The 115343-nt window shown below is 59.1% G+C and carries 101 protein-coding genes and 1 pseudogene (1 of these 102 running past the window's edge); 39 read left to right on the top strand and 63 right to left on the bottom strand.

Translation table 11 applies throughout. From position 1 onward, the window contains the following. A protein-coding gene (locus ABIE59_RS04855; protein ID WP_354444769.1) for a DUF1631 family protein crosses the window boundary here: on the bottom strand, positions 1 to 1658 show its start. Its footprint begins 2095 nt before the window's first position; 1658 of the gene's 3753 nt are visible here — the first part of the coding sequence; its start codon is at positions 1656 to 1658; its stop codon lies off the left edge, out of view. 193 nt (positions 1659 to 1851) lie between these two features. Here ABIE59_RS04855 and ABIE59_RS04850 point away from each other — a divergent pair, with 193 nt between their 5' ends. Then, positions 1852 to 2922 carry an aminopeptidase gene (locus ABIE59_RS04850; RefSeq protein WP_354444767.1) on the top strand — a complete coding sequence of 357 codons (1071 nt, stop codon included), beginning with the start codon at positions 1852 to 1854 and terminating at the stop codon, positions 2920 to 2922. Here ABIE59_RS04850 and argA read toward each other — a convergent pair. The 7 genes from argA to coaBC all read right to left on the bottom strand — a co-directional run bounded on the left by argA (position 2896) and on the right by coaBC (position 12027). Then, entirely contained in the window at positions 2896 to 4203 is a 1308-nt protein-coding gene (gene argA / locus ABIE59_RS04845; protein WP_354444765.1) for an amino-acid N-acetyltransferase, read from the bottom strand. The genes ABIE59_RS04850 and argA overlap by 27 nt on opposite strands. A 17-nt stretch (positions 4204 to 4220) precedes the next feature. After that, complete coding sequence (argE, locus tag ABIE59_RS04840; protein ID WP_354444763.1) at positions 4221 to 5390, bottom strand: acetylornithine deacetylase; 1170 nt, start codon at positions 5388 to 5390, stop codon at positions 4221 to 4223. A gap of 22 nt (positions 5391 to 5412) precedes the next feature. After that, positions 5413 to 6657, bottom strand: coding sequence for an aq_1923 C-terminal domain (locus ABIE59_RS04835; protein ID WP_354444761.1), 1245 nt, complete (start codon positions 6655 to 6657; stop codon positions 5413 to 5415). A gap of 24 nt (positions 6658 to 6681) precedes the next feature. Further along, on the bottom strand, positions 6682 to 7578 hold the full coding sequence (gene argB / locus ABIE59_RS04830; RefSeq protein ID WP_058091499.1) for an acetylglutamate kinase: 897 nt from the start codon (positions 7576 to 7578) through the stop codon (positions 6682 to 6684). A 39-nt stretch (positions 7579 to 7617) separates the two neighbouring features. Beyond that, the gene (locus ABIE59_RS04825) at positions 7618 to 10257 is read right to left on the bottom strand and encodes a phosphomannomutase/phosphoglucomutase (RefSeq protein ID WP_354444759.1); all 2640 of its coding nucleotides are present in this window, start codon (positions 10255 to 10257) and stop codon (positions 7618 to 7620) included. 97 nt (positions 10258 to 10354) lie between these two features. Then, positions 10355 to 10816 carry a dUTP diphosphatase gene (dut, locus tag ABIE59_RS04820; protein WP_354444757.1) on the bottom strand — a complete coding sequence of 154 codons (462 nt, stop codon included), beginning with the start codon at positions 10814 to 10816 and terminating at the stop codon, positions 10355 to 10357. Continuing rightward, positions 10813 to 12027 (bottom strand): bifunctional phosphopantothenoylcysteine decarboxylase/phosphopantothenate--cysteine ligase CoaBC, encoded by a 1215-nt coding sequence (coaBC, locus tag ABIE59_RS04815; RefSeq protein WP_354444755.1) that lies wholly within the window; start codon positions 12025 to 12027, stop codon positions 10813 to 10815. Before coaBC ends, dut begins: the two co-directional genes overlap by 4 nt. Positions 12028 to 12201: 174 nt before the next feature. On the opposite strand from coaBC, the gene radC reads away from it, so the two are divergent. The 3 genes from radC (at position 12202) to rpmG (ending at position 13498) form a co-directional block, all read left to right on the top strand. Continuing rightward, positions 12202 to 12876 (top strand): RadC family protein, encoded by a 675-nt coding sequence (gene radC, locus ABIE59_RS04810; RefSeq protein WP_354444753.1) that lies wholly within the window; start codon positions 12202 to 12204, stop codon positions 12874 to 12876. Positions 12877 to 13094: 218 nt separating this feature from the next. Continuing rightward, a complete protein-coding gene (gene rpmB / locus ABIE59_RS04805; protein WP_058091504.1) occupies positions 13095 to 13331 on the top strand; it encodes a 50S ribosomal protein L28 in 237 nt (78 codons plus the stop codon). Positions 13332 to 13342: 11 nt separating this feature from the next. Continuing rightward, on the top strand, positions 13343 to 13498 hold the full coding sequence (gene rpmG, locus ABIE59_RS04800; protein WP_008173465.1) for a 50S ribosomal protein L33: 156 nt from the start codon (positions 13343 to 13345) through the stop codon (positions 13496 to 13498). A 91-nt stretch (positions 13499 to 13589) separates the two neighbouring features. Here rpmG and ABIE59_RS04795 read toward each other — a convergent pair whose 3' ends face one another. The 3 genes from ABIE59_RS04795 to ABIE59_RS04785 all read right to left on the bottom strand — a co-directional run bounded on the left by ABIE59_RS04795 (position 13590) and on the right by ABIE59_RS04785 (position 15901). Next, the gene (locus tag ABIE59_RS04795) at positions 13590 to 14450 is read right to left on the bottom strand and encodes an endonuclease/exonuclease/phosphatase family protein (protein WP_354444749.1); all 861 of its coding nucleotides are present in this window, start codon (positions 14448 to 14450) and stop codon (positions 13590 to 13592) included. 50 nt (positions 14451 to 14500) lie between these two features. After that, entirely contained in the window at positions 14501 to 15136 is a 636-nt protein-coding gene (locus ABIE59_RS04790) for a thiol:disulfide interchange protein DsbA/DsbL (RefSeq protein ID WP_354444747.1), read from the bottom strand. A 156-nt stretch (positions 15137 to 15292) separates the two neighbouring features. Beyond that, entirely contained in the window at positions 15293 to 15901 is a 609-nt protein-coding gene (locus ABIE59_RS04785; protein ID WP_354444745.1) for a c-type cytochrome, read from the bottom strand. Positions 15902 to 16083: 182 nt separating this feature from the next. Between ABIE59_RS04785 and yihA the strand changes: the two genes are divergently transcribed. Then, a complete protein-coding gene (yihA, locus tag ABIE59_RS04780; RefSeq protein ID WP_354444743.1) occupies positions 16084 to 16722 on the top strand; it encodes a ribosome biogenesis GTP-binding protein YihA/YsxC in 639 nt (212 codons plus the stop codon). Between the two features lie 143 nt (positions 16723 to 16865). Here the strand turns inward: yihA and ABIE59_RS04775 are convergent, their stop codons facing one another. Beyond that, entirely contained in the window at positions 16866 to 17576 is a 711-nt protein-coding gene (locus ABIE59_RS04775; protein ID WP_354444741.1) for a TetR/AcrR family transcriptional regulator, read from the bottom strand. Positions 17577 to 17753: 177 nt separating this feature from the next. On the opposite strand from ABIE59_RS04775, the gene ABIE59_RS04770 reads away from it, so the two are divergent. The 4 genes from ABIE59_RS04770 to coaD all read left to right on the top strand — a co-directional run bounded on the left by ABIE59_RS04770 (position 17754) and on the right by coaD (position 22410). Beyond that, positions 17754 to 19199 carry a coniferyl aldehyde dehydrogenase gene (locus ABIE59_RS04770; protein WP_061330827.1) on the top strand — a complete coding sequence of 482 codons (1446 nt, stop codon included), beginning with the start codon at positions 17754 to 17756 and terminating at the stop codon, positions 19197 to 19199. A gap of 183 nt (positions 19200 to 19382) precedes the next feature. After that, complete coding sequence (locus ABIE59_RS04765; RefSeq protein WP_354444739.1) at positions 19383 to 20018, top strand: hypothetical protein; 636 nt, start codon at positions 19383 to 19385, stop codon at positions 20016 to 20018. A gap of 26 nt (positions 20019 to 20044) precedes the next feature. Further along, a complete protein-coding gene (locus ABIE59_RS04760) occupies positions 20045 to 21643 on the top strand; it encodes a GMC family oxidoreductase N-terminal domain-containing protein (protein ID WP_354444737.1) in 1599 nt (532 codons plus the stop codon). 284 nt (positions 21644 to 21927) lie between these two features. Next, positions 21928 to 22410 carry a pantetheine-phosphate adenylyltransferase gene (coaD, locus tag ABIE59_RS04755; RefSeq protein ID WP_354444735.1) on the top strand — a complete coding sequence of 161 codons (483 nt, stop codon included), beginning with the start codon at positions 21928 to 21930 and terminating at the stop codon, positions 22408 to 22410. 61 nt (positions 22411 to 22471) lie between these two features. On the opposite strand, the gene ABIE59_RS04750 is transcribed toward coaD, so the two are convergent. The 4 genes from ABIE59_RS04750 to ABIE59_RS04735 form a co-directional block, all read right to left on the bottom strand. Then, positions 22472 to 23764 carry a DUF945 family protein gene (locus ABIE59_RS04750; protein WP_354444733.1) on the bottom strand — a complete coding sequence of 431 codons (1293 nt, stop codon included), beginning with the start codon at positions 23762 to 23764 and terminating at the stop codon, positions 22472 to 22474. Between the two features lie 50 nt (positions 23765 to 23814). After that, the gene (gene ppk1 / locus ABIE59_RS04745) at positions 23815 to 25956 is read right to left on the bottom strand and encodes a polyphosphate kinase 1 (RefSeq protein ID WP_354444731.1); all 2142 of its coding nucleotides are present in this window, start codon (positions 25954 to 25956) and stop codon (positions 23815 to 23817) included. Between the two features lie 43 nt (positions 25957 to 25999). Further along, positions 26000 to 27031, bottom strand: coding sequence for a porphobilinogen synthase (gene hemB / locus ABIE59_RS04740; RefSeq protein WP_354444729.1), 1032 nt, complete (start codon positions 27029 to 27031; stop codon positions 26000 to 26002). Positions 27032 to 27198: 167 nt separating this feature from the next. Beyond that, entirely contained in the window at positions 27199 to 27420 is a 222-nt protein-coding gene (locus tag ABIE59_RS04735; RefSeq protein ID WP_072676128.1) for a hypothetical protein, read from the bottom strand. Between the two features lie 272 nt (positions 27421 to 27692). On the opposite strand from ABIE59_RS04735, the gene ABIE59_RS04730 reads away from it, so the two are divergent. The 4 genes from ABIE59_RS04730 to panP all read left to right on the top strand — a co-directional run bounded on the left by ABIE59_RS04730 (position 27693) and on the right by panP (position 32443). Continuing rightward, entirely contained in the window at positions 27693 to 28322 is a 630-nt protein-coding gene (locus ABIE59_RS04730; RefSeq protein WP_354444727.1) for a TetR/AcrR family transcriptional regulator, read from the top strand. A 2-nt stretch (positions 28323 to 28324) separates the two neighbouring features. Then, the gene (locus ABIE59_RS04725; RefSeq protein WP_354444726.1) at positions 28325 to 30016 is read left to right on the top strand and encodes an isovaleryl-CoA dehydrogenase; all 1692 of its coding nucleotides are present in this window, start codon (positions 28325 to 28327) and stop codon (positions 30014 to 30016) included. 206 nt (positions 30017 to 30222) lie between these two features. Beyond that, positions 30223 to 30570 carry a DUF503 domain-containing protein gene (locus ABIE59_RS04720; protein WP_354444725.1) on the top strand — a complete coding sequence of 116 codons (348 nt, stop codon included), beginning with the start codon at positions 30223 to 30225 and terminating at the stop codon, positions 30568 to 30570. A 196-nt stretch (positions 30571 to 30766) separates the two neighbouring features. Beyond that, positions 30767 to 32443, top strand: coding sequence for a pyridoxal-dependent aspartate 1-decarboxylase PanP (gene panP / locus ABIE59_RS04715; protein ID WP_354444724.1), 1677 nt, complete (start codon positions 30767 to 30769; stop codon positions 32441 to 32443). A 225-nt stretch (positions 32444 to 32668) separates the two neighbouring features. Here the strand turns inward: panP and ABIE59_RS04710 are convergent, their stop codons facing one another. Both ABIE59_RS04710 and ABIE59_RS04705 read right to left on the bottom strand, forming a co-directional pair. Next, on the bottom strand, positions 32669 to 32935 hold the full coding sequence (locus tag ABIE59_RS04710; protein ID WP_354444722.1) for a hypothetical protein: 267 nt from the start codon (positions 32933 to 32935) through the stop codon (positions 32669 to 32671). 107 nt (positions 32936 to 33042) lie between these two features. Beyond that, the gene (locus ABIE59_RS04705) at positions 33043 to 34608 is read right to left on the bottom strand and encodes an inorganic phosphate transporter (protein WP_354444971.1); all 1566 of its coding nucleotides are present in this window, start codon (positions 34606 to 34608) and stop codon (positions 33043 to 33045) included. 201 nt (positions 34609 to 34809) lie between these two features. On the opposite strand from ABIE59_RS04705, the gene ABIE59_RS04700 reads away from it, so the two are divergent. The 3 genes from ABIE59_RS04700 to ABIE59_RS04690 all read left to right on the top strand — a co-directional run bounded on the left by ABIE59_RS04700 (position 34810) and on the right by ABIE59_RS04690 (position 39091). Then, positions 34810 to 35913, top strand: a complete 1104-nt coding sequence (locus tag ABIE59_RS04700) for a GGDEF domain-containing protein (RefSeq protein WP_354444720.1) — start codon at positions 34810 to 34812, stop codon at positions 35911 to 35913. A 76-nt stretch (positions 35914 to 35989) separates the two neighbouring features. Beyond that, a complete protein-coding gene (locus ABIE59_RS04695) occupies positions 35990 to 36436 on the top strand; it encodes a flavodoxin (protein WP_354444718.1) in 447 nt (148 codons plus the stop codon). Between the two features lie 108 nt (positions 36437 to 36544). Continuing rightward, positions 36545 to 39091 (top strand): EAL domain-containing protein, encoded by a 2547-nt coding sequence (locus tag ABIE59_RS04690; RefSeq protein ID WP_354444716.1) that lies wholly within the window; start codon positions 36545 to 36547, stop codon positions 39089 to 39091. Here the strand turns inward: ABIE59_RS04690 and tesB are convergent. The 3 genes from tesB to ABIE59_RS04675 all read right to left on the bottom strand — a co-directional run bounded on the left by tesB (position 39058) and on the right by ABIE59_RS04675 (position 41381). Then, the gene (tesB, locus tag ABIE59_RS04685) at positions 39058 to 39918 is read right to left on the bottom strand and encodes an acyl-CoA thioesterase II (RefSeq protein ID WP_354444714.1); all 861 of its coding nucleotides are present in this window, start codon (positions 39916 to 39918) and stop codon (positions 39058 to 39060) included. The two genes, ABIE59_RS04690 and tesB, sit on opposite strands and share 34 nt — an antisense overlap. Before the next feature lie 121 nt (positions 39919 to 40039). Beyond that, positions 40040 to 41197 (bottom strand): NAD(P)/FAD-dependent oxidoreductase, encoded by a 1158-nt coding sequence (locus ABIE59_RS04680; protein WP_354444712.1) that lies wholly within the window; start codon positions 41195 to 41197, stop codon positions 40040 to 40042. Positions 41198 to 41213: 16 nt separating this feature from the next. Then, on the bottom strand, positions 41214 to 41381 hold the full coding sequence (locus ABIE59_RS04675; RefSeq protein ID WP_008173532.1) for a rubredoxin: 168 nt from the start codon (positions 41379 to 41381) through the stop codon (positions 41214 to 41216). Between the two features lie 268 nt (positions 41382 to 41649). Here ABIE59_RS04675 and ABIE59_RS04670 point away from each other — a divergent pair, with 268 nt between their 5' ends. The 5 genes from ABIE59_RS04670 (at position 41650) to phoR (ending at position 45874) form a co-directional block, all read left to right on the top strand. After that, the gene (locus ABIE59_RS04670) at positions 41650 to 42207 is read left to right on the top strand and encodes a hypoxanthine-guanine phosphoribosyltransferase (RefSeq protein WP_354444709.1); all 558 of its coding nucleotides are present in this window, start codon (positions 41650 to 41652) and stop codon (positions 42205 to 42207) included. After that, on the top strand, positions 42188 to 42742 hold the full coding sequence (locus ABIE59_RS04665; protein ID WP_354444707.1) for a chorismate--pyruvate lyase family protein: 555 nt from the start codon (positions 42188 to 42190) through the stop codon (positions 42740 to 42742). Before ABIE59_RS04670 ends, ABIE59_RS04665 begins: the two co-directional genes overlap by 20 nt. 78 nt (positions 42743 to 42820) lie before the next feature. Beyond that, a complete protein-coding gene (gene ubiA, locus ABIE59_RS04660; protein WP_354444705.1) occupies positions 42821 to 43705 on the top strand; it encodes a 4-hydroxybenzoate octaprenyltransferase in 885 nt (294 codons plus the stop codon). 105 nt (positions 43706 to 43810) lie between these two features. Then, positions 43811 to 44503: a phosphate regulon transcriptional regulator PhoB gene (phoB, locus tag ABIE59_RS04655; protein ID WP_354444703.1), complete on the top strand. Its 693-nt coding sequence runs from the start codon at positions 43811 to 43813 to the stop codon at positions 44501 to 44503. A 51-nt stretch (positions 44504 to 44554) separates the two neighbouring features. Continuing rightward, positions 44555 to 45874 carry a phosphate regulon sensor histidine kinase PhoR gene (phoR, locus tag ABIE59_RS04650; protein WP_354444701.1) on the top strand — a complete coding sequence of 440 codons (1320 nt, stop codon included), beginning with the start codon at positions 44555 to 44557 and terminating at the stop codon, positions 45872 to 45874. 21 nt (positions 45875 to 45895) lie between these two features. Here phoR and ABIE59_RS04645 read toward each other — a convergent pair whose 3' ends face one another. Next, complete coding sequence (locus ABIE59_RS04645) at positions 45896 to 46789, bottom strand: response regulator (protein ID WP_354444699.1); 894 nt, start codon at positions 46787 to 46789, stop codon at positions 45896 to 45898. Between the two features lie 214 nt (positions 46790 to 47003). Here ABIE59_RS04645 and ABIE59_RS04640 point away from each other — a divergent pair, with 214 nt between their 5' ends. From ABIE59_RS04640 to ABIE59_RS04630, 3 genes are all read left to right on the top strand, one after another. Beyond that, positions 47004 to 48239 carry a lytic murein transglycosylase gene (locus ABIE59_RS04640; RefSeq protein WP_354444697.1) on the top strand — a complete coding sequence of 412 codons (1236 nt, stop codon included), beginning with the start codon at positions 47004 to 47006 and terminating at the stop codon, positions 48237 to 48239. A gap of 177 nt (positions 48240 to 48416) precedes the next feature. Then, positions 48417 to 49445 carry a metal-dependent hydrolase gene (locus ABIE59_RS04635; RefSeq protein ID WP_354444695.1) on the top strand — a complete coding sequence of 343 codons (1029 nt, stop codon included), beginning with the start codon at positions 48417 to 48419 and terminating at the stop codon, positions 49443 to 49445. Next, complete coding sequence (locus ABIE59_RS04630; RefSeq protein ID WP_354444693.1) at positions 49445 to 50146, top strand: pseudouridine synthase; 702 nt, start codon at positions 49445 to 49447, stop codon at positions 50144 to 50146. Before ABIE59_RS04635 ends, ABIE59_RS04630 begins: the two co-directional genes overlap by 1 nt. Here the strand turns inward: ABIE59_RS04630 and ABIE59_RS04625 are convergent. After that, positions 50143 to 50631 carry an asparaginase domain-containing protein gene (locus ABIE59_RS04625; RefSeq protein ID WP_354444969.1) on the bottom strand — a complete coding sequence of 163 codons (489 nt, stop codon included), beginning with the start codon at positions 50629 to 50631 and terminating at the stop codon, positions 50143 to 50145. The two genes, ABIE59_RS04630 and ABIE59_RS04625, sit on opposite strands and share 4 nt — an antisense overlap. 16 nt (positions 50632 to 50647) lie before the next feature. After that, positions 50648 to 51580, bottom strand: coding sequence for a D-alanyl-D-alanine endopeptidase (gene pbpG, locus ABIE59_RS04620; RefSeq protein WP_354444691.1), 933 nt, complete (start codon positions 51578 to 51580; stop codon positions 50648 to 50650). 226 nt (positions 51581 to 51806) lie between these two features. On the opposite strand from pbpG, the gene ABIE59_RS04615 reads away from it, so the two are divergent. Then, complete coding sequence (locus tag ABIE59_RS04615) at positions 51807 to 54419, top strand: EAL domain-containing protein (protein WP_354444689.1); 2613 nt, start codon at positions 51807 to 51809, stop codon at positions 54417 to 54419. Here the strand turns inward: ABIE59_RS04615 and ABIE59_RS04610 are convergent. After that, the gene (locus ABIE59_RS04610; protein ID WP_354444687.1) at positions 54406 to 54696 is read right to left on the bottom strand and encodes a type VI secretion system PAAR protein; all 291 of its coding nucleotides are present in this window, start codon (positions 54694 to 54696) and stop codon (positions 54406 to 54408) included. The genes ABIE59_RS04615 and ABIE59_RS04610 overlap by 14 nt on opposite strands. Before the next feature lie 194 nt (positions 54697 to 54890). Between ABIE59_RS04610 and ABIE59_RS04605 the strand changes: the two genes are divergently transcribed. Together ABIE59_RS04605 and ABIE59_RS04600 are read left to right on the top strand one after the other, a co-directional pair. Continuing rightward, positions 54891 to 57311, top strand: coding sequence for a phosphoketolase family protein (locus ABIE59_RS04605; protein WP_354444685.1), 2421 nt, complete (start codon positions 54891 to 54893; stop codon positions 57309 to 57311). An 8-nt stretch (positions 57312 to 57319) separates the two neighbouring features. Further along, complete coding sequence (locus ABIE59_RS04600; protein WP_354444683.1) at positions 57320 to 60067, top strand: cation-transporting P-type ATPase; 2748 nt, start codon at positions 57320 to 57322, stop codon at positions 60065 to 60067. A gap of 34 nt (positions 60068 to 60101) precedes the next feature. On the opposite strand, the gene ABIE59_RS04595 is transcribed toward ABIE59_RS04600, so the two are convergent. Both ABIE59_RS04595 and ABIE59_RS04590 read right to left on the bottom strand, forming a co-directional pair. Beyond that, positions 60102 to 61844, bottom strand: coding sequence for an alkaline phosphatase D family protein (locus ABIE59_RS04595; protein WP_354444681.1), 1743 nt, complete (start codon positions 61842 to 61844; stop codon positions 60102 to 60104). A 217-nt stretch (positions 61845 to 62061) separates the two neighbouring features. Next, positions 62062 to 62673 carry a Yip1 family protein gene (locus ABIE59_RS04590; RefSeq protein ID WP_072676108.1) on the bottom strand — a complete coding sequence of 204 codons (612 nt, stop codon included), beginning with the start codon at positions 62671 to 62673 and terminating at the stop codon, positions 62062 to 62064. A 244-nt stretch (positions 62674 to 62917) separates the two neighbouring features. On the opposite strand from ABIE59_RS04590, the gene ABIE59_RS04585 reads away from it, so the two are divergent. After that, positions 62918 to 63721 (top strand): dienelactone hydrolase family protein, encoded by an 804-nt coding sequence (locus ABIE59_RS04585; protein WP_354444678.1) that lies wholly within the window; start codon positions 62918 to 62920, stop codon positions 63719 to 63721. 36 nt (positions 63722 to 63757) lie between these two features. Here ABIE59_RS04585 and ABIE59_RS04580 read toward each other — a convergent pair whose 3' ends face one another. The 6 genes from ABIE59_RS04580 to cysZ all read right to left on the bottom strand — a co-directional run bounded on the left by ABIE59_RS04580 (position 63758) and on the right by cysZ (position 71700). Beyond that, positions 63758 to 64453, bottom strand: a complete 696-nt coding sequence (locus ABIE59_RS04580; protein WP_354444676.1) for a lysophospholipid acyltransferase family protein — start codon at positions 64451 to 64453, stop codon at positions 63758 to 63760. A gap of 168 nt (positions 64454 to 64621) precedes the next feature. Beyond that, positions 64622 to 64828: a cold-shock protein gene (locus ABIE59_RS04575; protein ID WP_008172950.1), complete on the bottom strand. Its 207-nt coding sequence runs from the start codon at positions 64826 to 64828 to the stop codon at positions 64622 to 64624. 262 nt (positions 64829 to 65090) lie between these two features. Then, positions 65091 to 65471 carry a fluoride efflux transporter CrcB gene (gene crcB / locus ABIE59_RS04570; RefSeq protein WP_058091547.1) on the bottom strand — a complete coding sequence of 127 codons (381 nt, stop codon included), beginning with the start codon at positions 65469 to 65471 and terminating at the stop codon, positions 65091 to 65093. 14 nt (positions 65472 to 65485) lie between these two features. Further along, a complete protein-coding gene (locus ABIE59_RS04565; RefSeq protein ID WP_354444672.1) occupies positions 65486 to 67933 on the bottom strand; it encodes an acyl-CoA dehydrogenase in 2448 nt (815 codons plus the stop codon). A 137-nt stretch (positions 67934 to 68070) separates the two neighbouring features. Then, entirely contained in the window at positions 68071 to 70932 is a 2862-nt protein-coding gene (gene rapA / locus ABIE59_RS04560) for an RNA polymerase-associated protein RapA (RefSeq protein WP_354444670.1), read from the bottom strand. 18 nt (positions 70933 to 70950) lie between these two features. Continuing rightward, positions 70951 to 71700, bottom strand: coding sequence for a sulfate transporter CysZ (gene cysZ / locus ABIE59_RS04555; protein WP_354444668.1), 750 nt, complete (start codon positions 71698 to 71700; stop codon positions 70951 to 70953). A 95-nt stretch (positions 71701 to 71795) separates the two neighbouring features. On the opposite strand from cysZ, the gene ABIE59_RS04550 reads away from it, so the two are divergent. Then, complete coding sequence (locus ABIE59_RS04550) at positions 71796 to 72200, top strand: VanZ family protein (RefSeq protein WP_354444666.1); 405 nt, start codon at positions 71796 to 71798, stop codon at positions 72198 to 72200. Positions 72201 to 72654: 454 nt separating this feature from the next. On the opposite strand, the gene ABIE59_RS04545 is transcribed toward ABIE59_RS04550, so the two are convergent. Next, positions 72655 to 73314, bottom strand: a complete 660-nt coding sequence (locus ABIE59_RS04545; protein ID WP_354444664.1) for a 50S ribosomal protein L11 methyltransferase — start codon at positions 73312 to 73314, stop codon at positions 72655 to 72657. 106 nt (positions 73315 to 73420) lie between these two features. On the opposite strand from ABIE59_RS04545, the gene mnmH reads away from it, so the two are divergent. The 5 genes from mnmH to ABIE59_RS04520 all read left to right on the top strand — a co-directional run bounded on the left by mnmH (position 73421) and on the right by ABIE59_RS04520 (position 77998). After that, complete coding sequence (gene mnmH, locus ABIE59_RS04540; RefSeq protein WP_354444662.1) at positions 73421 to 74530, top strand: tRNA 2-selenouridine(34) synthase MnmH; 1110 nt, start codon at positions 73421 to 73423, stop codon at positions 74528 to 74530. Between the two features lie 136 nt (positions 74531 to 74666). Continuing rightward, on the top strand, positions 74667 to 75500 hold the full coding sequence (locus ABIE59_RS04535) for a mechanosensitive ion channel family protein (protein WP_354444660.1): 834 nt from the start codon (positions 74667 to 74669) through the stop codon (positions 75498 to 75500). A 160-nt stretch (positions 75501 to 75660) separates the two neighbouring features. Further along, on the top strand, positions 75661 to 76218 hold the full coding sequence (locus tag ABIE59_RS04530; protein ID WP_354444658.1) for an aminoacyl-tRNA deacylase: 558 nt from the start codon (positions 75661 to 75663) through the stop codon (positions 76216 to 76218). Between the two features lie 77 nt (positions 76219 to 76295). Beyond that, positions 76296 to 77591: an FAD-dependent monooxygenase gene (locus ABIE59_RS04525; protein WP_354444656.1), complete on the top strand. Its 1296-nt coding sequence runs from the start codon at positions 76296 to 76298 to the stop codon at positions 77589 to 77591. A gap of 41 nt (positions 77592 to 77632) precedes the next feature. Then, a complete protein-coding gene (locus ABIE59_RS04520; RefSeq protein ID WP_354444654.1) occupies positions 77633 to 77998 on the top strand; it encodes a histidine triad nucleotide-binding protein in 366 nt (121 codons plus the stop codon). Positions 77999 to 78360: 362 nt separating this feature from the next. On the opposite strand, the gene phoU is transcribed toward ABIE59_RS04520, so the two are convergent. The 5 genes from phoU to ABIE59_RS04495 form a co-directional block, all read right to left on the bottom strand. Next, positions 78361 to 79083: a phosphate signaling complex protein PhoU gene (gene phoU, locus ABIE59_RS04515; RefSeq protein ID WP_354444652.1), complete on the bottom strand. Its 723-nt coding sequence runs from the start codon at positions 79081 to 79083 to the stop codon at positions 78361 to 78363. Between the two features lie 30 nt (positions 79084 to 79113). Then, positions 79114 to 80001 carry a phosphate ABC transporter ATP-binding protein PstB gene (gene pstB / locus ABIE59_RS04510; protein WP_354444650.1) on the bottom strand — a complete coding sequence of 296 codons (888 nt, stop codon included), beginning with the start codon at positions 79999 to 80001 and terminating at the stop codon, positions 79114 to 79116. Between the two features lie 11 nt (positions 80002 to 80012). After that, a complete protein-coding gene (gene pstA, locus ABIE59_RS04505; RefSeq protein WP_354444648.1) occupies positions 80013 to 81290 on the bottom strand; it encodes a phosphate ABC transporter permease PstA in 1278 nt (425 codons plus the stop codon). Beyond that, on the bottom strand, positions 81283 to 82671 hold the full coding sequence (pstC, locus tag ABIE59_RS04500) for a phosphate ABC transporter permease subunit PstC (protein ID WP_354444646.1): 1389 nt from the start codon (positions 82669 to 82671) through the stop codon (positions 81283 to 81285). Before pstC ends, pstA begins: the two co-directional genes overlap by 8 nt. Before the next feature lie 144 nt (positions 82672 to 82815). After that, positions 82816 to 83865 carry a substrate-binding domain-containing protein gene (locus ABIE59_RS04495; protein WP_354444644.1) on the bottom strand — a complete coding sequence of 350 codons (1050 nt, stop codon included), beginning with the start codon at positions 83863 to 83865 and terminating at the stop codon, positions 82816 to 82818. Positions 83866 to 84056: 191 nt separating this feature from the next. Here ABIE59_RS04495 and ABIE59_RS04490 point away from each other — a divergent pair, with 191 nt between their 5' ends. Next, complete coding sequence (locus ABIE59_RS04490; protein ID WP_354444642.1) at positions 84057 to 84461, top strand: acyl-CoA thioesterase; 405 nt, start codon at positions 84057 to 84059, stop codon at positions 84459 to 84461. A gap of 96 nt (positions 84462 to 84557) precedes the next feature. Here the strand turns inward: ABIE59_RS04490 and ABIE59_RS04485 are convergent, their stop codons facing one another. The 19 genes and pseudogenes from ABIE59_RS04485 to ABIE59_RS04395 all read right to left on the bottom strand — a co-directional run bounded on the left by ABIE59_RS04485 (position 84558) and on the right by ABIE59_RS04395 (position 103927). After that, positions 84558 to 84758, bottom strand: a complete 201-nt coding sequence (locus ABIE59_RS04485) for a CorA family divalent cation transporter (protein ID WP_354444640.1) — start codon at positions 84756 to 84758, stop codon at positions 84558 to 84560. Positions 84759 to 84795: 37 nt separating this feature from the next. Next, complete coding sequence (locus ABIE59_RS04480) at positions 84796 to 85686, bottom strand: F0F1 ATP synthase subunit gamma (RefSeq protein WP_354444638.1); 891 nt, start codon at positions 85684 to 85686, stop codon at positions 84796 to 84798. Further along, the gene (locus ABIE59_RS04475; protein ID WP_354444636.1) at positions 85670 to 87202 is read right to left on the bottom strand and encodes a F0F1 ATP synthase subunit alpha; all 1533 of its coding nucleotides are present in this window, start codon (positions 87200 to 87202) and stop codon (positions 85670 to 85672) included. Before ABIE59_RS04475 ends, ABIE59_RS04480 begins: the two co-directional genes overlap by 17 nt. Beyond that, positions 87195 to 87962: a F0F1 ATP synthase subunit B family protein gene (locus ABIE59_RS04470; protein ID WP_354444634.1), complete on the bottom strand. Its 768-nt coding sequence runs from the start codon at positions 87960 to 87962 to the stop codon at positions 87195 to 87197. The genes ABIE59_RS04475 and ABIE59_RS04470 overlap by 8 nt, the downstream gene beginning before the upstream one ends. 3 nt (positions 87963 to 87965) lie before the next feature. After that, a complete protein-coding gene (locus ABIE59_RS04465; protein WP_354444632.1) occupies positions 87966 to 88253 on the bottom strand; it encodes a F0F1 ATP synthase subunit C in 288 nt (95 codons plus the stop codon). Beyond that, on the bottom strand, positions 88250 to 88951 hold the full coding sequence (locus ABIE59_RS04460; RefSeq protein WP_354444630.1) for a F0F1 ATP synthase subunit A: 702 nt from the start codon (positions 88949 to 88951) through the stop codon (positions 88250 to 88252). Before ABIE59_RS04460 ends, ABIE59_RS04465 begins: the two co-directional genes overlap by 4 nt. Then, positions 88951 to 89247: an N-ATPase subunit AtpR gene (locus tag ABIE59_RS04455; protein WP_354444628.1), complete on the bottom strand. Its 297-nt coding sequence runs from the start codon at positions 89245 to 89247 to the stop codon at positions 88951 to 88953. The genes ABIE59_RS04460 and ABIE59_RS04455 overlap by 1 nt, the downstream gene beginning before the upstream one ends. After that, entirely contained in the window at positions 89234 to 89545 is a 312-nt protein-coding gene (locus ABIE59_RS04450; RefSeq protein ID WP_354444626.1) for an AtpZ/AtpI family protein, read from the bottom strand. The genes ABIE59_RS04455 and ABIE59_RS04450 overlap by 14 nt, the downstream gene beginning before the upstream one ends. Further along, positions 89542 to 89952 carry an ATPase gene (locus tag ABIE59_RS04445; RefSeq protein WP_354444624.1) on the bottom strand — a complete coding sequence of 137 codons (411 nt, stop codon included), beginning with the start codon at positions 89950 to 89952 and terminating at the stop codon, positions 89542 to 89544. Before ABIE59_RS04445 ends, ABIE59_RS04450 begins: the two co-directional genes overlap by 4 nt. Beyond that, the gene (gene atpD / locus ABIE59_RS04440) at positions 89949 to 91340 is read right to left on the bottom strand and encodes a F0F1 ATP synthase subunit beta (protein ID WP_354444622.1); all 1392 of its coding nucleotides are present in this window, start codon (positions 91338 to 91340) and stop codon (positions 89949 to 89951) included. The genes ABIE59_RS04445 and atpD overlap by 4 nt, the downstream gene beginning before the upstream one ends. Before the next feature lie 11 nt (positions 91341 to 91351). After that, positions 91352 to 92260 carry a carbamate kinase gene (gene arcC, locus ABIE59_RS04435; RefSeq protein ID WP_354444620.1) on the bottom strand — a complete coding sequence of 303 codons (909 nt, stop codon included), beginning with the start codon at positions 92258 to 92260 and terminating at the stop codon, positions 91352 to 91354. A gap of 1 nt (position 92261) precedes the next feature. Continuing rightward, positions 92262 to 93263 carry an ornithine carbamoyltransferase gene (locus ABIE59_RS04430; RefSeq protein WP_354444618.1) on the bottom strand — a complete coding sequence of 334 codons (1002 nt, stop codon included), beginning with the start codon at positions 93261 to 93263 and terminating at the stop codon, positions 92262 to 92264. A gap of 18 nt (positions 93264 to 93281) precedes the next feature. Beyond that, positions 93282 to 94511 (bottom strand): arginine deiminase, encoded by a 1230-nt coding sequence (locus ABIE59_RS04425; protein ID WP_354444616.1) that lies wholly within the window; start codon positions 94509 to 94511, stop codon positions 93282 to 93284. 24 nt (positions 94512 to 94535) lie between these two features. Next, entirely contained in the window at positions 94536 to 95984 is a 1449-nt protein-coding gene (locus ABIE59_RS04420; RefSeq protein ID WP_354444614.1) for a YfcC family protein, read from the bottom strand. A 277-nt stretch (positions 95985 to 96261) separates the two neighbouring features. After that, a pseudogene (locus ABIE59_RS04415) lies at positions 96262 to 97191 on the bottom strand (dihydroorotate dehydrogenase-like protein); the annotation flags it as partial. Beyond that, positions 97184 to 100777: a pyruvate:ferredoxin (flavodoxin) oxidoreductase gene (gene nifJ / locus ABIE59_RS04410; protein ID WP_354444610.1), complete on the bottom strand. Its 3594-nt coding sequence runs from the start codon at positions 100775 to 100777 to the stop codon at positions 97184 to 97186. The gene nifJ and the pseudogene ABIE59_RS04415, both read right to left, overlap by 8 nt. An 82-nt stretch (positions 100778 to 100859) precedes the next feature. Then, positions 100860 to 101951, bottom strand: a complete 1092-nt coding sequence (locus ABIE59_RS04405) for a tRNA-queuosine alpha-mannosyltransferase domain-containing protein (RefSeq protein ID WP_354444608.1) — start codon at positions 101949 to 101951, stop codon at positions 100860 to 100862. Positions 101952 to 101993: 42 nt separating this feature from the next. Further along, on the bottom strand, positions 101994 to 103169 hold the full coding sequence (locus tag ABIE59_RS04400; RefSeq protein WP_354444606.1) for an MFS transporter: 1176 nt from the start codon (positions 103167 to 103169) through the stop codon (positions 101994 to 101996). An 86-nt stretch (positions 103170 to 103255) separates the two neighbouring features. After that, on the bottom strand, positions 103256 to 103927 hold the full coding sequence (locus ABIE59_RS04395) for an SDR family oxidoreductase (RefSeq protein ID WP_354444604.1): 672 nt from the start codon (positions 103925 to 103927) through the stop codon (positions 103256 to 103258). A gap of 115 nt (positions 103928 to 104042) precedes the next feature. Here ABIE59_RS04395 and ABIE59_RS04390 point away from each other — a divergent pair, with 115 nt between their 5' ends. Further along, positions 104043 to 104669 (top strand): porin family protein, encoded by a 627-nt coding sequence (locus tag ABIE59_RS04390; protein WP_354444602.1) that lies wholly within the window; start codon positions 104043 to 104045, stop codon positions 104667 to 104669. Positions 104670 to 104676: 7 nt separating this feature from the next. On the opposite strand, the gene arsJ is transcribed toward ABIE59_RS04390, so the two are convergent. From arsJ to ABIE59_RS04375, 3 genes are read right to left on the bottom strand one after another with little or no spacing between them, the layout of a single operon-like run. Next, entirely contained in the window at positions 104677 to 105870 is a 1194-nt protein-coding gene (gene arsJ / locus ABIE59_RS04385; protein ID WP_354444600.1) for an organoarsenical effux MFS transporter ArsJ, read from the bottom strand. A gap of 1 nt (position 105871) precedes the next feature. Beyond that, complete coding sequence (locus ABIE59_RS04380) at positions 105872 to 106876, bottom strand: ArsJ-associated glyceraldehyde-3-phosphate dehydrogenase (RefSeq protein WP_354444598.1); 1005 nt, start codon at positions 106874 to 106876, stop codon at positions 105872 to 105874. A 44-nt stretch (positions 106877 to 106920) separates the two neighbouring features. Continuing rightward, positions 106921 to 107685 carry a metalloregulator ArsR/SmtB family transcription factor gene (locus tag ABIE59_RS04375; RefSeq protein WP_354444596.1) on the bottom strand — a complete coding sequence of 255 codons (765 nt, stop codon included), beginning with the start codon at positions 107683 to 107685 and terminating at the stop codon, positions 106921 to 106923. 185 nt (positions 107686 to 107870) lie between these two features. On the opposite strand from ABIE59_RS04375, the gene arsB reads away from it, so the two are divergent. Beyond that, entirely contained in the window at positions 107871 to 108935 is a 1065-nt protein-coding gene (arsB, locus tag ABIE59_RS04370; protein ID WP_354444594.1) for an ACR3 family arsenite efflux transporter, read from the top strand. 134 nt (positions 108936 to 109069) lie between these two features. Further along, the gene (locus ABIE59_RS04365) at positions 109070 to 109867 is read left to right on the top strand and encodes an undecaprenyl-diphosphate phosphatase (protein ID WP_072676084.1); all 798 of its coding nucleotides are present in this window, start codon (positions 109070 to 109072) and stop codon (positions 109865 to 109867) included. A 106-nt stretch (positions 109868 to 109973) separates the two neighbouring features. Here the strand turns inward: ABIE59_RS04365 and uvrD are convergent, their stop codons facing one another. Next, a complete protein-coding gene (gene uvrD / locus ABIE59_RS04360; protein WP_354444592.1) occupies positions 109974 to 112139 on the bottom strand; it encodes a DNA helicase II in 2166 nt (721 codons plus the stop codon). 394 nt (positions 112140 to 112533) lie between these two features. Then, the gene (locus ABIE59_RS04355; RefSeq protein ID WP_354444590.1) at positions 112534 to 113982 is read right to left on the bottom strand and encodes an NAD-dependent succinate-semialdehyde dehydrogenase; all 1449 of its coding nucleotides are present in this window, start codon (positions 113980 to 113982) and stop codon (positions 112534 to 112536) included. Between the two features lie 195 nt (positions 113983 to 114177). Between ABIE59_RS04355 and ABIE59_RS04350 the strand changes: the two genes are divergently transcribed. After that, positions 114178 to 115191 (top strand): histone deacetylase family protein, encoded by a 1014-nt coding sequence (locus ABIE59_RS04350; protein WP_354444588.1) that lies wholly within the window; start codon positions 114178 to 114180, stop codon positions 115189 to 115191. Positions 115192 to 115343 lie beyond the last annotated feature (152 nt).

Genomic DNA, 115343 nt, shown 5'->3' with positions numbered 1-115343 from the left:
GCAATGCGCTGAACCAGCTCGTCGACCCGTCGCTGGACCACCGGGTTCAGGCGGCCACCCTTGACCCCCAGCTGGGCCAAACGGTTCATCACGCCGCGGACAGGGCTGTCCTGATCCTCAAAAAACGCCGGATCCCGCATCACCACCTTGAGCACCGGCACTTCCAGCTGACGCATCCGGGCCTGCACATAGTCACTGAGTTTGGGGCTTTCCACGACACTTTTGAAAAAGCGATCAACGACATCCAGGGTTTGCTGCTGCTCGTCATCCAGCCGGGCTTCGCCGATTTCCTTGATCTTCTCGACCACCCGCTCTTTCAGGGGGGCGGCGGATTCTTCCGGGCCCGCCGCGCGTACCTGCAACTCCTGCAATTCCCGGTGCAGTTCACCGGTCGACAGTGGGCGCGCATTGGGGGCAAAGTCCTCCCGGGGACTTTCCCCTCGGGAAACCCGGCTTGCCTGCAGGGTTGTGAGCAGATTACGAACGGTGGAAAACGCCGTCTGGGCGGCCTGGGCGTAGCCGCGGAATTCACCGGATAACCGGCTTTTGAGGGCTCGGCTTGCGGGCGTGGCGCGGGATTCCTCGGCGGGCTGGGCCGGGCTCTCGGCTGGGGTCTCTTCTGGCCTGGTGACTGTCGGAGCGGGCGTGGGCTCGTTCTTTGGCGGTGCCTGCTCACTGAGGTATTTGGACAGGTCCAGGTCTGGCAGCACACCATGGCGAATAAGAATGTTGTTCAGCTCCCGGTACAGCGGCGCCAGTTGTTTAAGCACGGTTTGCTCAAAGGTCTTCAGGCAGACTTTCTCCACCTCCCTGGTTGCCTTGAGCTGTAACAGGGCATGATGGAAGGCCTCACAGACCAGCGCTGGCCCAAGCGGGTTGTGGTGGCCGGTGCGATTGGCGATACCGAGCTTGTCCAGTCGCAGCTTGAGCTGAAGCAGGTCGCCCCGGTACTGGGTATCGGCCCGGGTGACCATTACCCGGATGGTCAGCCAGTCTTCGAACTCGTTCTTGTCGACCACAGACAACTCAGCCCCCGGCACCCCCTTCTGGGCTGGCTTCAGAGGAGATTCCAGGAACCTCGCCATATGGTGCCAAAGAATCCTCTGGCGTGCCTGGAGCTGCCCTGAGGCGTCCATATACTCGTTGGCCAACTGGTCGCTGGGTGCCTTCTGGGCAGCCTTGCGGAGCGCCTCTGCCATCTGCACGAAACAGGCATCCATCAGCGGCTCAATGAAACTGGTTACCGTTTTTGCGGACTGATGGAGAACAAACTGCACACGCTCACTCGGCGCCCGCAACGACGACCTGGCCTGATCACCACTGCTGCCGCAAAGCTGCAGCATGGCATTCAGGGCGTCGGGATTGGAGCGGGTGAAGTTTACCCCCATGGCGCCGTCGATACGCCGAACGGGACTGACGTGCAGTTCGTAACGACGCTGACCATCCGCACCGCGAAAACGAACCACCAGCTCGGACGGCTGGTTTTGATCGAACACCCGGTCCAGTTTTCGGGAGGTTTCACCGGAATAACGTATGAACAGGCCTTCGGCGCAAAAATCAGCAATCTGGCAGGGCCAGGTATTACCGCCACCTGCGTCGATCTGTGCCGCGAGTTTAATGGGCTGTCGGGTACTGCTACGACGTTCTCTCGGATCCATGAACTACCTGACCAATTGATAAGCCGGCCTGGTCGCCAATGACCGTTGCCCTGGCGAACATCCCTGAGTTAGTGGCTGTGATCTGCTGTTATGATAAAAAGAGTATAGCCAGCCCCGGAAAACAGCCAGCGAGCCTGTCACGACGAGCACCAGGGCGGAGCCGGAAAGACCATCAATCACAACGTACGGATACATGAGACAGCTTAGTCAGATCTATCTTCTTTTGCTACTGTTAACGGGGCTCCAGGGGTGTTCGACCATTGGCTACTATGGCCAGGCAGTGGGCGGCCATCTTTCACTGATGCTACGGGGACAACCCGTGGAATCCGTTGCCCGCGACCCACAAACTGACCCTGAACTGAAACGAAAACTGTCCGTTGCACAGTCCGCACGCACCTTCGCAAATGACGTACTTCAGCTACCCGTCGGCAAGGCCTTTACCAAATACGTTGAACTGGACCAGCCCTGGGTTGTGGTCAACCTGGTTGCTGTACCCGAATTCTCGCTGGACCCTCACCAGTGGTGTTATCCCGTGGTGGGCTGCCAAGCCTACCGAGGCTACTTCAATCTGGAGCGGGCGCGCAAGGAGCAGGCCCGGTTCAACGCACAGGATTACGACACCTTCATCGGCGCCGTCACTGCCTACTCTACCCTGGGCTGGTTCAATGACCCTCTGCACACCGGTTTTACCAGCCTGCCAGATGACCGCATGGTGGCACTGATGTTCCACGAACTGGCCCATCAGGTGGTGTATATCAAGGAAGACACCGCGTTCAACGAAAGCTTTGCCACCGCCGTTGAACTGGAAGGCCTGAGAATCTGGCTGGAACAGCAGGCGTCCGAAGCCGGTTTTGACCGCGCCCTGCAGCGACTGGAGCACCGTAACCGGACCCTGGACCTGGTCAACGGAACCAGCGCACAGCTCCGACAGCTTTATCAGCAACAACAGGTACTGGCCGCTGACGTGCTAAGGGGCCGCAAGGCAACCCTGTTGGAGGAACTGGCCCTTGCCTACGCCAGGCTATCCGAAGACTACCCGGAGCCTGGCCCTTTTGGCACACCACCGGTGCGCCTGAACAACGCCAACCTGGCTCTGTTCCAGCAATACAACCAGCATGTGCCGGCATTCCGGCAATTGTTGCGGGATCACCACTACGACTTCGGGCGCTTCTATGACTCGGTCAAGACCTTGTCCAGGGCCACGCCGGAGGCGCGGGAACAACAGCTCAGTGCCCTGTCACAACGGTTTGTAGAACACCTTTGAGTTGCGTTGGGTGTTGTAGGAGGCCAGCTTTGGCCCGGGCAAATCCTGCACCGCCGTGGGCAGAAAGCCCCGCTCCCGAAACCAGTGTTCGGTCTGGGTGGTCAGCACGAACAGTTTGCGGATACCCTGGGCCTTCGCCAGCTTTTCAATCATCGCCAGAATGTCGTCACCACGCCCGGCACGCCGGTACGACGGGTCGACCGCAAAACAGGACAGTTCACCGGTGCCTTCATCCGGGTAGTGATACAGGGCAGCACAGCCAACGATGGTGCCATCCCGCTCGGCCACGACGAAGCGGTCCACTTCGGTTTCCAGCATTTCCCGGGAGCGGCGCACCAGGATGCCCTGCTCTTCAAGGGGCTGGATCAACTCTAGAATACCCCCGATGTCTTCCACCCTGGCCTGGCGGATCTGCTCGTAGTTATCCCCGCTGACCAGGGTTCCGGAACCGTCCCGGGTGAACAGTTCCTCCAGCAACGCGCCATCCTCAACGTAGCTGATGATGTGGGCCCGGCGCACGCCTTTCACACAGGCATCACAGGCTGCTTTGAGCAGTGCCGCGTCATGGCCGGTCACCACATTGGTATTGAGGCGTTCCGACGCCTGGCGGGCCGACAGCTCCCGAATCAGTGAGCCGTCTTCCTCAAGCAGGCCTTCGTCATCAATGAACACGATCAGTTTTTCTGCCTGCAAGGCAGCCGCCACCTGGCTGCCAACATCCTCGTAAGACAGATTGAAAGCATCACCGGTGGGTGAGTACCCCATCGGCGGCAACAGAACGATGTGGCCTTGTTCCAGCAGCTGTTCGATGCCACGGGTATCCACCCGGCGCACTTTCCCGGTGTAGCCGAAATCCACGCCATCCAGCACGCCCACGGGCTTGGCGGTGACATAGTTTCCACTGGTGACCCGGATTCTGGCATTGTGCATGGGCGAGTTAACCAGGCCCATGGATAACTGGCTCTCCAGGTAGGCCCGCAATCCGCCAATAGCCTCCATAACCAGGGGCAGGTGGTTATCCGGGGTGATGCGCAAGCCACGGGCAAAGGCGGACTCCAGGCCGGCGTCGTCCAGCCGGGACTGAATCTGCGGGCGACCACCAAAGGCCACCACCAGGCGCACACCCAGACTGCTGAGCAAGGCAATATCGTGGATGATATTGATGAAGTTCCGGTGCTCGATGGCATCGCCAGGCATGGTCAGCACAACGGTTCGGCCGCGATGAGCATTGATGTACGGAGATGAGTGGCGGAATCCGTGCAGCCATTCGTTCGATTTCAAACCTTTCTCCCCTTCCATCACAGACAAAACTGCTTGATCAGCCCGCGCAGAATATCCACGGTTGGTTGTAATTGCGACATCTCGAGAAACTCATCCGGCTGATGGGCCTGGTCGATGGAACCAGGCCCCATCACCAGGGTTTCCAGGCCCAGCTTCTGCAACCAGGGCGCCTCGGTGGCGAAGGCAACCGCATGGGCGGTATGGCCGGTCAGCGCTTCACAGGCCTTGACCAGGGCCGCGTCGGCCGGCGTTTCGAACGGCGGTACGCCGTCGAACAAGGGCTCGAAAGTCAGATTCAACTGCCGGCGCTCGGCCAGGGGCTGCATCCGGTTGAGGATCGCCTGGCGCAGGGTTTCCATGTTCATCCCGGGCAACGGTCGCAAATCGAAGTGGAGTTCGCACTGGGCGCAGATTCGGTTCGGGTTGTCACCCCCGTGAATGCAGCCCAGATTCAGCGTCGGTACCTGTACCTTGAAGTTGGGGTTTCGGTATTTTTCCTGCCATTCAGAGCGCAGGCTCAGCAGTTCCCCCAGGGCCTCGTGCATGCCCTCCAGGGCATTACGACCAAGGTCCGGGTTGGAGGAATGGCCGGATTGACCATCAAACCGCAGCCGCTCCATCATGATGCCCTTGTGCATCCGAACCGGCTTGAGATTGGTCGGCTCGCCGATCACCGCATACCGGGCCTTCGGTTTGCCGGCCTCGGCCAGGGCCCGGGCGCCGTTCATGGAGCTTTCTTCGTCCGCTGTGGCCAGGATAATCAGCGGTTGCTGAAGCGGCTGGTCAACAAAGGCTTTGGCCGCTTCAATGACCAGCGGGAAAAAGCCTTTCATATCGCAGGTGCCCAGGCCGTACCAGCGATTGTCCTTTTCGGTCAGCGTGAACGGATCACTCTGCCAGCGCTTGTCATCGAACGGAACGGTATCGGTATGGCCAGACAAAACCAACCCGCCCGGGCCGGTGCCCAGGGTGGCAATCAGGTTGTATTTGCCGGGCATGCCCGGCACGTCCAGAATTTCCACCGCGAACCCCATGGGCTCAAGCCACTCGGCCAGGGTTCTCACAACCGCCTCGTTGCTGTGATCCCAGTCCGGAGACGCGCTGCTGATGGAGGGCAGCGAAATCAACCGGGTCAGCATGTTCCGGACGTCCGGTACGGTCTGTAACTTGTCAGTGCTGTGCGCCATGGTAGCCTCCCGGCCGTTGATCTCAGTCTGCCCTGCCCCGCCGCCAGACATCAAATTGGGTGATCGCCCGAATCAGTATCGGATAAGCCACCTCTCCGCCGGCAACGGTACGTGACACTTCCAGTTCGCGCTCACCCACGCTGACCAGGCGGCCTTCCACCTGATTGCCGTTGGACAGCGTCACCCGCACCTGCCGCCCCAGCCAGGCTTGCGCCCCTTCCAGCTCCGCCGGGTACCATTGCTGAACACCGGGTTCCTCCCGGGGGGGCACAGGCTCCAGTGCTTCGAGGGGCAACTGTGGCTCAGGGACTTCTATTTCGGTCAAGTAGATGTCAGGAACCCCGGCACCATTGTAGTCAACGGACCAGGCCGCCTCGGGCGTCGATTCGGAACGTACGGGTATTCCATAAGTTCCAGAGCGGGGCTGAATGGCAAATCGCAGCTCGCCACCTTCCATCAGCCACTGGCGATAGAGCGCCAGTAACTGATCGCTGCCATCGTAACCGCGGGCTTTCAGGCCCGCCTCCATCACTGAGACGGCGTTACGGGCCCATTGGTTCACGTCCTGTCCGGTTTCCCGGGCACAGTATGCCGACAGGCGGCGCATCAGGCCGGCATCACGAAACGTCATACGAACCGGCTCAGCACTGCTCTCCAGGGTGGCCGCCAGGCCGGAGAGATGAACCCGGGCGCCCGACCATTCCGCTTCCAGGCTGCCGGTTTCTGCACTGTTGATCTCAAACCGAACCCCTGCAGAGCTCTGTGTGAGATGAACATCGCCGCTTATGGCGGAAATCCCCATGCGCATCAGGTCGCCACTGCTCAACTGCTGCCGGGGATCAGGTGCACAGGCCAGCGACACCAGCGGCGGCAGCCGCGATTGTGCCTCAGTCCCCGCGGTCAGCCAGTTCCGGAACATGGTAGGCTCCAGAGCCATACGGGCCTGCTCTGCCGCCAGCGACCAGGTCGCCGGCAGCGGTGACGGGTTAGCCAGGGTGGTCAGCAGGGTCACCGGGGAACCGGCATCAAACTCAATCAGACCCAGTTGCAACGGCTGGGTCAGTCGGAAATCTTCCCAGCGGGACTGCCTCAGGGTCACCCGTCCGTCCAGGGCCGAGCCGATCTGGCCACGCTCCAGCACGCCATAGCTGGAGAGCTCCGACCGCGCTTGTGCCATGCGCTGATCCGTCAGCCACCAGACGCCGGCCTTGAAACCGACAAAAGCCACGATTCCCAACGTGATCAGTAATGACAGCAGGCGCTTCATCCGGTTGCTCCCGGGTCAGGTTGATTAGTTCCGGGAAATCAGGGTACCAACGCCTTCGTCGGTAAAGATTTCCAGCAAACAGGCATGGGCAACACGGCCATCAATGATGTGGGAGGTGCGCACGCCGTTTTCCACCGCACTGAGCGCACAGCGGATCTTCGGCAGCATGCCGCCGTGGATGGTGCCATCATCAATCAGGTCGTTGACCTGCTGGGCGGTCAGGCCTGTCAGCACCTTGTCTTCCTTGCTTTTCAGGCCGGAGACGTTGGTCAGCAGAATCAGTTTTTCCGCCTTCATGGCTTCCGCCACCTTGCCGGCCACCAGGTCGGCATTGATGTTATAGGAGGCGCCATCCGGGCCCACGCCGATCGGCGCGATCACCGGAATCACGTTGCTGCGGGTGAGCATATCGATCACATCCACATTGACGCTGGCAACCTCGCCTACGTGGCCTATGTCGATGATCTCCGGTCGTTCCAGTTCCGGTGAACGGTCAACCACTTCCAGTTTGCGGGCACGGATCAGGTTGGCGTCTTTACCGGTCAGGCCCACGGCGGTACCACCCTGGGCATTGATCAGGGACACAATCTCCTTGTTCACCTGGCCACCCAGCACCATTTCCACCACGTCCATGGTTTCGGCGTCGGTCACGCGCATGCCGTTCACGAAGCGGGATTTGATGTTCAAACGCTCCAGTAGCTCGCCAATCTGGGGGCCGCCACCGTGAACCACGATGGGGTTGATGCCCACCAGTTTCATCAGCACCACGTCCCGGGCAAAGCTGCTCTTGAGTTCTTCGTTTTCCATGGCATTGCCGCCGTATTTGATGACAACGGTCTTGCCAGTAAATCTTTGGATATAGGGCAGGCCCCGGCTCAGTACCGAGGCCACCTGCATTGCTGTTTCACGATCCAGCGCCATGGTGATGTGTCATTCCTTGCTGTCAGAAAATGTGTCTTGTCAGAAATCCGCAACCAGGTCCGGTGCGGCCTTCTGTAATTGTTCACGGAAAACGGCTTTTATCCGCTCAAGGGCCTCGTCAGTTTCGGCCTCAAACCTGAGCACCAGCACCGGCGTGGTGTTGGACGCCCGGCACAGCCCCCAGCCATCAGCATAATCTACCCGAATGCCGTCGATGGTGCTGATGTTGCCGTCACCAAATTCGGCCAGCTCGCCGAGGCGCTCAATGATCGCGAACTTCTCGCTTTCCGTCACCTCGACATTCAGCTCAGGTGTGCTGATATCCTCGGGGAAGTCGGCGAAGACATCGTCACTGTGACGATCCTCAATACCCAGGATTTCCAGCAACCGGGCGGCCGAATACAGGCCGTCATCAAAGCCGTACCAACGTTCACCAAAGAACACGTGACCGCTCATTTCACCGGCCAACAGGGCACCGCTTTCCTTCATTTTCGCTTTCATCAGCGAGTGGCCGGATTTCCACATGATAGGCCGGCCACCGGCTTCGGAAATCACGCCCGCCAGACGGCGGCTGCATTTCACATCGTAAAGGACATCCGCCCCAGGGTTACGGGACACCACATCGCGGGCGAACAGCATCAGCAACCGGTCGGGCCAGATGATCTTGCCGGTGTTGGTCACCACGCCCAGACGGTCGCCATCACCATCAAAGGCCAGGCCGATATCGGCGCCGGTTTCCTGCACTTTGGCGATCAGGTCCTGCAGGTTGGCCGGCTTGCCCGGGTCCGGGTGGTGATTGGGGAAGTCGCCGTCCACCTCGCAATACAGAGGGGTTACCTCACAGCCAAGTTCCTCAATCAGCATGGGGCCGAGTTCGCCCGCGATGCCGTTACCGGCATCCACTACGACTTTAAGCGGCGCAGCCACCGCGATGTCACCGACAATCCGGTCCAGATAGGCACGGCGTACGTCCTCCCGGGACTGGGCGCCCTGGCCAGAGGTGAAGTCGGCGGTCTGAATACGCTGGTACAGTTTCTGAATCGCCTCACCAGACAGAGTTTCACCGCCCAGCATGATTTTCAGGCCATTATAGTTGGCGGGATTGTGGCTACCGGTCACCATCACACCGGAGCCGGTCTGCAGCTGATGTGTTGCAAAATAGAGCACCGGCGTAGGTACAGCCCCTACATGGATCACGTTACAACCGGTGGCCATGATGCCACTGGCCAGTGCATCGGCCAGGTCCGGGCTGGAATGACGGCCATCGTAACCAATGCAGATGGAGGTCACACCGCGGGCCGCAGCCTCGGAACCGATGGCGCGACCGATCACCTTCACCACGTCGGGCGACAGGGTCTCGCCAACAACTCCACGGATGTCATAGGCCCTGAAGATCTCGGAAGCAACCTCCACGGATGGCAGCTCGGCTTCCATCACCTCGGGGATATCTTCATCGAACAAAGCGTCATCGCCGCTACCAAAACCCAGCACATCCTCGTCGCCATCGAGCATGTCGATGTCGGGCATGTCCTTGTCCTGGAACAGGGGTTCTTCTTCACCGGAAGCGGGCTTTCTGGTACCGACTGCAGTTTGCTGCGGTTTTGCGCTTTCGGCGGCTTTTGCCAAGCGTTTATCAACCACCTGCGACAGGCGCAACAGTACTTCACCGGTTGACGCCACCATATCCCAATGGAAGGTCGGCAGTTTCACCCGCTCGCCGCCAAACACCTTGTGCGACCATTGGATCAAGGCCGTCACATCCTGACGAATACCGCGCTGGGCGCCGCCCAGCAACATCCAGACAACAATCGCAGCCACCAGCGCCGGAATGCCAACCAGAACGGCAGCTACAATGGTATTGACCGGTGCCTCTGGCGCCCGGGCTGGCTGGTACACTACCGACCAGTCCGGATTCGAAAGGGTTCTGGCTTCAGCAGGGCCCGCTCCGCGACCGGCGCTGACCACCGTGCGCTGGGCACCCGACACTGACTGTACCAGTGACAACTGACCTCCCAACTGCTGGTTGCTCACGGTCAACAGCGGCTGAATGTGGTCCGCGCTGTAGACCACCAGCACACTGCCCTGCACAGCGTTGCTGACCGGGTGACGAACCGGCGCAGCGAATTGGAGATACCACTGATCGTTGCGGGGGAAGGCGTCAGGCCAGAGCGACTGCCCGTTCTCTGCCCGCCGTGCCAGCTCCAGCCCGGCAAACCCCAGCAGACTGTCGCTGCTGCCGGTGCGCGGAATATCACGGTAACGGAAAACGAAAACCGCCTGGGCTCCCGGCAAAGCCGCCTGCAGTTGTCGCTCCAGCTCGTTTCGGTCACCTTGCCCGGCAAGCTGATTATTTACATAGCGCTGATTGGCCAGGGCACGCACCTGTTCCTGCTGGGCACTGAAGTACTGGTTCAGTCTCTGTTGGGCGCCGTCGGCCTCAACCACCCGGGCCTGCTGGTAACTGTGCTCACCGGCGGCCGCAATCACCAGAAAATGAAGCAGAGCCACCGCAACCACGCCGGCCAGAACCACCACCAGCGACTGATTGAGTGCAACGGTGTTGAGTCGTTTAAGGCCCGAACCTGAGGATTCTGTTTTTCGCTTGTTTTTCTTTCCCGGCTTCTTTTCGGGAGTGTCATCCACCGACGGCTCTTTGATTTTCTTTTTACCGAGTTTCATAGTGCTTCCCGCAATGTTTTTTACGTCCCGGACAATCAGTTACCAGAAAAGTATAGACGCCGACCTGCATAAACGCTGCCAGCCTCCGGCAACCGGTTCAGTGCGTTCCGGTTGAACCAAACCCGCCCTCGCCGCGAGCACTGGCACCGAATTCAGACACCACTTCAAAGTCTGCCTGCACAACCGGTACCAGAACCAGCTGGGCAATACGCTCACCAATGGCGATGGTGAAGGGGGTTTGGCCCCGGTTCCAGCAGGACACCATCAATTCACCCTGGTAATCGGAATCGATTAACCCCACCAGGTTGCCCAGCACGATGCCGTGCTTGTGGCCAAGACCGCTGCGCGGCAGGATCATTGCCGCCAGCGATGGGTCGGCAATGTGCACGGATAGCCCGGTCGGAATCAGGTGAGTTTCACCCGGCTCAACCGTTAATGGTGTATTCAGGCAAGCACGCAGATCCAGGCCGGCTGAGCCCGGCGTTGCATACTCCGGAAACGGGATGTCGGTGCCAATTCGATCGTCCAGGATTCGTACCTGCAGTTTCTTTTGCGTCATGAGTTCCCGACCTTGTTGCTGTGTTCGGCGATCAACGCCACCAATGTGCCTGCGATGGCCTGTTTACTGTCCGGGCCAATCGCCTGCTCCCCGCTCGGCCAGAATACCGTGACGGCATTCTGATCACTGTTAAAGCCCAGCCCCGGGACCGACACGTCATTGGCCACAATCATATTGAGCTTCTTGCGTTGCATTTTATCGTTGGCATAGCGGGCGACATCTGTGGTTTCAGCGGCGAAGCCCACGGTAAACGGCGGATTCTTGCGGGCGGCAATGGTCGCCAGGGTGTCCGGATTACGCACCAGCGACAGTGTCATCGCTTCGTCCGTTTTCTTGATCTTGTCGCCGGCACAGGCAGCAGGCCGGTAGTCAGCCACCGCCGCCGTGGCGATAAAAATGTCGCAGCCCTCCGCCACTACCCGTTCCGCTTCCTGCAACATGTCTTGCGCCGTCATCACCGGTCGGACTGCCACGCCATCCGGCACCGGCAGGTTGACCGGACCGCTGACCAGGACCACCTGGGCACCCGCATCTGCTGCCGCCCGAGCCAGGGCATACCCCATCTTGCCGGAGCTGTGGTTGGAGATATAACGCACCGGATCAATGGGTTCGCGGGTAGGGCCTGCAGTGATCACCACCCGTTTTCCCGCCAGCGCTCCGACAGTGGCCCGGGGTGCATCAGCCAGAATCCGACTGGCAAGGGCGTCCGGCTCCAGCATCCGGCCAGGGCCTGTATCACCGCAGGCCTGCTCGCCCTGATCCGGCCCCCAGATGGTGATCTGCGGGTCTTCCGCCAGCAGGGACATGTTTCTCCGGGTCCGGACATTCTTCCACATGGCCTGGTTCATGGCCGGCGCCACCACAATGGGCGCCTCAGTGGCACAACAAACCGTGGTCAACAGGTCGTCCGCCATCCCCTGAGCCAGACGGGCCAGAAAATCCGCAGAGGCGGGCGCCACCACCACCTGATCGGCCCATTTGGCCAACTCAATATGGCCCATGCCGGCCTCGGCCTCCGGGTCCAGCAGCGATGTACGCACCGGCTCGCCGCTGAGGGCCTGAAAGGTCAGCGGCGTCACAAACGCCTCGGCACCCCGGGTCATCACCACCCGCACTTCAAGGCCCGCTTTTTTGAGCAGCCGGACCAGTTCGGCACTTTTATAGGCAGCAATGCCCCCGGTGATTCCCAGCAGAATTCGTTTGGCAGCCATGAAGGGCTCCGTAATCCCGTAAAATGAAAGGGTTATAAGATAGCACGCCCGGGCCCGACAGGCAGCCTGCAAGAGCACCCGTTCGTTTACCAAATGTTACTTTTTGGAGTAACCTTTGTAATTCTGAGAACCGATGCAGGATGCATCACAATCTGACACGCAAGGAAGCACAGCATGACCAACCCTGTCTGGCCAACCGATGAGCGGCCCCGTGAGCGCCTTCTGGCCCACGGCCCGGAAGCCCTGTCTGACGCCGAACTCCTGGCCATCTTCCTGCGCACCGGCACCACTGGCATGCCGGTGATGCAACTGGCCCGCCATCTGATTTCTGAATTTTCCGGCTTGCGAGGCCTGATGACCGCTTCCCGCAGGCAATTCTGCGAGGTCAAAGGCCTCGGCACGGCCAAATACGCCCAGGTTCAGGCCGCCATGGAGATGGCCCGCCGGGTGATGGACGAACCACTACGCCAGGGCGATCCGCTGCGCTCACCGGCCGATACCCGCCGCTTTCTCACCAGCCGGCTGGGCACTTACCCCCACGAAGTGTTCGCCGGGCTATTCCTGGATAACCGCCACCGGGTTATCCAGTATCGGGAGCTGTTTCGCGGCACTATTGACGGCGCTGCCGTGTATCCCCGGGAAGTGGTTCGCCAGGCCCTCGAAGACAACGCCGCCGCTGTCATTTTTGCTCACAATCACCCCTCTGGTGTCGCGGAGCCCAGCCAGGCAGACATTTCCCTGACCCGCAGACTGAAAGAAGCGCTCGGACTGGTGGATATCAGGGTTCTTGACCATATGGTTATCGGCCACGGTGAGGTAATATCCCTGGCTGAACGAGGGTTGATGTAGCTGCAGCAGGTTCGCCTCCGGAAAACTGACCAAATTCCCAACAATTTTTTGCGTTGGTCGGCCAGTTCTGGTATAAAAGCGTCCCTTTCTGGCGGCGTCTGGCGAGCAGCGTTCAGTTTAGAGGCGCGAACCGGTGGCAGTTATTGCTCCGGAGCAACCAGAGACGCATTAAACAACGAATTCGTATTGATAGACCATTGCTCAGGTCGGAGGCAAGTATGTCCAGAGTTTGTCAGGTTACCGGTAAGCGTCCGGTTACCGGTAACAATGTATCCCACGCGATGAACCACACTCGTCGTCGTTTTCTGCCGAATCTGCAGAACCACCGTTTCTGGGTTGAGACCGAGAAGCGTTTCGTGAAGCTGCGCGTTTCCACCAAGGGCATGCGCATCATCGACAAAAAAGGCATTGACGCTGTGCTGGCCGATCTTCGTGCCCGCGGCGAGAAAGTTTAAGGAGCCGCATCATGCGCGAGAAAATCAAGCTGGTTTCATCAGCAGGCACTGGTCACTTCTACACGACCAAAAAGAACAAGCGTAACACTCCGGAAAAAATCGAGATCAAAAAGTACGATCCGGTTGTCCGCAAGCACGTTGCGTACAAGGAAGCCAAGATCAAGTAATTGATCCTGCCTCCACAAAAAACCCGGCCAGCGAGCCGGGTTTTTTTATGCCTGAGACAAACACCAAGACACCCAAAAGGACCTGCAGGCCTCAAAAAGTTTCCAGATACCCCCTAGGCAAAGCAATATCCATCGCGATAGGCAAATGATCCGACACCGGATAACTGATCACCTCGGCGCGCCGGATTTCCAGGGAAGGACTGACCAGAATATGGTCCAGGGCTTTTTCAGGCCGCCAGCTGGGGAAGCTGTGAGCCGTGCCAGGCAGGGGTATCAGATCCGTCTCCTTCAGGGGTGTCTGGGTCAGCAGTTGCTCTGCATGGGCATTCATATCCCCCATCAGGACTACATGCCGGTAGTCGGCAATGAGATCCCGCACATAACCCAGTTGCCGCTGCTGTGCCGCTTTGCTGAGGGACAGGTGCATCTGCACCAGTATCAGCGGATCATCTTCCGCCCCATAACGGGCAATAATGGCGCCGCGGCCAGGAATGAGACCCGGCAGTTTGTGCTCCGTGACATCCAGGGGCCGAAACCGGCTCAGCAAACCATTGCTGTGCTGCGCAATCTGTCCCAGATTGCGGTTCAGTTGCTGGTACCAATAGGGGATGCCCGCAGCTTCTGCCAGATACTGCACCTGGTTGATGTAACCACTGCGCAAACTGCCACCGTCGCACTCCTGCAGCGCCACCACATCGTATTGCCGCAGCAGGGAAGCAATCCGATCCAGATTCTCGATACGGCGGCGATGAGGCAAAAAGTGCTGCCAGCTACGGGTCAGGTAGTGATGGTAAGACGAGGTATTGATGCCCACCTGGATATTGAAGGTGAGCAGCCGGATATGACGATGAGGCTCAAACTCAGGCACATGCTCGCTGCCAGAACTCGCCCCACGGGGACCTTCCGGGCCCCGGAGGATGCCATTGATCTGGTTGCGCAGACGCTTATACATAACAGGGGATTCCCACGCTGAACCGGAACGCGCCCCTGACTACCGGCCGATCACTCTGCCGCAGCACGTTCCCGCTCGACCAGGTAGTCAACCACCGACAACACGGCCTCATGGCCGCCTGCCATGGAGGCGCTGACCACATACTTGCCATTTACCAGCATAGTCGGCGTCCCGGTAATACGCGCGCCACGAATCTTGGCCTGAGCCTGCTGGACCCGCGCACGAACACCGAAACTCCGGTAGTTGTTCAGGAACTCTTCAGCGTCAACACCGTAACCACTGACAAAATCCGCCAGCGCTTCCGGCGAATTCAGGGGACGACGCTCGCCGGCCAGGGCGGTAAACAAGGCGTCATGCACCTTGTCCAGCTCGCCCATGGCCTCTAGCGCATAAAAGGCATACGCATGTGGCTCCCAGCTCTGCCCCAGTGCCGCTGGCAGCTTTACAACGTTCACGTAATCGGGAGCCTGATCAGTCCACGCCTCGATCAGCGGCTTGAAGTTATAACAGTGGGGGCAGCCGTACCAGAACACTTCCGCAACCTCCACACCTTCGTCTGACGCCGTGCGCACCGGGTTGTCCAGAGTGCGATAATGAGTATTCTCAACCCACGACTGAGCCTGCGCAACGGCACCAACCACCATTGAAAGCGTGAAAACAACAACTGTGCCTAGTGTTCTGATCATCGGGAATCTCCGGATTCGATATTCTGTTTTGACACCGATTATGACCCAGCAAACCGGGAAAGTTCCACTGCTGGCCAGAAGGGAATAGTTACGGAAAGGTAAGCAGCAAAAACCCCGCCTTGGCGGGGTTTCTACAACTCGCTACAGAAGCCGAACTCAGTTAAGGCCGGAAACGTAGTTTGCCAAGGCCTTGATCTCAGCATCGGTCAGACGGGCAGCCACGTCCACCATGATATTGGCGTTGGTAGTGCCTGCGCGCTCGCCATCACGATAGGCTTTCAGCTGCTTCTCTACGTATTCAGCTGACTGGCCGCCCAAGCGAGGGTAGCCAGCTGGCTCGTTGCCAGCACCGTTCGGGCTATGGCAACCGGCACATGCAGCAACGCCGGAGGCCATGTTACCGCCACGGAACAGCGCCTGGCCACGCTCAACCAGATCCGGATCGGCCTGACCAACAACCATTTCCTGGCTGTTGTAGTACGCCGCCAGGTCCCACAGGTCCTGGTCAGACATATTATTCAGCAACCCGGTCATTTCCGGAATCGGACGATCTCCGTTTTTTATGTCGACCAGCTGCCGGTACAGATATTTCTCGCCCAATCCGGACAGTTTGGGGTACACCGCCATGATTGGCTTGGCACCACCCTGGCCGTGACAGCTTGCACATACCGCTGCGTTCTGTTCACCCGCTGCCGGATCTCCTGCCCCGTGAGCCATTGCCGTCAGGCCAACTCCGAGAACAACTCCTGCGATCAGTCTTTTCATGCTCGCTCCGCTTCTCTCATCTTTGCATCTTGAAAGTATTCTTCGTTGTGCAGCCGGCAGGCGCCGATCTATCTGGCTCATCACCGGGGCTGACAGCGGCAACGCGCAGCGTCCCGCCGGAAATTGGTGTAGCATTATACATTAATCGCCGATAACTGAAATCCAAAGGAATGCCAACCATCGTGGACCCTGATCTGACTCAAAAAAGCGTTTCGTTCAACAGTGCCCGTTTTCTGATCAGCGCGTCCAAACTGGACGAGTGCCCGCCAGACATCGGTGCCGAAGTTGCCTTCGCCGGGCGCTCCAATGCCGGCAAGTCCAGCGCGCTGAACGCCATTACTGCAAACGGCAAACTGGCCCGGACCAGTAAAACACCCGGCCGCACCCGGCTGATAAACTTTTTTACACTCAATAAAGAAAACATGCGCCTGGTCGACCTGCCCGGTTACGGCTACGCCAAAGTCTCCCGGGACATGAAAGACGACTGGCAACAGCATCTGGGGCATTACCTGAATGATCGCCGCTGCCTTCGAGGCCTGGTGCTGGTGATGGATATCCGGCATCCGCTCACCGACTTCGACCAAATGATGGTGGAATGGTGCGAGCATAACAACCTGCCACTGATGATTCTTGCCACCAAAGCCGACAAGCTGAAATTCGGGCAAGCGAAAACCGCCATGCTGGGCATTGCCCAGAAGCTGAAACCCTATGCCTGTGTTGCACACCTGATCATGTTTTCCGCCACCTCAAAACGTGGCGTGGATGATTGCCGGGAAGCGTTGACGGACTGGCTGGAGGCGCCGGAATCGGAAACCCCCTGATAAAAAAAACCGGCCTGCCATCAGACAGGCCGGTGAAACGTCAGGGTTTGCGACGTACCTGAGAACTCACTCAGGAGACGCAGGAAATGTCCGGTTTCCCACGTCGCTATGTTTGAACGCGATCGCGGGAAAAAGTTCAATTTTTAATCAATCCCGACAGAAACCCCGGTTTCAGCCCGCGAGGCCTCACCGCTCTGCTCCGGATTTTCCGGCAGCGTTGGCCGATACTTTTCACGTAACGCCAGCACCTGCTCGCGATAATCCGGGGTCAGATAAGGCAATTCCAGAGTCAGCACCTGATAAATACCCTGCTTGAGTTCGGTCAGGGTGAGACTGGCCGGCTCGTCACTGGCGTGGGCTGTTTTCAGAAAAGCCATCCAGTTGGTGATCACCAGCCAGACGTTGAGCGACATGGCCGAACGTAAATCTTCCGGCTGCGGCTCAATGATACCCGCCTCCGCCAGCTTGCCGAAAATACGATTGATGGCAGCAAGACATCGATTGGTGAATTCCCGATAGTCCTGGCGCAGCCTGGTATCGCTGTCCAGCAGATATTCCAGGTCCCGGTGAAAAAATCGATAACTCCACAAACCGTCAAATACCGATTCCAGGTAAAAGGTCAGGTCGTCAAGCGTCAGCAGCCGATCCTCCGGAATATCGAGGTAATAATCGACCAACTTTTCATACTCCTGGAAGATCTCGTAAATGATGTCGGACTTGTTCCGGAAGTGGTAATACAGGTTGCCCGGAGAAATCGCCAGATGCGCGGCAATGTGATTGGTGGTGATGTTTCGCTCACCCCGCTCGTTAAACAGCTCCAGACTGGATAGCAGAATTTTGTCTCTGGTTTTCATCGTCCCGCCAGTGATTGTTGTTATCTGCATCACGGATGGCCCGATGAGCCAACCGTCATTTCTTGACTGCCTAGAGTATATACTCTAATAATACCCCCAAGTGCAAATTGTCCAGATTTTAGCCAACCAAAAACAACAGGCTCAGGGTATCGCCCGGCAGCCAATGGGGAGAGAAACATGGGAGCCACTGTCGTCCAGCTCACCGAGAGCAAAAAGCAGATTCAGCACACCCATCGCGTGTTTGAGGACCAGAAGAAGGCGTTCCGGAACAACCCGATGCCGTCTCTGACCGAACGCAAGGAGAATCTGAAACGGCTCAAGCGTGCCTTGCTAAGTCACCAGGACCGTCTGGTAGAAGCCATTGACAGGGACTTCAGTTGCCGCTCAAAGGATGAAACCCTGATTGCGGAAGTCATGCCCTCGATCCAGGGTATCAATTACACGCTCAAGCACCTGAACGAATGGATGAAGCCTTCCAAGCGGCATGTCTCCGTTCTGTTCCAGCCCGCCAGCAACAAGGTGCACTACCAGCCAAAAGGCGTGGTGGGCGTGATCGTACCCTGGAACTATCCGCTGTATCTGGCCGTCGGACCGCTGGTGGCGTCTCTGGCTGCCGGCAACCGCACCATGATCAAGATGTCGGAATTCACGCCGCATACCTCGGCGCTGTTCAAGGAAATCATTGAATCCATGTTCCCGGAGGATCTGGTGTCAGTGATTACCGGCGAGGCGGACGTGGCCGCCGATTTTTCCCAACGTCCCTTTGATCACCTGCTGTTCACCGGTTCCACCTCGGTAGGCAAGCTGGTGATGCGCGCTGCCGCAGAAAACCTGACGCCGGTGACCCTCGAACTGGGCGGCAAGTCGCCTGCGATTGTGTCTCCGGATGTGCCGATGGAAGACGCGGCCCAGCGGATTGCTTTCGGTAAAGCATTTAACGCGGGCCAGACCTGTGTGGCACCGGATTATGTTCTGTGCCCGGCGGATCGGGTTCAGGGGTTTGTGGACGAGTTCCGCGCGAAGTTTGCCGAGATGTATCCGAGCCTGCGGGATAATGATGATTTCACGGCGATCATCAATGAGCGTCAGTATGATCGCCTGCAGAGCTATCTGGAGGACGCCCGCGCCAAAGGTGCGGAGCTGGTGGAGATCAATCCCGCCAATGAGAACATGAAGGACGGCACCCGGAAGATTCCGCTGACGCTGGTATTGAAAACCACGCCGGACATGAAGGTGATGCAGGATGAGATTTTCGGGCCGATTCTGCCGGTGGTGAGTTACGGCGGTCTGGAAGAAGCCGTTCATTACATCAATGATCGTCCGCGTCCGCTGGCGTTATATTTCTTTGGCTATGACAAGTCGCATCAGCAGTTTGTGGTGGATAACACACTGTCTGGCGGTATGTGTATCAACGACGCGTTGATGCATGTGGCGCAGGATGATCTGCCGTTTGGTGGTATCGGTGATTCCGGTATGGGCCATTACCATGGCAAGGAAGGGTTCCTGACCTTCTCGCACCACCGGGCGATCTTTACCAAGCAGAAGTTCAACAGCGGCAAGTTTGTTTATGCGCCGCATGGAACGGCTGCTCATCGGATGGTTTATAAGCTGTTTATTCGCTGAAGCCTGATTGCTTGGTGCAGGGCTGGAGTGTGGTGCGTCTTTCCAAGACACGCCGTGAATACGTCCATGTAGGCTTGAGCAAAACATCCATGTTTTGCACAGTCTTGGAAAGACGCACCACACCCCAGCCACCGGCACAGTGCCTGCCGCCCTATAACAATAACGTTAAAAGAAGCCTCAACAATGACCACGCCTTCCCCGAAATACTGCCCTGAAAATCAACCGGAACTTAGCCGACGCAGCTTCCTGAAAACCGGCCTCGGCGGCGCCATGTTCCTGAGTACCGTCAGCATGACCGCCGGCCTCACAGGCTGCGCTACGGCCCCCGCCGGGCGGGTGAGTGCCGTTGATTCCCGTATGGACGCCAGTTACCAGTTCGAGTTTCTGAGCCGGGATGATATTGCCCTGTTTGAGGCGCTGTTACCGGCAATGTTTGCCGGTGCGCTGCCGGAGGAGCCGAATCAGCGGCAGTACGCGATTGCCGGGACCATTGAGCGGATTGATCAGGGCATTGTGATGTTCGGGCCGGCGAACCAGAAGGAGCTGCGCAAGCTGTTTGATCTGCTGAATTTCGCGCCTACCCGGATAACCCTGGCGCGGGTGTGGTCGGACTGGCCTTCGGTCAGTACCGAGAGTGCCGAGGCGTTTCTTAATCGGTGGCGGGATAGCCGGATTGGTCTGCTGAATAACGGCTACATTGCCCTGACCAAGATCAGTAATGTGGCGTTCTATGGCCATGACCAGCACTGGCATTTGTCTGGCTACCCCGGGCCGCCCGCCTGGGCGGTTGATGCCCTGCCCCAGTTCCACAACGCCTGACCCCACCGCAGATTACGGAGAACAGTATGTCCATGAACGATCCTATCGCCCGGGGCCTGGCTTCTGGCTGGAATGTGACTGATGCCAGCAAACTGACCAACGATCAGACCGTGGAAGCGGATGTGGTGGTCATCGGCACCGGTGCCGGTGGCGGCACCACGGCGGAGATTCTGGCCCGGCAGGGTTTATCGGTGATTCTGGTGGAAGAAGGCCGGCTGTATTACCAGAAAGATTTCAAGATGGATGAGCTGACGTCCTACGCCAGTCTGTACCAGGAGGGCATGAGCCGGGTGACTGCAGACGGTGCCATTGCTATTCTTCAGGGCCGCTGTGTGGGCGGTTCGACGACGGTGAACTGGACCAGCAGTTTCCGCACGCCGGACGCAACCCTGAATTACTGGAGCCAGAACCTGGGCCTGAGCGATCTGGCCCCGGACACCATGGCACCCTGGTTCCAGGGCCGGGAAGAACGCCATACCATGGCGCCCTGGGTGACACCGCCAAACCTGAACAACGACATTCTCAAGCAAGGTTGTGAAAAGCTCGGCTACTCCTGGCAGGTAATACCCCGGAACGTCAAAGGCTGCTGGAATCTTGGCTACTGCGGCGTCGGTTGCCCCACCAACGCCAAACAGGGCGCGCTGATGACCACCATCCCTGGCGCCCTGGACAACAATGCCCAACTGTTCCACGGCCTGCGCGCCGACCGGCTGGTGATGAACCAGGACCGCATCGACTACCTGCAGGCCAGCGCCATGGGCCCGAACGGTGTCACGCCCTCCGGCGTTACCGTCACCCTAAAAGCCCGCCACTTCGTGGTCGCCGCCAGCGCCATCGGCTCACCCGGGTTGCTGCTGCGCTCGGAACTGCCGGACCCCTACCAGCGCGTGGGCAAACGTTCATTCATCCACCCGGTCAATGCCACCGTCGCCCGTATGCCCGCCAAGGTTGATCCCTTCTACGGTGCGCCTCAGTCGATCTACTCCGACGAATTCAACTTCAAGCACGGCGTCGATGGCCCGGTCGGCTACAAACTGGAAGTCCCTCCATTGCACCCCGCCATGGCCGCCGGCGTGGTTCCCGGCCATGGCCAGGAACAGAGAGACAACCTCGGCCAACTGCCCTGGATGCAATCCGTCATCGCCCTGCTGCGCGACGGCTTCCACGAAGACAGCCCCGGCGGCACCGTCAGCCTGCGGGACGACGGCAGCCCGGTACTGGACTACCCCATCACCGACTACCTCTGGCAAGGCATCCGCCAGGCCTACCTGGACATGGCCGAAATCCAGTTCGCCGCCGGTGCCGAAGCCGTCCAGGCCGTGCACCTGGACTCCGGCTGGTACACCAGCTGGACCCAGGCCAAAAACGCCATCAACCAACTCCCCATGAAACCCCACCGCGCCCGCCTGTTCACCGCGCACCAGATGGGCGGCTGCGGCATGGGCGCCGACCCGAAAAACTCCGTGGTCAACGGCTTCGGCGAACACCACCAGGTGGCCAACCTGAGCATCCACGACGCGTCCATCTTCCCCACCAGCATTGGCGCGAACCCGCAGTTGTCGGTGTATGCCTTGGCGGCAAGGAACAGTAACCGGTTGGCGCAGAAGTTAAGACAACAAGGCTAGCCTTCGCTTCTGCAATAAGATGAGAACATGGGAGCCTAACAGAGGTTCCGGGGAGGCAGGCACAACGTGTGAGAGCGCGGGTTGAGAGGCCCTGTCCGGGAATCTTGAGGGCCAGGGATGGCCCGAACGAAGCGCACAAGGATGTGCTCGTAGCGTTTCCCGGACAGGGCCTCTCAAGCCGTGCTGGCACCGAATCAATGCCTCAAACTCCCTATGCCCCGGACGGACTACAGCCCACTAACGGTTCCTGCTATCCTACCGCCCATCAACAAAAGGAGCTGTGCATGCCAAAAGTCATCTACCCAGGCACCTTCGACCCCATCACCAACGGCCACACCGACCTCATCGAACGTGCCGGCCGCATGTTCGACGAAATCGTCGTCGCCGTCGCCTACAACCCGAAGAAGCAGCCCCTGCTCAACCTCGAAGAACGCTGCGACCTGGTCCGCAAAGCCACTGCCCACCTCCCGAACGTCAGCGTCACCGGCTTCAGCAACCTGCTCGCCGACTTCGTACGCGAACAAAATGCCACCGTCATCCTCCGCGGCCTGCGCGCCGTCTCAGACTTCGAATACGAATTCCAGCTTGCAGACATGAACCGTCGCCTGGCCCCGGAAGTGGAAAGCGTGTTCCTGACACCCGCCAACCACCTGTCGTACATCTCTTCCACCCTGATCCGGGAAATCGCCTCGCTCGGTGGCGACATCTCCGAATTCGTCGACCCCGCAGTGGCAAATGCCCTGAAAGAGAAGTTCAACAAGTCCTGAGCGAAAGCCGATAAAAAAGCCCTGCCGGCGGCAACCATCGGCAGGGCTTTTCAAGAAGGGATTAAAGCAACGGTGGCATCGGAATCTCGATGCCATTGATATCCAGAACCAGATCCTGCAGGCGTCCAGTCATGACCAGTTGGTCGCCGGCATCCACCAGCAACCCCTGTTTGATCAAGGGTGCCACCTGCATGCGCACGGCCGGATAGTTCTCAGCCAGGGCCAGTGGCATACGGAAGTCCAGCGCCCCGGTTAAGCCCTGCATCACCATCAGCATGTTGGCCCGTTCACTCTCCGACAACTCCGGGTGGGACAGCTCCAGGCTACCCTGTACGGCGCCCTCTGGCGTATCCAGGCTCAACTCCCGGATGCCTGCGGAAAATCCGGCGGCCGCCAGCCCCCGCACCGAATCGTTAAACCGCTGCATCAGGGCCATCTGCTGCTCGAACGCCGCCTGCGGAGATTGGCCGGCCTGGGCCGCCATCAGCTGCATGTCGGTCATCGCCGAACTGAATTCATTCCAGCTGGCAACATCAAGACCGTCCACAGCAAACTCAATCCGATGCGGGCCGAAGGAATCGTCATCAAAGACAACGGAGTCCAGCTCCAGGGCAATGCTCGAATCCAGTCGCTCACCCTTGCGGTCTGCCTCGCTATGACTGTTCAGGGCGATACCGTTAAACGCCATGGCTGGCGCCTGAGGGCTGTGCATGGTCAAGACATCGATGGTCACCGCACCGGAGCCGGTCCAGATATCACCGGATAACCAGGCAAGGCTCTGCTCCATATGCACGTTTTCAATGGTGACGTTCATCTCCGGCCCGGACAGGACCACCGCCGGCCAGACCAGCAGCATGTCGGCTTTCTCACCCAAACGGCCAATATCAATCCGTGCCAGACCACCACTGCTGCGCAAAACACCACCTCCGTGTGGCTCACTGATTTCGATAGCAGGGGCCTGCAATTCCAGCGTGGCGGAACCCCAAACCCGGGTTTCCAGCGTCAGCTTTGGTTCAGCGTTGGGGAACCAGCCTGCACCCTCCGGCTGCCAGCCTTCCGTAGGTCTGAAATTCAAATGGCTGCCAGTAATGCCGTGAGAAACCTGAACCTCAAAGTCTATGCGGTTACTCTCGCCCGTGGCAGGGTCCAGAAAGGTGGCCGTACCAGAGACTTCCGAGCTCATCACACCGCGCCGGTACCGATCGGTTTCCATACGCAGGAAGGGCTGGGCGTTGTTGACTTCCTCAGTCGCCTCCAGCCAGTGTTGTTCAGTCAGATAGCCTACGCCCCAAGGGGCTACGCCAGCCACTACCATTATCGCCGTGCCGGCGATGGTCCAACGTTTGAGATTCAAGATTCCAGTCCTGTTGTGTTGTTATTTCCTGCCGGCTAACCGCCGGCGAATCAATTCGGTTTGGAGGTTAACCGATCCAGCAACACCAGTTGCGAAGCCAGGCGCTCTTCCCCCTCTTGGGGCTGATTCTGTAGGTAACTGCCATCAGACTGCAATACCCAGGACTGGCAGTTGTCAGACAGGTAGGTATCCAGATCCTCGGTCAAACGCTCGATCAGGGCTGGCTCCTCGATTGGGAAGGCCGTTTCCACACGGCTCAGCAGGTTTCGCTCCATGCCGTCGGCACTGGAGCAATACACATCCGGTTTGCCATTGTTGCCGAAATAATAGACCCGTGTATGCTCGAGAAAACGCCCGATGATGGACCGTACCCGAATATTTTCAGACAGCCCCGGCACCTGGGGACGCAGACAACAGATACCGCGAATAATCAGATCAATACTGGCGCCGGCCTGAGACGCCCGATACAGGGCTCTGATCACCTGGGGTTCGGTCAGGGCATTGAACTTGAAGATGATGCGCCCCTTCTCGCCAAGCGCGGCTTCCCGCTCGATCAAACTGATCAGACGATTGTGCAGGGTGAACGGCGCATGGAACAGCTTTTTGATTTTCAAGGCTTTGCCCATGCCGGTCAGCTGTTGGAACAGTTTGTTGACATCGTCGCCGATGGATTCGTCGCAGGTCATGAAGCTGTAGTCGGTGTACAGCCGGGCGTTACCGGCGTGGTAGTTGCCGGTACCCAGGTGCACATAGCGGCGCAGCCGGCCTTCTTCCCGGCGCACAATCAGGATCATCTTGGCGTGGGTTTTGTAGCCCACCACGCCGTACACCACGATGACCCCCGCCTCCTGCAGACGGCTCGCCAGCTCCAGATTCTCTGCCTCGCTGAACCGGGCCCGCAATTCGATGACCGCGGTGACTTCCTTGCCACGGCGAGCGGCATCCGCCAGCGCCTCGACAATCTCAGAATCGGCACCGGTGCGGTACAGGGTCTGGCGAATCGCCAGTACATGGGGGTCTTTGGCGGCCTGGCGCAGCAGGTCCACCACCGGGCTGAAGTTTTCATAGGGATGCAACAACAACAAGGGGCGCTTGCGGATGGCATCAAACATGGATTCCTTGCTGCGTATCTGGCGCGGAATCGAGGGTGAGAAGCTGGAATAGGTCAGGTCCGGGCGGTCCACCAGGCCGCCAACGGCCATCAGCCGGGTCAGGTTGACCGGGCCGTGCACCTGGTAGAGATCCCGTTCGGTCAGGCCGAACTCCCGTAGCAGGAACTGCACCAGCTCTTCCGGGCAGTTGTCGGCTACTTCCAGGCGCACGCCGTCACCAAACCGGCGGCTCAGCAGCTCGCCGCGCAGGGCTGACGCCAGGTCTTCGAGGTCATCCTCCAGTTCAAGGTCAGCGTTCCGGGTGAGCCTGAACTGATAACAGCCTTTCACTTCCATGCCCGGGAACAGCTCGTCCGCGTGGGCATGGATCATCGATGACAGGAACACCAGGTTGTCGCCGCCATCGCAGACGTCATCCGGCAGCCGAACCAGGCGGGGCAAGGAGCGGGGCGCGGGCACGATGGCCATGCCGGTTTCCCGGCCGAAGGCGTCTTTGCCGTCGAGTTCAACAATGAAGTTGAGACTCTTGTTCACCAGGCGCGGGAACGGATGCGACGGGTCCAGCCCGATGGGGCTGACCACCGGTAATATCTCGTCCTCGAAGTAGTTCCGCACCCACTCTGCCTGGGCCGGCGTCCACTCACGGCGCCGGACAAAGTGAATGTTCTCTTTCTCCAGCTCGGGGATCAGCACGTTATTGATGATGTCGTACTGCTCGTGGATGTAGTCGTGGGCCACCCGGCTGATCTCCGCCAGCACCTGGTCTGGCTGCATGCCGTCCACACCCACGGTCTCCCGGCCGTACTTCATTTGCTGGCGCAGGCCCGCCACCCGGATTTCAAAGAACTCGTCCATATTGCTGCTGAAAATGCAGCAGAAGATCAACCGGTTGATCAGCGGATGAGTGGTATCCAGTGCCTGCTTCAACACCCGGTAATTGAACTGAAGCTGGCTCAGCTCGCGGTTGAAATAGTTTTCACTGGCGTCCAGATTGATGTCTTCCCCCACCGGCGGTACGTCGACCGGCGCTGGCACACTCTGATCACTGATCTCTGCGGTTTGCGCATTCTCGGTTGTCATTACTCTTTATATCCATGGTTATTTCGGGCGCCTTCAAGCCCCTCTATACCCGCGAGCGATCTCTCATCAGTCTCGCTGCGCGCACTGCAAAATAGGTCAGGATGCCGTCAGCACCGGCACGGCGCATGGCCATCAGGCTCTCCATCATCACCGCATCGCCATCCAGCCAGCCGTTCTGGGCCGCGGCCATATGCATGGCATACTCGCCGCTCACCTGATAGACAAATGTAGGCACCTGCAGTTCGGTTTTCACCCGGTGCACAATATCCAGATAAGGCATGCCCGGTTTGATCATCACCATATCGGCACCCTCGGCCAGATCCATCGCCACTTCGTGAAGGGCTTCGTCACTGTTGGCCGGATCCATCTGATACGTCGCCTTGTCGGCCTTGCCCAGGTTGGCGGCAGAACCAACCGCATCCCGGAACGGGCCGTAATAGCTGGAAGCGTACTTGGCAGAGTAGGCCAGAATCCGGGTATTCACATAACCGGCGCCTTCCAGGGCATCGCGGATAGCCGCCACGCGGCCATCCATCATGTCTGAGGGGGCAACCACATCCGCTCCCGCATCGGCATGGGACAGCGCCTGGTTTACCAGAGCTTCAACGGTGACATCGTTCAACACGTAGCCGTTATTATCAATAATGCCATCCTGGCCATGGGTGGTGAACGGGTCCAGAGCAACATCCGTTATCACACCCAGTTCAGGCTGGGCTTTCCTCAGGGCACGGACCGCACGCTGGGCCAGGCCGTCGGAATCCCAGGCACCCGAGCCAGACAGATTCTTCCTCTCAGCAGGGACGACCGGAAACAGCGCCACCGCCGGAATGCCCAGCTCTACCAGTTCCGCAGCCTGCTCCACCAGCAAATCAATACTCAGTCGCTCCACGCCCGGCATGGACGGCACCGCCTCACGCTGGTTTTCGCCTTCAAGCACAAACACCGGGTAGATCAGATTATCTGGCGACAGCTGGTTTTCCCGAACCAGTCGGCGGGAAAAATCACTGGCGCGATTTCGACGCAAACGGGTCGACGGATAGGCTCGGTTAGAGATCGGCGGGCGCTGCTTGGACACGGATAACCTCCTGAATATGGATGGCCTGGGAAAGTGATGACATCATACACCCGGGAGGCCACGCATTGCAGGTTTGAGCCCAGTGTGCCGTTAACCAATGACAATTCAGTGACAAAAACGGACAGCCCTGTCTCGACAAGACAGTGGCTGCCCGCCAGCGAAGGGAATCAGATGGAACGGTTGTTAAACCCTACCTCCACCTTGCGTGGAGAGTCCGCACGGAAAGTGGTATCCACTTCCTGTATCCGACCGCCACCTTGCAGGAAGGCTTCGATATCAGCCTGCAACTGGGCCCTGACCCGTGCCCTGCCGGCAATAGAATGGTTATCATCACTGTCGCTGGTCCAGTTACCGGACTGCTCCAGATTGCTTTCGTCGAATTCACTCATGGTATTTTCTCCATCAACGAAAACAGAACTACAAGTGCTGCTAGCTCTCCGCCTGGCAGCACCCCGTCTCGACCGCCGGCCGCCTGCGGCCCCGTCTTGGCGTCTTTATAATCCGGTTTTGATGACGGCGCTATTTCCTGACAACCACTTTTTTGTAACTTTTTGTATACAATCTCAAACCAATGATTTTAAAGAGGTCTTTCAGGACAAAATAAGAGACTCCGAATTGACACAAAGAATGAACAGTGATTCACTACTTGTAAGGAGCCGGCATGGCCTATCGTGAAACTGAAAAGATGCGCGAACGAAAAGCCCGGGCACGCCAGAACATTATCGATCGCACCTGGGAATGCGTCGCTCAGGGCGGCTTCCGAAGCGCCCGAATCACCCGTATTGCCGGGCTGGCGGGCGTTGCGACCGGCACTATCTATCGGCATTTCGAATCCCGCGAGGATCTATTTGCCGAAATCTTCCGGCTGGCCACCCAGCGGGAAGTCGACAAGGTCGCCGAAGCGCTCAGTGTGTCCGGAAACGCTGTAGAGCGCCTGGACAACGCCCTGAGGAAATTTGCCCAGAGGGCCCTCAAAGGCCCCATGAAAGCCTGGGCCCTGATCGCCGAACCGGTGGATCCGAAGGTAGAAGAAGAGCGACTGGTGTACCGAAAGGCCTACGCCAGCCTGTTTGAACAAGCGATCCGGGACGGCATAGCCGAAGGCTGCATACCGGACCAGAACGCGCGGCTCGCCAGTACCTGCCTGGTGGGCGCAATATCAGAATCCCTGGTAGGGCCATTGTCACCAACCCAGACAGACAGCCCGCAGGGACACGACAACAACGAAGATGAGTTGGTCGAAACCATCGTCTGCTTCTGCATACGGGGGTTGACCGGCACCAGGAGCTAACCATGAACAGCCCGCAGCGCAAGACCGAATCCACCGCCGACAACCGCTACCTGTCGGCCACCCACGAGGTGATCAACCAGCCACGACCGCTGGAGAACTACAACCTCTACGAACAGGACACCGCACTGCGGGAAGCGGTACTGCGAGAGGGCGCCGGCTTCGCCAATGACGACCTGAGTCAGTTCGGCGCCTGGGCGGGCCAGGCGGATACCATTGACCTTGGTAACCAGGCCAACGCCAACAAGCCCTCCTTCCGCACCCACGACCGCTATGGCCACCGGGTAGACGAAGTGACCTTCCACCCGGCCTACCACGAACTCATGCGCGTGGCCCTGGAGAACGGCCTGCACAGTTCCCCCTGGACCCACCCCGGCCAAGGGGCACACGTCGCCCGCGCCGCCAAGTACTACCTGCACTCCCAGGTAGAAGCGGCGCACTGCTGCCCGATCACCATGACCTTCGCGGCCATACCGTCGATCCAGAACCAGCCAGACCTGGCCAAACTCTGGGCCCCGAAAATCCTGGCCAACGAATACGACAGCCGCAACGTCCCAGACACCGACAAAACCTCCGTCACCATCGGCATGGCGATGACCGAGAAACAGGGCGGCAGTGACGTACGCGCCAACACCACCATGGCCTACCCGACAGGCAAGGAAGGCCCGGGCCAGCCTTATGAGCTGGTCGGTCACAAATGGTTCGTCTCCGCCCCCATGTGCGACGCCTTCCTGGTACTGGCCCAGACCACCAGCGGCCTGTCCTGCTTCCTGATGCCCCGGTGGCGCCCGGACGGCACCAAGAACCCCTGGCAGGTACAGCAGCTCAAGAACAAAATGGGCAACGTCGCCAACGCCTCCAGCGAAGTGGAAATCCGTGGCGCACTGGCGTGGATGGTCGGTGAAGAAGGCCGGGGCGTCAGAACCATCATCGAAATGGTCGCCATGACCCGCTTCGACTGCATGATCGGCAGCGCCGCCGGCATGCGCCAGGCCGTGGCCCAGGCTACCCACCATTGCCACAACCGCAGCGCCTTCGGCGCAACCCTCAGCGACCAGCCGCTGATGCAGAACGTCCTGGCTGACCTGATCATCGAAAACGAAGCCGCCCTCGCCTACACCATGCGCGTGGCCCGGGCCATGGACAACCAGAACAACGAACACGAACGCCTGCTGGCCCGCCTGGCCACCCCCGTGGGCAAATACTGGATCTGCAAACGCACCCCCAACCACGCCTACGAAGCCATGGAATGCATCGGCGGCAGCGGCGTGATGGAAGACTGCATCATGCCCCGACTGTTCCGGGAATCCCCGGTCAACGCCATCTGGGAAGGCAGCGGCAACGTTCAGTGCCTGGACACCCTCCGCGCCCTGCAGAAAGAACCCGAAACCCTCGACGCCTTCTTCAAAGAAGCGGCCGAAGCCCGCGGCACCGACCGCCGCTTCGACCAGTTCCTGGCGCAACTACAACACGACTTCGCCGACATCAGCGACTTCCAGTACCGGGCCCGCAACCTCGTCGACCGAATGGCCCTGACCATGCAAGGCTCCCTGCTGCTGCGCTTCGGCGATAAAGACGTCGCAGACGCCTTCTGCGCCTCAAGACTGCAATCCAGCGGCGGCATGAACTACGGCAACCTGCCCTCCGGCACCAACCCGGCGGCGATTATCAAACGGGCGACGCCTGTAGTAGGCTAGGGGAAGAATTCGTCAGCTCGTCATTTCACCCCACAGAGGCGGACGAGCAAAGACTCCCCGAAGAAAGTCCGGGAAGCGGTGAGGGTGGGCTGTTCAAAACCTTGCGGAGCCATGGATGGCGGAGCAGAGCGTACAAGGACGTATCCACAGCGTGTTTTGAACAGCCCACCCTCACCGGTTCCTGCACCAAACGAGCCAGACCAAACATGTCAGAAGCCCTGAGAAAACTGCTCAAAGAAGGCAAAAACCCACAACAGCACCAGGACATCACCCCCCACGTAGGCGTCCTCACCCTGCACTTCCAGCTCTACGCCTGCGAAGACCTCAAAGCCAAACGCAAAGCCTTCACCGCCATGAAAGCCATCTGGGGCAAAGAACCCGACCTGGCGGTAGCAGAAACCGCCGACCAGGAAGCCCTCGACTGCGCCACCTGGACCATCGCCGCCCTTGGCGCCAGCGCCCAACAGATCACCCAGCGCCTGGACCAAATTGAAAAAGACATCCAGGACCGCATCGACGCCGCCATCCTCGATGTTCACCGGGAGATTCTCTGATATCCGCAGCGCCGGAATACCTGCGTCCCGAGGGCGTAGCGTCATTCCTGCTCAGGCCTTATACTACCGCCCCTCAGGGAATACATGACCTGCAAGCACGCAGGCTATACTACGAGTGTCGGGCGCTGCCCGGCTTCGTCCGCCGGGTTTCCGGAACCGACCTTGCGGATAACCACTGAAAGAAGTGTGTGGCTCTATGACCGGAAAGAAAAAATCCGCCCAGGCCTCCGTTGAGGCCATGTATCGCGTATTCACGGTGCCCGAGGCGCCGGAATCCACCCTGAGCCGCATCGACCAGAACATCTCCCGGAACCTGGCGGGCTTCCTCCAGGAACATATTGTCGCTGTCGAACGCGACCTGACTGACGTCGAAAAGAACTTCGCTGACTCCGTGATTCCGGAAAAGCCGGTATTCGTCTCCGAACAGGCCCAGTTCCTGCTCGACAAGCTGGTCGCCAACTCGGTACACACCGCCTCACCGGCATTCATCGGCCACATGACCTCGGCACTGCCCTACTTCATGCTGCCGCTGTCAAAAATCATGATCGCCCTCAACCAGAACCTGGTGAAAACCGAAACCTCCAAGGCCTTCACCCCGCTGGAACGCCAGGTACTGGGCATGATTCACCGGCTGGTGTACCAGCAGGACGGCTCCTTCTACCGAAAATGGATGCACGACCCCCGGCACGCCCTGGGCGCCATGTGTTCCGGCGGCACTGTCGCCAACCTCACCGCCCTGTGGGTCGCCCGTAACCGCGCCTTCCCCGCCGAAGGCAGCTTCCGCGGCCTGCACGAAGAAGGCCTTTTCCGGGCACTGAAATACTACGGCTGCGAAGGCGCCGCCATCGTTGTTTCCAAACGCGGCCACTATTCCCTTCGCAAGGCCGCCGACGTGCTCGGCCTGGGCCGAGACGCTCTGGTGCCGGTGGAAACCGACGAATTCAACCGCATCCAGCCCGATGCCCTGCGGGACAAATGCCTGGAACTGCAGAAACAGAAAATCAAAGTCATGGCCATCTGCGGCGTCGCTGGCACCACCGAAACCGGCAACGTTGACCCGCTGGACGCCATGGCCGACATTGCCCGGGAATTCGGCGCCCATTTCCACGTCGACGCCGCCTGGGGCGGACCAACCCTGTTCTCCCGCACCCACAAACACCTGCTGCGCGGCATCGAAAAAGCCGACTCGGTCACCTTTGACGCCCACAAACAGCTCTACGTACCCATGGGCGCCGGCCTGGTGGTCTTCAAAGACCCCGGCCTGGCCAGCGCCGTGGAACACCACGCCCAGTACATCATCCGTAAGGGCTCCCGGGACCTTGGCAGCACCACCCTGGAAGGCTCCCGCCCGGGCATGGCCATGCTGATTCACTCAGGCCTGAAAATCCTCGCAAGAGAAGGCTACGAAATCCTCATCGACCAGGGCATCGACAAAGCCAGAACCTTTGCCGACATGATCGATGAACAACCGGATTTCGAACTGGTTACCCGCCCAGAACTGAACATCCTGACCTACCGCTATTGCCCGGAAGACGTACGCCAGGCACTGGCCATGGCCGACGAACTGCAGGCAGAAAAGATGAACACCTGCCTGAACCGCATCACCAAATTCATCCAGAAAACCCAGCGGGAGCGAGGCAAGGCATTCGTCTCCCGAACCCGACTGGAACCGGCCCGTTACTACCACTTCCCGTGCATCGTATTCCGGGTGGTCCTGGCCAACCCGTTAACAACACCAGAAATTCTGGAAGACATTCTCAAGGAACAACGGGAACTGTCGAAGGAGGATGGCATTGCCGATGAGATTGCCATCCTGCACCAGATGGCAGAAGCGGTTTTAAATCAAAACCAGAAAGAAGCCAGACAGGCCTGAGTTAGCCAGAATACTGCACCATCTTCCGATGGCTGGGGGAGCGGGAAGTCTTTCCAAAACCTTGCGGAGCCAGTCGGCGCCCCGCAAGGGGATGGGGAGCTTCTCCCAAAACACGCTGTGAATACGTCCCTGTACGCTCTGCTCCGCCATCCATGGCTCCGCAAGGTTTTGGGAGAAGCGCCCCATCCCCTTGCTCAGAGTTCGTCATTCAACACCGGGGATTGATCAGTAAAGCGCCTCTTCGTCATCCAGCACCTCGTGCAGGATCTCCAGAAACATCTTGTCTGCCTCACTCCAGTTCTCCGGAATCCGGATAGTCGTGTTGGCACTGATCTCGCGAGCGATCAACTCATCGGAATTGGGCTGCCCCTTGTATTTGCGGGCAATCTCCATGGATTTGACCGCAATGGTCGGCTCGCTCATCACCTTCTTGATGAACACCCGCAACTCTTCAATCATCTTGGCCTGACGGCTCTCGGAAGATGAACTCATTCCTGACTCCCCGATTATGGATAGCGTTAAAGCAAAGCAGCCCGTTCAGGGCCTGATGCCCATAGTATGGCCAATCCGCGGGGCGGTAACCAGCCCCGCATAATCCATCAGATCATCAAACCACGCAGGGCAAAGAACAGAAACGCTGCCATCAGGGCAGACGCCGGCACAGTGATGATCCAGGCCGCAGCGATCCGGAACAGGTGCGAGCGCTTGACCATTTCTTCCTTGTAGATCTTCTTCAGGCGCTTGCGCTCTGACTGGGACAGCGGCACCTGATCCTTTTTCTTCTTGGCCTGCTTCAGCAAGTACTCCATCTCCTCAACAGAGGCATTCCGGAAATCGTCCAGGAATGGCTTCAGGCGCTCCTGCTCAGCGGGATCATGATGCTCCATGATCTTGTGCAACTGGGTTGCGTAGTTGGATTTGAGGTATTCCCTCAGGAAACCAACGCCAAACACACCACCAATGGCAATATGGGTAGAGCTCACTGGCAGGCCTAACTGGGACGCCAGGATCACTGTCAATGCCGCCGACAGGGCAATGCAGAAGGCCCGTGTCTTATCCAGCTCGGTGATTTCGCTGCCGACTGTCTTGATCAGACGCGGGCCAAACAACATCAGGCCAACAGCAAGCCCCAGAGCACCAACCATCATCACCCATAACGGAATGCTGGCAGACATCACCACACCGCCACCAGCCTGAATGGCATCATTGATGGCAGCCAGCGGGCCGATGGCGTTGGCAACGTCGTTGGCGCCATGCGCGAAACTCAGTAACGCTGCGGCAAAGATCAGCGGCCAGGTGAACAGACTGTTCACACCGTCTGTGCTGTTCTCCATGGTAGCGGCCTTGCGCCCTACCAATGTTCTCATCGCGAAGAATACTGCAGTGGCAATAGCCAGGCCAATTAATGTGGCCTGCACGAAATCGACTTTAACCAGCTTGCTGACACCCTTGATCATGAGATAGGTGCCAAAGGCCCAGGCCATAATGGCCACCAACCAGGGCACAAAAGTGCGCGCAGCAGACACCAGGTTCTGCTGGTAAAGCACCGTCTTTTTGATCGCAAACAGGAACAGCGCCGCCAGAGCCCCTCCCAGTACCGGCGAGACAACCCAACTGGCCACAATCTTACCCATCACAGACCAGTCGGCGATTGCCCAGCCACCGGCCGCGATGCCAGCCCCCAACACACCACCCACAATCGAGTGCGTGGTAGACACCGGCGCTCCCATCCAGGTAGCCAGGTTCAACCACAAGGCGCCAGCCAGAAGTGCTGCGGTCATCAGCCAGACAAAAGCTCGAGGATCTTCCAGCGTGGTAGGGTCGATGATGCCTCCCTTGATGGTCGACACCACATCACCACCTGCGATGATGGCACCGCCGGCCTCAAACACAGCTGCGAGCAGCACTGCGCCACCCAGCGAAATAGCACCGGAGCCAACAGCAGGGCCAACATTATTGGCAACATCATTGGCACCTATGTTGATCGCCATATAGCCACCGATCACAGCAGCCGCCATCAACAACATATTATTGGGCAGACCCTGGCTAAACGAGCCAACCACAAGCCAGACGATTAGCAGGAAAAGAACACTCAGGCCGACCCGATACCGTTCCGTGGAGGGGCTGGTGAGAAGGGTATCCAGAAAGTTGCTGGAGCGGGCCATAATCAATGTCATCTCTTTTGAGCTGAATGGACATCGGGCAGTCTTGCCACGGGGGGGCAAACTATAAAATTTTTGCCATCAAATTGAAACAAAACTGTCACGCATGGCCGGCGTCACATTCCCGCCAAAAAGGGACTGCAAATACTACATAAATTGGCGCATACTCCCTCAAAGAGCGTCAAAAAATGATAACAAGCGCCCATGACCCACAACACCCTAGCTGACCACGCCAGTTCCCCGGAACAGGAAGAGCGGCAAATCTCCCGATTACTCAATGGCCTGTCCGTGATGGCCGTCGTGTTTCTGGCGGGCATTGGCACCAAGGCCTGGTACGCCGAGCACCTGGTCCATGCCTGGGTACTCTGGCTGTTCATTGTTCCTGTTGGTTTCAACATGATCTGGTACGCCTGGACCCGGGATCGTGTTGTACAGAAGGCGGGTCTGCTGACCACAGTGGGGCTGCTGTTCGCCTATCTGCTGGCATCCGGCGGCGAGGGCAACACCGGGCCGCTGTGGTTTTATGTCTTTCCACCCTTGTTGTTTTATCTGACCAGCCTGAAAGGCGGCACAGCCATTCTGCTGTTTTGCTATCTCCTGGCGATCATTGTTTTCCAGTTTCCGGGGTTGCCCCTGGTGACCGCGGAATACACCATCGACTTCAAGATTCGCTTTTTCGCTACCCTGACCTTTGAATCCATTTTCTGCTTCGTGCTGGAAGCGGGGCGTCTGCGGGCGAGGAACAGGCTCCTGGCACTGGCAAAAACTCATGAACGGGCAGCCCGAACCGACGAGCTGACAGGACTGGCCAACCGCCGGGAAATGCAGAACCGGCTGGATACGGAATTCTCCCGTTTCAAACGGGCGGGCCACCACTTCTCGGTGGTGCTGATTGACCTGGATCTGTTCAAGCGCATCAACGATGATTTTGGTCACAACGCCGGCGATGCGGTGCTCCGGCAATTTGCCGACCTCACCCATACCGTGGTGCGACAGTCCGACCTCGCCGCCCGCTGGGGCGGGGAGGAATTTCTCCTGCTGCTGCCAGATACCAGCCTGCTGCAGGCTCTGTCGCTGGCTGAGCGGCTTCGGTCGGAGGTGGCCAGCACACAGTTCCAGTATCAGGGCGAGACACTGCCGGTCACTATCAGTGCCGGAGTCTGCTCCATTTCCAAGGCGGGCTCGGTGAATGAATTACTCAAACAGGTAGATACACAACTGTACAACGCCAAAGATGCGGGCAGGAACCGTATCGCCCCCCGGGTACGAAGCCAGGGCATCACGGAGCCAATAGAACCCCGGACTTGAGCCCGAGGAACGCCATCGCTATGATCAGCCCCGGTTGGCCAGGGGGCCGAAGTCCTGACAAAGCATAGGTGGTGACATGGCAGCAATTCGAGTTCTGGTGGGCAGTGTTTATGGTGGCGCCCTGCTGGCGGCCCGCAAAATTGGCGAGGAACTGGAGAGCGAAGGGCACCAGGTAGTGGTGCTGGAAAACCCGCAGCTTGAAGACATTACCGACAATGACGATGCCCTGCTGGTCTGCACCTCCACCACGGGACAGGGCGAGATACCGGCCAACCTGCTGCCTTTTTACCTGGCCCTCAGGGAACAACTGCCTCAGCAACCCGGCCGGCCTTTCGGCATCGTTGTGCTGGGTGACAGCTCATACGGCGACACCTTCTGCGGTGCCGGCGAACTTATTGAAGAAGCCTTTTATGAAACTGGCGCCCGGAAGGTGGGCGAATCACTGAGGGTGGATGCTCTGGAAACCATGGAGCCTGAATCCGAGGCAGTCCCCTGGGCGAAAAACTGGGTTAACGCTATTTGACCAATCTTTACACAAGTTACCAAATCTACGAACCCTGGTGCTTGAGCCGCCTTCGGCGACAGGCCATACTCGTCAGCATAACGACAATAACGGTAACTTGTGACTCTGATGAACCCGGCTAAGCTTCTGGCCCTGCTGTGTCTGTTGATAACTCTGCCGCTTCAGGCGCAGCCGGCAAGCGTTTCCTATATACCGGAGATTGAGTATCTGCGCCTGGCGCCGGATGTCCAGCTCACGCCCGAACAAGCCATGGCCTCGGTCGAATGGCAGATACTACCGGAACGAACGCCAAACTTCGGCTACATCCGGGACCACATCTGGCTGCGTTTCGCAATCCAGGATCCTGAGCAGATCACCCTGCTTGAAGTCAGCTACCCACAGCTGGATTTCATTGATTTCTACCTGCTTCGGGACGGGGACATCGTTCACCAGGCGCACACCGGTGATAAAAAGCCGTTCCGGCAACGCGCGGTTCAGCATCCCCACTTCCTGTTTCCTTTCCAGCTTCAGCCTGAAAGCAGTTACCAGATCCTGCTGAGGGTAGAAACCGAAGGCGCCATGCAGGTGCCACTGAAACTCTGGAACAGCCGGAGCTACTTTGAAAAAGCCTCAATTGAAAGCCAGCTACACGCCGGTTATTACGGCATTCTGATCACCGTTATCTGTTTCAACCTGTTTGTGTTCCTTGCACTTCGGGAGCCGGTTTACCTGCTCTACGTGCTGTCCACCTTTGGCTATCTGATACTGGTAGGCAGCCTGAACGGCATCACGTACCAGTTATTGTGGCCAAACCTCCCCGCCATCCAGAACCGGGCCATGCTGTTGACCGTGCCTTTTGCCATGGTTTTCACGCTGCTGTTTTCACGGTCATTCCTGAGACTGAGCCGATCCAGCCCGGTGCTGGACCGGCTGATTCTGTTTACCATTGTGCTCAATGTGGTGGTGGCGACACTCACCTTTCTCACCGACTACGGCACCGGCAGCCGGCTAACCGTGGCGCTGGCCATCCCCAGTTGTCTGCTGCTGACCGTGATCGGTCCGTTACAATGGGCCAGAGGCAACCCTCAGGCGGCTTACTACACGCTGGCCTGGGGAGCACTAACGCTGGGCAGCGCCATTACCGCCGCCAACAAATACGGGCTGATCCCCAACAACTTCATCACCGCCTACGGCATGCAGATAGGCTCCGCACTGGAAGCCATTCTGTTAAGCCTGGCTCTGGCGATACGCATATACCGGGAACGCCAGGACAAGGTACTGGCCAGGGAAGCCGAGTTACGGGCACTTGAAGCCCGGAGATCGGCCGAGCTTCGGCTGATGGACCAGGCCCTGCATCACCCGCTCACCGGCCTGCCCAATCGCAGCAGCTATGAAATGAAGTTGAGCGAGCTGACCCAGTCGAATGATCGCAAACGCTATGGTGTGGTGATTATTCATCTCAACAATCTGAATTCAGTCACCAAGACCCTGGGCCATCGTAACAGCGACCGCATCCTGGAGCTGGCATCCAAGCACTACAATGCGGTGATTCGGGATGTGCCAGGCGCCATTGCCATTGAACAGAGCGACACCCGCAACTTTTACCTCGCCAGCCTGGACCCGCAAACCTTTGCGTTTCTGGTCGATGCCACCGAAGCGGAAGCTGCCACGAGGGCTGTACTGCGCAGTATTGAGGAAGTTAGATACCCGGTCGATTTCCTCGGGATGCAGGTGCCGTTAACGCCTCAGCTGGGGGTCGCAATCTTTCCCGAACACGGCGCAGATGCCAACACCCTGATCCGTCGCGCCGTGATTGCCGAAGGCTCTGACCGTGCCCGTGACCGGGGTATCGCCTATTACAAGCCGTCCCGGGATTCATACAGTGCCGAAAGTCTGACCCTGGTGTCAGAACTCAGACACGCGATCAACAACAATTCGCTGGCGTTGTTCCTACAACCCAAGTTGTCGCTCAAGTCCCGGCAGATCGTCGGATATGAAGCCCTGATCCGTTGGCCAGACCGGGAGCAGCCGGTGCCCCCCGACGAGATCATCGCCCTGGCGGAGCAAAGTGGTCTGATCAAACCCCTGACCCGCTGGGTTCTGCGGGAAGCGTTACAGATGCGCAGTCGGTTGCTGGAGCTGGGTTTCAACACTGGCATAGCCGTCAATATCTCGCCCAACAACCTCCGGGAACCAGATTTCGCCGTGTTTGTCCAGCGCCTGATGCAAAGCTTTCACTCCCATATGGGTGCCATCACCTTTGAAGTAACGGAAACCTCAATGATGCAGGATCCGGTTAACTCCCTGAAGGCCCTGAACGCCCTGAACGCAGCCGGTATCCCCCTGTCCATTGACGACTTCGGCTCCGGGTACTCCTCGTTGTCTTACATTAAACAGCTACCCGCCAGTGAGATTAAAATCGACCGGTCACTGATTACCGAACTGTCGCATCGGGAGGAAGACCGTGTCATCGTAAGGACCACCATCGATATGTGCCACAGCCTGGGCTACACGGTGGTTGCCGAGGGAGTTGAGGATGAAGTGACGATGCACCTGCTGGAAGACATGGGTTGCGACCTGATTCAGGGGTACATCCTGACCAGGCCGCTGCCATTAGAAGAGATGATTGACTGGATGTCCGGTCAGCCCAAGCGCTCGCGAATCAGCGCTTCCTGAGTCGTTGATGCCACCAGCACACCGTCCCGGGTAAAGAAGTTGCCCCGGTTAAATCCCCGTGCACCGGACGCGCTGGGGCTGTCCTTGTCATAGAGCAGCCAGTCGTCCATGCGGAAGTTCCGGTGGAACCAGATAGCGTGGTCCAGGCTGGCCACCTGCATCCCCTTGCTCATGAATGTGCGGCCATGGGGGTTCAGCGACGTACCGAGAAAGGTAAAATCCGAAGCGTAAGTCAGCAGACACCGGTGCAACACAGGATCATCCGGCAGGGGGCCGGCCGCCCGGAACCAGTTCTGGCGATGGGGCGGACGCTTCTCTGGCTTGAATGGGTTCATCGGATTGACCGGGCGGATTTCAATCGGACGATCCTTGGTCATCACATCGCGCAGTTTTTCCGGCAGCTTTTCGGCAATCATCTTGCCCCAGTCCTGCTCGGAACGCAGTGACTCAGGTTCTGGCGCCTCGGGCATCGCCAACTGGTGATCCAGCCCCGGCTCAGTCACCTGGAACGACATGGATCCAGTCAGAATTTCCTTGCCATCCTGGCGGGCAATCACCCGGCGCACCGAAAAGGTGCCGCCATCACGAACCCGCTGCACCTCGTAGTCAATCGGCATGCTGTGGTTGCCCGGGCGCAGAAAATAGGCGTGCAGCGAATGGCACAGCCGGTCCTCGACGGTACGACTGGCTGCCATCAGAGCCTGCCCCAACACCTGACCACCAAACACATGGGGGAATCCCAGGTCTTCGCTCTCACCCTGAAAATGATCATCACCGATGGGGGACAAGTCCAGCAGTTCCACCAGCTTACGGGTTACCTCTAGCATGCCTGCTCCTGTGTTTTGTTAGCTCACGAACGGGTTTTCTACCGCAGACAGCAAAATTTCGCAACGACAACAACAAGGCAAGGAAGAATATCGGGGCCGAATGGCCCCGACGAGGGGCGGATCAATCCTGATGGATAGGTGGCACTTCACGCGCCAGCGCCTGCTTTTCAACGGCAAAACGACCGGTTACCGCAAAACCCAGCGTTGCACCGTCGGGGGATTTGAACAGCGCCTTCACGTCGGAGGCTTCCTGTTCTACCTGCCAGCTACCTTCGGCACCGGCCGGTGGCGGGCACACGGCTGTCGGGCAGCAAGGTGTCTTGACCATAATCGGCATGGTGCCATAACGGACCTCCGTGCGTTCGCCCGAGAGGGTTTTCGCCAGAGCACGGGCACAAGCCATCAGAGGCAGCACATAAAGCAGTACCTGGCCGTCCACTTCGGCGCAGTCGCCCAGGGCATAGACATCCTCTGCTGAGGTTTCCAGCGCACGGTTTACCTGTACGCCCCGCCCGGTGTCCAGCCCCGCGGCTTTCGCCAGCTCGGTTCGCGGCCGCAAACCGACGGCTGAAATCACCAGGTCAGCCTGCAGTGTTTCACCGTTACCCAGCGTCAGCCGGACGCCGTCTCCGTCCTCATCAACCTGCTCGACAACGGTTCCCAGGTGGAAACGAACCCCAAGCTCCGTCAGCTCATGGCGAACAGCCTCAGCGGCGGGCTCCGGCAACAGGCTGGGCATCACCGTGGCGTCCGGTGCAATCACGTCGACCTCATAACCACCATTGCGAAGATCGTTGGCAAACTCACAACCAATCAGCCCGGCGCCCATGATCGCCACCCGCTTGCCGCCGTCAAGCGCTTTGCGGAACGCCCGGTAGTCCAGCAGATCATTAATGGAATGCACGCGGTCCAGGCCATTCCCCGCCAGCCCGAGGCGGATCACATCGGCCCCCCAGGCCAGCACCAGTTTGCTGTACCCAAGCCGCTCATCACCCAGGATCAGCTCGTGCTTGCCGGTGTCTATGCCGGTTACCGTAGTGTAGGTGCGCACTTCCACTCCAAGCTGCTCGGCCATGGCTTCGGTATCGGCCTGAGCCAGCCCCTGGGCATCCTTGTCTTTGGTAAAGCCGGTAGACAACATCGGCTTGGAATAGCTGACGCCATCATCGGCGGTAACCATGACAATCGGGGTGTCTTTGTCCAGCTTGCGAAACTCGCGTACCAGCGAGTAGCCCGACAACCCGGTGCCCACAATCACAATCGGTGCCTGGTTGGTCATTCATCTGCTCCGTTTATCAGCCGATTTCGATCATCTCGAAGTCTTCTTTGCCAACGCCGCAATCCGGGCAAACCCAATCCTCGGGCACGTCTTCCCATTTTGTACCCGGCTCGATTCCGTCTTCCGGCCAACCCTCGGCCTCATCGTAGATCAGGCCACAAACCACACACTGCCACTTTTTCATGTTATTTCTCCCATCAATGTTGGCGGAATATTATTGTCTGACAATGCAACAATCAAGCACCACCTTGAAGATTTGTCCGGACGGGCCAGACAATCGCAATGGGCCATAATACTCGTACCTTTGCCGATGACCAATGCCAGCACGGACGCTCATACCGATACATTTGTGCCAATAGCCGTAACTACAGATAACTACACGATGCCAACCCCCTCCCTTCGAGGAGCCCACTTCGGTATAATCGCCCGTTTTACGACAGGATCCGACCGTTATGACCGATACCGTCGCCGACATGAACCAGGTCATGGCTGAAGCCGACTGCCTTGTGAATGAGCAGCAGGTGAGTGCCGCCATCGACACCATGGCCACCGCCATTACCGAGCGCCTGAAAGACAGCAACCCACTGCTGTTCTGTGTGATGAACGGCGGTCTTATCCTGACCGGACAACTGCTGCCCAGGCTCCGGTTTCCGATTCAGGCAGAGTACCTGCACGCAACCCGCTACCGACAGGAAACCACCGGCGGCATCCTGGAATGGAAGCTCCAGCCTGAAGCTGACATGAAAGGCCGCACGGTGTTGATAGTCGACGACATCCTCGACGAAGGTACGACCCTCTGCGCCATTGCGGATTACTGCCTGGCCCATGGCGCCCAAGAAGTCCTGACCGCAGTTCTGGTCGATAAGGAGCATGATCGCAAGGCCCGCCCTGGCCTGAAAGCGGACTTCACCGGCCTGTATGTGGAAGACCGATTCCTGTTCGGCTATGGCATGGACTACAAGGGATACTGGCGTAACGCGCCCGGAATCTATGCCGTCAAAGGACTCTGACCGCTGCAACGGGCCGATCATCCCCCCTACGCACTGGTATCGCTCACTGTCTGCCGCCGGTCTCCGGAATCCGGCGGTACATGGTCCGGCGCGGTACTGGCTTCGGGTGGAAGGCTCGTTTACCCGGGCGCTTCAGCGGCAATGCCGTCACCATTTTCACGTGGAAGTCTGCAACGAAGGCTTCGCCGTGCCGACACTTGAAGAAGCCCGACGTCTCGGCCTGGCACCCCGGCAGCGGGCCTGGATCAGGGAAGTCCGTCTGTGCGGTGATGGCCAACCCTGGGTACTTGCCCGCACCATCATTCCCCTGGCCTGTCTTGAAGGCAAGGGCCGACGCCTTCGAAGCCTTGGCAGCAAGCCTCTGGGCGCCTATCTCTTCAGCCGTCCTGAATGGCTACGCGGCCCACTGGAAACCGGGCTGTGCCAGAACACCGATGACCAGCAGCCACAATTGGCCCGGCGCTCCCTGTTTTACCGCGGCGACCATGCCCTGATGGTGGGCGAGTACCTGCTGCCCACACTCTACCAGCGGTAAACGCGGGTTTAACCGGCGCCGCCAGGCTGGCTATAATCAGCCACTGCCCAAGCACCCGACCGATGGAAGACCCTTGCCATGCTGCAGAACGCCCTGCCAGAACACGTCCAGAGCCGCCTGGCCGATTACGCGAAGCTGCTGCGCATCGACCGGCCTATTGGCAGCCTGCTGTTACTCTGGCCCACCTGGTGGGCACTCTGGCTTGCCGCGGGCGGAATGCCGTCCGTGGCCAACATTGTGATCTTCACCCTGGGCGTGTTCTTCATGCGGGCGGCGGGCTGTGCCATTAACGACTTCGCTGACCGGGACTGGGACCGCCACGTCAAACGCACCAAGGACCGCCCCCTGACTACCGGTCGCATCCGGGCCTGGGAAGCCGTCGCCCTGTTTGCCGGCCTGTGCCTGATGTCGTTCCTGATGGTCGTGCTGTTTACCAACTCGCTGACCCTGTACCTGTCATTCGGTGGCGCCCTGCTGGCGTTCATCTACCCATTCATGAAACGCTATACCCACCTGCCCCAGCTGTTCCTGGGCGCCGCTTTCTCCTGGGCAATCCCCATGGCCTGGGCCGCCGAGGCCAATGAACTGAGCCAGCTCACCTGGCTGCTGTTTACCGCCAACGTGCTCTGGACTGTCGCCTACGACACCCTCTACGCCATGGTCGACCGGGATGATGACGTCAAGATAGGCATCAAATCGACCGCCATCCTGTTTGGCGAGGCCGACCGGGCCATTATCGGCGCCTTGCAGACGATGGTGATTGTCATCCTGATCATGGTGGGCAACCAGGCCGACCTGGGCAGCCTCTACTATCTGGGGGTGGTCGCCATGGCCAGCCTGTTTGTCTACCACCAGTATCTGGCGCGGGAACGCTCCCGGGACGGCTGCTTCAAAGCGTTCCTGAACAATAACTGGGCCGGCTTTGCGGTGTTCGCAGGCCTCGCCCTGGATTTGATGCTCTGACCCTTCGCCCATGTCATATACTTGTAACAAAGACGCGTTGTAATGACCCAGCAACATTACTGGGGAGCCATGTTCGCTCCCGGGGTCTGACACAGGTTAATGCTCATGACTGGAAAAACTGTCCTGATCGTCGATGACGAAGCACCTATCCGCGAAATGATCGCGGTCGCGCTCGAAATGGCTGATTATGACTATCTAGAGGCAGCGGATGCCCTCGAAGCCCACGCCCTGATTGTGGATAAACAGCCCGATCTGATTCTGCTGGACTGGATGCTGCCAGGCACCAGTGGCGTGGAGCTGGCGAGACGGCTGAAGAAAGAAGAGGCCACGGCGGACATTCCGATCATTATGCTGACCGCCAAAGTCGAGGAAGACAACAAGATCCAGGGCCTTGAAGTGGGTGCCGACGATTACATTACCAAGCCCTTCAGTCCCAGGGAACTGGTGGCACGACTGAAGGCCGTGCTCCGCCGGGCAACACCGGCCGGCGTCGACAGCCCCATTGAAGTGGAAGGTCTGACCCTGGATCCGGTCGGCCATCGGGTTACCTCTCCAGAGGGCGCACTGACCATGGGACCCACCGAATACCGGTTGCTGCAGTTTTTCATGACCCATCAGGAACGGGTGTATACCCGCTCCCAGTTGCTGGACCAGGTCTGGGGCGGCAATGTGTATGTCGAAGAGCGCACCGTTGACGTACACATACGTCGGTTGCGAAAGGCGCTCGGAGACAAGTACGATCACCTGATTCAGACGGTACGGGGCACCGGTTACCGTTTCTCAACACGGGCAGCCTGATCCATACCGGCCTCACGCATCAGCGCCGGATCCACAACAAGGCAGACTTTGATGCAAAACAACTGGTCAAGATATCTGCGCCTGATCTTCGCCGGCCTTGCTGGCACTTCCCTGGTGGGCTGGTATTTCGGCTACCCCTTGTATGGCCTGCTTGCAGGACTGGTGGCCTATCTCTGGTGGACCCTTGGGCAAGCCCGCCACCTTTACCAATGGCTGGCCAACCCCAGCGCCACCGGCGAGCCACCCAAAAGTATCGGGCTGTGGGGCGACATCTTCGACAACCTGCACAAACTTCACCAGGGCCACCTGCTGACTCAGGACCGGCTGCGCGCCCGTATCAACCGGGTGCAGGAATCAACCAACGCTATGCGCGACGGCGTCATCATGACCGACGCCCGGGGCGCCATGGAATGGTGGAATGGCTCAGCGGAGTACCTGCTCGGTTTCAAACGCAGTACGGACCAGGGGCAGTACATCCATAACCTGATTCGCACACCGGCCTTCAAAGCCTACTTCGATGCCCGGGATTACCGGGAGCCACTGGAAATCCACTCGCCAGCCCGGCCCCACCTCCATTTGCAGATCCAGATCAGCCTGTTTGGCGATGACGACCGGCTGATCGTCGCCAAAGACGTTACCCGCCTTTACCAACTGGAACAGATGCGAAGGGACTTTGTCGGCAACGTCTCCCATGAGATGCGAACCCCGCTGACCGTCATCAGCGGTTATCTGGAAACCCTGGTTGATCACGGTGACGAACTGCCACCAAAGTGGCGACGGGCCATCAACACCATGGCGGCGCAGTCATCCCGAATGGAGGCCCTGATTACTGACTTGATCCTGTTATCAAAAATCGAGACCGGTGAACACACCGGCGACGACGCCCTGACCGATGTCGAACAGCTGATCGGTCAGATTTGCCACGACGCCCGGGCGCTCAGCGGCGAGAGGAATCACAAAATCCTGATGGAAGTCACAGACCACCGACTGTTGCGGGGTGATGAGAGTCAGCTTAGAAGTGCCTTTTCAAACCTGATTTTCAATGCCGTCAAATACACGCCGGCCAATGGCATCATTGAAGTCTCCTGGAGTACCAACCGGGACGGCGCGCACCTGCGGGTAAAGGACACCGGTATCGGCATTGACCCGGTTCATATTCCGCGACTGACCGAGCGCTTTTACCGGGCAGACCCGAGCCGACACAAAGACACCGGCGGAACCGGTCTGGGCCTGGCCATCGTCAAGCATGTACTGATCAATCACGACGGCAATCTCGAGATTCGAAGCAAGGTTGGCGAGGGTAGTGAATTCATATGCCACTTCCCCCGGGAGCGACTGGTGGAGCGGGTTCCGGAAACCAGCAACAACTGATCCGGCCCGCAATCGGCCGAGCTAGCGGCTACCGGCGCGGAACCGAGCCACAAACCGTGACAGGTCCTCCAGCTTTTTTGGATCCTCATCGACAAACCGGATGGTAACGCTGACAAAATCGGTATCCTGGCGTTTGTCCACCGCCTGCAGTTGATGCACATAACCATTCAGGCGGGCCATCTGGCCATCGCCAATATCAATATCCACCACCGCCTGATCCAGAATGCCGGGAAACTCCTGGTCCCGCTTGGCAATCACCCGGACTTCCGTCAGGTTGACATCTTTCACCACAGATTTCAGCGTACTGTCAGAAAACCTGACCGAGGCCAGACTCATTGGCCCGCGAGCAGCCGATCGTGATGGGGCTTCTCGGCGGGCACCCGCCAACAGTGGATTATCCTGCCCCGTGACACCAGCGGCAGGTTCTTTTCGAGGCTCCGGGGCATCCCGCTTCTGGGTAAGCAGTGCCGCCGATTCCTTGAAGGCATCTGCAGGCCCTTCCATGGACTTGCCGCCTCTCTCCATAGCGTCCTTCAGGCGCCGCCCCATGACCTTGATAATCTTCTTGCTCAACCCTTCGGGACTGAACGGCTTGCCCAGGTACTCGGACACCCCTTCCTTGACCGCCTCAATTACATGATCCTTGTCTCCCCGACTGGTAATCATGATGAATGGCACTTTCTCGTACTGAGGCTGCTGGCGCATCCACTGCAACAGTTCCAGCCCGGACATCTCGGGCATTTCCCAGTCACACAGGACCAGGTCAAAGTTGCCCCGGGACATCAGTGATTGGGCCCGGCGCCCATTCTGGGCATCAGTAGTCTCAATCACCGGGAATCGCTGGCGAACCGTGCGCTTTACCAGATCCCTCACAAAACTGGCGTCATCAACCACCAGCGCTTTCAGTGTTGCCATAAAACCATCCACTCCGGGCTTGCGTGCATCCGTAAACTATAGAACATCACGGGCTCAGCGTGACCCACCCGCAACAAAAAGACGACAAACGCGACAGATACCATCAGGCATTAAAGAATTGTCACACAGCTGGCCTTCCTGCGGTGTTTTCCGGGCCCGAAAACAGGCTAACATGGCGACAACAATCGCTTATCTTTGTCCCGAGAGGTTTTCTGTGGCTCATCTGATTACACGGTCAATCATTCGCCGTACCCTGGGCGCGCTGTCACTGTCAGCCCTGGCCTTTAGCGCACAGGGCCAGAGCATACCGGTCATGACCGACGAGCAGTTTGCCGAGTGCAAACAAACTCTCGAGGCCCGCGCCGTCGGTGCCGGCGTCAGCGCGGCGACGGCCCGGGATGTGCTGGCCAACGTCAACTACATCGAGCGCGTGATTGAGCTCGACCGCCGGCAACCCGAGTTCACCACCACGTTTGCCGATTACTTCAACCGCCGGGTGAATGAGTCCCGGATTTCCAACGGCCGGGAGTTACTGGAGAAACACCGGGAACTGCTCAACCGGGTTACCCGGGAAACCGGAGTACCTGCCCCCTACCTGCTGGCATTCTGGGGCCTGGAGACCAACTATGGCAGCTACTTCGGCAAGATGCCGGTGCCCAGCTCGCTGGCAACCCTGGCCTGCGACCAGCGTCGCAGCACATTTTTTACCGAGCAGTTCGTTGCGGCCCTGAAAATCATTGACGAAGGGGCCATTCCCGCGGAACGGATGGAAGGCTCCTGGGCCGGCGCCATGGGCCACGTCCAGTTCATGCCCACCGTGTTCCTGCAACATGCGGTCGATGCCGATGGCGACGGCCGCAGGGACCTCTGGAACAGCCTGCCGGATGCCATGATGTCTGCGGGTAAGTTCCTCCAGTCCATGGGCTGGGACGGCGAGTATCGCTGGGGCCGGGAGGTCCTGCTGCCAGCCAACTTTGACTTCAGCCTGTCCGATGGCCGCCGTTTACCGCTGGCTGAGTGGCGTGGCATGGGCATTACCGATGCCTTTGGCAACGCCCTGGCAAACGAACCGATTGAGGCGGCACTGGTGGTACCCAGTGGCCACAAGGGCCCGGCCTTTCTGGTTTACAGCAACTTCCGCGTGATCATGGGCTGGAACCGTTCTGAGTTTTATGCCATTTCGGTAGGCCACCTCGCCGATCGAATTGCTGGCGCCGGAGGGCTACAGAATCCACCACCGGAAGATCAGCCAACTCTGTCACGAGACCAGATCATCCAGCTTCAGCAAACCCTCAACGACAAGGGCTTTGCCAGCGGTAAACCCGACGGCATTCTGGGCTCGAACACCCGCAAGGCCATTCGCGAGTTCCAGAAATCCCAGGGCCTGATTGCCGACGGCATGCCGTCGGAGGCGCTGCTTGAGAAACTGAACGTGATCCGTGGTAGCTGAGCCGGCTGGGCCTCGAAGATGCAACCGATGAAATCATGCCGAGGAAGGCCAAGCCCCGCAGCCTGACGCTCCGGTTCCGGCGGCCTGACCGCCGGTGTCTTTCCTCCTGACCGGTGATCTGAATCCGGAATCAGCGCATAATACCCGGTGTCCCTCACGGTATTGTTGCGGAGATCCATGGATTCCATTACTCAAGCCGCCCTCGGCGCATCCATTGCCGGTGCGGTTGCCGGCAAGACACTCGGTCGCTCTGTTCTGCTCACCGGCGCACTGCTGGGCACCCTGCCTGACCTGGACGTGGTTATCGACTACGGCAGTGCCGTGGCCAATTTCACCCAGCACCGGGGCTTCAGTCATTCCCTGTTTATCCTGATCCCGCTGTCATTCCTGATTGCCTGGGGTTTGTGGCGCTGGAAACCGCAGCTTTCCTATCAACGGTGGCTGGCCCTGGCAGGTTTGATCCTGGTCACCCACCCGCTGCTGGATGCCTTTACCACCTACGGCACCCAATTGTTCTGGCCCCTGGGAGACCCGGTCGCCCTCAACAGCATTTTCATTATTGACCCTTTGTACACCCTGCCCTTATTGGCAGGCTGCCTGGCGTTCCTGATTCGCCCTCCGGCAACCAATGCTGTTGCCGCGGGTCTGGTGCTGTCGACCCTGTACCTGGGCTGGACTCTGGTTGCCCAGCAGTGGATGACCGACAGGGTTCAACCGGCCCTTGCAGAGGCCGGCATGGAGGAAGCCTCTTTGCTGGTGCAGCCCATGCCGTTCAACACGGTGTTGTGGCGAGTAACCGCCATCACGGACGAGCACCGGGTCGAAATCGTAACCGGTTTTCTTGATGACAGTGACGAGCTGAACCTGGAGCACTTTCCCCGCCGGCCCGAACTGGCCCGCTCGGTCGCCTCCCTCCCTGAGGCCCGTCGTCTTGAGTGGTTCACCCGCGGCTTTCTGGATTACCGGCAAGCCGGCAATCAGATCACCGTCACGGACATTCGACTGGGCATTCCCGGTGCTCACCCGTTTACCTTCATTCTGGCGGAAACCTCCGAATCCGGTGTTATGCCCGTCCCCAGCGATCGGATGCCAAGGCCATCAGTCGACCGGGACGCCCTTCCACTGCTTTGGTCAAGGCTGACCGGACAGACGCCCGTGCTGTGCCTGGCAACCCTGTCTGCACCTCCGCAAGGACACGGCTGCTGATGCGCCTGGATCAGTTTGTTGCCACCAGCAGCGGGCTCTCCCGCAAAGAGGCCAAACGTGCGATTTCAGCCGGGCGAGTGCGTGTTCATGGGGCCGTTTTCAAAAGTGCCAACAGTCAGGTTCCGGAGAATGCCGAGGTAACGATGGGCGACGAAGCCCTGACCCTGCCCGGGAGCCTGTACCTGATGATGAACAAGCCAGCCGGGGTGATCAGTGCCAACAACGACAGCAGCCAACCTACCGCGGTTGACCTTCTGCCCCCTGAGCTGGCCAGGCAGGTGCATATCGCAGGGCGGCTGGACAAAGACACCACCGGACTGCTGCTCCTGACCAGCGACGGCCAGTGGTCTCACCAGGTCACATCACCGCGCAGGGACTGTCCGAAAACCTACCGGGTTACTTTGGCAGAACCGCTGGACGAACATGCCTGCCAGGCGCTGGAGCAAGGTGTCGAGCTTAATGGGGAAGAAAAGCCTACGCTGCCAGCCCAGGTTCTGCTGCGCTCTGCAACGGAAATCGAGCTGACCATCCGGGAAGGCAGGTACCATCAGGTGAAGCGCATGCTGGCAGCGGTGGGCAACCACGTTATGGCACTGCACCGGCAGAGTGTTGGTGATATCGTCCTGGACCAGACCCTGGCGCCGGGGCAATACCGTTCACTGACCGCGCAGGAAATTGAGTCCGTGGGCGAGCCGGGTTAATCCGCGACGATCCGCTCGAACTTCTGGGCTTCCAGGTTTTTGCGCACCGCGCCAGCCTCAAAGACTTCACCGTTCATGGCGATGTAGACACCCGGTGGCAATAGCTGCGCCGCCGCCCAGGCAAAGCCGATGTTGAAGATGGCATCGGTACGGCGCATGCGGGCGGGCTGCATGGCACCGGTCAGGACAATGGTGCGGTCCGCCAGCGGCCTCAGAGCCTGGGCGGTTTGAGCCATGGTATCGGTACCATGGGTGATCAGGATTCTGGAACAGTCCGAGGCACGAACTGCCTCCATAATGGTTGCCCGGTCATCGTCAGTGAGTTCCAGGCTGTCCTTGCGCATCAACTCACGGATGGCATAGCCATCGTGAATATTGGATTCTCTGAGCAATTCCGGGAGCAGGCTTTCGCCTATCTCAAACTTGCTGTTGGCATCAAAGTACACTTTGTCGATGGTGCCGCCGGTCGTCAGTATCTGGATCATCGTCGCCCGAACCCTGTTATTGATTGACACGAGCCGTCTGGCTCCCCTCTGTCGCCGCCCAGGCAGCGTTTTTCTCCTGCTCGTAGCGTTTTGCCGCAGCCGCCACAGACCCGGGGTCGCCACTCGCCAGCCAACGTTTGATTCGGCCGGCATCGCCCATCGGCGACCGGGTGCCCAACGAATCCAGCAGCACCGTAATCACCGGCTTGCTGTCCATTTCGGACACCATGATCAGGCACCGGCCAGCCTCCGTCAGGTAGCCCGTCTTGCTCAGCCCCACACCCCAGCTTTGACGATGCACCAAGGCGTTGGTGTTACCAAACGACAGGCTGTACCTGGGCCCCCTGAATTCAGCACGGTAATAGCCAGTGGTCGAGTATTCGCCAATCAGTGGATGCGCCAGTGCCGCATTGGCAAGCCGCACCAGATCAGAGGCGCTGGACACATTCTCGACAGACAGCCCGGTAGGATCAACAAACCGGGTGTTTTCCATACCCAGCTCTGCGGCCTTGGCATTCATCGCCGCGACAAAGCCATCGAAACCATCGGGGTAGGCTCGTGCCAGGGTGTAGGCGGCAAAATTCTCCGACGACATCAGGGCAATTCTCAAAACGTCACCGCGTTTCAATCGCGAGCCCACCCGAATACGGGTCCAGGCGTTTGCCGCTGCAGGCACGTGGCGCTCTTCGAAGGTCAGCCATTCATTCATGTCCTGGCCGGATTCTACAACCACCAGGGCAGTCATCAGTTTGGTGATTGACGCAATCGGAACCGGCCGGTCGGCATTCTTGCCAAACAACATCGCGTCTTCTCCGACAACCGCGGCGGCGGCATTGACCGAGGCCAGTGCCGGCATCCCCTGACCGGCTGCCAGCACCGGACTTGCCGACAGCAAAAACGTGACCGCCAGCAGCACTGGCACGATCAATAACCGCTTGATGAACATCATACTGCGTTGCACTCCCGAACCTTACCCTGTCGCCTTGCCGAAACATCTACTATACCAGCGCCGGCCATCTGTTGCGCAGGTCTCATTTTAACCATGCGTTTTAAACAGCAAATGCAAAATACGATCAAATACATTAAAATTTGTTGAAATTCATATTGTTACAATGAGTTACCGGTCGTAATTTTAAGTAATTTTTGACCAAACGCATTGCCAGGATGTGCATAGAATGGATTCCGAGCCCGCAAATCAGACCAGCCGCCCCACGCTGACCAGGCTGCCTTTTTTGCAATCGCTGCATCGCTGGTTGCCGTTTCTCATCCTGTTCCTCGCTGCCGGTTACGGTCTTGCCGCCGCGCTCCTGATCGCACCGTCAGCCACTCCCGACCAGGCCATGACGGCCACCATCGGCAGCACCTCTCCGGTCAAGTTAAACCCTCAGTCCCACTACCTGCTAGCCCCACTGGCTGAGGTAATTGAGCAGCAACGCTGGCATTCCGGAGCCTGGGAACCGTTGTCCAACGAACGTGCCGGCATCGGCTATCCGCGCATGCCAGCTACCTTCCGGATGACACTAACAACCGGAGGACAGGAACCGGTGGACAGCCAGTTGGTGGTACCGGCTCCGTATCTGGATCACCTCCAGCCGGCGCTGATTCATCCGGACGGTACCATCGAGACGTTCCCGGCGATGGGCGACCTATACCCCTTCGATAACCGCTATGTCGCCCTGCCCCAATGGATCTGGCCTGTCACCCTCCAGCCCGGCGAAACCGTGTTGCTGATGGAGGTGAGAAACAGCGGTCCGGTGATGTTGCCGTTGTCTGTTGCCGGAGGCAATGAGGCCGCCAGCGCTGGAACCTTCAGCACCGCGTGGAAATCGCTCGTTACCGGATTGCTGGTGTTCGCCCTGTTACTCAACCTGAGTATTGTCGCCAAGCTGAAACGTCCCGGGCTTGCCTGGCTCAGCGTGCTGATGATCGGCGTAATTTACAGCCAGCTGGTTATGGATGGCCTAGGGCTATGGTTATTCTGGCCGGGCATGCCGCAGCTCAATTCACTACTCTCGGTCAGCCTGTCCCTGTGCCTGATCGCCCTGTGCGAATTCACCCCCCATTTCATGGCCATCCACCGCACGGGCCGCAGAATTCTCCGGGGCTTCAGCATGGCTGCCGGGCTGCATTTGCTGGCTGCGCCGTTACCGCTGCCGTTACTCGGACAGGACGTTTTCCTGGTGATCAGCGCCGCAGGTGGCGCGTTTATCCTGGCCCTGGTCCTCAGCCAGCTGCGCAGACACGTTTACGCTCGTTATTACGCATTGTCGGTGCTTGCCATTGTGCTGGGAGCCATCATTAGTTCCCTGAGAACCATCGGCTGGTTTCCGGTCACGCCGCTGACCGATTCTGCCTTCTTTCTAGGGGCCGCCGCCGGATCGCTGATACTGACCAGTGGTGTCGGCCGCCTGCTGATGGAAGAGCGTCAGCGTCGCCTGAGCTCGGATATTCGGGTGCAAGAGGAACAGAAACTGCGGGCCCGGATCGAGCGCGATTATGACCGGGTACTGAAAACCCATCGGGTCACCGGCAAACCGAACCGGCCCATGCTGGAAGAAACCCTGGGGAGCATCGACTGCCAGCATACCCCCTACACGTTGTGCCTGATCCGCCTGGCACGATTCAACGAACTGGAACAGGCCCTGGGCTACAGGGCGGCCGAAGATCTGCTGAAGCAATACCTGCGCCATTTGAACCGTTACCTCAAACGCACCCTGGGTGATCGGCTGATTATGATCAATGGCTATGGCATCGCCACTCTGGACACCATCAACCACGCCTTTGCGATGGTTCGCAGCAGTGATGAGGTGCAGGATCGTGAGTTATTGAAAACCGTCAGTCACTGGCTGTCAGAGAACTTCCGTGAGGGGCGGTTTTCGTTCTCCTGGGCCGCCTCCATGGGGGTTGCCTATGCACCAGAGCACGGCACCGACGCCGCCAGCGTGCTGTCCTCCGCTGGCTTTGCATCACTGGATGACACCCGCCCGATGGCGGTCTACGACCCGGCCATTGCGGACTGGCAGTATCAACAGCAAATCCTGATGCTGGATGTTGAAGACGCCCTGCGTTGCGGCGACATGTGGCTGGAATACCAGCCCAAGGTAAGCATTCGGGATGGCAGGGTTCGCTCCGCCGAGGCGCTGATTCGCTGGCAGCATCCGGAGTTCGGCCGTATTCCCCCGGATCACTGGATCCCTCTGGCTGAACAGGTGGGCATCATTCATTCCGTGACCTTGTGGGTACTGAACCAGGCCTGCCAGGACTTGGCCGCATTGCAACAGCGTTACGGAGACGGTACCGGTGTCGCAGTTAACATCTCCGCAAAAGACGTTGCCCATCCGCTATTCCATGAGGAAGCCGGCGCCATCACACGCCTGCACGGGGTTGGCCCCGGCCAGGTGATTCTTGAAATTACCGAAACCGCCGCCATGGCCGACCCGGAGGTCGCCCTAGGCGCCATCCGCACCCTGAGCAGCATGGGGTTTCGCATTGCCCTGGACGACTTTGGTTCCGGGCATTCATCCCTGGGCAACCTGGCCAGTTTCCCGCTGGATGAACTGAAAATCGACCGCAGCTTCCTGCAGGACGTACTGCTTTACCCTGTCCGCCAGAAAATCCTGCGAGCGGCACTGGAGTTGGGCGAAGCGCTGGACCTTGATGTGGTTGTTGAAGGGGTAGAAGATGAAGCCATCGCTCTTTGGCTACAGCAGTTCCCCGGCCTGCATGGCCAGGGTTATTACTGGGCACGACCCGAAAGGATCAGACCGGAGCTGGTCAGCCCCCGATAACGACAGAGCCACTGCCAATGGTGACTCCGCCGCAGGATACAGCACTGCCTGTGACGGCAGCCGGCTTGCCATTGATCATCACGGAAGATGACCCTTCTGCAATCACCCTGGGGTGGTTCGAATGCTTGGGCTTGGAATGGGGCGCAAGGGGGTCGCCCAGGCGGGCAACCGGTTTGCCATCTACGAGTACATCCGGAGAGCCGGCGAGAACCGGGGTGGGCGGGAAACCCTGATGGTCTGAACCAAGATCTCCCAACAGCACGATAGCTTTGCTCATTGTCTGATTCCTTTCAGGACAAGTTCAGAATGCTAATCCTATAACGTTTCTACCGATAACCCAAGCCATCGCTCGTGGCTTTGTGACGCTTCCGAAAAGATGCAATTACGACTGACCTGAATCAAGGGGTGACCGGGCCAGGCGTTTTACACTTCTTTCACACTCTCAAGCCCGAAAGCCATGGAGGCCACACCATGCCATCGCCCAACGTACAAGCTCCATCGCCGGCTACTGCAAACCGCAGTGCAGCCTACCAACGCTGGCAGCAGGGCTATGGTGTTATCTGCCACTCGGAGGATACCCAAGCCAGGGTTCAGGCCCTGGCCCGACAACTGGTGGCGGATGGCCTGCAACCGGATACCGATACGGTCTACCAGAAACTTGCGTATCTGGACCGACTGACCAGCGCAGGACTCTGGCTGGTGGTGCATATGACCTACTGCAACCGGGTGGACATCTCCGGGGCGCCGCTGGCTGCCCAGGATTTCAAGGCATCACCTGAAGGCCATACCGGTGGCGCCCTCAATATGGTGCCGGCGTACGCCGCTTACCTGGCCTTGAACAACCTGACCGGGCAAACCCGGAGCTGGCTGATGGGTCAGGGCCATTGCGTTGCCGCCGTCGACGCCCTCAACGTGTTGACGGGCAACCTGCATCCGGAACAGCGAGCGCGCTACCTGGCACCGGAGGGGTTGTCACGACTTGCCTCTGATTTTTACAGCTACCGCCAGAAGCCAGACGGCTCCATGGCCGCCCCCCTTGGCAGCCACGTCAATCCACACACCGCAGGCGGCATTCTGGAAGGCGGCTATCTCGGTTTCGCGGAACTGCAATATGCCCATATGCCGCTGCCAGGCGAGTCGCTGGTCGCCTTTCTCTCCGACGGCGCCGCCGAGGAACAGAGGGGCAGTGACTGGATTCCGCGCTGGTGGCGCGCAGGCGACAGTGGGCAGGTTCTGCCCATCATGATTGCTAATGGTCGTAGAATTGAACAGCGCACCGAGCTGGGTACCCGCGAAGGGCTGGAACGCTTCGCGGAACTGCTTGAGGCACATGGATTTGAGCCGGTACGTTTCGATGGCAAAGACCCGGCCGCATTTGTCTGCACGTTGTTTGATATGGAACGGACACTGGCAGACCACGGCGAGGCCGCCGGCCGGGGTGACACCAGCTACCCGGTCCGCATCCCCTACGGTATCGCCGAAACCACCAAGGGCTTCGGATTTTACGGTGCAGGCCAAAACTCCGCTCACAACCTGCCCCTGCCAGGCAACCCGCGGATGGACGCCCGGGCCCGGGACCTGTTCAACGAGCACATCCAGCCCCTGTGGGTGCCCCCGGAAGAACTTGAATGGGCCGTCGCTGCGCTTAACGAGCACCGCCAGCAACAGCGACCCCTTGAGCGGGATCATCCCCTTGCGCTGCGCAACCCACGTGAACCCAAGGTTCCGGTGTTGCCTTACAGTCAGAACAAGTCATCACCAATGACGGCAGTGGACGACTTCTTCCGGGCACTGACCAAGAGCAATCCGGATCTTCGGCCCAGAGTGGGCAATCCGGATGAACTGGCCAGTAACCGGCTGACGGGTGTTCTCAAGGACCTCAAACATCGGGTAAACGATCCGGAAAGCGATGACGAATCCATTCATGGCCACATCATCACCGCCCTCAACGAAGAAGCCGTGGTCTCTGCCTGCCTGGCGAATAAGGCAGGCCTGAATCTGGTCGCCAGTTATGAAGCCTTCTGCGTAAAAATGCTCGGTGCGGTGCGGCAGGAGCTGATCTTCGCCAGACACCAGAAGGAGGTGGGTCGGCCCGCCCGCTGGCTTGGGTTCCCGATCATAGCCACCTCCCACACCTGGGAGAATGGCAAGAATGAGCAATCCCATCAGGACACCACGTTCTGTGAAGCTTTGCTGGGCGAGATGAGTGACGTGTCCCGGGTGCTGTTCCCTGCTGACTACAACAGTACCCTGGCGGTTCTGCCGTCGGTGTTCACCGAGCGCGGAAGAATCAGCTGCATGGTGATTCCGAAACGCGATCGGCCATGTGTTTTTAACGCTAACGAAGCTGAACGCCTGGCCAGACATGGCGCCCTGGTGGTAGATGAAGATACATCCGCCGGCGAGGAGCCCTTGCTGCTGATTGCCAATGGCGCCTATCAGCTTTCAGAAGCCATTCGCGCCTGCGAACGTTTGCGGGAAACCGGAACGCCGTTCCGACTGGTCTACTTGCAGGAACCGGGCCGGTTCCGCCAGCCCCGGGATACCCTTGAAGCGGCAACCTGCCTGACCGAGTTCGAACAGGAACGGCTGTTCCCGCACCGGATGCACCGGCGAGTGGCGCTTACCCACATGCGCCCGGAGGTATTCCGGGGCCACCTGCATACCCTGTTCCCCCAGCCGGCCTATTCCCGCATACTGGGTTACGTCAACCGCGGCGGCACCCTGAACGAAGCCGGCATGCTGTTTGCCAACCAGTGTTCCTGGGGCCACACCCTGGCGGCCTGCGCCGATGTCATGGACAAGCCGCCGGGCGAGTGGCTGTCCAGTGCTGAGTTGGCTGCGGTGGAAGGCCGAGGCGACCCGTCTGTGATTACCCGAGGCCTGTCCTAGGTAACCTGATGAATAGAGCACCGGAATCAACCCAAAGCCCCACCGCTAACCTGGATCAACCCTGGTACAGCATGGACTCCGATGTTGCACTGGGTGCTCTTGAGTCTGGTGATCACGGACTGACCGATGCCGAAGCCGCCCGACGCCTGGAACACTATGGCTATAACCGACTACCTCAGGTTGATGGCCCCGGCCCATTGATCCGTTTCTTGCGTCAGTTTCATAACGTTCTGATCTACATACTAATTGTTGCCTCGATCGGTACAGCGTTGCTCGGCCACTGGGTGGACACCGGCGTGATTGTGGGCGTGGTCTTGATCAATGCTCTGGTCGGCTTTTTCCAGGAAGGCAAAGCTGAGCGGGCCCTCGGCGCCATCCGCAACATGTTGTCTCCTACGGCCCAGGTAATACGTCAGGGCAAGCGCCAGGAAGTTGCTGCGGAGACACTCGTGCCCGGCGATATTGTTCGCCTCAAGGCTGGTGACCGGGTGCCGGCGGACATCCGCCTTATTGAATGCGCCGACTTGAGAGTCGAAGAAGCCGCACTGACCGGAGAATCCGAAGCGGCTGAAAAGGATCAGGGTAGGCTGGAGGAAGGCCTGCCGCTTGGGGATCGCGCCAACATGGCCTACTCCAGCACACTGGTGACCTTTGGCAACGGCTATGGTGTCGTGGTGGGCACCGCTCAGCAAACAGAAATTGGCCGCATCAGTGAATTGATGGAATCAGTGGAGGCGGTTACTACCCCGCTGCTGCGCCAGGTCGCCGTTTTCGGCCGCTGGCTAAGCGCCGTGATTGTTCTGGTATCGGCCTTGACCTTCGCCATCGGCTACTGGGTTCGCCAGACGGAACTCTCGGAGATGTTCCTTGCGGCGGTAAGTCTGGCCGTTGCCGCTATTCCGGAGGGGATGCCAGCCATCCTGACCATCACGCTCGCGATTGGAGTCCAGGAGATGGCCCGCCGCAGCGCCATCATCCGGCGATTGCCCGCCGTCGAGACCCTGGGTGCCGTCACCAATATCTGCTCCGACAAAACAGGCACGCTTACCCGCAATGAGATGAAGGTCCAGACCGTGGAAATGGCGCATCGTAGCCTGACGGTTGGCGGCGCCGGTTATGAACCCATCGGAGAGTTCAAGGAATCCGGCAAACCGGTGGCCCCAAAAGACGACCCGGCGCTTATCCAGATGCTACGGGCCGGGCTTCTCTGTAACAACGCCGAGATTTCCGAGAAGTCAGGCGACTGGGTGCTCAACGGAGAGCCAACCGAAGGTGCCCTGGTGGCAGTGGCACGCAAGGCGGGGCTGGACCCCGACGACCTGGCTCATCCCTGGCGGCGGCTTGACACGATTCCCTTTGCCTCTGAACACAAGTTCATGGCGACACTGAACCGGGACGGCACCGACGAAACAAACGCCTGGATATTCCTTAAAGGCGCCCCCGAGCGAGTTCTGGAGCGATGCGCCTTTCAGATGGGCGCAACGGAAACCGAACCTCTCGACACCGACTATTGGCACAAACAAATGCAGACCATCACCGAGGAGGGTCAGCGGGTGCTTGCAGTCGCCTGCCGCCAGGTGCCTGCAGACAGGGTTCATCTGGAATGGAACGAGGTCGAAAGCAATCTGGTACTGCTGGGACTGTTCGGTATCATGGATCCTCCCCGGCAAGAAGCCATCGAGGCGGTTGCCCAGTGCCAGGCGGCAGGCATTCGGGTGGTGATGATTACCGGCGACCACGGGGGAACAGCCCAGGCTATCGGCCGCCAACTGGGGATCGCAGGGGATCACCCGGCCATGACAGGGCAGGAACTGGAATCCTTGTCGGAAGACGATTTGATTGAAGCGGTCTCAAGGGTCACCATTTTTGCCCGCACCAGTCCGGAACATAAACTCCGCTTGGTAAGGGCGCTGCAAGCGCGCGGAGAGGTCGTGGCCATGACCGGCGATGGCGTTAACGACGCCCCGGCCCTGAAACAGGCCGATGTCGGCATAGCCATGGGCAAAAAAGGCACGGAAGCAGCCAAGGAAGCCTCCGAGATGGTACTTGCGGACGACAACTTTGCCACGATTGCCCGGGCGGTCGAACAAGGCAGAACGGTTTACGACAACATCCGAAAAGCCATTCTCTACCTGTTGCCAACCAATGCCGGCCAGGGGCTGACCATCTTCATGGCGGTATTGATGGCGATGCCACTTCCGCTAACGCCTGTCCAGGTACTCTGGGTCAATATGGTGACCGCAGTAACCCTAGCGATGGCCCTGGCCTTTGAGCCTACCGAGCCCGGCACCATGGCGCGCCCTCCCCGCAGCTCCAGGCAGCCACTGATGTCCGGAGGATTTCTCTGGCGTATCCCCTTCGTCGGCCTGCTGCTATGGGCGGGTACTTTCGGACATTTTTACTGGCTCACCAGTCAGGGCGTTGATCTGGACGTGGCCCGGACCGCAGCCATCATGACACTCGTGTCTGGACAGATCTTCTATCTGTTCAATGTACGTCACCTGTACTCCTCGGTGCTGAACTGGCGGGGCCTGTTTGGTAGCCGCCCGATCTGGATAGCCATCGGCATACTGGTCCTGCTGCAAGCCGCCTTCGCCTATCTGCCACCGTTGCAGGCACTGTTTGGCACCACTGAGCCCGGCACAGCAAATCTGTTGTTAAGTCTCGCGTTTGGGGTATTTCTGCTCCTGGTGGTGGAGCTGGAGAAGTGGATCAATAATCGCTTTGTCAATTCCGCCAGCAGAACCCCGGCGTAAAGGAGCCCGGGGGTTCCCCGGGCCCTGCTTGACGTCACCCCGCAGGGGTTTCCAAACGACGATTCGCCGAGCCAGGCAACGTTCGCAGAGACGCCGTTGCCGACGTATCAACATTGTATGTCTGGCTTTTCACGGTATCCAGGAAGTGCCAGTCCGCGCGCGCCTCCTCTGATGTGAACGTCACCAGCATATACCCCCTCTGACTGATGTTGAGGTACTCGAGGTCATCAACCAGCAGCCCGATTCCCTGTTCGGCTTGCGGAATCATCTCTGCCGGCAGCCCCAGGTACCCCTCAAGCCCAGGCGAGGTCACCGAGGCCGTGGCAAACTCCACGCCAATCTGTCGCCCTTCCACATCCCGGAGGTTGTTGGCCCAGGCATTGTGGGTATCACCGGCCAGCACCACCAGGTTCCTGTCCAGCTGCCGGGCGGTGGCGAGAACCACTTCCCGTTCGTACTGGTAGCCATCCCAGGCATCCAGGTTATAGGGTGCTGCCAGTTCAAGCCGCGCCAGCTCCTGTTCGGTAAGTGTGGGATCACCCTGCAGCGCCCGGGCTTTCAGCGTTGCCAGTTCGGCCAGTGATGCCGGCAGGTTTTCCAGATTCTGTGTCGCAATGGCCATCAGCAGCTCGGCGGGCAGGTTCATGCGCCCCATCAGCACCTGCTGGCCAAGCACCTGCCAGGTACCCGCCCCCTGCGCAAGTGCCGACTGCAACCACAAAAGCTGTTCGGCGCCCAAAAGGGTACGGTTCGGATCCCCTACTGCCGCCCGGAAAGCATCTACATCCAGGCCGCCCTCCCCGAGGTAGTTCATGTAATCCAGCTGCTGGTCACGGCCAATAATGCGGGTATCCAGCATATGCAGATCAACCAGGTCACCAAACCGGAAACTCCGATAGATGGTTTCGTTACTACCCTCTATTACCGGGCGGATCGGCATCCACTCAAAGAAGGCCCGCAAGGCCGCTATTTTGCGTTCCCCGAAATCACCTTCGCCGAGCTCCGGATTGTGGTTCTCTGCACCCTCGCGCCAGGTGTCGTTGGTGACCTCATGGTCGTCCCATACCACGATGAACGGCATAACGCGGTGCAATTCCTGAAGGTCATCGTCCTTGCGATAGATGCCGTAGCGTTGGCGGTAATCCTGCAGAGTAATCAACTCCAGATTATTGGCCTCCGGGAAGGTGCGCCCCAATGCCTCGGCATCTGCTGCTGCGTAGCTGTCGGCCTCACTGCTGTATTCGTAGATGTAGTCTCCCAAATGAACCAGGGCGTCCAGATCCTGTCGGGTGGCAATCTCCCGATAGACATTGAAATAGCCCGCCGGATAGTTGGAGCACGAGACAACAGCCAGCTTCACTTGATCAATGCTGCCCTCAGGGAGGGTTCGGGTAGTACCAACAGGCGATGTGCTGTTAGCGGAGCGGAATCGGTAGAAGTAGCGCTGGCCATCGGATAAGCCCCGGGCATCCACCTTCACCGTGTAATCATGCTCTGCGCTGGCCCCGGCGGTGCCGGAGTGTACGATCTCATCAAACTCGGCATCCCTGGCAATTTCCCAGCCCACGTCTACCGAGGTCCCCCTATCCGGCACCGCGCGCGTCCAGAGTATGACGCTGTCCTGTAACGGGTCGCCGCTGGCGACACCATGGGTGAATTCAACGCTGCGCTTATCGCTGCTATCGAACACACAACCCGCCAATCCGGTTGAGACAGCTACTGCTCCCATCCCCAAGGCCGAGGCTTTCAGAAAATCCCTGCGTGTTAACCGTGCCATTCTGTTCCCCTTATTATTCATTCTGAGCTTGTCCTGTTGTGGGCGGCCGCCCGATTCGCGACCGCAGACCAAACGCTAGACTGCTCAGATGAAAACCGCGTTGCCGGATTGCGACATCCCTGTGGCAAATGCCGACAACTGGGGGAAGGCAGGCACCAGGTCACAAAAAAAGGGAGCCGAAGCTCCCCTTTGATGGCTGATGATTGGCAGGTTACGACTACCCGCTGACAAACACCGGGCCGACACCGAAGTTCCAGAGAATGACCGAGCCAACACGAGTAGAAACGAGAATCACCAGGGCAACGGTCAGCAGGGCCCCGCCGTACATTACCGCACGCTCTTTCTCGATCCCCATCACGATGGGCAGGCCGTCATACATCAGCCAGGCACCGTAACAGGCTGCCGCCAGAAACACAGCCGCGTTGAACCATGGCACCGGGTACAACAGCGCAAAGCCAGCCAGGAACAGCGGAGTGCAGGAATAAGCCGCAAGGGCAATACCGTTAGAAGGTACGTGTTCCTCTTTGGCACCGTAGGTTTTTGCCATCCAGTTAATGGCGTAGCCCAGGGCAAAGACGCCCACCAGCATGGCAATGTATGTCAGGACGCTCAGCTGCAACGCACTGATTTCCGTCAGCTTGATCAATCGCTCATTGCCGACGGACCAGCCGAAATGCGCGGTTGAGATGTAAGCACAGATCGGCGCGATAGCTGCCAGAATAACCACATAGGCAACATACAGCCGGGTTGGATGTTCGTGTTCTTTCTTTATGGATGCCCACTCTTGGTCCGGGTGGGTAAACAGACCAAACGCGTGTGACAGGAGCATAGACCACCCCCTCGTTATTGATGTTATTGGTATGGGTGGATACGGTGCCTGAACGAGTTCAGACTTATCACCGTTCCTGTTCTTAACTATAGTCAAGAACGGTCAGGTTGAAAGCAGCACCTGATGCCATTTTGTTCGCGAATCCGGTGCTCTCAGATCATTTGGTTCTGTAAGCAGTGTTCATCGGGTATGTCTGAACACTCGTATGACAAGGAATCCAAAACCACACAAGGAGATGACCCACATGCCTGGAATCAGAAAAACAACTCACCTCACTGCGCTCGCCCTGGCCATTGCCGGCGCCAGTGCCAACGCGGAACTTCGCACCGAAACGGTCACCTATGAAGTGGATGGACAGACCTTTAGTGGCTACATGGCCTGGGATGATGAAGACGAGGGCAAACGGCCCGGCGTTCTGGTGGTTCACGAGTGGTGGGGTCATAACGCCTTCGCCCGTGAGCAGGCAGAGAAGCTGGCAGCGGCGGGCTACACAGCCTTTGCCCTGGACATGTACGGCGAGGGCAAGCTGGCTGAACACCCGGATACCGCTCAGGAGTTCATGCAGGAAGCCACCAAAAACATGGACCAGGTGAAAGCCCGTTTCATGAAGGCCAAATCACTGCTGCAGAACCATGCAAGCGTGGATGCCAGCCGTATTGCCGCCCAGGGCTACTGTTTCGGCGGTGCGGTAGTATTGAACATGGCTCGCCTTGGTGTTGATCTGGCCGGGGTGGTGAGCTATCACGGTGCACTGGCCAGCCCGGTTCAGGCAGAGGCCGGCAAGGTAAAAGCCAAAGTGCAGGTATACACCGGAGGTGCAGACCCGATGGTGCCTTCCGAGCAGGTAGCAGGATTGGTCCGGGAGATGCAGAACGCAGAAGTAGACCTGACGCTGGTGAGCTTCCCCGGGGTTACCCACTCTTTCACCAACCCCGGCGCAGACAAGGTTGCCGAGCAGTTCGGAATGCCCATCGCCTACAATGAAACCGCTGCTGCCCGGTCTTGGAACGGCACCATGCAGTTCTATAGTGAGATTTTCGCTCAATAACCGTTCTGGCCCGCCGCCAAGCGGGTCAGCTCTTTTCTAAAGGGCAGACCCAATCGTTTGGCGAACCTCGCGCATGAGTTCCTCCAACGAGCGGTGCTCAGTACTGACCGGCGGATGCGCCACGATTTCGATATCGCCGGCGGAAAACGCTGCGCGCCCCTTTGGCAGGCGTTCATGGGAGCCCCGAATCGTCACTGGTAGAATGGGCAGCTCACCATCTTTGGCGATCACGAAGCCGCCCTTCCTGAACGGCAACAGTTGCCCGTCAATGGATCGCGTGCCCTCCGGGAACAACAGAATGCCGGTACCCTCCGGCAACTGAGCCACGCCCTGCTTGATGCTTTCCAGCGCATCGCTGCCTTTGGAGCGGTCGATAAACAGGTTTCGGGACGTCTCCAGCGCCAGTCCGAACAAGGGTACCTTTCTGAGCTCTTTCTTGATCACCCACCGATACTGCAGCCCCAAGGCAAGCACCAAGGCTGGCGGATCAAAATACGAGGCGTGATTGCTCAGAATCACATATCGCTGGTTGGGTTGAATATGCTCCCTGCCCCGCACACGCAGGCGGATACCGCACACTTTCAAAATGATCCAGGCATATACCTGAGTGCCGTGAAAAGCAGCATCACCACGCTTGCCGATAAGGGCCGCAATGACGATAGGCAGGAAAAGAATGAGGGTGAGCAAAATGGCCCAGAAAAGAATCCAGGCGGCCTTGAGTATACGAAGCATGTCAGATGTTCCAGCAAGTCTCGACTTCAGATTAAACGGGAGCAAGCGGAAACAAGATTACACAGGGGGCGGACTTTCACCAAATACGGGCAACATATCGGCCCGAAACACCAACAAAAAAGGCAGCCGAAGCTGCCTTTTCCTGGTTATTGCTCAATACCGTGGGGATTACAGAGCAACAACGTTCTCCGCCTGAGGACCTTTCTGGCCCTGAGTTACGGTGAACTCGACCTGCTGGCCTTCGGCCAGGGTCTTGAAACCAGAGCCCTGGATGGCGCTGTAGTGAACAAATACGTCCGGGCCGCCTTCACGAGTGATAAAGCCAAAGCCTTTTGCTTCGTTGAAGAACTTAACAGTACCGGTAGTAGTAGACATACTTAAACTTCCTGAAATCAATCATATTATCTGCTGCCACACACCTTCGTGGTGTTGGTCAGCGTTTGACGGAAAAACTGAACTCGCGGGATCAAAAACAGGACGGTCACTACTAACTGCGGAGGTACGTCTTATTCATGAACTGCTTGGCTAATCTTTCCTACACGAACCACTCTACTCTGGAATTCCCGGCTTGCCAAGGGTCTTTTTTAATAATTTATGTAGGTACTCATACCCAGTTCCGGCGCCGCCCGGACACAGTTCAGCCCTTGATCAGACTGAAGGTGTAAAAGCCCAGGGCGGTCATAAGAATGGACCCCACTACATGGGCAACAATACCGGTGAGTGCCATGGCCCACTTACCCTCTTGCAGTGCCCCGAACATTTCCAGGGAAAAGGTTGAGAAGGTGGTCAGCGCACCACAAAGCCCGGTGATGGCAAACAAACGCCATTCCGGTGCCAGGGCGTTACTCTGGGTGAAAAAGCCAATCAACAGCCCAACCAGCCAGCCACCGCTCAGGTTGGCCACCAGGGTGCCCCAGGGCACCGCGTGGTAACTGGCATTCAGCCATAAGCCAAGTGCCCAACGAAGGTTGGCGCCGATCACGGCGCCAACACTTACAGCAACAACTGAGAGCCACACGTCAACTGGCTCCGTCAGGCCGGGTTATGGTCAATCAGGGTATCCTTGTTGCGGGCAAACTCATCAAACGGGAAATCATCGACAGTCAGCATCTCAAGCACTACCTGCTCATACTGTCGCATGAAGTCTGCCTCTTCCTTGGTAAAGACCCCTGCTTTAAGTGCCGCCTCAAACCGCTCTTCAGGATGCAGCGCCGTCATTGGCAACTCGCCCTTGGCATAGGCCTTGGTCGCCTTGCGGTATAGCTGTTCAGCCTTGTCGTAATCCTTGAGCAGGCCGTTATAACGGGCCACAGGGTTCTCTACGGTGCCCTCTCCATCAGTGGTCCAGGCACCTGCCATCAACTTGTTGCGTATCGGAGTATCGGTGGATATGGCGCGAGCCAGTTTGCGGGCCAGGTCATCATGGGGCGCATCCCAACGACAACCCAGCGGCAGAGTTACAGCACGCAGGGCCAGGGCCACCGGACGATTAGGCAGGTTCTGCAGAAACTCGTCCAGGGCCTGCTCGGTACGGTGCAGCAACAACGCCAGGCTGTACTGCATCAGCTCCTTCTCACCTTCCACCGGTTGGGTCTCGTGCCAGTTCTTCAGAACCATGGAAGCGAGGTAGAGGTTCGAAAGCATATCTCCCAGGCGGGCCGAAATCAGCTCGCGCATTTTCAACTCGCCACCCAGGGTGGTCATGGCGGCGTCGGCACACAGGCCGAATGCGGAGCTGAACCGTGCCAGGGCCTGGGCGTATTTGCGCGACGCGCTGTCAAACGGCACATCGGCCTTGCCGATACCCAATGCCTGGGTAAAGGCGCGGGCGGCATTACCGAAGATCAGGCCGGCATGGCCAAAGAATGCTTCATCAAAGGCCTTGATGTCGTCGTTGTCTTTTGCTGCCAGTTCTTTCAGGACGTACGGATGACAGCGGATCGCACCCTGGCCAAAGATCATCAGGCTGCGGGTCATGATGTTGGCACCCTCAACAGTGATCGAGACCGCCGCACCGCTGAAGCCAATGCCCAGGTAGTTACGCGGGCCCAGGGTGACTGTCTTACCACCATGAACATCCATGGCATCGGTCAGGATGTCACGCTGGAACTCGGTCAGGTGATACTTGAGGATGGCCGACGGCACCGCCGGTTTCTCGCCACGGTCAATCATGTTCGCGGTATGGTTCACCGCCGACTGGGCAATGTAGGTTTTCGCCGCAATACGGGCGAGGGGCGCCTGCACACCTTCCATATCCGCCACCGGGGTATTGAACTGGCGGCGAATGCGGGTGAAGCCACCGGCAGTCCCGACAGCGTAGGCTGCACCACCAGCCGCACCAGACGGCAAGGTGATACAACGGCCCACCGACAGGCACTCAACCAGCATGCGCCAGCCCTGCCCGGCCATTTCCTGGCCACCGATGATGTAGTCCAGCGGGATAAACACGTCTTTGCCCTTGATCGGCCCGTTCATGAACGGCGTACCGATCGGGCAGTGGCGACGACCGATTTCCATGCCGTCGGTGTCACGGGGAATCAGCGCACAGGTAATGCCGTAGTCCTTGGTGTCGCCGAGTAGACCGTCCGGGTCAAACATCCGGAACGCCAGGCCCACCACGGTGGCCACCGGCGCGAGGGTAATCCAGCGCTTTTCGAAGTTCAGGCGAATGCCCAGTACTTCCTTGCCGTCCACCTTCTGTTTACAAACGATGCCGGTGTCCGGCAGCGACGTTGCATCAGAGCCTGCCCGCGGGCCAGTGAGACCAAAGCATGGCACTTCACGGCCATCGGCCAGACGCGGCAGGTAATAGTTTTTCTGTTCTTCGGTGCCGTATTTGACCAGCAACTCACCAGGGCCGAGGGAATTGGGAACCCCAACGGTCACCATCAGCATTTCGTTGGCCGCCAGCTTCTGCAGCACCGCAGTCTGTGCTTTTGCCGAGAACTCCAGGCCACCGTATTCCTTCGGAATGATCATGCCGAAGAATTTCTCTTTCTTGAGGAAGTCCCACAGTTCTTTCGGCAGGTCAGCCCGCTCAACCGCCAGATCCCAGGCATTACACATGGAGATGGCCTGGGTACATTGATTATCAACGAACGCCTGCTCTTCGTCGCTCAATCCGGCATGGCGGTTGATCAGCAGGTTGTGCCAGTCCGGGCGGCCGGTAAACAGCTCACCATCCCAGCCCACGGTGCCGGCTTCCAGCGCCACCTTTTCTGTTTCTGAGACCTTGGGAGCCACCTTCTTGAACATGGCGAATACCCGAGGGGTCAGCCAATTGATCCGGAACTGGGGTAGCCCCGCGGCTGCAGTCACCGCGGCGCCCACCAACAGAACCAGCGCGAGCCAGCCCGAAGCCATAAACAGGGACAACACACCTACTACCGCCATAATGCCAATAGCGGGTTTTGCACCGGATTCGCGACGCAGAACAAACAGCAGGCCGCCCAGTGCGATCAGAAACAGTATCAACGTCATCACAGGTTCTCTCTGTCTTCCGTGGATTGGAGTCTTTGGACAATAACCAAAGGCTTATAACACTTCGTTACGTTCAACTTACTCTATCAGATGCCATGTTGCCAGATTACGCCCGCAACTCAGCCAGTTAGTCCACCTCAGGAGGTAACGATCACCCGAATACCCTCCAGCGCAAGGCTGGCGTGCCCAACCGCTTCCCGGGCCGCGTCCAGTTGGCCGCGCAGAAAGTCGATCTCCTCACTGCGAATGGCCGGGTTTACCCGCTGCAAGGCTTCCAGCCGGCGTACTTCAGGCACGAAGCCCGCCTCAACCTGCGCCAGGGCTTTTTCCTGCAACTGTGCCAGGTGCGGCTCAGCCAGGCGCTCCACATGGTCCACCATGGTTTCCACCTCGGCCCGGATTTTCGGCACGATGGCCTGGGCCGTCCGGCGTCGGATGTTGGAGCACAACTCATTCAGGCGATCGTGCGGCAATGCCTTGGACAGATCCCGGCCATTCACATCCACCACCAGCCTCAGCGGAGAAACCGGCAGGTAGCGGGTCAACTGCAGGGATTCCGGCGCCGGGCAATGCACGGCAAACAGGGCTTCCAAGAGCAGAGTGCCGGGGGGCAACGCCTTCACAGACAAATTGGCCAGCGCCGCCTTGCCCAGGCCCGAGCTGGTGACGGAATCCATCACACCGGTCACCATCGGGTGCTCCCAGCTCATGAACGCCATATCTTCCCGCTGAAGAGCCTGTTCCCGTTCCCAGGTGACGGTTAGGCCGTCTTCCGGCAACTCGGCAACATGGCCCGCCTGGTATTGTTCGCCAGGCTTAAGCACATCCGCATGCTCGCTGTGATCTTCAATATCCACACCCAGAATATCGAACGCCTGGACCATGTAATCACGCACTTGGGCCGAGCTTTCCTCTTGCTCGATGCTGGCAATCAAGGCTTCGGCTTCATCCCGGCGGCAGGAATTGAGTTCAATCAGCGCATCCCGGCCGTTGTGCAGCAGGGTTTTCAGCCGCGCAGTTTCCTCGGCGCTGCTCGCCAGCATGGGTTCCAGGACGCTGTCATCTCCGGCCAAAGCCTTCTGCCACTGGTCACCGACCTGTTCATGGACAGCCACGCCCACGGCACAGCTCTCGGCAAAGGCATTCAGCCCTTCATGGAACCAGCGATACTGCACTTCCTGGCTTGTGCCCTGCAGGTACGGTATGTGAATCCGGATGGCTTCGGTCTGACCAATACGATCCAGCCGGCCAATCCGCTGTTCCAGCAGGTCGGCATTGGCGGGCAAATCGAACAATATCAGGTGATGAGCAAACTGGAAGTTGCGGCCTTCACTGCCGATTTCCGAGCAGATCAGTGCCTGGGCGCCCTGCTCACCGTCGGCAAAATAGGCGGCCGCACGATCCCGCTCCAGCAGGCTCAGGCGCTCGTGGAAGGCCGCGCTGCGAATGCCGGCCCTCAGCTGCAGGTAATGCTCCAGCGCCATGGCGGTGTCCGCCCGGGCGCAGATCACCACCACTTTGGCCGGGCGCAGGCTGGCCAGTTTCTGCTCCAGCCAGACTACTCGGGGATCGTCCGCCAGCCATTGCTCTTCCGGCACGGACTGTTCAGGCGCCAGACCGACAGCGCCGTAGCGGCAGTCATCGTAAAGGGCAGGACACGGCAGAGGTTCCGGCAGCGGCTGGCGCTCCGGGAAGCCCTGAATCGCTGCCCGGGTGTTGCGAAACAGCACGCGGCCCGTGCCATGACGGTCCAGCAGCGCATTAATCACCGCCTGATGGGCACCATCCTGCGCCAGAAGCTCATCCAGCTCATCACCGAGCCAGCCGGCAAGGGCGGCTTTGTCTTCCGGGTCAATGTGCTCCGGGCTCTCAAGTAACCGGCGCACCACCTTGTTGATGGCCTCGTATTGCTGCTCCTCTTCCCGGAAGGCGTCCAGAGAGTGGAACCGGGCCGGGTCCAGCAGGCGTAATCTGGCGAAATGACTGGCCACGCCCACCTGTTCCGGCGTGGCCGTCAGCAGCAACAGGCCTTTACTGGCCTCCGACAGGCTTTCAACCACCTGATATTCCGCACTGGCCTGCTGCGGCGACCAGGCCAGGTGGTGGGCTTCGTCCACCACCATCAGATCCCAACCCGCCGCCATGGCATGGTTACGGGCCTGCTCGCTTTCAACCAGAAAATCGAGACTGCACAACACCAACTGGTCGGCCTCGAACGGGTTGACGCTGTCATCATCACCAAAGATGTGGTTTACCAGGGCGTCTACATCATCTTCCCGGGCCTTAATGTCTTCGTACCGGCCCTGATCGACAATGGAGAAGCGCAGATTAAAGCGGCGCAGCATCTCCACCAGCCACTGGTGAATCAGCGAATCCGGCACCACAATCAGTGCCCTTCGGGCCCGGCCGGTATGCAGCTGATAGTGCAGGATCAGGCCCGCTTCAATGGTTTTGCCAAGACCCACTTCATCGGCCAGCAAAACCCGGGGGGCATGGCGGCGGGCCACTTCGTGGGCAATGTACAGCTGGTGTGGCAGGTGCTGGGTACGCGCCCCAATCAATCCCTGGGCCGGGGAAGCCCGAAGGCGATCCATGTGCTGCAGGGTAGACACCCGCAACCGAAAAGCCCCGTTTCGGTCAAACTGACCGGCAAACAGGCGCTGATGCGGCGCCGAAAAATTCACCGAACCGGCCAGCTTCACCTCGGAGATTTGCTGAATATTCTCGCCGTCATCGGCGTGGTACATCAGAACACCGTGGAGATCCTCGACCGCGCGAACAACGTAACGCTCACCGTCGTAGGTCTCTATCTCCTCACCCAGCTGATAGACAATGCGCGACAACGGCGCATTATCGATGGCATAGGTGCGCTCTTCATCGGCCGCCGGGAACCCCAGGGTGACTCTGCGCCCCGAGATGTCGGTAACGATACCCAAACCCAAGGCGGTATCGCTGTGGCTCACCCAACGCTGACCGATGACAAATTCCGATGTTTCCAAGAAACCTCCGCACGCAAATTACTGTTGATTCGATGTATTTTCCCGCACCCAGTAGGCGGTTGCTCCGCACACCGCAGCCGGCACCACCACCAGATTAAGCACCGGCACCATGGCCGCCAGGGCCACCGGCAAGCCGAAACCCAGTGCTGACAGCCGCTGGGCTGCCAGATCCCGGCGCAGCCGGGCAAAACTGACTTTGTGGTTATCCGCCGGATAATCCACGTACTGCAACGCCATCATCCAGCTGTTGAACAGAAACCAGAGCACGGCAGCCACCAGGTTGACTACCGGAATCAGGCCAATGATGAACAGGCCCAGGGCCCGGGGCAGGTAATAGGCAATCTTCTGGACCTCACGCCAGAGAATTCGCGGGGTGTCCTTCAGCAGAGCTGCCCAGCCTTCGTCCGGATTGACCTCCTGGCCGGTCAGGTGCTTTTCGGTAAGCTCGGCCAGGTAGCCGTAGAACGGTGAACCTATGAGATTGGCAACAATCACGAAACCGTAGGCCAGTATCAGCAAGATCACCACGCCGTAAAGCAGCCAGAACAACCAGTCCAGCGCCTGCAACCAGGCCCAGTCCGGCAGCCAGGCCATGGCACCGGCGATCATGGCGGAAAACAGTTCCGCCATGAAATAGAACATCAAACCGAACAGAAGAATGTTGATCACAAGGGGAATGATGACGAACAGGCGCAGGCCCGGCAGGCGGATCAGCCTGAAACCTTCGCCCAGATAACCCAGTCCTCTGAAAAAGTTACCCTTGAGCATTGCTGGTGATCCTCCGCTGCCATGACAAAAACGGGGCGCAAAGCATATCATGTCAGAGTCTTTCCCACAGCCCGCAACCACGCCTGGATGACTTGATGCTTCAATTTCAGCAAACCGTCTATACCCTTCTGCGCATGCGCCGGCTCTGGCAGGCGGTCTTGCTGATCTCGGTGGCCGCCATCCTGTACCTGGCCACAACCAGTTCCAACTACCCGATCCCCGCGGCCGCCAACGACAAGGTCAACCACATCATTGCGTTCATCGAGCTGACCATCGTCACCCGGCTAGCCTGGCCGCGCCTGAGTGCCCTCTGGTACGCCCCTGCCCTGCTGAGCTTTGGCCTGGCGCTTGAAATGGTCCAGGCCAACCTCCCCTATCGGGATTTCTCCATGGCCGACGTTGTGGCGGATGCCCTGGGCATTGCTATCGGTATGCTGCCCTGGCCGGGCATCCGCAATGCCGGTGAAGTGGATTTGAGAAATTCGCCCGACTCCGTGTGAGATATCTCCTACATACATGTAAGAACATGTAGCCGCGTTGCGTGCGCAGACACGAGCGCTCACCCAGAAAATTAATCTATGTTAATGATTTTGAACAGAAAATACTGAGACCCCCAGTTTCGTGCTAAACAAATCGTGCACAGTTCACACGTCTGTAAAGGTGGGATTGGTATGATGTTCAACGTCAAGGATGACAGGGAAAAGGACGACGCACCGGACGCACCCCTGCAGGGATTGTGGGGAGAGGCAAGGAAACAGGGACGCCTCGCTTAAGGGATAACGAATCGGATGGCTTGCTCGGACGCCGGCACCAGGGAACGGAATGATGGATCCGGCAACAAGGCCGTTGCCCACCGCGCACGGAGGCGCCAACCTGTTCCAAATCTGAACTGCTCAGGAAGGCGGCTCAGTACCTGTGAAGGGCAGCCTGAGGGTTGCCCTTTATTTTTTATGCTCACCTGCTGCCCTGCGCAAGATAAATGCGCACCTTATTGAACTCCTCGAATTCATTCAGATCCGGCCAGGTTCTTGCCTCAATCACCGCCTGCTGTTCATACGCCGGATTGGCCAGGTTCCTGACCCGGGAATCCGCCAGCAACACCTGGTCAGCGGCTTTACGAAACACCTCCAGCAACGGCCGGTTGTCCGGGTCGTACAACACATCGGCCGCGGTGATCAGCTCCAGTTGCTCGGGGCGCTGCGCCCAGTCTGCACATAGCTCCACCTGCACCCTGTTCAACTCAGCATTGGCTGCAGCAGCATCCAGTGCTGCCGGGTCAATATCACAGGCAATGGCCCGCGCCGCCCCCGCCCGTGCTGCTGCCACCGCCACCACGCCTGACCCGGAGCCGAAATCCAGCACAGTTTTACCAGACACCAGATTCGGGTGGTCCAGAATCCACTGAGCCAACACCTGGCCACTGGCCCAGCAAAACGACCAGTACGCCGGCTCCGCCACGACGGCCTGGGCCTCATCATGGCTCAAAGGCCCCTCAAGCACCGACGGATCAAACAGGTAGAGCGGTAAACCGGGGCAACCGGCCGGCGCTGATTGAGCCACCCGGCCGCGACTCAGGGTTTTGCGTAAATGCTGATTGAGCTTTTCCGGATTCATCGTTCGTCCTTTCAGGGCGTTTCCGAGGCGGCATTGTACCCTTTGGCCGGGATATCAACAGTCCGGTATACTGCCGCCTCACACTGAGTAACAGCGATTCGCACAAATGGCCAGCAGACCCGACACCGATGACTACCTCAACCTGTTCCTGAACGACGTTCCATTAATGGATGTTCGGGCACCGGTGGAATTTGTCAAAGGCAGCTTTCCCTGTGCTGAAAATGCACCACTGATGAATGATGAAGAACGGCATCGGGTGGGTATCTGCTATAAAGAAAAAGGTCAGGACGAAGCTGTCAGACTGGGTCATCAACTGGTTTCAGGCGACATCAAGGCGCAGCGCATTGAGGCGTGGAACCGCTTTGTTGCCAGGCATCCGGAAGGTTACCTGTTCTGCTTTCGCGGCGGGCTGCGCTCACGCCTTACCCAACAATGGATTAAAGACTCAGGCATTGACTACCCGCTGGTGAAAGGCGGCTACAAAGCCCTGCGCCGATTCCTGATCGACAGCCTGGACGAGCTCATCGCCAACGCTGACTACCGGATTCTCAGCGGCCGCACCGGCACTGGCAAAACCCGCGTGCTGATGGACCTGCCCAACCCGGTAGATCTTGAGGGGCTGGCTAACCACCGGGGCTCCAGCTTTGGTCGGCAGGTGACGCCGCAACCGTCCCAGATAGACTTCGAGAACCGTTTAGCGGTTGCCATGCTGAAGGCGCATCACCTCACCGGCGGCCAGATCTACCTCGAAGACGAGAGCCGGCTGATCGGCCGCTGTGCACTGCCGGAAAGTCTCCGGGCGCGGATGGCGGAATCACCGCTGATGATCCTCGAACAGCCCATGGAAGAGCGGGTTGCGATCATTCGTGCTGACTATGTTGAAGCCATGTTGCAGGACTACATCGCCAGAGACGGTGACGACGCCGGATGGCTTAACTTCCGGGACTACCTGCTCAGCGCCCTGGACCGGATACGCCGGCGCCTGGGTGGAGAACGCTACCAGCAACTCCGGACTCTGATGACCCAGGCACTAGACCAGCAACAGGCCACCGGCGCTCTGGACGGCCACCATAACTGGATTGAAACCCTGCTCAACGATTATTACGACCCGATGTACGACTACCAGCTCAGCCAGAAACAGGGGCGAATTCTTGTGCGCGGCAATCCGGAAACCATTCGCGACTACGCCACAGACCACCACAAGCCCTTGAAATAGAGCCATTACAACATCGTTGGCCAATGCAGGTTTAATCCATTTGTGCTCTATACTGCGTAGAGTCAGATTCCTTTGCGGCAATCGATTTTGCAGGCAGTTACACCCCAGAAAACACTAATGAACAAGGAGTTCCCTTATGGAAGACCTCTTCAGTGCCGACGGGCAGGCCACCCAATGGATGGATCAGGCCGTTGCCCTGACCATGGCCTATGCCCCCAAAGTGTTGCTGGCCATCATTACCCTGATCGTGGGTATGTGGCTGATCAACCGTTTTGTTTCGGTTCTTGACAAGAAACTGGGGCAGAAAGACCCCACCCTGAACAAATTCCTGTGCGGCCTGATTGGCTCTGTCCTCAAAATCATGCTGCTGATCTCGGTCGCCTCCATGATTGGCATTGCGACCACCTCCTTTATCGCGGTCATTGGTGCCGCCGGCCTCGCCATCGGCCTGGCCCTGCAAGGCAGCCTCGCCAACTTCGCCGGCGGTGTTCTGATCCTGATCTTCAAACCGTTCAAGGTGGGCGATACCATCGAAGCGCAGGGCTACCTTGGCGCTGTGGCGGAAATCCAGATTCTTTACACTGTGGTGAACACTTTCGACAACCGTCGAATTGTGATCCCCAACGGCAGTCTGTCCAACGCAACACTGGTTAATGTCAGCATCTACGACAAACGCCGCTGCGACATGACCTTCGGCATTCACTACGACGACGACATCGACAAGGCCAAAGCCATTCTCCAGCGCCTGTTTGACGAGGATGAACGGTCACTGAAAGACCCGGCACCGCGAATCTGTGTTGGTGCCCTTGGTGACAGCTCTGTTGACCTCATGTTCCGTGCCTGGGTCGCCACCGACGACCTCTGGCCGTATTACTGGGACATGCAGGAGAAAGTCAAAAAGGCCTTTGACGCAGAGGGCATTACCATTCCGTTCCCGCAGCGCGATGTTCACATGTACAAGACCGAATGACGCGAACCGTTACACACAAAAACAGATGGATACTCGCAAACATCGCAACGTAGGCTAAGCTGACGGTAAGGTGGGGCACTCGCCCCCCTTGCCATCGGGGCCTGGCCCGGGAAGGCGGATGGCTCCACAACACCGACCATGCTGTCAGGAGGTTGTGACTATGCCGGTGAAGCAGTTAAAAGAGTTCCTGGACGAGGCAGGTGTGGAATACATGTGCCTCTCCCACCCCCCTGCCTTCACGGCCCAGCAACTGGCCCATCACGTCAAGATTGCCGGCGACCGGGTTGTCAAAACCGTGATCATCGAACTCGATGGCAAAATGGCCATGCTGGTGATGCCTGCTACCTGGCGGGTTCGCTGGGACCGGCTGTCCCGGGTGCTGGATACCGACTTTGTCGACCTGGCCGACGAACAGGAATTCCAGGATCGTTTCCCGGAATGCGAAGTGGGCGCCATGCCTCCCTTCGGCAAACTGTTCGGCATGACGGTGTACTGCGCCGAAGTGCTCACCGAACAGCCCGAACTAGCCTTCGCCGCCGGCACCCACACCGAATCCATCCACATGAAAACCGAAGACTTCCTGCAACTGGTTCACCCCATGGTAATCAACCAGGGCTTCACCCGGCCCGGCGCTCAGAAACCCGCCTGGTTAATGAAGGGTCGAAGAAGGCCGGAAACGTCGGATGAATCGGCCGTTTCCGGAATCGCCGGCTACTGAAACCCGGCGGATTGATCCCGGTCGCTTGTCTGTCCCGTGGCATCGCGTAAACTGATGCCAACAGACAGGAACCGGATATGACCCAAGCATTTGACATCATCATCGTTGGCGCCGGCATGGTCGGCGCCGCCCTTGCCACCGGTCTTGGCCAGCAGGGCATCAAGGTTGGCCTGATCGACAAGGCCGAGCCCTCGTACTTTGACGCGGATGCCAGCCCCGATATCCGGGTATCAGCGCTCAGTGCCGGCAGCGAGCGCTACCTGCAAAGCCTGGGCGCCTGGCGCCGCATTCAGGCCATGCGCGCCACACCCTATCGCCGCCTGGCGGTGTGGGACGAGACCCCGCACCCACTCAGCCGTCTGCTGCCCGGCTCGTTGACCGAAGTGGAATTCAGTGCGGCCGATCTCGGCGCAAGCCATCTGGGCCATATCGTCGAAAACAGCATCACCCAGAACGCCCTGTGGCAAACCTTACAGGACGAACCCGACGTCACGCTGATTACCGGCCAGGGGCTCAAGGCACTGACACAGAATGCCGAGCGTGCAACGATCACCCTGGACGATGGTACAGAACTGAGCGCCCAACTGATTGTCGGGGCCGACGGCGCCATGTCCAGAGTGCGGGAACTGGCCGGCATTGGCGTAACCCGTGATCAGTACGAACAACAAGCCATGGTGATTTCGGTCCGCTACCTGGGCCAGCCCGAGGACATTACCTGGCAGGGCTTTTACCCCAGCGGCCCCAGAGCCTTCCTGCCGTTACACAATGCAGGTGAGCAACACCCCGGCGAAACCTGGGGATCACTGGTGTGGTACGACAGTCCAGCCCGCCTTGCCGAACTGAAGGCCATGGACAACAGCACCCTGATGGCGGAAATTCACAGGGCTTTCCCGGCGCGCCTGCCGCCGCTGACCCACATCGATGCCAAAGCCAGCTTCCCCATCGCCCGCCAGCACGCCAAACACTATTTCCTGAACCGCGTGGTACTGGCCGGCGACTCGGCCCACACCATCAACCCCCTGGCCGGCCAGGGGGTGAATCTCGGCTTCCAGGACGCCCAATGCCTGCAGGGCCTTTTGAAAGAGGCCCGCCGCAGCGGCGATGACCTGGCCGATGAACACTGGCTGGCGCTCTATGAAAAGCAACGCCGACCCGCCAACCGCCGCATGATGCTGGCCATGGACCTGTTCTACCACCTGTTCAGCAACGCCATCCCGCCGGTACACCTGGCCCGCAACCTGGGCCTGGGCGCGGCCCGCGCTTTGCCCTTCGCCCGCAATGGTGTAGCTCGCTACGCAATGGGCCTGGACGAGGAGCTGCCGGCCGTGGTCAGGCAGATCACTTCCCGGATTCCGGGTCTGAATCAGCTTTAACACCGAACAACAATCCCAAAGACAACCGCAAAGGAGCCACCATGTCAGAGACGATTTTCACCAAGATCATCAACCGGGAAATCCCCGCCGAGATTCTCTACGAGGATGACCTCGCCCTGGCGTTCAGTGACATCAATCCTCAGGCGCCGGTGCATTTCCTGGTGATACCGAAGCAGGCCATTGCCACGATCAACGACATTACCGAGGATGATCGGGAACTGGTGGGGCATCTGTATGTGGTGGCAGCGAAGATTGCCAAAGAGAAAGGGTTTGCCGACGATGGCTATCGGGTTGTCATGAACTGCGGGGAAAATTCGGGGCAGACAGTGTTCCATATCCACCTGCACGTTCTTGCCGGCAAACCGCTGGGCTGGCCGCCTTATACTGACAAGATGAAGCAGGCCTGATTCTTCTACCTTCTTTTCCGGCACGCGGCTCAGGAGTAGGCATCCGAGCCGGTAGTGCTGTTCGGGAGACGCTCAAGGCATCCATGCGCGCTTAGCTTTGGCCATCCATGGCCAAAGATACTCCCGAACAGCACTACCGGCCCGGCTGCATCCGGCCTGGTGCCAAGCCTTCCAGAGCATTGAGTCTGGTTTTGGGGAAACCAATGCCTTGGTCCGGCTGGCTGGTGTGCGGGTTGGCTTTACGGGACTATCTTTCGCCAGGGATGGCGAAAGCTAAGCGCCCACGGATGGCTTGAGCGTGTCCCGTAAAGCCAACCCGCATGCCAGCCCTCCCGCAAAGCCCGAGGAAAACCCGGACAAAACTACCGACCAACCACCTTCTCGGCTTCTTCCACAGGCGTATGGCGAACATCCTCGCCTTTAACCATGAAGATGACGTTCTCGGCAATGTTACAGGCGTGATCACCCACCCGCTCCAATGCCCGCAGAACCCACATCACCGACATACAGCGTGAAATATTGCGAGTATCTTCCATCATGAACGTCAGCAACGTACGAGCCGCTGCCTGATACTCCTCATCCACCCGCTTGTCTTCCTTCATCACCCTTAACGCCTGCTCTGAATCCAACCGGGCAAACGCATCCAGCGCATCATGCAGCATGCTGAGCACGTGGGTAGCAATATGGCGAATTTCCACATAACCACGGGGCGTCTGACCTTCCTCGGACAGCTTGATGGCCATCTTGGCGATCTTCTTGGCCTCGTCGCCAACCCGCTCCAGGTCCGCCACCATCTTGATAACCGCGATCACCAACCGCAAATCACGGGCAGTTGGCTGGCGACGTGCGATAACCAAGGTTGCCTCTTCGTCCAGATCTATTTCCATCCGGTCGACCTTCTTGTCACCGGCGCGCACGTCTTCAGCCAGGTGACCATCGCCATCCACCAGCGCCTGAACCGCGCGTTCCACCTGACTCTCGACCAAACCGCCCATATTCAGGAACTTGGTTTTCAGTTCCGTCAGTTCATCGTTGAACTTGTGGGAAATATGATCCCCGTATACATCATCCTTTCTATTCGGCATATCTGATATCTCCAGTGTATCCCGGCACCCTTAACCAAAGCGGCCAGTGATGTAGGATTCGGTCAGCTCGTGCTCTGGCGCAGTGAAAACCTTGTCAGTCTCGTTCACCTCAACCAGGTGCCCCAGGTGGAAGTAGGCTGTGCGGTTGGACACACGGGCAGCCTGCTGCATGGAGTGGGTCACAATCACGATAGTATAGCTTTCGGACATCTCGGCGATCAGCTCTTCCACTTTCGCGGTGGCGATCGGGTCAAGCGCAGAACAGGGCTCATCCATCAGGATCACTTCCGGGCTGACGGCGATAGCCCGGGCAATGCACAAACGCTGCTGCTGACCACCCGACATACCGGTCGCGGTGGCATCGAGTCGGTCCTTGACTTCATCCCACAAACCGGCTTTCCGCAGGCTGTTCTCTACAATATCGTCCAGATCAGATTTGCGGTTGGCCAGGCCATGAATCCGCGGGCCGTAGGCCACATTGTCGTAGATCGATTTGGGGAAGGGATTCGGCTTCTGGAACACCATGCCCACCCTGGCGCGCAGTTCCACTACATCCCTCTTGGAGTGGTAGATATCATCCTCATCAAGCATCAACTGACCCTTCACTCGGCAGATATCAATGCTGTCGTTCATCCGGTTCAGGCAACGCAGGAACGTTGACTTGCCGCACCCTGAGGGGCCAATGAAAGCAATGACTTCGTTACGACCAATATCCAGGCTGATATTCTTGATGGCGCGATCCTGGCCATAGAACACTTCTACGTTTCGCAGCTTGAATTTGGGGTCGTCAGCGAACGGAAGGCCGACAGTCCTGCCTTCCTCTATGACAGTTTCCGCTGGCCGCTCGTCCTGAGCCGGGGTCACTCTAGTTTCCGGCATATCCGCCTCACCTGTGATTGTCGGATTCATGGTATTCATTACTACTCTCCTTACCACCGGCGCTCAAGACGTTTGCGCAGCCAGATGGCCAGTGCGTTCATACTGATCATGAAGGTCAGCAGGATCATGATGCCTGCTGACGCCAATTCAATAAAACCCTGCTCTGCACTGCTGGCCCATAGATAGATCTGTACCGGCAGAACCGTGGCGGAACTGAAGAAGCCATCCGGAATCTCCACAATAAACGCCACCATGCCAATCAGCAGCAGCGGGGCGGTTTCACCCAGGGCCTGTGCCATGCCAATGATGGAACCGGTCATCATACCCGGCATCGCCAGGGGTACCACGTGGTGGAGCACGACCTGCATCTTGGAAGCCCCGATACCTTCCGCAGCCTCACGAATGGAGGGTGGCACGCTTTTGATGGCTGCGCGGCTGGAAATGATGATGGTGGGCAGAGTCATCAGGGCGAGCACCAAGCCACCGACCACCGGAACCGAACGGGGCATGCCGAACAAACCGATAAACACCGCCAGACCCAGCAAACCAAAAATGATGGAGGGCACGGCCGCCAGGTTGTTGATGTTCACCTCGATAAAGTCGGTCAGCTTGTTCTGGGGCGCAAACTCCTCCAGATACACGGCGGCAGCTACGCCAACCGGGAAGGCGATAACCAGCGTTACCACCATGGTCAGCAATGACCCGACGATGGCGCCAAGAATGCCCGCGTTGGAAGGTTCACGGGAGTCTCCTGAGCGGAAAAAGACATCATTGAAGGCGGTCTGTATCACCCCTCGCTCGACCAGGTAGTCCACCCACTCAATCTGCTGGTCCGACAGCCGCACGCTGTAGTTCTCGTTATCCGCGTGCTTCACATACACTGACACCCGGTCATGAGCCAGGAAAGTCATAGTCTGGGTGGTTCCAAGCAGTTCAGGCTGATCACGGAGCAGATCCCGGATCTGGTTGGCGCCATAACTGCCGACCAGACGGCTTAACTCCCGCTGGGCGGCGCGATCCTCCACGCCCGGGATGAGTTCACCGAGTGCGTTGATAATCGGCGCACTGAAATCCGCCATGGAACGCTGATCGGCGTCGGTGGGGTCATCCAGGTACATCGCCTCACCATCCAGGTGAACATCCAGGGTGATGGTGGTTTTGATAAACCCGGTGTAGCCCTTGCCGATGATGTCGGCGAACAGGATGACCAGCGCCGAAAGTGCGATGGCAATTGCCATCATGCCGTAGACGCGGAACCGACGCTCCTTGCGATACCGGCGTTTCAGGGACTGGCGGACAAGCTCCGCCTGCGAACGTTGATCAGTCATACTGTTCCCTATACTTGCGCACAATCTTGAGAGCAATCACATTCAGAATCAGGGTTACCACGAACAGCATCATGCCCAGAGCAAAGGCTGCCAGAGTCTTGGCGCTGTCAAACTCCTGGTCACCGGTCAGCAGGGTGACAATCTGCACGGTGACGGTGGTCACTGATTCCAGCGGGTTGGCAGTGAGATTGGCCGCCAGGCCCGCCGCCATCACCACAATCATGGTTTCGCCGATTGCCCGCGAGGCGGCCAAGAGAATACCGCCCATGATACCGGGCAGTGCAGCCGGGAAAATCACCTGTTTCATGGTTTCGGACTGAGTAGCACCCAGCGCCAGTGAACCATCCCGCAGGGTCTGGGGTACTGCGTTGATCACATCGTCTGATAATGAAGACACAAATGGGATAATCATCACACCCATGACCAGTCCAGCGGCCAGAGCACTCTGTGAAGACGCGCTCAGGCCGACGGTTTCCGCCAGGTCCCGGATGAACGGCGCTACTGTCAGGGCGGCGAAAAAGCCATAAACCACTGTCGGGATACCGGCCAGCATTTCCATCAGAGGTTTGATAACGGCCCGGGCATTCCTGCTGGCATACTCCGACAGAAACACGGCAGACAACAGACCCACGGGCACCGCCACCAACAGGGCAATGGCAGAGATCAGCAAGGTGCCGGTGAACAGGGGAATCATACCGAAAGAGCCATCAGCTCCGACCTGATCGGCGCGCAGGGCCGTTTGCGGGCTCCAGTTCGCGCCCAGGAAAAACTCCCAGAAGGGAACCTTGCCGAAAAAGCGAACTGTCTCGAAGATCACCGAGAAAATAATACCCACCGTGGTCATAACCGCCACGGCGGCGCATACGAAGAATATTCTGCGCAGGGTGGTTTCCACACTCTTTCTTGCGTTGATGTGTGGCGCCACACGGAACCAGGCCACCACGGCACCGAGCACAGCAATCAGAAGTACCAGAATGGTTTTGAAATTCCGGCTCTGACCCCGAAGATTTTCAAGCAGGGCTGCGGCACCGGCGATATGCTCCGGCACGAACTCCGGGTTCAGCTTTCCCGCTGCCACATTGCTAATCTGGGAGACCACAAGGCTGGCCTGACCGGCCGACTGCGGTATGGCTTCCGGCGGCAGGGAACCGATAACCATATTCTGGATAACCCTGCCTTCAAAGCTGGCCCATAACCCGAGCGTAATCAACGCAGGTATGCCGCACCACAACGCCGCCCTCGCGGCATAATAAAACGGCAGTGATTTGAGGTTCCGGATGCCACCGAGAGGCTCCGCCACCGCGCGCGACCGCATGTAGGCAAGAGTGTAGGCCACCACGGCTAGCACCAGAACGATAGGCAACAAATTGGCCGACTGCATAACTGTCTCTTTCCTGGAAGGGTTTTGGGCTGGTCTATTGTGCCAGCAAACCCGGAGGATCTTTACTAAATACGACAAAGGAACGCAGCCAAACGGCTGCGTTCCCATGGTTTCCGATCATCCTTGATCCTGCCTGAGCGAGCCTTACAGCTCGTTGCCAGTCATGGCTTTCAGGGCTTTGGCATCCTTGGCCGCCTGCATGCGAACAGCACGTGGGTTCGGGATCAGGCCAACGTCTACCAGGTAGCCGTTATCACCCCAGGCGCCTTCGCTGGTGAACTCGGCTACGTATTCCTGGATGCCGGGAACCACACCTACGTGCGCCTTCTTCACATAGAAGTACATGGAGCGAGCAACCGGGTAGCTGTCATCGCCGATGGTGTCCTGGTTGGGCTCAACACCGCCGATGGTGCTGGCCTGAATCTGGCCACGGTTTTCGTCCAGGAAGCTATAGCCGAAGATACCGAAAGTACCAGTGTCACGGGCCAGACGCTGAACGATCAGGTTGTCATTTTCACCTGCCTCGATGAATGCGCCGTCTTCACGCAGGCTGTGGCAGGCAGACTTCTGCTCGTCTTTGCCCAGCGCCTTGATGGCGGCAAAGTTCTTACAACCACCTTCCATTGCGATTTCAACAAACGCATCACGGGTACCGGAAGTCGGAGGGGGACCCATTACGCTGATTTCGAGGTTCGGAAGACTGGAGTCGATGTCGCTCCACTTTTTGTAGGGGTTCGGCACCAGATTCTCGCCACCCTGCGGGTTGGGGACGTCTTTCGCGAGGGCCAGGAACAGCTGCTCGAGGGAAATGTCCATCTTCTCGGCTTGCGCGGAGTTGGCAAGCACGATGCCGTCTGAGCCGATACGAACCTCAGTCACTTCCTTCACGCCGTTTTTCTGGCAATCCTGAAACTCGCTGGTTTTCATGCGACGGGAGGAGTTAGTGATGTCCGGGTGCTGGGTACCAACACCGGCGCAGAACAGTTTCAGACCACCGCCGGAACCGGTGGATTCCAGTTTCGGTGTCGGGAAATCGGTGTTACGACCAAAACGCTCGGCAACCACAGTGGCGAACGGGTAAACAGTGGAAGAACCCACAATGTTAATGGTATCGCGGGCCATGGCCGGGGTAGATACCGCCGCAATGCTGCCTGCCAGGGCAACAGAGGCAAGAGCTGCTTTCAGTTTCATCACGTTAAGTCTCCATTATCGGTGGACGTTGTGTATGGATCTGCTTTACCGATGAGTGCATCCTAAGGAGCGTCTGTGACAACTTTGTTACAGCCTTTGAAATATAGACGTCTTTGTTCAAATTTTCTTGCAGCACGCCACCAGCCCGTTACCATGCAGGGAAAACAACGCATAAGCATCTACAGGCGACTTCCATGACTGCATACGATGACGACAAACCCCAACCCCGCGGGGAACTCACCCTGCAAGTGGTGCCCCTGCCCTCTGACACCAACCCCAACGGCGATGTGTTCGCCGGCTGGCTGGTGAAACAGATGGACATAGCCGCCGCGACGATGGCCGGTCGTGTTTCACAAGGCCGCAACGCCACCGTGGCCATGGACCGGATGGAATTTCTGTCACCGTTGCGGGTGGGCTCCCAGGTGGGCTGTTATTGCGAGCTGGTGGATATCGGCCGCAGTTCCATGAAAATCAATGTGGAGGTGTGGACCCTTGACCGTGCCTCAAAAAACCCGCGCAAGGTGACCGAAGGCCTGTTCGTGTACGTCGCGATCGATGAGCACGGCCGTATTCGGGAAGTACCAGACCAGTCGCTCTGACACACGGCCCGGCACGAAAGACTTGCTTGAACGTCGTCAGGTCTGGATCTATCTGGCGGCTTATTAGCGGCATTGATCGGCAAGGCGCTGAGCCGATTATTCGGCTTGCCCGGGGCCAGCGGTATTAAGGATGGTCGCGATCATGGTCAACACACGCATGATGTCGTTCATTCGAACGCTTACGCTGGAAAGGTAGATATCCAGCATGCCACTGGTCATCTCCCGGTAGGTCTCCAGCAGGTCAATCACCTCATCGAGCAGGCGGTACAGCAAGAAATCGCCCGCACAGAAGCTCACCAGAAACGAACCACCAAAAATCTGGCTGCAGCCCCTCTCAAATTGCGCGCGTTTTCTTTTTCAGAGCCTCAAATCCGATAATAATGTCCATAAGTTCGTTGGTAATTTCATCCTGACGCACCAGCCGGAACTGCCCCCCAACCACCTCCAACCGATCATCAACCGCTTGTTCTGCCTGCTGCATCAATGCCAGCCTTGCCGCGTTTTCAGTAACCATCGCTTCCGCCGATGCACGAAAAACGCTGGCAAATATATGGTTGCGCAGCAGCGCTGCGAGCAAGGGCGTCGGCTGCATCGAATAGTCAGGGAGGGAACGGGATTGCCACCCAGAGTTCGCGGAATCCGAAAGCAACGAGGGGTCCAGCGGCAACAACTGGCTCACTTCGGATTCACGCTGTCCGTTTTCGGCCCGCCGGGTGAACACGAGGGTAACGGCAATCCTGTTCTGCACATCGCCGCCTCCGATTTCGTCCAGTCGGGTCACTATGTCGCGGGCCAGACGCCCGATACCATCGGCCGAGGCCGGTGGAAGAAAGGTAAACTCGGGACTGATCCCCTGATCGGCGAGGGCATCGCTCATGCGGGCACCCACACACAGCACCCGGGAATGACCGCCCATCTTCAACGCTTCCGATCGTGCGCTTTCAGCAAGCACCTCGTTGTAGTTGCCACACAGACCATGATCAGAACCGAACACCACCAGCAGCGGCTCCGCCTTCGCCACTGCCGGTACCGAAATAGGCCCGGTTTTGGCAACGAACGCCCGAATGCCGGCCAGCACTGTCTGATGAAAGGACTCAATGGACCGGGCAGCGTGCTCATAGGGCACGGCGTTGATCGCAGACATGGTTTTCATGGTGTGAACAATGCCGCGAATACTGCTCAGGGTTTCCGTCCGTCTGGACAGGGTTTCAAGCGTCTGGGCCATGATGGTCGTCCCCCGGTGTTCTCAGGGCAGCCCGAGCTACCCTCAGAAGGCTTTGCTTTTCCTCGTCCTCCAGCGAGCGATTCTGACGGATGGTCTCAGCGACATCGTTCAGGGAATCGCCAACGCTTTTGCGCATCCTGACCATAACCTCGGCAACGTCCTTTTCCGGCAGGCCATCGAGCAGCCCTTCCAGGGCAGCCATCAATACCAGCAACTGCTCGACAGCAGGCATGGGATCCCGCTCCGGCTGTCGCAATGCGGTCCGCACGGCAGCTCCGCGGCTCAAACGGGCCCTGGTGTTGTCATCCAGCCGGGTTCCGAATCGGGCAAAATCCTCCAGCTCCTCAAATTGGGACAGGGTGACACGCAGGTTGCCGGCCACTTCCCGGAAGGCCCGGTGCTGTGCCTTTCCCCCGACCCGCGATACCGATAGCCCGATATCCACCGCAGGGAACTGGTTTTTTCGCACCAGCCTGGGGGACAGGTAGATCTGCCCGTCGGTAATCGAAATGAGATTGGTCGGAATGTAGGCGGACAGATTCTCCGCCTGGGTTTCGACAACGGGGAGCGCCGTGATGGAGCCACCCCCCGCTTCCGGGGTGAATTGACCGGCTCGTTCCAGCAATCGGGCATGCACGTAGAATATATCCCCGGGGAAAGCTTCCCGGCCCGGTGGGCGTCGCAGCAACAGAGACAGCTCGCGATAAGAGCGGGCATGGTGGGTCAGATCGTCGAAAACCACCAGCACGTCCCGCCCCTGATCCGAAAAGTATTCCGCCATCGTCATCGCTGTATAGGGCGCGACATAGGCCAGCCCGGGCGCGTCTTCATCCCCCGCTGCAATCACAATGGTACTGGCAAGCTGGCCGCTTTCCCGCAAGATTTCAATGACTCGGGCAACCGCGTCTCCGCGCTGGCCGATTGCACAGTAAATACTCAGTGCGTCTGAGCGGGCCTGGTTGAGAATCGTGTCGATCGCAATGGACGTTTTCCCGGTCTGTCGGTCACCAATGATGAGTTCCCTCTGGCCCAACCCGATTGGGACCGCACCGTCAATGACCTTGATACCAGTGGCCAGCGGTCTGTTTACCGGTGCCCGACTCAGTATGCCGGGCGCGCTGGCCTCCACCGGTCGCTCAGCGGTCGACGCCACAGCCCCGTTGCCATCCCGCGGACCTCCGGTGGCATCGAGAATGCGGCCAATAAGGCCTGTGCCGACCGGCACACTGAAAACTTTGTGGGTCCGCCAGACATCCTCCCCCGACGTTACCCGATCTGAAGGCCCCAGCAGAATCACGCCCAGCCGATCCGGCTCCAGATCCAGCACCACACCCCGCACACCCGAAGCGAACACCAGCAGCTCGTCAGCGAGGGCCCGGGCAAGGCCAGAGACGACAGCGATACCATCACCCACCTCAGCAACGGTACCTACCTCGGTCAGTGCCGGGGACGGCGTTGGGCCGTCCAGTAGAGCACCAAGAAAGTTCCTGGCCGGGGACTCCGGTTTCTCAGCCATGATTTTTCATCCACCCGGTGCCACCGGACGCCAACCGTTCCGATAACATCCCGGTCAGCTCATCGGTGTAACTGTCGACGGTCCAGGCCACCTGGACACTGCCAATACGCAGGATCAGCCCCGGCGCCTGACGTGGGTCTGTCGTGAAGCTCAATTGAAGGTCCGGGGCCATGCCCGCCAACGCCGTTCGAAGCTTTTCCTGCGTCTTGTCCGGGAGCGGCTTATGAGTAGTCGCGACTGCCTGTTCGGCGTTGCCGGCGGCGGAGGCCAGCTCTGGCGTCATAGGTTCCAGCTTACCGATCACATGCAATCCGATACGTTCCTCCAGATTCTCATCCGCCAGGTCTCGCAGGGCCCGTCGCACCAGTTGGTAAAGTGTTTCAGCGCTGGCCAGGTGCAGTTCGCTGATGAATCGGTCCCGCTCGGCATTCAGATGTGCCTGCCATTCCTGTTTTTCCCGTTCCAGATTCTCCCGTGTGGCGATGAGCAGAGCGTCTTTCTCCTTTTCCGCTTGCTGACGAATCCGCTCGGCATGCTCGGAGTTATCCGCCAGCAATGCCTGCTTCTGCTTGAGAAATGCGGCTTCAGCTGCAGCGGCCTGCTTCCGCGCGATCTCCGCCTCTCCCATCCGGGCTGCGATTTCTGACTCACGGGCATCAATACCGTTCAGGATGGGTTTGTACAGAAAGCGCTTCAATAACCAGACCAGCACCAGGAAATTGCCGATCTGGGCCAGCACCGTGATCCAGTCAACGGACATGATTCATCCTGCCGCCGACTGGGCGGCCTGCAGCGCCTGATCCCAGAACGGATTGGCAAACAGGACAATCATCGCCACAACAAAACAGTAGATGGCCGTGGATTCGATCATGGCAAGGCTCACGAACAGGGTTCGTGACAAGGTGGAAGCGGAGTCCGGTTGCTGGGCAATAGCGGAAAGGGCCGCCGCCGCAGCCCGGCCCTCGCCGAGCGCCGGACCGATTGCACCAAAAGCCACGGACAGGCCAGCGGTCAGAATCGAAACCGCAGCAATCAGGGCAAGGTCACTCATTTTTCTTTCTCCTTGGGCAGAGGCTTTTCAGCGGTGGCGGTGGCTGTCGCCGATGAGATATAGACCGTCGCCAGGATGGCGAAGATGTAGGCCTGGATCAGGCCCGTCAGCAACCCGAGCACGTCCATGACCACAGGAAAAAAGAAGGGTGCAATGCCCAGCAGGATGCCGGCGATCACCGCACCGCTCATCACGTTGCCATACAGACGTATGGCCAGGGAGATGCCACGCGAGAACTCGCTGATGACATTGAACGGAAGCATCACTACCGAGGGCTGGATGTAGGTTTTCAGATAACCGCCGATACCCTGCCGGGTAATACCGAACAGTGGCACAGCAATCAGAACCGATAGCGCCAGGGCCGCAGTGGTTGAAAGCGAGGCCGTTGGGGGCCTGAAGCCCGGCACAATCAGCAACAGGTTCGAAAATGCAATAAACAGGAACAGCGTTCCGGAAAAATAGAGCACATGGCGAGAGGCACGCGGGGAGATTTCCTCAATCTGGCTCTGGATCGCGGTTACAATCACTTCCAGGGTGGTTCTCCAGCGGTTCGGTGGCACATCCGGACGCAAATTCCGGGTGATCAGGATGGACGTGATCGTGAGCAGGATCATGACGATCCAGGTAAAACCCACTGTCGCATTGATATCCAGGCCCCAGACGCTGAAAAGCGTTGTTTCATCGGGCGTCAGTTCCATCAGACTTCCTCCGGGTGCGGTGTTCGTGCCAGTAAGGTGGCAAGGTAGCGCACCAGGAAAAATGCCGCCCCGTAGCCTGCGAAAGCCCAGACCAGGGTCCCGCCCCCTGTCACCAGCCAGCCCGCCGCCAGCAGCAGGCCGATGCGCACCACAGCACTGGGCAGAAGTACCGCTGCTGGTCGGGAAGAACCCAGGGCAAAACGCACACTCGCTGCCAGGCCCGCGAAATACGGAATGCTCACAGCCACGCCGACACCAAAACCCCAAAGCACGTCCGGCCAGTCAATGATCATCATGGTCCTCACCCTCCTCTCCCTTGCTTTCCCTGCCGATCCACGCCCAGGCAATGAAACCACCCAGGGTCACGCCGCCCAGAATCAGGGCGAGCACCCAGGGGAAATCCTGCGGCACCGTGCGATCCAGCCAGAGCCCCAGAAAAGCACCACCGACGGTCGGCACTGCGATGGACCAGCCGATCATCCCGAAGGCACCCAGACCGCGCAGTGGGCTGACACCCGGATTTTCCCGGGCCTTCTTCAGGCGCCTGGCCCGGCGCCCTATGTCGTCCTCTGGTGCGCCACGCTGCGGATTCATGGCTTGGGCCGTTGCAGGTCGGCAAACCGGCGCACCATGCCCGCCTCCAGCCTGGACAGCGCGGACCGTGCCACTCGTTCGTCTTCATCCACCTCAACAAAGTTCTTGCGGACACTCTGATGCAGGGTATCCAGATCCTTGCCCTGAGCGCCTCGCCGGATTGCGATATCCACTTTATGGCCCTGTTTCACGAGAATGCCTTCATCGATACCGAAAATCTGCTCACGGTCATCGTCCAGAGTCAGAATCAGCACCGACGGCACCAGCGCGGTGACAAAATCAATGTGATTGGGCAGCATGCCAAAAGCGCCGTTTTCGGCAACGGCGAACAGCTTGCGGGCCTTGCCCTGATAGAGCATGCGGGTCGGCAGCCGGAGGCAGACCTCCATTTGTTCAGCGAGGGTCATGCAACCACCTCCGGCAATGCGCCAATCATGTAGTATTCACTCTCATTCTGATCAAATTCAGTCTGTTCGAGGATGGCTTCGCAGCCGTTGAGCGTCTCCTCAATGGTCACGCGCTTGCCTTCGGCACCGGTAAAGGCTGCAGTGGTAAAGAACGGCTGGGTCAGGAAACGTTCCAGACGACGGGCACGGGCCACGGTGGTCCGGTCAGCCGCCGATAGCTCCTCAATGCCCAGCATGGCGATGATGTCCCGAAGTTCCTCGTATTCGGCCAGGGTTCTGCGAACCGCCCGGGCAATGTCGTAATGCCTCTGCCCGACGACCGATGGTGTGAGCATGACCGACGACGACGCCAGAGGATCGATGGCCGGGTAAAGACCTTCGCTGGCGCGCTTCCGGGACAGCACCACCGATCCGGACAGGTGGGAAAAAATATGGGCAGCGGCGGGATCGGTGAAGTCGTCGGCGGGCACATAGACCGCCTGAACCGAGGTAATGGCGGCACGGCGGGTTGAGGTAATTCGCTCTTCAAGCTCAGCCAGTTCAGTGGCCAGTGTCGGCTGATAGCACACCCGGGAAGGCATACGCCCGAGCAGTCCAGAGACTTCCGAACCGGCCTGGACAAAGCGAAAAATATTGTCGATCAACAGCAGCACATCCCGATGCTGTTCGTCGCGGAAATATTCCGCCATGGCCAGTGCGGTCTTGCCGATCAGGAACCGGACTCCCGGAACTTCGTTCATCTGCCCGAACAGCATGACGGTGTTTTCCAGTACGCCGGCCTCACCCATTTCCCGGTAAAGCTCTTCCGCTTCCCGGGAGCGCTCACCAATGCCGCAAAACAGGCTGACGCCCTTGTGCTGCTGCACGGTGTTGTTGATCAGTTCGGTGATCAAAACCGTCTTGCCGACACCGGCACCTCCGAACAGGCCGGTTTTGCCACCCCGCTCGATGGGGGACAACAGATCAATGGCCTTGATACCGGTTTCCAGAATCTGGCTTCGGACCACACGATCCTCCAGCAGAGGCGGGAGCTGATGGATAGCGCGACGCTCACTGGTCGCCGGTGCAGGCTGGTTATCCACGGGCGCCCCGAACACATTCAGCATCCGGCCCAGAATGGCATCACCCACCGGTACTGTGATTGATGACCCCGTCGCGCGAACCGGCATGCCCAGGCCCAGACCTTTCACCGGAGCCAGTGCCATGCAACGGACCACGCCCCTGTCTTCGAGGGCAGCCACCTCAAGCGCAATCTTGCCGGCGTACAACAGCTCGCGAATATGGGGCACCGGTTCCGGAAACCGCACACTCACCACGCCGCCACGAATGGCAACGACAATCCCTGGGCCAGTATCCCTGGCAGCGTTCCGGGGCTCATCCGGGCTCATGGCGGTGCCTGTTACCCGGCGGACACGCGAGTGCCCGCCGATCCTTCCAGTATCGCCACCGCGTCCTGCAGCCGACCAATGCCGCTGATCCCGCCTGCCTGGGCAAAATCGCAGGCGGCCTGCAGTTTCGGGCCCATGGAGCCGGCCGGCATATCCAGTGCCCTCGCCTCGACCACTGTCAGTTCGGTAAGCGGCGTCGACTGATCGGTACCAAAATCGCGGTAGACGGCATCCACATCCGTTAACAGGAGCAACGCGTCGGCCCCCAGTTGCCCGGCCAACAATGCACTGGCGGCGTCCTTGTCGATAACCGCTTCAATACCTACCATGCTGCCATCCTCCCGACGCAGCACCGGTATGCCACCACCACCGGCACACACCACGACCACGCCCTGGTCGAGCAACAACTTCAGTACGCGCATGTCCGGTATTTCCAGAGGTTTCGGGGAAGGCACCACCCGGCGCCATTTGTCACCGTCCGGGGCAATCGTCCAGCCCGCACCGGCTGCCCGGCGCTCAGCTTCCTCGTGGTCATAGACCGGCCCGACAAACTTGGTCGGTTTTTCGAAGGCAGGGTCCTTGGGGTCCACCACCACTTGTGTCAGCAGCGTCGCAACTGGCCTGTCATGCCCGAGGGCATTTTCCAGCTCCTGCTCGATCATGTAGCCGATCATGCCTTCGGTTTCCGCGCCCAGGACATCCAGCGGGTAGGCTTCATCCGGTTTGTAGGACGCGCCCTGCAGGGCCAGCAAACCCACCTGCGGACCGTTGCCATGGGTGACAACAAGATCGTGGCCGGCCCGGACAATGCCAGCCAGGGACAGCGCCGCCGTTTTCACGTTTTTGCGTTGGATCTCCGCTGTCAGCGGCTCTCCGCGTTTCAGAAGGGCATTTCCGCCCAACGCTGCCACAACCAGCATGTCAGCCTCCCAGGGTCGCCACGAGGACGGCCTTGATGGTGTGCATGCGGTTCTCGGCCTGGTCGAAAACAATCGAAGCGGGGCTTTCGAAGACCTCTTCAGTCACCTCCATGGCGTCAATGCCATAGGTCTCCTGTATTTCCTTCCCTACCACGGTTTCGGTGTTATGAAACGCCGGCAGACAGTGCATGAACCGCACCCGGGGATTACCGGTTTTTGCCATCAGCGAGGCATTCACCTGATACGGCATCAAAAGCTTGATCCGTTCGGCCCACTTTTCTTTCGGCTCACCCATCGAGACCCAGACATCGGTATACACGAAATCGACACCAGCAACGGCGGTATCAACGTCGTCAGTGATGGTGATGCGGGCCCCTGTTTCAGTCGCGATCGCCCGGGCTTCGTCCTGCACGGCCTGACCCGGCCAGCATGCCTTCGGTGCGCACAAGCGCACGTCCATACCCATCTTGGCACCGCCGATCAGCAGGCTGTCGCCCATGTTGTTGGCGGCATCGCCGATAAAAACATAAGCCACTTCCCGAAGCGGCTTTTCCACGTGCTCCTGCATGGTCAGGAAGTCCGCCAGGATCTGGGTCGGATGGAACTCGTTGGTCAGCCCGTTATAGACCGGCACGCCCGCGTACTGGGCCAGTTCTTCGACCACAGACTGCCCGAACCCCCGGTACTCGATGGCATCGTAGACCCGGCCAAGGACCCTCGCGGTGTCCTTCACCGATTCCTTGTGGCCGATGTGGGTACCGGTCGGCCCCAGGTAGGTTACCCGCGCGCCCTGGTCGAAGGCGGCCACTTCAAACCCCACCCGGGTGCGCGTAGAGTTCTTCTCAAAGATCAGGGCAATGTCCTTGCCCTCGAGCTTCGGCACTTCGGTGCCCGCATACTTCGCGGTTTTAAGATCTGCTGACAGTTTGAGCAGAAAGGCGATTTCCCTGGGAGTGAAATCCCGAAGCGTCAGAAAATGCCGGTTCTTTAAATTGAAAGCCATGAGACGTCTCCTTTGCTGTCAGACAGCATCCCGGATGGTGGGGCAACTCATGCAACGGCCGCCGCCCCGGCCTCGACCCAGCTCGGCACCCGGTATCGTCAGAACCTCGACACCGGCCGCCGAGAGGGCGGCATTGGTATCGTCGTTGCGGTCATAGCCGACAACTACCCCGGGGCTCAGGGCCAGCACATTGTTGCCGTCGTTCCACTGTTCCCGCTCACGCTCCTCCGGCGTGTCACCACCGGTTGGTACAACCTCCAGAGCTGGGTAGCCGAGAATCTCGGCGACCACCTCGAACAGGTGCCGGTCGTCCTGCCTGAAGGCCAGGGTTTTGGCGCCCTCTCCAGGCCTGAGGTCATAGCAGATCACAGCATCGGCCACCTCCTTGAAGGCAGTAACCACGTTGCCGCCGCAGAAGGTAAACACGGTATCCAGATGCATGGCGGAACGAGACTTCGGCAACTGGCAGGCAATCACTCGATCCACCATGCCGCCATCAAACAGGGCTTTTGACAGCTGGCCTATGGCCTGGGGTGAAGATCGTTCGCCCATGCCCACCAGCACTGTCCTATTGCCCAGCGGCATGACGTCCCCACCCTCCAGGGTGGCCAGGCCATGGTCTTCCAGAGGGTCTCCCCAATGCACGTGCACCTTACCGGCAAATTTCGGGTGGAACCTGTAGACAGCCGCCATCAGAAGGGTTTCAGGTTTGCGCGCGGCCCAATACATGGGGTTCAGGGTGACCCCGCCATACACCCAGGCGCTGTTGTCCCGAGTGAACAGGAAATTGGGCAGCGGAGGCAATACGAACCCGAAACGTCCCAGATGGTTGCCGAACAGACCGACGGGATCGAAGGGCAGATCCCCCACCTCCAGACCACCGATCAGGAATTCGGCGAGTGCTTTTTCCGGCAGCTCGTCCATCCAGGCCCGCAAATCCGACACCATGCCTACGCCGATGTGGTTCCAGTTGATCCGGTGGTCGAGAATCCACGCCCGCCCCTCAGGAATCGCCAGGGTCTCCGCGAGCAATTCGTTGACATCCAGAACCTCCACGCCACGCCCACGCATCACGCTGGCAAACACGTCATGATCTTTCTGGGCCTGCTTGACCCAGAACACATCATCGAACAACAGGGCATCGCAGTTGGACGGCGTCAACCGCCGGTGAGCCAGCCCCGGCCGGCAGACAATGACCTGGCGCAGGGTTCCGGTTTCAGAATGCACTCCAAGCGTTTGTTCAGACATGACAAAACTCCTTTTGTCGAATGCTCACAGTATGGCGCCAAGGCTTATGACCACGCTGATAAACACCGTCAGAATAAGCAGCAGCGGCCAGATAAAGGCCAGCCACCGATCGTAGGACACCCGCCCGATGGCAAGCCCGCCAACCACAACCGCAAAGGTGGGATTGATCAGGTTCACCAGACCGTTGGCAGACTGGTAGGCGGTAACCACCAGATCCCGGCCTACGTTGGCAAAATCCGCCAGCGGGGCGAGGATCGGCATGGACAGGACGGCCAGGCCGGAAGACGAGGGCACGAAGAAACTCATGCCGACCTCGATCCAGAACATCAGGTTGATAAATGCCAGCTCCGGCAGACCGCCCAGGGAGGTTTCGGCGCTGTGCAGGATGGTGTCGGCGATCATGCCCTGCTCCATGATCACCACGATGCCGCGGGCCAGGCCGACCACCAGGGCAACCCCGAGCAGGTCCCGGGCCCCATCGACAAAGCTGCCGGTGAGTTTCTTCTCGCCAAGACGCGCAATGATGCCGATGACGATGGCGGCACCAAAGAACAGGGACCCCATCTGGGCCATCCACCAGCCCTGGGAGGACACACCCCAGATCATCACGGCAAAGGTCAGGGCGAAGATGACCAGGGCAATCATCTGGGTCGTCGTCAAGGTGGCACTGTGGATCTCCTGATGATCGTCCTGCAAAAACAGCTTCTTGTGCGCCGCCCACTGTTTGGCAACTACAGATCGCGATGGGTCGGTTTTTACCCGGTGGGCATAGCGCATCACGTAGCCGATGCAGATGAGAAGACCACCAATCAGCAGAACGAAGCGCAGCACGATGCCGTCAGTGAACGGAATACCTGCGGCATTCGCTGCAATCACGGTGGCGAACGGGTTGATGGTGGAACCCAACACACCAATGCCCGCGCCGATCAGGATAATGGCAACACCCGTAACCGCATCGTATCCGGCCGCGAGTATCACCGGGATCAGAATGGCGTAGAATGCCAGGGTCTCCTCGGCCATGCCGTAGGTCGTGCCACCGATCGCGAAGAGCACCATCAATATCGGAATCATCCAGATCTCGTGGCCTTTGAGGTGCCGCATCGCGCTGCGAATGCCGGTATCTATGGCGCCCGTGGCGTTCATCACACCCAAAAAACCACCCAGGAACAGGACAAACAGGGCTACATCGATGGCATTGGCAACGTAACTGTCGGGATCGTAGAAGCCGGCAGTCGGTGCCAGCAGGACATCAACGAACCCCTGGGGATTCGGATCGACGGTCTGGTAAGTGCCGGGAACCGCCACTTCCCGCCCGACCTCTTCATTCATGGCACGCTCGTACTGCCCGGCCGGAATAATCCAGGTCAGCGCGGCGACCAGAATAATCAGGCCGAAAAGAATCGTGTAGGCAGTGGGGAATCGGGAAGCAAGGTCGGTTTCGGGATTTTCTGGCAATTTTTCGTCTTCAGTCACGATGCGTCTCCTTTCCTGAATCGCATTGTGCAGACAGGCTCTGTCCGGGAACCTCAAAGGGCTGAACACATCCTCAGTGACTTAACGCACTGGTTCAGGTCTGCATTACACCAGCGTAGTTCATAAAGCCATTTCTGGAGTTGAGATAGAACAAATTTTAGGCACCTCAAGCATGCCGGTTTGCTTTTGTTCTCGCTCATGATGTTCCCCCGGTGGACTGCCAGCCCTGCAACAGGCGAGCATAGTTCAGGCGTTCCCAGTTCTGGGCATTGGGGGCATTGTCCAGTGACAAGGCACCGCGGGCCTCGGTAAGGCTTTCATAACCCATCCTGGTCAGGCGCTGGTTCATTTCCCCGATAATTCTGGCCATTGCCGAAGGCCCCTCCGCCAGCAACGCAGACACCACCTGCACCACCGTCGCACCGGACAGGAGCGCCTTGGCCGCATCATCCCCGCTGTGAACGCCACCAGAGGCCGCCATTTCCAGGGTGGTGCGATTAAACAACATGGCCATGGCGTGCAACCGAACCGGAAGTTCGACGCTGGTGGACAGCACCACTTCCCGGCTCAGTTCCAGTTCGTCCAGATCCATCGTCGGCTGATAGAAGCGGTTGAACAACACCAGTCCCCGGGCACCGGCCGCTTCCACCTCGGCCACAAAGGCCGGCAACGCGGAATAGAAGAGCGACAGTTTGACGCTGACCGGAATGCTGACCTGACCGGCCACCGAACGCACCACCTCAAGCTGGCGCTCTTCCAGGCGTGTGGCCGTATCGGACGGGGCTGTGGCCAGATCGTAGAGGTTAAGTTCGATGGCCGATGCCCCGGCGTCTTCCAGTTCGCGGGCGTGTTGGGTCCAGCCACCGGGGGAGATGCCGTTGAGTGAGGCGATCACCGGCACATCCAGGGCACCCTGAAGCTGTTCCAGACGCTTGAGATAACTGCCGGAGCCCATGGCAAACACCTCGGATTCAGGAAAGAAGGAGCGGGCCTCGGCGTCCATGTTGATGCGGGAATCGATAAACCGGTGGGCGGCCATCTGCTCCGCCACCAGTTGTTCCTCGAACAGCGAATGCATCACCACCGCCCCGGCACCGGCCTCGACACAGGCTTTGAGGGCATCCAGATCGTCGGTCAGCGGGCTGGCGCCCACCACCAGGGGCGAGCGCAGGTCGAGCCCAAGCCAGCGGGTTGTCAGGTCAGTCATGGTAGTCGGCTCCCTCGCCCAGATGGTCTGGCGACTCATGGGGTTCGAAATGGATGCCCGCCAGTTGCATATACAGCTCGCGCTGATCCTTCGCCGCCTGGCTGGCCGCGGCCGCCAGCAGCTCGTATCGCTGCGGGTCCCTGAGTTCCAGCATCCGGAACCGGGCCTCTTCCTGCATGTAGGCTTTTATTGGCACTTTCTGACGCACGGAATCCAGCTGCAATGGCGGCAGGCCCTCATCAATCCTGCGTGGATCAAATCGGTACAGCGGCCAGGCCCAACTGTCCACCGCCCGCTTCTGCTGCGCCGGGGAATGCACCAGGTCGTAGCCGTGGGCAATACAGGGGCTGTGGGCAATGACCAACGCCGGGCCGTCGAAGCTTTCGGCTTCCTGCAGCGCCTTGGTGGCCTGGTTGCTGTGGGACTGCATGGCAATCTGGGCCACGTACACATGGCCATAACTCATGGCCAGCAGGCCCAGGTCTTTCTTGCGGGTTTCCTTGCCGGCGGCGGCGAACTTGGCCACAGCACCCATGGGCGTGGCCTTGGATTGCTGGCCACCGGTATTGGAATAGACTTCGGTATCCAACACCAGCAACTTGATGTTCTGGCCGGAAGCCAGGGCATGGTCCAGCCCGCCGTAGCCAATGTCGTAGGCCCAGCCGTCGCCACCAATCACCCAAACGCTCTTGGGGCAAAGCTCATCCGCCAGGTTATCCAGCTCCTGTGCCTCGGAGCCTTGTTGGCCTTCGAGCCAGATACGCAGTTGCGCGACGGCTTCGCGCCGGGCCGCCATGGCGCTCTCGTCGAGAGTGACACAGGGGCCGGTCAGGGCCTGGTAGAGTTCAACAGGGAGCTGCGCTTTCATGTCTTCCAGCAATTGCCGGGCCCGGCCAGCCAGTTTGCTCAGCCCCATGCGCATACCCAGGCCCAGCTCCGCGGCATCCTCGAACAACGAGTTGTTCCAGGTAGGTCCCCGGCCATCGGCATTCACCGTGTAAGGCGTGGTGGGCAGGTTGCCGCCGTAGATCGAGGAGCAGCCGGTGGCGTTGGCAATCATCAGCCGGTCGCCCAGCAACTGGGTGAGCAATCGGATGTAAGGGGTTTCACCGCAGCCGGCACAGGCCCCCGAATACTCGAACAGGGGAATCAGTAACGGTAGGGATTTGAAGTCCCGGGGAATTCGGTCCCGAGGTACGTCCGGCAGGCTGCGCAGGAATGCCAGATTATGGGCCTCATCTTCCACATGCTCCTCAACGGGGCGCATGTTGATGGCCTTGCGCTTGGGCTGGGTGCGGTCCTTGGCGGGGCAGACTTCCACACACAAGCCGCAGCCGGTGCAATCCTCCGGGGCTACCTGAACCCGGTAGTCCAGCCCTTCCAGCTCGGGGGTGTGGGTTTCCGGTACCGCACTGAAGCTTTCGGGCGCATCTTTCGCACTGTCCGGCTCAAACACCTTGCTGATGATCGCCGTGTGGGGGCAGATCATGGTGCAGAAATTACACTGCACACACAGGTCCGATTCCCAGATCGGTATCTCCTGGGCAATGCTGCGTTTTTCATACTGGCTGGTGCCGGTCGGCCAGGTGCCATCCACCGGGAAGGCGCTGACCGGCAGTTTATCGCCCTGACCATCCATCAGCAGCCGGGTAACTTTCTGCACGAAGTCCGGGGCATCGTCCGGCACTCTCGGGGGCCGGGCCCGAGTGGCCGTTACGGTACCAGGCACCGGCACTTCGTGGAGATTATCCAGGGCGGAATCCACCGCCTCCACATTGCGCCGCACCACCTCCGGCCCGCGCCGGCCCCAGGTCTGGCGAATGGATTCCTTGATATGGGCAATGGCCTCGTCACGGGGCAGGATATCGGCCAGGGCAAAGAAGCATACCTGCATCACCGTGTTGATTCGCCGGTCCAGCCCGGCCTGTTCGGCTACGCTGGCGGCGTCGATCACGAACAATCTGGCTTTGCGCTCCACCAGCACCCGCTGGGCTTCCACCGACAGTTGTTCCCAGGCCTGCTCCGCCGGCCAGGGCACATTCAGGAGCACTGTCGCCCCGGGCGCAGCGTGTTCCAGCACGTCAAACTTCTCGAGAAACTGCGGCGCGTGCACCGCGACAAACTGGGCCTGCCCAATCTGGTAGCTGGAACGAATAGGATGCGGCCCGAAGCGCAGATGGGAGACGGTGGTGGCACCGGATTTCTTGGAATCGTAAACAAAGTGCCCCTGGGCGAACAGTTCGGTGCCCTCCCCCAGAATCTTGATACTGGCCTTGTTGCTGCTGACGGTGCCGTCGGCACCAAGGCCAAAAAACAGCGCCCGCCGGGTGTCTGGCGATTCGATATCCAGCTCGCTGTCCACATCCAGGGACAAATGAGTAACGTCGTCCCGAACCCCCACGGTAAAGCGGGTTTTCGGCGCTGGCTCCTGCATCTGATCAAACACCGCACAGACCATGGCCGGAGTGAACTCCCTCGATGACAAGCCGTAACGGCCACCGATCACTCGGGGCAGATGGGGCCGATCACCCCGGCTGAATGCTTCCATCAGGGCGCCGCTGACTTCCAGCAGCAGTGGCTCGCCCTGGGCACCGGGCTCCTTGGTTCTGTCCAGTACCGCCAACTGCTGCACGGTATCTGGTAACGCCTCGAGGAAGCGCTCGGTGGCGAAGGGCCGGAACAGGCGCACCTTGAGCACGCCCACTTTCTCGCCCTTTGCCAGCAACCATTCGACGGTTTCATGGGTACACTCGGCGCCCGATCCCATCAGGATAATGACCCGCTCGGCCTCCGGGTGACCGACATAATCGAACAACTGATACTGCCGGCCAGTAATGTCGGCAAAGCGGGACATCACCGCGTCCAGATGCTCCGGGAAGGCCTGGTAAAACGGGTTGGCAGCTTCCCGTGACTGGAAAAAGGCATCGGGGTTCTGGGAGGTGCCCCGTAACACCGGGTGGTCGGGTGTCATTCGGCGGTTACGATGGGCCTCAATACCCTGATAGGGCACCAGTGCTTTCAGTTCATCGTCGCTGAGCGGGACGATTTTGGCGATTTCATGGGAGGTACGAAAGCCGTCGAAAAAGTGCATCACCGGTACCCGGCTTTCCAGCGTGACTGCGTGACCAATCGCCGCCATGTCTTGGGCTTCCTGCACTGAGCCAGAGGCCAGCAGGGCGAAGCCGGTGCCCCGGGCACTCATGACATCGGAGTGGTCACAAAAGATCGACAAGGCGTGGGTGGCCAGGCTGCGGGCGGCCACGTGCATGCAAAACGGCGTCAGCTCGCCGGCAATCTTGTACAGGTTGGGCAGCATCAGCAGCAGGCCCTGGGAGGCAGTGAACGTAGTCACCAGTGAGCCCGCCTGCAAAGCGCCGTGCATGGCGCCGGCCGCGCCGGCTTCGGACTGCATTTCCACCACACCCGGTACCTGGCCCCAAACGTTGGGTTTGCCCAGAGCCGCCCAGTCGTCGGCATGCTCCCCCATGACAGAGGCCGGAGTAATCGGGTAGATGGCGATGGTTTCACTCAACCGATAGGCCACTGAGGCAACGGCTTCATTGCCGTCGAGGGTGCGGAACTCCATGGATACCATCCTTGTTGAAACGGCGGGATAATATCCAGTCTAGGCACGGCCTGTAAGGCCCGCAAGTTGGCGCCAGACCAACCTAACGGCCAGCTATCAGGTCATCCAGCAGGGCCTGATAACGCCCCGTCAACCGAGACGCCCGCCAGGCATCAGGGGACGTAGAAGCGGGTTTATCCACCACGATCTGTTCCAGGCAGTTAACCGCAGCCCTGGCTTCCGCTTCCGGGCTCGATTCATCACTCCGGTAACGGCCAGACTCGGGCACATATTCCCGGTAAGCCAGCCGGTCCGGCGCCAGGGCCACGCAGCCAGAGGCCATGGCTTCCAGCACCGCCAGGCCCTGAAAGTCGTGCAATGCAGTAGACAGGACAATATCCGCCTCGCCCAGCAGCTGGTCATACTGCTCGCGACTTTCCAAAAAGCCCCAGTGTTTGATCTGGTCTGCAAATTGCCGGTGGATCTGGTCAAATGCCTCCGGGTAACGGCGGAAGCCCTCCCCCACCACACTCAAACGAAAGGGCATGGACCGGCCCGCCAGCGTTTGCAAAAACGCCAGCAAGCGATCCGGCCCCTTATCGTATTCCCATCGATGGTTCCAGAGCAGATGTGGGCACTGCCAGTTCAACGCGCGCCCCTGGCCGACAAACAGGCGGTCTTCAATCGGCACCGGCAGCACCCGGGATTTCTCTGTTAATGCCTGCACCACCCCCGGCGGCACCGCATCGGGCATTTTGTTCAGTAAGGCGTCAACGCCCCGCAAGAAACTGTCCCGGTTCCAGGCGCTGTTGAACGCTACCGCGTCCGCCGCCAGCACACTGTATAGATTCACCATCTGCGGCTCCAGCCGAGCCTGCTGCTGTTCGCTCACCGGGAAGGCAAACTGGTTTTCATGCATATAGAGCAGGCATGGAGTGGTTGCCAGCCGGGGATGCAGGCCCCGCAGGGTGGCCAGATCCACCATGGACGTGGCGACTATCAGGTCCCAGGGTTGTGACAGGCATGGCTCGGCCAGCCAGCTTACCGGGTTACCGCGAATGCGCCACTGGAAGAACCGGGGAGGAAGCGTCAGAGTCTGCCAGTGATAGTCGGGACACATCGCCACCAGCTGGTTCCGCCAGCGCTGGTGGCTGGCGGCGTCGTAGGCGGATAACAGAAGAATTCGCGGGGTCATGGCAATCCGTAACAGGTGGGGCGGCTGAATCGGGCGATTATATCAGGCTGGCGTCTTGCTTCGGCCCAGCGACAGCAATCCGAACACCGGCCCGGGCAATAACAGTAACGCCACCCAAACGCCCCAGGTACTCCACAAACCGCTGGTGATCCAGATAGCGGGTAACGTCAGGCCAAAACCGACGGCATTCATCACCGCCAGTGAGGAACCCACGATTTCTTTTGGCGCGGTGGCCGCCGCCAGGGCCGAGAACTGGGGCGAATCCGCCACCACGGCGATGCCCCAGATCATCAGTAACGCGATCAGCAGTATTGGCGCCTGGCCATTCAACCATGGGTAAAGCAGGCATAGCGCCCCGGAAACCATCAGCGCCCGCCGCGCCACCCACTCACTGCCCCGGGTTCGACTGAGCCGGCCACCGCCGATACAGCCGGCCGCGCCGATACCGATGACCGCGAACGATAGCCAGGGCACGAGCGCTTCACCCTGCCCCAGGCGGTTTAACTCCCGGGCAATCAGTAACGGCACCAGAGTCCAGAACGCATAGAGCTCCCACATGTGGCCAAAGTAACCGCCGGCGACCGCCCGGAACCGGGGAATTCGCAGGGCGGCCAGCCCCTGGCTGATCGGCAACCCGCCATTGGCTTTGGGCAGGTGCGGGCCATCCCCCAGCAGGAATACCAGCAATCCGCCCGCCAGCGCGAGAACCGACGCCGCCAGCAACGGCCATTCCCATGGCAGCCCCAAGGTCACTCCCCGCATCAGGTGAGGCAGAGCCGTGCCCAGTGTCAGCATGCCTACCAGCCAGGCCAGAGCGGCGCCGGCGTAGTTTGGCGTCCAGGCTATGACCAGTTTCATGCCCAAGGGGTAAATACCGGCCAGGCACAGGCCGGTGGCGAATCGCAGCAGGCTGTCCACTGGAAACACTCCCGCCACCAGCACAAAACCGGCATTGGCCAGGGCGCCCAGGACGCTGGAGACCAGAAAAATCCGACTGGCGCCAAAACGGTCAGCCAGCCCGGTTACCGCCAGGGTCAGCGTACCGACAATAAAACCGGCCTGAACCGACAGGGTAAGCCGCCCCAGATCCGATTCCGCCAGCCCCAACTCGCCAGACAGGGATAACCAGACCCCATTGATACTGAACCAGAGGGACGTGCCAAACAGTTGCGCCAATACAATCACTGGCAGGGGGTAACGCCGAAGCAACCCAATCATATTTTGTCTTTTTTTTGATGATGCCTGCAGCCTAGCTCGCCCGCCAAGAACCTGCCCATACCACTTTGGTGCCCGGCAGCCCCGGCTCACCAGGGCAATTCCTCACCGTTGCTGTGCCAGAACGAACCGGAGTTCTCCAGGTTCAGGTTGGCAATGCGCTCAGCCAGCCCTTTGGCGGACTCTTCCGGAGTGATCAAACCACCAAAATTCACCATTCGGGTCTTCACATAACCCGGGTGCAGTTGGGCCACGGCAATGCCCCTGGGTTTGAGGTCCACGGCTAGTGATTTACCGAAGGCATTGAGGGCCGCCTTGGAGGCGCGATAGCCGTAGCGGCCGCCGGAGTCGTTATCGGCAATGGAACCCATGCGGCTGGTGATGTTGGCGATCTTGCCCCCTTCACGGATTAGCGGCACGAGAGCTTCGGTGACTCTCAGGGGTGCATAGGCGTTGATTTCCATCTGGGTGCGGATGGAATCGAAATCGATGCTGCCCAGTTGCTCATCCTGCAACAGCCCGGCATTGTTGATCAGCAGGCTGATGGACTTGCCCGCAAGGCCGGTTTTGAGTGCATCAATACCGGCCTCAGTGGTGACATCCACCCCGTCAATCACCTGCTTGGCCACTTCTGACAGTTCATCCGAGGACTGCCTGCACACCCCGATCACTTCGCAGCCCTGCCCCGCATAATGCCGGGCGAGCTCCAGGCCAATGCCACGGTTGGCACCGGTAATCACAACCACTTGGGGTTCAGACATAACACCTCCCTTTTACACGGTTTGTTCAGCCCTATTGGCAGGGTCTGCCGAATCTGTAATGGTTACACCATTGCACACCATCTTGCCAGTAACCGACCGCAGAGTATCGGCGCCCATGAACATTCGAACCCTCACCGCTGTCACACTCACCCTGGCGCTGGCCTCATCACCGGCGACGGCAGACATCGGTTTGTCACCGTTTGCAGGTTACCGCATGGGTGGCTCGGTGGATATCGAGACGGCCGGCGCCAGCACCGATGACCAGATCCGCTTTCGCGATTCCGTGAGCCATGGGCTGGTGGTCAACTTCGACCTGCCGGAAGCGGGCAAACAGGGGGAACTCTACTTTGGCCGGCAAAGCACCTCGGCCCGGCTGGACAACGGCCTGTTCGCCCCGGACACCCGCTCCATCGACCTGACCATCTACCAGCTGCAGTTCGGCGGGCTCTACTTTCCGGGCGGCAAAACCTACGGGGGGTTTGTCTCCGGCGTGCTGGGCGTTACCCGGCTGGAGCCGGACGATTCCCGCTACGACACCCACCATCGAGCCGCCCTGTCACTCGGCGGCGGCTACCAGTTTTTCCTGAGTGAACAATTGCGCTTGCGACTAGACTTGCGGGGTGTCTACACCGCCCTGGATTCGGGCGGCTCGGTGTTCTGCTCTGGCGGGTGTGAGCTCAAGTTCCGCAGCAGCGGATACCTGCAGGTGGAAGCCGGTGCTGGCCTGGTGGTTCGTTTTTAGCGCCTACTCAAGCCATCACCTGCCGCCGCTCAGGCAGCATGATGGACAGCAACGCCGCCATGGCCACCAGCCCCGCCGAAATCCACAAACAGGCTTCGAACCCAGACACCTGATACACCCAACCGGACAGGATGGTACCCAATAACCGGCCGGCAGCGTTGGACATGTAGTAAAACCCCACATCCAGCGAGACGCCATCGCCCCTGGCGTAGCTGACAATCAGATAACTGTGCAGGGCGGAGTTGATCGCAAACAGCACGCCGAACAGCAACAGCCCCCCGACAATAACCACCTGCGGCGACCAGCCCGCCATCAGGCCACTGGCAATGGCTGCCGGAGTCAGCGCAAGGAACGCGGCCCAGAGTACCGCCGGTTTCTTGCCTTCCATATTGCCGGTAATCCTGGGCGCTATGGTCTGGATAAAGCCGTAGCCAATGATCCAACTGGCCATGAATCCTCCCACTTGCCAGTGATCCCAGCCAAATACCGTGTGCAAATACACCGGCAAAGCCACCACAAACCACACATCCCGGGCCCCGAACAGGAACATCCGCGCCGCCGACAGCACGTTGATGGCACGGCTCTTGGACAGGATATCGGTGAACTTGGGTTTGGCTTTGCTCTTGCCCAACTCCTTCTTAAGCAGGAACAGGCTGGCCAGCCATACGAGACCAAGGCCCACCGCCATAATCACCACGGCACCCTTGAAACCCGCCGCCATCAACAGCACGCCACCCAGAAAAAAACCCACGCCTTTAAGCGTGTTCTTGGAGCCAGTCAGGATGGCCACCCACTTGTACAGGGTGCCCTGCTGCTCATCCGGCACCAGCAGTTTGATACCGCTCTTGGCAGACATCTTGTTGAGGTCTTTGGCAATACCAGACAACGCCTGTGCCGCCATCACCCAGGGCACGGTCAGCATGGCCGCCGGCACCGCCAGCATGGCCAGCGCCACAATCTGCAGAAACAGCCCGATGTTCATGGTGCGGTTCAGACCCATACGGGCGCCCAGATAGCCCCCTACCAGGTTGGTCACCACCCCGAAAAACTCGTAAAACACGAACAGCAGGGCGATCTCCAGGGGCGAGTACCCGAGCTGGTGGAAATGCAGCACCACCAGCATCCGCAGGGCTCCATCCGTGAGGGTGAAGGCCCAGTAGTTGCCGGTGATCACCAGGTACTGGCGAATGGCGGCATTCATATCAGGCCAGGCCCACCTTACGCGCCAGCTCCGCGGTGCGGTTGGCGTAGCCCCACTCGTTGTCGTACCAGGCGTAGATTTTCACCTGGGTTCCATTAACCACCAGCGTGGACAGGGCGTCAACGATGGAGGAGCGCGGGTCGGTCTTGTAATCGATGGAGACCAGAGGGCGCTCTTCGTAGCCCAGGATGTCTTTCAACTCTCCCTCGGCGGCTTCTTTCAACAAACGGTTTACTGTGTCTTTGTCTGTGGGCGTTTCCACCTCGAACACACAGTCGGTCAGTGATGCGTTGGTGAGCGGAATCCGCACCGCGTGGCCGTCCAGCCGGCCCTTGAGCTCCGGAAAGATCTCGATAATCGCGGTGGCTGAGCCGGTACTGGTGGGAATCAGTGAACTGCCACAGGCCCGGGCCCGGCGCAGATCCTTGTGGGGCGCATCAATGATGGTCTGGGTGTTGGTCAGACTGTGAATAGTGGTGATGGAACCGTGCTTGATGCCCAGTTTCTCATGGATCACCTTGACCACCGGGGCCAGGCAGTTGGTAGTGCAGGAGGCCGCTGTGATAATGCGGTCGCTGGCCGGGTCGAAGATGTGTTCGTTCACCCCCAGCACGATGTTCTTGGCGCCCGCTTCCTTCACCGGTGCGCTGACCACCACCCGCCTCACTCCCTGGTCCAGGTAGGCCTGTAAAACCTCGACTTTCTTGTTCACGCCGCTGGCTTCAATCACCAGATCACAGCCAGACCAGTCGGTGTCCGAAATGGCCCGGTTACGGGTCACGCGCAGGCGCTGACCTTCAATCACCATGTCGTCGCCATCGGCACTGGCTTCATGGCTCCAGCGGCCGTGGATACTGTCGAAATTCAGCAGGTGCGCGAGGCTTGCCGCGTCTGCTCCCGGGTCATTGATTGCAACAAACTCGAGTTCCGGCCAGCCCCAGGCAGCCCTCAGCGCCAGCCGGCCAATGCGTCCGAACCCGTTAATACCTACTTTGATCCTGCTCATGGTGTTCTCCTTGCGATCTTCGCAATCCGTCTATTCGTTAATGATCAGGGACACCGCACCACCGGGCGATCCGCCATGGCTTGAAGCTGCGCCAGGGGGCGTTCGATCAATGCCCTGTTACTCCAGGCGGTCTCATCCAGAACCCGCGCCACCCAGTCCGGCAGCCTGGGGTTAAGGTAATAATAGACCCATTGGCCACGACGCTCGGTTTCCAGCAACCCGGCATCACGCAGGCTCGCCAGGTGGCGGCTGACCTTGGGCTGCGACACCTCGAAGGCTTCGGTCAGCTCGCATACACACAGTTTTTCCTGGTCCTGTATCAACAGCAGGGCCGCCAGTCGCAGCTCATCCCCCAGGGCTTTGAAGATGGCCACCGGGTTGTAGTCAGCGGGCTTGAGGCCGGTTTCTTTCTGGTGCACCAGGGTAAACAGGCCGACGCGTTCCTTTAGCTCTCTCATTGTCAGGGCAAAGGTGGCGTGGCGGTTGGTTTCTGCGGGATCGGGAAAGTCCCAGGCAATCTGCTGGGCACCCTGGCCAACTACCGTGCACTCCCGGGCAGCTTTCTCGCACAGGGTAATCACGTAATCCCAGTATCGCCCCTTCAGCTCGGCCAGCGGCTTGCTATGCAGCCCATCAGTGGCAATGCCGGCCTCCGACAATACCTGTATTGCCAAGGGGTGGGGCTCTGTGGGCTGAGTGCCGGCACTGGCCACTTCAAACTGGTCACCGGCCATGTACCGGAGCAGGGCCTCCGCCATGATGGAGCGGGCGCTGTTTGCAGTGCATACAAATAGGACTCGACGCTTCATATCCATATTTCCAGATATACGATTTTACGAATATGTAATTTTATGCATAATAGTGTGACAAGGCGATGTCGTAAAGGACGAAACCGGAATCATGAAACGCCAGAACCTTCCCAACGTTGCCCCGAACCTGTTCGAGACACCGACAACAGGTCGGGTATTGGCAGCAACACCTTCAAGGAAGTCCAATGAGCAGTAACGAGCTGGCCGCAGAATCTTCATCCGGCGGCATGGGTGTTTTTGAACGTTATCTGTCTGTCTGGGTTGCCCTGGCGATTGTTGCCGGTGTGGCACTGGGCCAACTGGCGCCGTCTGTGCCGGAAACCCTGTCCCGTTTTGAATATGCACAGGTGTCTGTTCCCATTGCGATTCTGATCTGGGCGATGATCTTCCCGATGATGGCCCAGATCGATTTCAGCGCCATTGTCGGCGTGAGAAAAGAGCCCAAAGGGCTTGCCATTACCACCACGGTCAATTGGCTGATCAAGCCTTTCACCATGTTTGCCATTGCCTGGTTTTTTCTGATGGTGGTGTTTGAGCCCTTCATCGCACCAGAACTGGCGAGTGAATACCTGGCCGGCGCCATCCTGCTGGGTGCTGCTCCGTGCACTGCCATGGTGTTTGTCTGGAGTTACCTGACCCGTGGCGACGCCGCCTACACCCTGGTACAGGTGTCCCTGAACGACATCATCATGCTGTTTGCCTTTGCGCCGATTGTGGTGTTCCTGCTGGGGATTTCGGATATCCAGGTACCCTGGGATACCGTCCTGATATCAGTACTTCTTTATATTGTGATTCCGCTGACCGCCGGCTATTTCACACGCCGCATCCTGATTGCCCGGCACGGCCAGCGCTGGTACGACGACGTATTCATGAAACGCCTGGGGCCGGTGACGCCGGCGGCCCTGATCGTCACCCTGGTACTGCTGTTCGCGTTCCAGGGCGAAGTTATTCTGGAAAATCCGCTGCACATTGCCCTGATTGCCGTGCCGTTGATCATCCAGACGGTGCTGATCTTTTTCATCGCCTACGGTTGGGCAAAGCTTTGGAAGGTACGCCACTGCATTGCTGCGCCCGGCGCCATGATCGGTGCCAGCAATTTCTTTGAGCTGGCAGTAGCCGCCGCCATCGCCCTGTTCGGCCTGCAATCGGGTGCCGCGCTGGCGACAGTTGTGGGGGTGCTGGTGGAAGTACCCTTGATGCTCATGCTGGTTCGCATCGCCAACAAGACCCGTGGCCACTTTCCTGCCTGAGCAAGATAAACATTACCCGCAAGGGCTCCTGTCCTGCGGGTAATCCACACCGCCTGTTCAGCCCCGCCCGCGCCTGATACTATCGCCCGCTGGCAAACCGGGAGAGATTTCTCCCACCAGACGGACAGGACCACATGGACTTTTTTCAGGCGTTCTTTCTCGGCATTCTTCAGGGGCTGACCGAGTTCCTACCCATCTCCAGCTCCGGCCACCTGATCCTTATCCCCGCCTTTTTCGAGTGGACTGACCAGGGTGTCGGCTTTGACCTGTCCGTTCACGTAGGCACCCTGTTGGCGGTGGTGCTTTATTTCCGCAAAGACGTTTTCGCCATTACCCGGGATGGACTGTTATCTCTGGGCAAGCGCCAGATGATTGGTCAGGGCAATATGGCCTGGTTCCTGGTGATCGGCACCATCCCTGCGGGCCTGGCCGGGCTGGCCTTGCTGGACATGATCGACAACGAACTGCGGGCGGTGGAAGTGATTTTCTTCACTACCCTGATCTTTGGCCTGCTCCTGGGCTGGGCCGACTGGCGCCCGAACAAGGGCCGGACCCTGGATTCGCTGACCTGGAAAGATGCTCTTCTGGTAGGCTGCGCACAGGCCCTGGCCCTCATCCCCGGCACCTCCCGCTCCGGCGCCACCATCACCGCCGGCCTGCTGCTGGGCATGAGCCGACAGACGGCATCCCGGTTTTCCTTTTTGCTGGCGATTCCGATTACCGCACTGGCTTCGGCGGTGAAGCTTCTGGAGGCTGCGACGTCTGATATAGCAGTGGACTGGACCGGATTTCTGGTCGGTGGCGTAACGGCGTTTATCATGGCGATCACCGCCATTCATTTCTTCCTGAAGTGGCTGAACAAGGTAGGCATGTGGCCCTACGTTCTCTACCGTATCGCATTGGCGGGTGTGATTTATGCCGTCTTGATGTAGGCCTTCCCGGTTTTGGTGCTCGCACAGGGCTGGCGGAGCCCAAGCCGAACAGGACGTCTTGAGGCGTGTTTTAAACAGGCCATCCCCAAGCCGGACCAAACACCAACTAGCAGGCTTCCAACGGAGCATAAGCCAGAACCAGCCACTTGGCCCCTTCATCAAAGTTCACCTGCACGCGAGTGTGATGCCCGGTCCCCTCAGAGTTCATCACAATACCCTCCCCAAACTTCGGATGGCGAACGCGCTGGCCGAGACTAAAACCCGACTGCTGGGCGGAGTCCTGGCTGAACATGCTTTCGTTGGGGCGCCCCACCATCGCCGGGCGCGTCACCGTATTGCGCAACCGCACTTCCTGCAGACAATCCGCCGGGATCTCCCGCACAAACCGCGACAGCGCGTGGAACTTTTCCTGCCCGTACAAACGGCGCGATTCCGCGTAAGTGAGTACCAGCTTTTTCATCGCCCGGGTAATTCCCACGTAAGCCAGGCGCCGCTCTTCTTCCATGCGCCCCGGCTCTTCCAGAGACATGCTGTGAGGGAACAAGCCTTCCTCCACGCCCGCCAGAAACACCAGCGGAAATTCCAGCCCCTTGGCGGAATGCAGGGTCATCAACTGCACGCTGTCTTCATGGGCATCGGCCTGGGCTTCGCCGGCATCCAGTGCTGCCTGGGCGATGAACTCCGCCAGCGGGTCGACACCGTCTTCCACCTCGAAATCCGACAACGCATTCACCAGTTCTTCCAGGTTCTCTACCCTCGCCTGGCCCTTCTCGCCTTTTTCACTGGCGTGGTAGTCCTTCAGGCCACTGGCCTCGATGGCCTGCTTCATCAGCCCCTGCAATGACGCTTCACCGACCATTTCAGACAAGCCGTTGATGATCTCCATAAACGACTGCAACCCGGTTTTGGCCCGGCCTTTTACCTGGCCCGCCGCCAGCAGGCGCTCAGCGGACTCCCACAGGGAAATGCCTTGCTCGGTGGCGTATTCCCGCAACTCCGCCAGGCTCTTGGCGCCGATGCCCCGGGTGGGGATGTTCACTACCCGTTCAAAGGCAGCGTCGTCCCGGTGGTACTGCACCAGGCGCAGGTAAGCCAGGGCGTTGCGGATTTCCTGGCGGTCGTAGAAGCGCAGGCCGCCATATACCCGGTAGGGAATGCCCTGGCGCATCAGCGCCTCTTCCAGCACCCGGGACTGGGCGTTGGAGCGGTACAGAATGGCCGATTCGCTGCGCAGGTTGCCGTCGCTGACCCAGGCATTGATGGAATCGGCAATGTAATTGGCTTCATCCTGCTCGTTGAACGCCGCGTACAGGCTGATGGGCTCGCCATCAGGGCCGTCGGTCCACAATTCCTTGCCCAAACGGCCCTGGTTGTTGGCGATCACCGAGTTGGCAGCCTTCAGGATCATCTGGGTGGAGCGGTAGTTCTGCTCCAGGCGCACCAGCCGGGCATTGGGAAAGTCCCGCTGGTACTGCTGGATGTTCTCAATCTTGGCGCCACGCCAGCCGTAAATCGACTGGTCGTCGTCACCCACCACGGTCAGCGGCACCCGGTTGCTGGCCAGCACCTGCAGCCAGGCGTATTGAATGGTGTTGGTGTCCTGGAACTCGTCCACCAGAATATGCTGAAAACGCTGCTGGTAATGCTTCAGCAGTTCCGGCCGGTGCAACCACAGTTCGTGGGAGCGCAGCAGCAGCTCGCCAAAATCCACCAGCCCGCCTTGTTGGCAGAGCTTTTCATACTGGCGGTAGATTTTCAGCATGGTGCTGGTGAAGTGATCGCCCGGGTTTTCCTGGATGTGATCCGCCCGCAGGCCTTCGTCTTTCTGACTGTTGATAAACCACTGGGCCTGCTTGGGCGGCCACTGGCTTTCATCAATCTGGAACTCCCGCATCACCCGTTTGATCATGCGCAGCTGGTCGTCACTGTCCAGCACCTGGAAATTCTCCGGCAGGCCGGCGTCTTTCCAGTGGGAGCGCAGCAGGCGGTGGGCAATGCCGTGAAAGGTACCGAACCATAACCCGCGGGAGGGAATGTTCATCATCTCCTCGATGCGGTAGCGCATCTCCTTGGCGGCCTTGTTGGTAAAGGTCACCGCCAAGATACCGGTGGGCGGTACCCGGTCTACCGTCATCAGCCAGGCAATGCGGTGCACCAGTACACGGGTTTTACCACTGCCCGCGCCGGCCAGCACCAGCAGGTGATCGTTCTGGGCAGTAACGGCCTCGCGCTGGGCGTCGTTCAGGGGGTCGATAATGTGGGATACGTCCATAGCACCTGGCTTTTTACTGGTTAAATAAACAGGGCTGAGAGTATAACAGGAGAAAAGTAGGTTTGTCGGGCGGGGGTATGTTCCGCTAGTTGGCTGGATTACGCGATGGGCGCCAAACTACGTTATTTCAGGCTTATGATTTGATAAGCCGTCACCCACAGTCAGAAAGAGCGCGGGGGAGGTTCCGCTTCAGGACTGTCTGTGGCCATGGATGGCCACAGTCAAGCGCACATGGGTGAGGCCGAGCGCTTATGAAGCGAAGCTTCATGCGACAGCCGAACGAATGCAATCTAGGATTGCAGGCTGGACCCGCGTGCGGGTGCTCGTAGCGTGTCCTGAAGGGGAACCTCCCCCGTGCGACACCTCCAATAGCCAAGGGGCTGAGGGCTTTTACTCAGAACCCCCTGGGCACCGTCTGCGCTTCCACAAACTCAAACAGGCCTTCCAGACCACCTTCACGGCCAATACCGGAGGCTTTCATACCACCAAAAGGCGCTTCCGGCGTGGGGCCGGTTCCAGTGTTCCAGCCAACGTGACCAAAGCGCAGGCCAGCGGCGACCCGCTGGGCACGCTCGGCATCGGCGGTGAACACGTAGGACGCCAGGCCGAACTCAGTGTCATTACCGGCATCAATGACTTCTTCCTCAGTGCGGAACAGAGCCATGGGCACCAGCGGGCCGAAGGTTTCCTCCTGATAACAACACATCTCACGATTTACGCCCATGACCACTGTGGGCGGGAAAAACAGACCCTTGCCCAACTCCGCCGGCTGCTTGCCGGCCACCAGCTTGCCGCCTTTCTCAAGGGCATCTTCAAGGTGGCGTTTGACCTTGTCGAAACCGGCCTGGTTAACCAGCGGGCCAATGTCGACCCCGTCTTTCATGCCATCGCCAACGGTCATCTTGTTAACCCGCTCAGCCAGCTTCTGGCCAAAAGCTTCCGCGACCTTTTCATGCACGAAAATCCGGTTGGCGCACACGCAGGTCTGGCCGCCACCACGGAATTTGTTGGCGATCAGGTTGTCAGCAGCGGCGTCCAGGTCGGCGTCGTCAAAGACGATAAACGGTGCATTACCGCCCAGCTCCAGCGCCAGTTTTTTCACCTGCTCCGCCGTATCGAGAATCAACCGGCGGCCCACTTCGGTGGAACCGGTAAAGCTGAGCATCGGCACATCTTTGTGCTCGCACAGCACCTTGCCGATCATGCTGGCCTTGCCCATGACCAGATTGACCATGCCATCCGGCAACCCGAGCTTGTCCATCACGCTGAAGAAGGCCACCATCGTCAGCGGCGTTTCACTGGCCGGCTTGATCACAGACGGGCAGCCGGCCGCCAGGGCAGCCGAGAGCTTTTTGGCAATCATGCCAATGGGAAAATTCCAGGGCACGATCAGCCCGGTCACACCAACAGGCCGGTAATGAACGGTCCAGGTGCAATCCTTGGGCTTCTCAGGGATGGTATGGGCATCCAGGGCGTTGACGTGTTTGGCGCAGTAATCGAAGAAACCCGCAGCGTAGTCCACCTCGCCCTGGGCTTCCTTCAACGGCTTACCGTGCTCCATGCACAGGATTCGGCCAATTTCCTCGCGATGTTCTTTCAAACCATCGCGAATGTCTTCCAGCCACTTGCGCCGGGTCTCGATGGGCCAGGGGTTGGTGAGCCGGAGCGCAGACTTGCCTGCTTCGACGGCATCCAGCACATCCTGCTCTGACATGGACGGCACTTTGGCAACCACTTCGCCGGTGGCTGGATTGAACACATCAAAGGTGTTACCGCCGGCACTGTCGGTCCAGCGCCCACCGATGTAGCCTGTCAGGTTTTTCAGCAGTGGTGACTCGATCATTTCGGCTCCTCTTCAATAACCTGGGTGCGCCCGGGTGCGACGGGGCGCGGGTGTATTGGAACGTCTTTCATAGTGGATGCTGATCGCCGGCCTGTAAAGGCAGCGTGTAAAAAACGCGGCCGGCGATTCGTTGACCCCTCAGTGTCACTGCCTATACTCGGAAGAGTATTTCCAGACTCCCGAGGAGGCGGTTCAATGAAGGCATTTTTTCATCCGGCGCAGGATCTGCATATTCCCAAAACGTATTTCACCCGTGGTCAGATGCGTCAGCCTCAGGAGGTTCCCGACCGCACCAGCCAGATGCTGGAAGGCTTGAAGGAGATGGGGATTCCGGTTCTTCAGCCGGCCGATCAGGGCGCGGCGCCCATTTCGAAGGTGCACGACCTGGGCTACCTTCGTTTCCTGGAATCCGCCCATCGTCGATGGATGGAAAACGAGGACTGGGGCGATGAGGTGATGTCCAATATCTTCGTGCGCTCACCCAATGCCATGCGCGGCATACTGGCCGAGGCCGCCTGTTACCTGGCGGACGGCAGCTGCCCGATTGGCGAGAACACCTGGAAAGCGGCCTATTGGTCGGCCCAGACCGCCCTGGGCGCGGCGGATGCCCTGATTGCTGGTGAACGCACCTCCTATGCGGTGTGTCGCCCACCAGGCCACCATGCCCGCAAAGACGCGGCAGGGGGCTTCTGTTATCTGAACAATGCGGCCATTGCCGCCGAGCATATGAAAAGCCGGTTTCCGCGCACTGTCATCCTGGATACCGATATGCACCACGGCCAGGGCATACAGGAGATTTTCTACGACCGCAGCGACGTGCTGTACATCTCCATTCACGGCGACCCCACCAACTTCTATCCGGTGGTCAGTGGTTTTGAGGATGAACGGGGCGAGGGCGAAGGTTACGGCTACAACATCAATATGCCGATGCCCCATGGCGCCAGCGAGGACGACTTCTTTGCCAAGGTTGAGGAGGCCCTGGCCGCAATCCGGCTGTACCAGCCGGATGCACTGATCCTGACCCTGGGCTTTGATATCTACAAAAACGACCCGCAGGCCAAGGTCTCGGTAACATCCGAGGGCTTCTGCAGATTAAGCACCCACATCCGCCAGCTGGGCCTGCCGACGCTGGTGGTGCAGGAAGGCGGGTATGATCTGGACACCCTCAGCGAGAATGTCCAGCAGTTTTTCAAGGGGTTGGAGGGTTAGGACAGATTCCAGAGCGCAAGATGCCAGCTCTCCGTTAACTATTTGGGCTCATGGCAGGAGCCTGTAAATAAATCTGTGTAACTGCCCACCCCATTACAGGTGGCCGTCCAGACGGTCACCGAATTCGATAATAAAGCGATTCAATGCCGGCT

Source organism: Marinobacter sp. MBR-99 (assembly GCF_040547575.1).
GTDB lineage: Bacteria > Pseudomonadota > Gammaproteobacteria > Pseudomonadales > Oleiphilaceae > Marinobacter.
This window is presented reverse-complemented; position numbering and strand designations above follow the sequence as displayed.

Coding starts and splice junctions, on each gene's coding strand:
- ABIE59_RS04550 (WP_354444666.1), top strand. CDS start 71,796: ATGCTTCAATTTCAGCAAACCGTCTATACCCTTCTGCGCATGCGCCGG.
- ABIE59_RS04460 (WP_354444630.1), bottom strand. CDS start 88,951: ATGGAACTGACGCCCGATGAAACAACGCTTTTCAGCGTCTGGGGCCTG.
- ABIE59_RS04700 (WP_354444720.1), top strand. CDS start 34,810: ATGACCCACAACACCCTAGCTGACCACGCCAGTTCCCCGGAACAGGAA.
- ABIE59_RS04430 (WP_354444618.1), bottom strand. CDS start 93,263: ATGGCTTTCAATTTAAAGAACCGGCATTTTCTGACGCTTCGGGATTTC.
- coaBC (WP_354444755.1), bottom strand. CDS start 12,027: ATGGCTGCCAAACGAATTCTGCTGGGAATCACCGGGGGCATTGCTGCC.
- coaD (WP_354444735.1), top strand. CDS start 21,928: ATGCCAAAAGTCATCTACCCAGGCACCTTCGACCCCATCACCAACGGC.
- pstC (WP_354444646.1), bottom strand. CDS start 82,671: ATGCAGTCGGCCAATTTGTTGCCTATCGTTCTGGTGCTAGCCGTGGTG.
- phoB (WP_354444703.1), top strand. CDS start 43,811: ATGACTGGAAAAACTGTCCTGATCGTCGATGACGAAGCACCTATCCGC.
- ABIE59_RS04520 (WP_354444654.1), top strand. CDS start 77,633: ATGTCAGAGACGATTTTCACCAAGATCATCAACCGGGAAATCCCCGCC.
- ABIE59_RS04390 (WP_354444602.1), top strand. CDS start 104,043: ATGAACATTCGAACCCTCACCGCTGTCACACTCACCCTGGCGCTGGCC.
- ABIE59_RS04615 (WP_354444689.1), top strand. CDS start 51,807: ATGGATTCCGAGCCCGCAAATCAGACCAGCCGCCCCACGCTGACCAGG.
- ABIE59_RS04475 (WP_354444636.1), bottom strand. CDS start 87,202: ATGGCTGAGAAACCGGAGTCCCCGGCCAGGAACTTTCTTGGTGCTCTA.
- ABIE59_RS04670 (WP_354444709.1), top strand. CDS start 41,650: ATGACCGATACCGTCGCCGACATGAACCAGGTCATGGCTGAAGCCGAC.
- ABIE59_RS04480 (WP_354444638.1), bottom strand. CDS start 85,686: ATGGCCCAGACGCTTGAAACCCTGTCCAGACGGACGGAAACCCTGAGC.
- ABIE59_RS04470 (WP_354444634.1), bottom strand. CDS start 87,962: ATGTCCGTTGACTGGATCACGGTGCTGGCCCAGATCGGCAATTTCCTG.
- phoR (WP_354444701.1), top strand. CDS start 44,555: ATGCAAAACAACTGGTCAAGATATCTGCGCCTGATCTTCGCCGGCCTT.
- arsB (WP_354444594.1), top strand. CDS start 107,871: ATGAGCAGTAACGAGCTGGCCGCAGAATCTTCATCCGGCGGCATGGGT.
- rpmG (WP_008173465.1), top strand. CDS start 13,343: ATGCGCGAGAAAATCAAGCTGGTTTCATCAGCAGGCACTGGTCACTTC.
- ppk1 (WP_354444731.1), bottom strand. CDS start 25,956: ATGACAACCGAGAATGCGCAAACCGCAGAGATCAGTGATCAGAGTGTG.
- panP (WP_354444724.1), top strand. CDS start 30,767: ATGACCGGAAAGAAAAAATCCGCCCAGGCCTCCGTTGAGGCCATGTAT.
- arsJ (WP_354444600.1), bottom strand. CDS start 105,870: ATGAATGCCGCCATTCGCCAGTACCTGGTGATCACCGGCAACTACTGG.
- ABIE59_RS04720 (WP_354444725.1), top strand. CDS start 30,223: ATGTCAGAAGCCCTGAGAAAACTGCTCAAAGAAGGCAAAAACCCACAA.
- ABIE59_RS04545 (WP_354444664.1), bottom strand. CDS start 73,314: ATGAATCCGGAAAAGCTCAATCAGCATTTACGCAAAACCCTGAGTCGC.
- ABIE59_RS04765 (WP_354444739.1), top strand. CDS start 19,383: ATGACCACGCCTTCCCCGAAATACTGCCCTGAAAATCAACCGGAACTT.
- ABIE59_RS04395 (WP_354444604.1), bottom strand. CDS start 103,927: ATGTCTGAACCCCAAGTGGTTGTGATTACCGGTGCCAACCGTGGCATT.
- ABIE59_RS04630 (WP_354444693.1), top strand. CDS start 49,445: ATGCGCCTGGATCAGTTTGTTGCCACCAGCAGCGGGCTCTCCCGCAAA.
- ABIE59_RS04605 (WP_354444685.1), top strand. CDS start 54,891: ATGCCATCGCCCAACGTACAAGCTCCATCGCCGGCTACTGCAAACCGC.
- ABIE59_RS04790 (WP_354444747.1), bottom strand. CDS start 15,136: ATGATCAGAACACTAGGCACAGTTGTTGTTTTCACGCTTTCAATGGTG.
- ABIE59_RS04565 (WP_354444672.1), bottom strand. CDS start 67,933: ATGACGTTGATACTGTTTCTGATCGCACTGGGCGGCCTGCTGTTTGTT.
- nifJ (WP_354444610.1), bottom strand. CDS start 100,777: ATGGAGTTCCGCACCCTCGACGGCAATGAAGCCGTTGCCTCAGTGGCC.
- ABIE59_RS04585 (WP_354444678.1), top strand. CDS start 62,918: ATGCCTGGAATCAGAAAAACAACTCACCTCACTGCGCTCGCCCTGGCC.
- ABIE59_RS04850 (WP_354444767.1), top strand. CDS start 1,852: ATGAGACAGCTTAGTCAGATCTATCTTCTTTTGCTACTGTTAACGGGG.
- cysZ (WP_354444668.1), bottom strand. CDS start 71,700: ATGCTCAAGGGTAACTTTTTCAGAGGACTGGGTTATCTGGGCGAAGGT.
- pbpG (WP_354444691.1), bottom strand. CDS start 51,580: ATGATGTTCATCAAGCGGTTATTGATCGTGCCAGTGCTGCTGGCGGTC.
- uvrD (WP_354444592.1), bottom strand. CDS start 112,139: ATGGACGTATCCCACATTATCGACCCCCTGAACGACGCCCAGCGCGAG.
- ABIE59_RS04680 (WP_354444712.1), bottom strand. CDS start 41,197: ATGACCAACCAGGCACCGATTGTGATTGTGGGCACCGGGTTGTCGGGC.
- ABIE59_RS04535 (WP_354444660.1), top strand. CDS start 74,667: ATGGAAGACCTCTTCAGTGCCGACGGGCAGGCCACCCAATGGATGGAT.
- rpmB (WP_058091504.1), top strand. CDS start 13,095: ATGTCCAGAGTTTGTCAGGTTACCGGTAAGCGTCCGGTTACCGGTAAC.
- ABIE59_RS04355 (WP_354444590.1), bottom strand. CDS start 113,982: ATGATCGAGTCACCACTGCTGAAAAACCTGACAGGCTACATCGGTGGG.
- ABIE59_RS04645 (WP_354444699.1), bottom strand. CDS start 46,789: ATGGCAACACTGAAAGCGCTGGTGGTTGATGACGCCAGTTTTGTGAGG.
- dut (WP_354444757.1), bottom strand. CDS start 10,816: ATGACGCAAAAGAAACTGCAGGTACGAATCCTGGACGATCGAATTGGC.
- ABIE59_RS04710 (WP_354444722.1), bottom strand. CDS start 32,935: ATGAGTTCATCTTCCGAGAGCCGTCAGGCCAAGATGATTGAAGAGTTG.
- ABIE59_RS04785 (WP_354444745.1), bottom strand. CDS start 15,901: ATGAAAAGACTGATCGCAGGAGTTGTTCTCGGAGTTGGCCTGACGGCA.
- ABIE59_RS04690 (WP_354444716.1), top strand. CDS start 36,545: ATGAACCCGGCTAAGCTTCTGGCCCTGCTGTGTCTGTTGATAACTCTG.
- ABIE59_RS04405 (WP_354444608.1), bottom strand. CDS start 101,951: ATGACCCCGCGAATTCTTCTGTTATCCGCCTACGACGCCGCCAGCCAC.
- ABIE59_RS04695 (WP_354444718.1), top strand. CDS start 35,990: ATGGCAGCAATTCGAGTTCTGGTGGGCAGTGTTTATGGTGGCGCCCTG.
- ABIE59_RS04835 (WP_354444761.1), bottom strand. CDS start 6,657: ATGAAGCGCCTGCTGTCATTACTGATCACGTTGGGAATCGTGGCTTTT.
- ABIE59_RS04775 (WP_354444741.1), bottom strand. CDS start 17,576: ATGAAAACCAGAGACAAAATTCTGCTATCCAGTCTGGAGCTGTTTAAC.
- pstB (WP_354444650.1), bottom strand. CDS start 80,001: ATGAATACCATGAATCCGACAATCACAGGTGAGGCGGATATGCCGGAA.
- ABIE59_RS04735 (WP_072676128.1), bottom strand. CDS start 27,420: ATGAGTGAATTCGACGAAAGCAATCTGGAGCAGTCCGGTAACTGGACC.
- ABIE59_RS04380 (WP_354444598.1), bottom strand. CDS start 106,876: ATGAGCAGGATCAAAGTAGGTATTAACGGGTTCGGACGCATTGGCCGG.
- argE (WP_354444763.1), bottom strand. CDS start 5,390: ATGGCGCACAGCACTGACAAGTTACAGACCGTACCGGACGTCCGGAAC.
- phoU (WP_354444652.1), bottom strand. CDS start 79,083: ATGCCGAATAGAAAGGATGATGTATACGGGGATCATATTTCCCACAAG.
- ABIE59_RS04580 (WP_354444676.1), bottom strand. CDS start 64,453: ATGCTTCGTATACTCAAGGCCGCCTGGATTCTTTTCTGGGCCATTTTG.
- ABIE59_RS04825 (WP_354444759.1), bottom strand. CDS start 10,257: ATGAAACTCGGTAAAAAGAAAATCAAAGAGCCGTCGGTGGATGACACT.
- ubiA (WP_354444705.1), top strand. CDS start 42,821: ATGCTGCAGAACGCCCTGCCAGAACACGTCCAGAGCCGCCTGGCCGAT.
- ABIE59_RS04490 (WP_354444642.1), top strand. CDS start 84,057: ATGACTGCATACGATGACGACAAACCCCAACCCCGCGGGGAACTCACC.
- ABIE59_RS04530 (WP_354444658.1), top strand. CDS start 75,661: ATGCCGGTGAAGCAGTTAAAAGAGTTCCTGGACGAGGCAGGTGTGGAA.
- arcC (WP_354444620.1), bottom strand. CDS start 92,260: ATGCTGGTTGTGGCAGCGTTGGGCGGAAATGCCCTTCTGAAACGCGGA.
- ABIE59_RS04525 (WP_354444656.1), top strand. CDS start 76,296: ATGACCCAAGCATTTGACATCATCATCGTTGGCGCCGGCATGGTCGGC.
- argB (WP_058091499.1), bottom strand. CDS start 7,578: ATGGCGCTGGATCGTGAAACAGCAATGCAGGTGGCCTCGGTACTGAGC.
- mnmH (WP_354444662.1), top strand. CDS start 73,421: ATGGCCAGCAGACCCGACACCGATGACTACCTCAACCTGTTCCTGAAC.
- ABIE59_RS04705 (WP_354444971.1), bottom strand. CDS start 34,608: ATGGCCCGCTCCAGCAACTTTCTGGATACCCTTCTCACCAGCCCCTCC.
- ABIE59_RS04575 (WP_008172950.1), bottom strand. CDS start 64,828: ATGTCTACTACTACCGGTACTGTTAAGTTCTTCAACGAAGCAAAAGGC.
- ABIE59_RS04635 (WP_354444695.1), top strand. CDS start 48,417: ATGGATTCCATTACTCAAGCCGCCCTCGGCGCATCCATTGCCGGTGCG.
- radC (WP_354444753.1), top strand. CDS start 12,202: ATGACCAACCCTGTCTGGCCAACCGATGAGCGGCCCCGTGAGCGCCTT.
- ABIE59_RS04445 (WP_354444624.1), bottom strand. CDS start 89,952: ATGACCCTCGCTGAACAAATGGAGGTCTGCCTCCGGCTGCCGACCCGC.
- ABIE59_RS04400 (WP_354444606.1), bottom strand. CDS start 103,169: ATGATTGGGTTGCTTCGGCGTTACCCCCTGCCAGTGATTGTATTGGCG.
- ABIE59_RS04600 (WP_354444683.1), top strand. CDS start 57,320: ATGAATAGAGCACCGGAATCAACCCAAAGCCCCACCGCTAACCTGGAT.
- ABIE59_RS04795 (WP_354444749.1), bottom strand. CDS start 14,450: ATGTATAAGCGTCTGCGCAACCAGATCAATGGCATCCTCCGGGGCCCG.
- pstA (WP_354444648.1), bottom strand. CDS start 81,290: ATGACTGATCAACGTTCGCAGGCGGAGCTTGTCCGCCAGTCCCTGAAA.
- ABIE59_RS04665 (WP_354444707.1), top strand. CDS start 42,188: ATGCCGTCAAAGGACTCTGACCGCTGCAACGGGCCGATCATCCCCCCT.
- atpD (WP_354444622.1), bottom strand. CDS start 91,340: ATGAGCCCGGATGAGCCCCGGAACGCTGCCAGGGATACTGGCCCAGGG.
- ABIE59_RS04770 (WP_061330827.1), top strand. CDS start 17,754: ATGGGAGCCACTGTCGTCCAGCTCACCGAGAGCAAAAAGCAGATTCAG.
- ABIE59_RS04590 (WP_072676108.1), bottom strand. CDS start 62,673: ATGCTCCTGTCACACGCGTTTGGTCTGTTTACCCACCCGGACCAAGAG.
- ABIE59_RS04425 (WP_354444616.1), bottom strand. CDS start 94,511: ATGTCTGAACAAACGCTTGGAGTGCATTCTGAAACCGGAACCCTGCGC.
- tesB (WP_354444714.1), bottom strand. CDS start 39,918: ATGCTAGAGGTAACCCGTAAGCTGGTGGAACTGCTGGACTTGTCCCCC.
- ABIE59_RS04725 (WP_354444726.1), top strand. CDS start 28,325: ATGAACAGCCCGCAGCGCAAGACCGAATCCACCGCCGACAACCGCTAC.
- ABIE59_RS04350 (WP_354444588.1), top strand. CDS start 114,178: ATGAAGGCATTTTTTCATCCGGCGCAGGATCTGCATATTCCCAAAACG.
- ABIE59_RS04625 (WP_354444969.1), bottom strand. CDS start 50,631: ATGATCCAGATACTGACGACCGGCGGCACCATCGACAAAGTGTACTTT.
- ABIE59_RS04730 (WP_354444727.1), top strand. CDS start 27,693: ATGGCCTATCGTGAAACTGAAAAGATGCGCGAACGAAAAGCCCGGGCA.
- ABIE59_RS04465 (WP_354444632.1), bottom strand. CDS start 88,253: ATGAGTGACCTTGCCCTGATTGCTGCGGTTTCGATTCTGACCGCTGGC.
- ABIE59_RS04760 (WP_354444737.1), top strand. CDS start 20,045: ATGTCCATGAACGATCCTATCGCCCGGGGCCTGGCTTCTGGCTGGAAT.
- ABIE59_RS04365 (WP_072676084.1), top strand. CDS start 109,070: ATGGACTTTTTTCAGGCGTTCTTTCTCGGCATTCTTCAGGGGCTGACC.
- ABIE59_RS04595 (WP_354444681.1), bottom strand. CDS start 61,844: ATGGCACGGTTAACACGCAGGGATTTTCTGAAAGCCTCGGCCTTGGGG.
- ABIE59_RS04375 (WP_354444596.1), bottom strand. CDS start 107,685: ATGAAGCGTCGAGTCCTATTTGTATGCACTGCAAACAGCGCCCGCTCC.
- ABIE59_RS04450 (WP_354444626.1), bottom strand. CDS start 89,545: ATGAATCCGCAGCGTGGCGCACCAGAGGACGACATAGGGCGCCGGGCC.
- ABIE59_RS04610 (WP_354444687.1), bottom strand. CDS start 54,696: ATGAGCAAAGCTATCGTGCTGTTGGGAGATCTTGGTTCAGACCATCAG.
- ABIE59_RS04675 (WP_008173532.1), bottom strand. CDS start 41,381: ATGAAAAAGTGGCAGTGTGTGGTTTGTGGCCTGATCTACGATGAGGCC.
- ABIE59_RS04455 (WP_354444628.1), bottom strand. CDS start 89,247: ATGATGATCATTGACTGGCCGGACGTGCTTTGGGGTTTTGGTGTCGGC.